The following is a 110,862-nucleotide window of genomic DNA, read 5'->3' as shown; positions in this document are numbered from 1 at the left end:
GGGTCAGACCCAGTTCCGGCCCCATCACATGGACCACGCCCCGATCGTCCGAATCCCAGCCGGCCAGCCGCACGCCGTGGGCGGCGCAGTTGCGCTCCAGCGTATGGACCTGGGCCTCGGCCTGGGCGGTGACATAGGGTTTGCGGCCGTCCGGTCCGGGCGGCAGGGTCGGGGTCGAATGGTCCAGCGTGGCGTAGGTCCGGTCGGGACGACGCACCTTCAGGCCGCGCGCCTCGATCTCGCTGAAGGCCTGAGGGCTGGTGACTTCGTGCACCAGATGCAGGTCGATATACAGAACCCCAGGCGTCTCGGCCGTTTCCGACCGCACGACGTGCGCGTCCCAGACCTTGTCGAACAGCGTCCTTGGCGTGGCGGCTTCTTTACCCGGTTTCATCCGACGCCTCAGGCCGCTTCCGACCGCATGGCTTCGTCAGGCAGACGGCTGACGCCGAACAGCCGGTCGATCTGGCGGCCCAGATTGTCCAGGCATCGGGCGGCGTCGCGGCCGCGCACCGTCAGGGCGATCCGCCGGAACGGGCCTTCGTCGGCCATGTTCATGCCGTCGATGTAAAATCCCCGGCGCTCCACCAGGCCGATCAGACGCTGAAGCGAACCGTCGGCGCGGTCGATCTGGATGTGGATCGTGTTGCTCATCTCAGGAGCCCTCCATCATTTCAGCATTGTTCTTGCCCGGCGGAACCAGCGGCCAGACGTTGTCGCGCGGGTCGATGACCACATGGGCCAGGCAAGGGCCGTCGGCGGCCAGCAGGCGCTGGACCCCTTCCGACACCTGATCGCGGCGGTCGATGCGGAAGGCTTCGATGCCGAAGGCTTCGGCCACCTTCACGAAGTCCGGATTGTCGGACAGGTCGATCTCGGAATAGTTCTCGGCGAAGAACAGCTCCTGCCACTGGCGCACCAGGCCCAGGGACGAATTGTCGATCAGCACGATCTTCAGCGGGATGCCGTAACGCTTCAGCGTCGCCAGCTCCTGGATATTCATCATGAAGCCGCCGTCGCCGGCGATGGTGACGACGGTGGCGGACGGATCGGCCAGCTTGGCGCCGATGCCGGCGGGCAGGCCAAAGCCCATGGCCCCCAGACCGCCCGAGGTGATGTGGGCTTCCGGCTTGGAAAAGCGGCAATGCATGGCCGCCCACATCTGATGCTGGCCCACGTCGCAGGCGGCGACGAAATCATCGCCCGCCGCCTCGGACACGGCCTTCAGCAGGGCCGGAGCATAGACCCCCTCGCCCGGGGCGTCATAGCGATAGGCGCTCCGGGCGGCGGCCTCGGCGCATTCGGCGACCCAGGGCTGGATGTCCAGGGCCGGGCCGACCGCCAGACGCCCGGTCAGGACCTCGACGCCAGGTTTCAACTCGCCGACGACGGCGACATTGGCGCTACGCAGCTTGCCGACCTCGGAGGCGTCGATGTCGAAATGAACGATGCGGGCGTTCGGCGCGAACTCGGCCAGCTTGCCCGTCGCGCGGTCGTCGAACCGGGCGCCGACGACGATCAGCAGGTCGCTGTCCTGCACCGCATGGTTGGCCGCGCGCGTGCCGTGCATGCCCAGCATGCCCAGCATGCCCGGCGCGTCGGTCGGTAGGGTGCCCAGCGCGTTCAGGGTCGACACCTGGGGGATGCCGGTCGCGGCGACGAAGGCGCGCAACGCCTCGGTCGCGCCGCCGATCTTCACCCCGCCGCCGATATAGACCAGCGGCTTCTTCGCCGCCCGAATCGCAGCCTCGGCGGCGGCGACGCCGTCATGATCGACGCGGGGCGTCTGGTTGGGGATGTGGAAGCCATAGTCCTCGGTCGTCGTCTCGAACTGGACATCCTTGGGCAGGTCGACCAGCACCGGCCCCGGACGGCCCGTAGCGGCGATGTGAAACGCCTGTTCGATCGCGGCCGGCACCTCGGCGGCCGAACGGACCAGGATCGAATGTTTCACGATCGGCAGGGTGACGCCCAGGATGTCGATCTCCTGGAAGGCGTCGGTGCCCATCAGACCTTGGGCGACATTGCCGGTGATGCAGACCATCGGCACGGAATCCATCATCGCATTGGCGATGCCCGTGACCAGGTTGGTGGCGCCGGGGCCGGACGTCGCCATGCACACCCCGACCCGACCGCTCTTTCGGGCATAGGCGTCGGCGGCGAAGGCCGCGCCCTGCTCGTGACGGACCAGGATATGCTTCAGCCTGGATCCCGCCAGGGCGTCATAGACCGGCATGATGGCGCCGCCCGGATAGCCGAACACCACCTCCACCCCCAGCCGCTCCAGGGTGGAGACCAGCAGACGCGCGCCCGACTGGGGAGCGGTCTCGGCTGAGGGTTTGAAGGCGGCGGCGGTCATCAGGGTCATCCGGTCTTTCAGGCGGCGATCAGGCCGCTTCGGCCTTGGGCGTGTTCAGCCAGGCCATGCGTTCGCGCAGACGCGCGCCGACCTGTTCGATCTGGCTTTCGCGGTCCGCCTTCAGCCAGGCTTCGTACTGCGGCTTGCCGGCCTCGTTCTCGGCGATCCAGTTGCGCGCGAAGGTGCCGTCCTGGATTTCGTCCAGAATGGTCTTCATGCGGGCCTTGGTCTCTTCGGTCACGACGCGCGGGCCAGAGGCGACGGCGCCGTACTTGGCCGTTTCCGAGATGAAGTGGTGCATCTTGGAGATGCCGCCTTCGTAGAACAGGTCCACGATCAGCTTCAGCTCGTGCAGGCATTCGAAATAGGCGATCTCGGGCTGGTAGCCGGCCTCGACCAGGGTGTTGAAGCCCTGCATGACCAGTTCCTTGGCGCCGCCGCACAGGACGGCCTGTTCGCCGAACAGATCGGTCTCGGTCTCCTCGCGGAAGGTGGTTTCCAGCAGGCCGCCGGTTGCGCCGCCGTTGCCCTTGGCGTAGCCCATGGCCCGGTCGCGCGCCTTGCCGGTCGCGTCCTTCTCGATGGCGAACAGGCTGGGAACGCCGCGACCGCGCTGGAACTCGCGGCGGACCAGATCGCCCGGTCCCTTGGGCGCCACCAGGATCACGTCCATGTCCTCGCGCGGGGTGATGCGGTTGTAGATGATCGAGAAGCCGTGGGCGAACAGCAGGGCCGAGCCCTCCTTGGCGTTCGGCTCGATGATGTCGCGATACACTTGGTCCTGAACCATGTCCGGCGTCAGGATGGCGATGATGTCGGCGCCCTTGACGGCTTCGGCCGGCTCGGCGGTGGGCACGCCGTCGGCGGTGGCGTGTTTCCAGCCCGTGCCGCCGTGACGAACGCCGGCGACCACGTCATGGCCGCTGTCCTTCAGGTTCTGGGCGTGGGCGCGGCCCTGCGAGCCATAGCCGATGATGGCGATGCGCTGGCCGGCGATGGCGCCCGGCTTGATGTCTTCGTTGGTGTAGATGGTGATGGCCATGGGTCAGGCGTCCTGAGCAGCGGTTGTCTTGTGACTTGCCGGGATTTGGGCCGGCGGCGGGTTGGGAATGGTGACGGCGCCCTGGGCGGCGGAGGCCACCGAGGCGCGGTATTTGGCGAAGACGCCTCGCGCCGGGCGGACCACGTGGGGCGTAAAGCCCGCCCGGCGCGTCGCCAGATCGACATTGACGTCGATCCGGCGGTTGGTGACGTCGATGGTGATGCGATCACCATCGCGAATGAGTGCGATCGGGCCGCCGACAGCGGCTTCCGGCGAGACGTGGCCGGCGACGAAGCCATAGCTGGCGCCCGAGAAACGGCCGTCGGTCAGCAGGGCGACGTTGTCGATCTTGCGGCCCTTCAAGGCGGCGGTGACTTGCAGCATCTCGCGCATGCCGGGACCGCCCTTGGGGCCTTCGTAGCGGATGATGATGACGTCGCCTTCGCCGACCGAGCCGTCCTGGACGGCGTGGAAGGCGTCTTCTTCGGAATCGAAGACGCAGGCCGGTCCCTCGAACGTGTCGACCTTGTGGCCTGTCAGCTTGATGACCGCGCCTTCCGGGGCCACGTCGCCATAGATGACGGCGAAGCTGCCGCGGTCCATGACCGGCGCGTCGAAGCGGGTCACGACCACCTGGCCGGGGGTTTCCTCGGCCTCGGCCGCCTCGGCGAAAAGGCTGCGGCCGCTGACGGTGGGGGTGTTCACGATCTTGCCGGCCTCGGCCATGCGCTGCGTCACCAGGCGGGTGCCCCCGGCGGAGAACAGGTGCGAGGCCAGGAACCGGCCGCCCGGCTTCAGGTCGCAGATGACCGGCGCCTCGACGCAGGCCTGGTGGCAGTCTTCGACCCCGAAATCGACGCCGGCCTCGGCGGCGATGGCCGTCAGGTGCATGACGGCGTTGGTCGACCCGCCCGAGGCCGAAACGGCGACGGCGGCGTTCTTCAGGCTGGCGCGGGTGATGTATTTGCGGGCCGTGTCGCCGGCGAAGACCCGTTCGACGATCAGGCGGCCGCAGCGCTCGCCCTGGGCGGCCTTGCCCGGATCGACGGCGGGCACGTCGTTGGCGCCCATGGGGCTGATGCCCATGACCGACAGGGCCATGGCCATGGTGTTGGCGGTGAACTGGCCGCCGCAGGCGCCCGCGCCGGGGCAGACCGCGCTCTCGACCGCCTTCAGGCCCGCGTCGTCCAGGGCGCCGGCGGCGTGGGCGCCGATGGCCTCGAACACTTCTTGAACCGAGACCTCTTTCGTCCCCCCAGGAGCGGGCAAGACGCCCGGCATGATGGTGCCGCCGTAATAGACCAGGCCGGGGATATCCATCCGCGCCAGGGCCATGGCCGCCGCCGGGATCGTCTTGTCGCAGCCGACGATGCAGACCACGCCGTCCAGCTGGTGGCCCTCGATGGCCAGTTCGATACTGTCGGCGACGACCTCGCGGCTGATCAGCGACGCCTTCATCCCTGCCGTGCCCATGGAGATGCCGTCGGTCACGACGATGGTGTTGAAATCGACCGGATAGCCGCCGGCCGCGACGACGCCGGCGCGCACGTCGTTGGCCAGACGGTCCAGGTGCATGTTGCACGGCGTGACCGTCGACCATGTGTTGACGATGCCGATCATCGGCTTGTCGAAGTCGGCGTCCTGCATCCCTGCGGCGCGCATATAGGATCGGGCCGCCGCCCGGTTGGGGCCGGCAGTCACCGCCGCGCTGCGCGCGTTCGGCTTTTTGGGCTCTGAGGTAGAATCTTGCGTCATCGGTCCGGTTCGTTGGGAACCGCCGCGCACCAAAAACCCCGCTTCCTTTCGGTAGCGGGGTGGTGCGAGGCGATCCTGAGTGTGTTTAGGTCAGGTCGCGGGCATCCACGCCGCTTGGCTAAGCAGGCCAATAAGTACGGTGAGAATGAATACGGCCAGCACCTGCGGCGCCGAGGTCGCGCGGGCGGGAACCGCGAAAGCGGCGGCGTCCTTCCTGATTGCGCGCGTCGTCGTGGCCACGAGGGGCTCCCTTGTTCTGACGCCAAGAAACCATACCGCCCGCCGCGACGCAACCGCCGACGGCAAGATTTTTGCCCTCAGGGCGCAGAATTTCCTTCGAAGTGGTGTTTCTTGCCTCAAGGCCGCCTAGCGTAACAGTCCGCAGCCCGTTGTGACGCGCCTGGGGTTGAAACCCGCCCCGCGCGCGGTCATTGAGACGCACAACGATAAGCCATAGCTCAGAGGAACCCACCATGACCGTTCGCGTCGCCATCAACGGCTTCGGCCGCATCGGCCGCCTTGTGCTCCGTTCGATCGTCGAACATGGCCGCACGGACATCGAGGTCGTGGCGATCAACGATCTGGGCCCGGTGGAGACCAACGCCCACCTGTTCCGCTACGATTCTGTCCACGGCCGCTTCCCCGGCACGGTGACGTCGGGCGAGGACTGGATCGACGTCGGCACGGGCAAGATCAAGGTCACGGCCGAACGCGACCCCGCCAACCTGCCCCACGCCGAGCTGAAGGTGGACATCGCCTTCGAATGCACCGGCATCTTCACCTCCAAGGACAAGGCCAGCGCCCACCTGAAGGCCGGCGCCAAGCGCGTGCTGGTTTCGGCCCCGGCCGACAACGCCGACAAGACCATCGTCTTCAAGGTCAACCATGAGACCCTGACCGCCGACGACATCGTCGTCTCGAACGGCTCGTGCACCACCAACGCCCTGGCCCCGGTCGCCAAGGTGCTGAACGACCTGTTCGGCATCGAGCGCGGCTATATGACCACCATCCACTCCTACACCGGCGACCAGCCGACGCTGGATACGATGCACAAGGACCTGTATCGCGCCCGCGCCGCCGCCCTGTCGATGATCCCGACATCGACCGGCGCCGCCAAGGCCCTGGGCCTGGTCCTGCCGGAGCTGAAGGGCAAGCTGGACGGCTCGTCGATCCGCGTCCCGACCCCGAACGTCTCGGTCGTGGACCTGAAGGTCGTCGCCGCCCGCGACGTGACGGTGGAAGAGATCAACGCCGCGCTTCAGGCCGCCGCCGACGGCCCGATGAAGGGCGTCCTGTTCACGACGACCGACCCGCTGGTCTCGCACGACCTGAACCACATCGCCGCCTCCTCCACCGCCGCCCTGCCCCAGACCCAGGTCGTCGACGGCAAGCTGGCCCGCGTTCTGAGCTGGTACGACAACGAATGGGGCTTCGCGACGCGCATGAGCGACACCGCGCTGCAGATGGCGAAGTTCCTGTAACGCCATGAAATGGGTGCTTTCGATCTTACTGGCATTGACTGCACCCATCATCCTGCTTCTAACGAGCGCTGCCGTATTCAACTTTTTTCTGATTCCCATGTGGATCGGCAGCGCCATCTGGACGGCCTCGCTCTGGGGCAATAATGCGCCGCAAGGGCGGAACCGTGCCCTAGGCAATACACTGGCCTTACTCGCGCTCATGTTGGAATTAAGCGTCGGGGCCTTTATGGCCTATGTGATTGTCGGCTGGAGCCAAATGTAAGGCAGCGCCAAATCTCTGCTCGACTTTCTGGAACTTTGACATGACCTTCCGCACCCTCGACGACGCCAAGGATCTCGCCGGCAAGACGGCCCTGGTCCGCGTGGACTTCAACGTGCCGATGGAGGGCGGCAAGGTCACGGACGACACCCGGCTGCGGGTCGCCCTGCCGACGATCCAGCGCCTGCGTGACGCCGGCGCCAAGGTGGCCCTTCTGGCCCACTTCGACCGTCCCAAGGGCCAGCGTGTCCCGTCGATGAGCCTGAAGCCGGTCGTCGAACCGCTGGAAGCCCTGCTGGGCGCCCCCGTCCGCTTCGCCGAGGACTGCATCGGCCCGGACGCCGTCGAGGCCATCCGCGACCTGGACGCCGGCGGCGTGGTTCTGTTGGAGAACGTGCGCTTCCACGCGGCGGAAGAGGCCAACGATCCGGTCTTCGCCCAGAAGCTGGCCGACCTGGGCGACCTCTATGTCAACGACGCCTTCTCGGCCGCCCACCGCGCCCACGCCTCGACCGAGGGGGTGGCGCACCACCTGCCCGCCTACGCCGGCGAATCCATGCGCCGCGAACTGGACGCCCTGGATGCAGCGCTCGGCAAGCCGCAGAAGCCGGTCGTCGGCATCGTCGGCGGCGCCAAGGTCTCGACCAAGCTGGACCTGCTGAAGAATCTGGTCGGCAAGCTGGACCGCCTGGCCATCGGCGGCGGCATGGCCAACACCTTCCTGTTCGCGCAAGGGATCGATATCGGCGGCTCCCTGGCCGAACGCGACATGGCCGACACGGCGCGCGAGATCATGGCCGAGGCCGAAAAGCGCGGATGCGAGCTGCTGCTCCCCGTCGATTTCGTGGTGGCGACCGAGGTGAAGCCGGGCGCCGCCTCGCGCCCCGTCGCCGCCGGCGCCGCCCTGTCCGCCGACGACAAGATCCTGGACGCCGGCCCGGCCACGGTCGCGCGTCTGCTGGAGGCCCTGACGGCGTCCAAGACCCTGATCTGGAACGGCCCCCTGGGCGTGTTCGAGGTGCCGCCCTTCGACGCCGCCACCGTGACGGTCGCCCGTCATGCGGCGGCCCTGGCCAAGGCCGGCGTCCTGATCGCCGTCGGCGGCGGCGGCGACACGGTCGCGGCCCTGAACCACGCCGGGGTGGCGGACGACATGACCTTCGTGTCCACCGCCGGGGGCGCCTTCCTGGAATGGATGGAGGGCAAGCCCCTGCCGGGCGTCGAGGCGCTCAGGGCTTGAGCGGACGATGCAGGCGGATCACGCCTGCCGTCCCTCGTCGCAAACCGTAGTTCAGCGGCTGTAACACGGCGTGACTTCGGCGCGCCGCGCCGCTAATCTCCGCCCCAATCAAAAAAGACTGTTCGGCTCAGGAGATTTCATCATGGCGCGCATCACGCTGCGACAGCTGCTCGATCACGCAGCAGAGAACGATTACGGCCTGCCGGCCTATAATATCAACAACATGGAGCAGGGTCTGGCGATCATGGAGGCGGCCCACGAGGTCAACGCGCCCGTGATCATTCAAGCGAGCCGCGGCGCCAGAAATTACGCCAACGACATCGTCCTGGCCAAGCTGATCGACGCTCTGGCCGAGCTTTATCCGCACATCCCGGTCTGCATGCACCAGGACCACGGCAACGGCCCGGCGACCTGCGCCACCGCCATCCAGTACGGTTTCACCAGCGTCATGATGGACGGCTCGCTGGAAGAGGACGCCAAGACGCCCGCCAGCTACGAGTACAATGTCGAGGTCACCCGCCGCGTCACCGAAATGGCCCACGCCTGCGGCGTCTCGGTCGAGGGCGAACTCGGGGTTCTGGGCTCGCTGGAGACCGGCATGGGCGAGGCCGAGGACGGCCACGGCTTCGAGGGCAAGCTGGACCACTCCCAACTGCTGACCGACCCGGATCAAGCGGTCGACTTCGTCGCCGCCACCAAGGTCGACGCCCTGGCCATCGCCATGGGCACCTCGCACGGCGCCTACAAGTTCACGCGCAAGCCGGACGGCGACGTGCTGGCCATGAATGTGATCGAGGAAATCCACCGCCGCCTGCCCAACACCCACCTGGTGATGCACGGCTCCTCGTCGGTGCCGCAGGACCTGCAGGACATCATCAACGCCTACGGCGGCCAGATGCCCCAGACCTGGGGCGTGCCCGTCGAGGAAATCCAGCGCGGCATCAAACACGGCGTGCGCAAGGTCAACATCGACACCGACAACCGCATGGCCATCACCGGCGCCATCCGCAAGGTGCTGGCCGAAAAGCCGGGCGAGTTCGATCCCCGCGCCTATCTGAAGCCCGCCAAGGAAGCGATGAAGACGCTCTGCATGGAGCGCTATCAGCAGTTCGGCTGCGAGGGCCAGGCGTCCAAGATCCGCCCCCTGTCCACCGCCCAGATGGCCAAGCGCTACGCCTCGGGCGACCTCGACCCGTCCTTCCGCGGCGCCTCCGTCAAGGCCGCCTGAATTCGGAGCGGCCTGAATCGGGGCGGCGCGAGCCGACGGCGCCTAGATCGGGTAGCGGCCAGCCAACTCCAGCCGCACCCGGCGCAGGTCCCATTCCGCCTGGTCCAGGGCGTCGCGCGCCTCTCGCGCCGCGCGACGCGCCTGCCGAATTTCGCCGCGCACCTCGCTGATACGGTCCCGCACCCGGTCCCGCTGTTCGTCGGTCAGGCCCTCGCCGCGCAGTTCGCGCTCCTTGGCGTCCAGCTTGTCCTCGCGGTCTCCGATGCGGGCCTCGGCGCTGTTCAGCGCGCTTTCGGCCGAGGACACGGCCTCTTCCACCTCGTGCAGCCGCCGCCCGTCCTGATAGGCGGGCAGGAAGTCCGCCTCCTCCTCGGGGCGACAGACGCCGTAGTAGGCATTGCCCGACCGCCCTTCCTCCCAGCCGCGCCGAAAGGTGCAATAGGTCCGCAAGCCGTCTTCCCGCGCCGATTCATAGGCCGTCGGGTTCGGCGCGACCTGATATTTGGCGCAGGCCTTGGCATGGTCGTCCAACCGCGACATCGGATAGCCGGCCGCCCCGTCGGCATAGCCCTTTTCGCCCCAGGCGCCGGCCAGGCATTCGTCCTTGCTCATGGTCGTGCAACTGCCCAGAAGGGCCGCCAAGGCGACGACGCCGCCCGCGATGATCCACCGCTTCATCGAAATCCCCTACGCCCCCGCCCCACTATCGACCGTCATCGCGTCCTCGCGCAAGCGGCCGGTCGTGCTAGGAAGGGCCGTGGCCGACCCTGATCTGATCGACGACGAAGACGCGCCCCTGGACGCCGGACTGAACGAACAGTCGGGCGAACGGCTGGAGGCGCGCCTCGCCTCGCCCGGCGTCCGTCTGGACAAGGCCCTGGCCGACGTCTTTCCGCCCCTTTCGCGCGCCCGGCTGCAGGCCCTGCTGGCGCAGGGTTGCGTCAGCCGCGACGGTCAGGTGCTGACCGGCGGCTCGGCCAAGGCCCTGCCCGGCCTCTACGCCGTGGTCGTGCCCGCGCCCGCGCCCGCCACGCCCCAGCCCGAATCCATTCCCCTGACGGTCCTCTACGAAGACGCGGACCTGATCGTGGTCGACAAGCCCGCCGGCATGGCCGCCCATCCGGCGCCGGGCTGCGAGACCGGCACACTGGTCAACGCCCTTCTGGCCCATTGCGGCGACAGCCTGTCGGGCATCGGCGGCGTCGCCCGCCCCGGCATCGTTCATCGGCTGGACAAGGACACCTCGGGCGTCATGGTCGCGGCCAAGACCGACCGCGCCCATGCGGGTCTGTCGGCCCTGTTCGCCGCCCACGACATCGAGCGCACCTACATCGCCCTGACGCGCGGCGCGCCGTCGCCCGCCAGTGGCCGCATCGAGACCCGCATCGGTCGCTCCACAGGCGACCGCAAAAAGATGGCCGTGCTGAAGGCCGGCGGGCGCGAGGCCGTCACCGACTATGTCGTGCAACAGACCTTCGGCGAACCGGCCAGGGCCGGCGGCGCCCCGATGGCCGCCCGCGTCGCCTGCACCCTGCACACCGGGCGCACCCACCAGATCCGGGTGCATATGGCGTCGAAGGGCGCGCCCATCCTGGGCGACGCCGTCTATGGCTCGGGCAGTCCGGCGGCCCCCGTTCGCACCGCCATCGCCGGGGCCGGCCTGACGCGCCAGGCCCTGCACGCCGCCGTCCTGGGCTTCGTCCATCCCGTGACCGGCGAGCGCCTGCGTTTCGAAACCGCGCCGCCCCAAGATATGTTGCGGCTCCAGTCCCTGCTCGCCGACCTGTGAGAACCTCATGCTAGACCCAGACATTCACGACACCGCCGATCGCAATCGCTACGAACTGGTGGTCGATGGAGAAACGGCGGTCGTCACCTACAATCTGTCCCCGCCTAACCTGATGATCACCGAGACCCTGGTGCCGGAACGTCTGGAAGGACAGGGGATCGCCAGCCGCCTGGCCCGCCACGTCCTGGCGGACGCCAAGGCGCGCGGCCTTTTGATTCTGCCCGTCTGTCCGTTCTTCGCGGCCTATCTTCAGAAGCATCCCGAGCATGCGGAGGTCGTGCACCCGACCTATCGCACCATCCTCGGCCTCTGATAGCGGGTCTTGAATAGAAACGGACACGCCCCATGTGGGATGTCGGTCGGCGTGAGTGGCGCCGGGGTCACGGTCACGCTTTCGTGTGACGCTCCGCCCCTAAAAAAGGCGGCAACCCATCGCTACCTTGCCGGTTGAGGGGTGAGACGTCGGTGCACGTTCGGTGGCCGATGCCGGAGAGCCCGCTCGTCTAGACGGTCGGAGGGACCATATGGCTGCCAACAACACGCTCGCGGTGATGTCGCCTGAACAGGGCCTGTCGCGTTATCTGACGGAAATCCGCAAGTTTCCGATGCTGACCAAGGACGAGGAGTTCATGCTCGCCAAACGTTGGTCCGAGCATCAGGACCCGGAGGCCGCCCACCGTCTCGTCACCTCCCACCTGCGCCTCGTGGCCAAGATCGCCATGGGCTATCGCGGCTACGGCCTGCCGATCGGCGAAGTGATTTCCGAGGGCAACGTCGGCCTGATGCAGGCCGTCAAGAAGTTCGACCCGGACAAGGGCTTCCGCCTGGCGACCTACGCCATGTGGTGGATCAGGGCCTCGATCCAGGAATACATCCTGCGCTCCTGGTCCCTGGTGAAGATGGGCACCACCGCCGCGCAAAAGAAGCTGTTCTTCAACCTTCGCAAGGCCAAGAGCCAGATCTCGGCCTTCGAGGAAGGCGACCTGCACCCCGAACACCTGTCGGCTATCGCCACCAAGCTGGGCGTGTCGGAACAGGAAGTCACCGACATGAACCGTCGCCTCGGCGGCGACGCCTCGCTGAACGCGCCGCTACGCGCCGACGGCGAAAGCGAATGGCAGGACTGGCTGGCCGACGACACCGCCGTCTCCCAGGAAACCCAGCTCGCCGACGACGAGGAAAAGGGCATCCGCATGAGCCTGCTGCAGGAGGCCATGGAGGAGCTGACGGATCGGGAAAAGCACATCCTGACCGAACGTCGCCTGAAGGACGATCCCGTCACCCTGGAAGAGCTGGCCGGCCAGTACGGCGTCAGCCGCGAGCGCGTCCGTCAGATCGAGGTCCGCGCCTTCGAAAAGCTGCAGAAGGCCATGCGCGCGGCCGCCGAGGAACGCAACCTGGTCGACGCCTGAACCGGCGGCCGATTTCTCAGGACGCCTGGGCGATGGTCGCCATCTGGGGTTCGGCCAAGGCCAGGATCGCGCCGATCGGCTGGGCCAGCCCCGCCCGCGTGACCTGGCCGGCGTTGATATAGGCTTCCAGCCCCCCTGCCGCGATGGCCAGGGTGGAATCCGCCATGCTGGCCGCCACGGTCTTCAGGGTGGAGGCTTGCTGGCGAATGGCGCGCGTCGCCTGGGTCGGATCCTGATCGAACTGCGCCATGGCCGAGGTCAGGATGCGGACGGCCTGATTCCGGACGCTCTCGTTGCTGTCCGCCGCCGTATCGCTGCGACGTTTGCGCGTTCCGGCGTATTCGCCCGAGTTGAAGCGTCGGCGATCTGGCCCGACATAGTTCACGGCCTCGATCCACGGCCTCGGCTTCACCGCCACGTTCTCGACCCGCTTGAACAGATCGCCGGTGGTGAAGGGCTTGCGCAGAAACTCGTGGACGCCCGCGTCGCGCGCGCCCTTGATGGCGCCGGCCGTCGCCTCGGTCGTCACCATGATGATGGGAGAGGTGCGGCACACCATGTTCGACCGACGGATCCGCCGCGTCAGCGTCTCGCCGTTCAGCGTCGGCCCGGACCGTTCCACGAAAATGATGCCCGGCTCCACGTCGCGCGCCAGCTCCAGCGCCCGCTCGTCGTCGGTCTCGGAATAGATTTCGCGGGCGCCGAGCCCCTTCATCACATCCGCCAGCAGACGCACGGCGGCGGGGTTGGGGTCGATGATGATGGCGCGCCGCACGACGGGTTCGATGCGGCTCAGCGTCTTGGTGTTAACGGCGAACAAGGAAGGGCTCCGTCGGCTTGACGCGAGAACCCTTACCCCGAGCGGGTTAAAACCCGTTGAATCTCCGCTTCACCCCAGGAAGGGGTCGCGCATCAGGATCGTATCGTCCCGCTCGGGGCTGGTCGACAGCAGGGCCACCGGCGCGCCGATCAACTCCTCGATCCGGCGCACATACTTCAGCGCATGAGCGTTCAGGTCCTTGAAACTGCGCACGCCGCCGGTGCTTTCGTCCCAGCCGTCCAGTTCCTCGAACACCGGCTCGGCCGCCGCCTGGTCCTTCAGGCTGGAGGGCAGATAGTCCAGCACCTCGCCATTGACCCGATAGCCGACGCAGATCTTCAGCGTCTTCAGCCCGTCCAGCACATCCAACTTAGTCAGGGCGATCCCGTCGATGCCGTTGATCGCCACCGACTGACGCACCAGCACGGCGTCGAACCAGCCGCAGCGGCGCGCGCGGCCGGTGTTGACCCCGACCTCGCGCCCGACCGTCGCCAGGTGCCGGCCCACTTCGTCATTCAGTTCGCAGGCGAACGGCCCTTCGCCGACGCGCGTCGTATAGGCCTTGACGATGCCCAGCACATAGCCGACGCCGCGCGGCCCGATCCCGGACCCCGCCGCCGCCTGCCCCGCCACGGTGTTGGAGCTGGTCACATAGGGATAGGTGCCGTGGTCCACGTCCAGGAAGGCCCCCTGCGCCCCCTCGAACAGGACCCGTTTGCCCTCACGCTGCGCCTGATCCAGCACCCGCCAGGCCGGCTTCACATAGGGCAGAATTTTCGGCGCGATCTCCAGCAGTTGGGCCAGCAGGGCCTCCGGGTCGATCGGCTCCAGCCCCAGACCCGCCCGTAGCGGATCGTGGTGCGAGCGCAGGCGGTCGATCTTGATCTTCAGGTCGTCGGCGTTGGCCAGGTCGCACACGCGGATGGCGCGCCGCCCCACCTTGTCCTCATAGGCCGGGCCGATGCCGCGCCCGGTGGTGCCGATCCTGGCGCCCGGCGCGCTGGCGGCCGCCTCCCGCGCCACGTCCAGCGCCGGGTGGATGGGCAGGATCAGACAGGCGTTGTCGGCGATGGTCAGGATGTCGGGCGTGATCGCCACGCCCTGGGCCTGGATCTTCTCGATCTCCCCGACCAGATGCCAGGGATCGACCACCACGCCATTGCCGATGATCGACGGCTTGCCCTGCACCACGCCGGAGGGCAGCAGCGCCAGCTTATAGACCTTGCCGTCCACGACCAGAGTGTGGCCCGCATTGTGCCCGCCCTGGAACCGCACCACCATGTCGGCGCGATTGGACAGCCAGTCCACGATCTTGCCCTTGCCCTCGTCGCCCCACTGGGCGCCGACCACCGCCACGTTCGCCAAAGCACTGTCTCCGCTGAATGCGGGCGCAGCCTATAGCGGGGGAATCGTCCGGTGTCGTCCCAGAACTGGGATTATCCGACCTCGCTCGCCGCCGCCTCGAAGGCCCACTCCAGCCAGGGCGTCGCGGCGACCACGTCCGCCGTCTCGACCGTACAGCCGCACCATAGTCTCAGGCCCGGCGGGGCATTCCGATGCGGCTCCATGTCGAACACGGCGCCCTCGCCTTCCAGCAGGGCCTTGAAGCGGGTGACGAAGGCCTTCTGCCCCTTGTCGTCCAGACCGGTCACGCGCGGATCAACGAACTTCAGGCAGACCGAGGTGGTCGAACGGATTTCGGGCCGTTCGGGCAGGAAGTCGATCCAGTCGGTCCGCGCCACCCAATCGGCCAGGGCGGCAGAGTTGGCATCGGTGCGCCGGATCAGTTCGCTCAAGCCTCCCACGCCCTCGGCCCAGTCCAGGGCGTCGATCCAGTCCTCGATGGTCAGGACCGAAAAGGTGTTCATCGCCACCCCGTCGGCCAGGGCCCGTTCGAACCCCTTGCCGTCCGTGATCCGCAGCACCTTGGGCACGGGCCGATCCGGCCGATAGGAATCCAGCCGCGCCACGGCGCGCGGCGACAGGGCCATGACCCCGATCCCGGCCTCGCCGCCCAGCGCCTTCTGGAAGCTGAACGTCACCACATCCAGCTTGTCCCACGGCAGCGGCATGGCGAAGGCGGCCGAGGTCGCGTCGCAGATGGCCAACCCCTCGCGGTCGTCGGCGATCCAGTCGCCGTCCGGCACGCGCACGCCCGAGGTCGTGCCGTTCCACGGAAACACCACGTCTTTGGACCAATCCACCTGGCCCAGGTCGGGCAGGTCGCCCCACGGCGCCGTCAGGGCCTCGGGCGTCAGCTTCAGATGATCGCGCACGTCCCCCAGCCAGGTCAGGCCGAAATTCTCGAAGGCCACGACCTGCACGGGCCGCTGGCCCAACATCCCCCACAGGGCCGCCTCGACCGCCCCGGTGTCGGAGCCCGGCGTGTAGAGCAGCACATGGCTCTCGGGAACCTCCAGCACCGCGCGCGTGCGCCTCAGGCCATGGGCGAACCGCTCCACCACCTCGGGCGCGCGGATGCCCCGACCCAGCAGCTCCTGCGGCAGGCCGCCCAGCCGATATCCCGGCCGTTTCGCCGTCGGACCGGACGAGAACCAAGGCCGCGCGGGCTTGATGTCAGGCTTTGCGATCATGACCATTCCTCTTGGCGCTACCGCGCTTCGCGCTGCGTGAGCGCTCAACGTCCGGGCGAATAGGGCCGATGGGCGCGCCAGTCCTCGGCGAACCGGGTCAGGGCCTCGTCCGGCTGATCCGGCAGGGTGACGACCAGGCGCGCCAGCAGGTCGCCGCGCCGCCCCTTGTCGAACGCGCCCCGCCCCTTCAGCCGCAACACCTTGCCCGAGTTCGAGCCCGGCGTGATCGTCACCTGAACCTCGCCCTCGGGCGTGGGCGCCCGCACCTTGGCGCCCAGCACGGCGTCGGGGACCGACACCGGCAGGTCCATGGTCAGGTCCGCCCCTTCGCGGCGATAGATCGGGTGCGGCTCGATCCGCAGCTCGATCAGGGCGTCGCCGTTCTCCGCGCCGCGTCCCGGCGCGCCCTGGCCGCGCAGGCGGATGCTCTGGCCGTCCGACGCCCCCTTGGGAATGGTCACGTCCAGAGTGCGCCCGTCCGAGAATTGGATGCGGCGCGTCGCCCCGGCGATGGCGTCCTCCAGACTGATATCCAGCGTCGCCTTCACGTCCTGGCCGCGGGCGGTGAAGTCGCGCGCCCCGCGCTGACGCCCGGTCCCGCCGAACATGCCGAACAGGTCGTCCAGATCGACGCCTTCGAAACTGGCCCGGCCGCCCGGCCCGCCGCCGCCGCCGCCGCCCGGAAAACCGCCGAAGCCGCCGCCCTGTCCGAACGGATTGCCGCTGGGCCGTCCGCCGCCGAAGCCCCGGAACTGTTCGTTGCCGTCGCCGTCGATCTGCCCGGCGTCGTATTTGGCGCGCTTGTCCTTGTCGCCCAGCAGGTCGAAAGCGGCGGTGATGCGCTTGAACCGATCCTCGGCGGCCTTGTCGCCGGGATTTTTGTCCGGATGCAGGTCCTTGGCCAGCTTGCGGAACGCCTTCTTGATCTCGTCCGCGCTCGCGCCCTTGGAAACGCCCAGTTCCTTGTAGGGATCGCCTGCCACGTCCGATGTCGCTCCATCTGCAAAAATCGAGAGGCTGTCAGTTAAGCCATGGCCCGCCGCCCTGAAAGGGTCGAACGCCCATAATCGCTCATAATCGTCAGCCCAGGGCGATTTCCGCCTCCGTCCCCCAGCCCCAGCGTTCGCCCCATTGCGCCACGGCGATCCGCGCCGAAGCCCCCGGCCCGCCCGGAAAGTCCGCCGCCAGGTCAGCGGCGGCGTACAGGGCCTCCGTTCCCTCGACCGTCAGGGTGCGCCGCACCTCGGCGCCCTCCAGCACCCTCAGGCGAAACCGCAGGGGATCGACCGCCGCCGGCTCCCCGTCCCAGGGGTCGCCGTACAGACGCACGCGCGGCGTCCAGCGCACGGCCGCGCCCGCCGCCGTCGTTTCGACCCTCAGGCCGCTGGGCGACCAGGGCCGTTCCTGCCGACCTTCCAGGGTGAAGGCGGCCTGGGTGAAGCCCGCCCCGCCCGGCGCCGCCCCCGCAGGTCCGGCGCGACAGACCCGCGGCAGGCTCCGTTCACCCGGCCCGATCTCGACCCGCGCCAGCGCCTCGTCCAGAAACACCACCACCGCGCCCGCCTGTGCGCCCGCCCGCATCTCCGCCTCCGTCCCCTGCTGCCCGCGCAACAGGCCCGTCAGACGCCACACCGTCCCGTCGACCAAGGCCGCGGTGCGATACTGCACCACCTCCCACCCCGCCGCCGTCCGCACGGCCAGGGCGTTGGCGCCGCCCAGCACCGCCTCTTGCGATGCGCTTTGCGGCGATACGCCCTCGACCCGCACGGTCAGGGCCTGCGCCTCGTCCCAGCGATGGCGCGCCCCCGGCCCCAGCGGCTGAACCAGCACCCCCACCGTCGCCGGCGTCGTCGCCTCTCCGCGCGGCGTCAGCGTCTGGCTCGACGCCCCGGCGTGCAGCCGCATCGGCCGCCAGGGCTCGGCCGCCGCCGCCATCAACGGCCGCGCATCCGTCTCCTGTCCGGGCAGCGGCGGCAGATCCAGCAGGGCCAGGAACGGCGCCCCCGCCGCCCCCGGCGTCTCGCCGCCGCGCCAGTCGTCGTCCTCGATGACAGGCCCGCGCGCCGCCAGCGGCTCCAGCCCCGCCTTCGGCGTCTCGTCCAGGTCCAGCCGCGTCACGCGCCAGTCCCGTCCTCCCCGCCGCACCCCGTCCCCCGGCTCCAGCCGCAGGGCCTCCAGCGGCCCCAGGGCCACGGTCAGGGTCTCGACCGCTTCTCCGTCCAGCGCCCGCTCGGCCGTCGTCCGAGCCAGACCGCCGCCGCACACGACCGGCAGGTCCAGATCGACCCCGCCGCCGGTCGCCGCTCCGTCCTCCGACCGCACGACCACGGCCCCGGTCTGATAGTCCGCCGTCTCGTCGATGAAGCGCACCCGCGCCGCGCCCGGTCGGGGCTCCAGCCGGCGCGTCGTCGTCTCCGACGCCCCGTCCTCCGGCAGGGCCAGCGCCGCCTCGTCTATCGTCAGGCCGGTCTGCACGCGCCCCAGGACAGCCACCCGCCCGTCCCGCTCGGCCGCCGTCGCATCGAAGGCGGCCAGCAGCGGCTCCAGCGCATCGCGCGTCCGCATCGGCCGGTCGATCAGATAGCCTGCCGCCGCCCCCTCGACGCCCTCGACCGTCCATTCGTCCACGCTCAAGCCGCCGCGCGCCAGGATCGCCGCGATCAGATCGGCCCCGTCGCCCGCCAGCCGGCCGTTCAGCCAGTGTCCGGCCCGCCACGCCCCCGCGTCCGCCCAGACCTCGTCCTGCGCGGGAAAGGCCGGAAACGGCCGCGCGTCCCAGCACCAGGCGTCCGCTCCCTCCAGCATCGGCCCGCCATAGACGGTCGAGACCGGATTGTTCTCGGGGACTGCGAAATGTCCCAGCACCGCCTCCAGCGCCGCCCTTTGCATCGCGTCGTCGCGCGCGCCGGTCGAACCGGGCGGCAGGGCGCTCTCGCCGCTCTTGGGGTCCTGAAACAGGTTCGGCGCATTGCCGCCCCGGTCCACCGCCGCACAGCCGAACTCGGTGAACCGCACCGGCTTCATCCCCGGCGCCCAGGCCGTCGGCGCCGCCGACCGCACCCCGCCCGGCCGGTCGTGATGCGGGTTCGACCACCAGCCCTTCAGGTCCTTGGGCCGGAACAGCCAGTCCTCTCCATGCGCCCCGTCGACGATGGGCGTCCGCACCTGGGCCGCCCGGTCGGCCGCGCTCGCATACCACCAGTCGAACCCTTCCCCGCCCGCCACGCCGGCCGCCAGATAGGCCGGGTCCGCCGCCGCCGCGAACAGGTCCGCGTCCACGCCGCCCTCCCCCTCGCGCCAGTCGGTCAGCGGCGGATACCAGTCGATCGACACATGATCGATGTTCGGATCGGCCCACAGCGGATCCAGGTGGAACAGAACCTCCCCGCCCGCCTGCCGCCCGAAATATTCGCTCCAGTCGGCGGCGTAGGACAGTTTGATCCCCGGCCCGACCACCGCCCGGCATTCGGCCGCCAGGGCGCGGAACTGATCGACCGCCGGAAAGCCGCCCGCCGCATCCCGCGTCCAGGTCAGGCCCCGCATCTCCGATCCGATCAGCAGCCCGTCCGCCCCCTCCTCGGCCGCGATCCGGGCGTAGTGCAGCGCCATCCGCCGCAGCCCCCAATCCTGCGCGCCGCCGAACAGGGCCGCGACCTGGGCCGCCGCCCCCGCCCCGTCCTCGCCCGCGATCCGTCCCCGCCACGGATAGCCGGGACAGTCCATGAAGACGAAGGGATACAGCGTCACCTCCAGCCCGCGCGCCTTCAGTTCGCGGATCGCCTGGCGCACGCTGTCGTCCGAAGGCGTCCCGCCATAGGCCGGCGCCCCATCCACCTGACTGACGACATAGGCGCCCGCGCGCCCTACCCCCGCCACGGACCAGTCCATCGGCTCGGTCGGCTTGTCGCGCCGCTCCACGCCCGGCCGCACGCGGCATTCGCCCGCCCTCAGGTCGCTGCCGAACCAGCCGACGACCAGGCTGACCCGCTTTAGGTTCGGCAGTTGCGCCTGAAGCTGATCCAGCGACGCCAACAGGTCCGCTCGCCCTTCTCCGTTATGCACATTCTCCGCCGTCGTCCGCGTCAGCCCCTCGCGGCGCACCACCGCCTCGGTCGCCAGGGCGAACTCCCCCGCGCCGGGGATCAGGCACACCCCCTCCAGCCGGTCCTCCAGACGCAGGCTAGCCCCGCGGGGCCGGCGGAACACCTCGAAGCTCAGCTGCGGAACCCGGTCCCCGAACGGCCCCAGCGGCAGGTCCTCGAACACCACATAGGCCGTGCCGCGATAGGCGGGGGCGCCACCGGACCCACCTGCGGATCCGGCCTGAGAAATGCCCTCGACCGCCTCGATCAGCGGGTCCGGCGTCTGGTCCTCGCCGCCGCGATGCACCCGCATCGCCACGCCCGTCAGGTCCATCGGCCGCCCGTCCGCCCAGACCCGGCCGATCCCGTCAATCTCCCCCTCGCACAGGGCCACGGCGAAGCTCAGCGAATAGACATAGTCGACCGTCTTCGGCCCGCCCTTGCCCGCCCGGCTCTTGTGTTTGCCTTCCAGGAACCGCGCCGCCCAGATCACCTGACCCGTCACCCGCGCCCGGCCGAAGACGCACGCCATCGGCGCGCCTTCCGCCGTGCCCTGCACCTTCAGCGTCTCTAGACGCGGCCCGATCTGGCGGGCCGGCCCCAGCGACCCGATCACCCGATTGTCGATCGCCCGCCCAAGGGTCGAGCCAATCACACGCCCGACCGGCCCGCCGATCGACTGCCCGACCGCGCTCAGAACGACTTGCGCCATCTATGCCTCCAAAGATTCTCCCCCGTTCACGGGGGAGGGGGACCACGAAGGGGTGGAGGGGGCGACCGCACCCCCGACCTCCGAGCCTGTTTCAAGAAAAGCCGTTGCGCCGTCGCTGACTTCGCGATGGAGGCTTGGAAACCGGAACACGGCCGCCAGCCGTCGCCGCCACCACACCCCCATCCAGCTTTCGACCACCGCCCGCCCCCAATAGGCGTGGATCATCCTCGGCTCCGGCCCGTCGTCCGCGCTCAAAATCGCGCAATGCTTCACCGCCGCCCCCGGCGACATGCGAAACAGCAGCACGTCCCCGACCCACATCTTCTCGACCCTAACGGGCCTCAACCACCGCCCCGCCGCCTCCAGCAACATCTCGCGCCCGCCCGTCTCGGCCCAGTCCGCAGAATAGGCCGGCAGGACCTCCGGCTCCTCGCCCACGACCTCGCGCCACACCCCGCGCACCAGCCCCAGACAGTCCGCGCCCACGCCCTTCACGCTGGCCTGATGCCGATACGGCGTGCCGAGCCAGGACTGCGCGGCGGCGACAACCGCTCCAACCTCTCCCTCCCCCCGCGGCGGAGGGTGGTCGAGCCGCAGGCGAGACCGGGTGGGGGCGGCCAAGCACTCCGAGTCCGGTCGCCCTGCCGTCCCCACCCCGTCGCTCCGCGACGACCCTCCCCGTTCCGGGGAGGGAGACATCATCGCCCCCCTCACCGCCGGCTCCCGCCGTCGTTCCGCGCCCCGCCCGCCGGATAGGCCGTCAGGAAGTCATCCCCCGGCACATCGGGAAATCCGCGAAAGTTCGCCCCATTCCCGAACGTCCCGACGCAGGTCTCCCACCGTTTGTCGCAGACCCGCCCCGCCGTCTCCGCGATCCCGCATCTCTGGTCCCCCAGCCGCGCATCACACATCCGCCCATAGGTCCGCCCGACCACCCGCTCCAGCTTGGCCAGCGGCCCCTCAAGCTCCGCGACGAAGCCTCCTGCGCTCAAGCAGCCCGCAGGGCGATAGCGCGACAAAGAACCCTGACGTCGAATCCGCGCCAGCGTCCCCGACCACAACCGCACCCTCAGATCCGGCCGCGCCCAGTCCACACGCCACAGCTCGACCGTCGCCGCATCGAACAGACCCGACGCCACATCCGCTTCACGGATCGTCGCATCGTCCAGCACGCCCGCCGCCGAGACTGACCCCGCCGCCAGCCCGACCGCGCTCTCGCCCGCTCCCGCCGTCCAGCCGCTCTCCGCCCGACAGACGACCCCGTCCACCACCAGGTCCCGGTCGTGATCGGTGAACCCCGTCACCACGCCGTCGGCCCGCTCCAGCCGCCAGACATGACACAGCGTCGCCGCCCCGCTCTCGATACGGGCGGCCATTTCGGTTGGTATGTTTCTCATGTTTCGCTTTCGCTCAGTGACGAGTGGCGAGTGACGAGTGGCGAGCAGGCTGCTCGAACGCATCGGGCTGACGGTGTCGGGATATCGGTCGATGCGACGGCCGATTTCTCGCCACTCGCCACTCGCCACTCCGCTTCAGACCCGAACCTCGATCAGCGGCACGGCCGCCATCCGCCCGGCCTCGAAGCTCTCCAGCGTCGTCTCGATCCGGTCCGAGTCGAACCGCACCGGCGTGTCGAACTGAAAGCCCGCCGTCACCACGGCGCCTGCCCCCGGCGCGCTGTCCAGCGTCACCCGCCCTGTCGCAACATCGACGGTGAAATCCGTGATCTCGGCGCCCCCGACCGCGACGCGCACCGATCCCCCGACCGGCTTGGCGATCGGCCGCTCCACATCGCCGTAGCGTTTCGCCAGCCCAAACACGGTCCGAACCCCGTCGCCGACGCCCAGCACCTGATCCCCCGCCGACACCATCCCGCCCGGCGCGCACGACTTGAAGTCCGCGAAGTCCTTGAACCGAAACCCATACAGCCGACCCCGTCGCGCTTCGAAGAAGGCGACCAGCTCGGCCATGTCGTCCAGCGATCTCAGGTTCGCCCCGATCAGATACCGCCTGCGCCCCAGCGCCCAGGGCGTCGATCGCCGCTCGAACCCCGAGGCCAGCGTGGTGATCTCCGTCCGCCGCTCCACCCCGCCGGTCGAACCAAACGCCAGCCGCGCGGGCAGGCGCACTTCATGAAAGGCCATGCGAACCTTTCCTCCCTTTCACTTGTTCACGGATCGCCGCTCGTTCATGGTCGCCTTGCGGCCAGCCTCGGCCGCATGCCCAAGGGGAGCGACACGTTTGCGCGGCGAGATTCTCAGCTACGACACAACCACCGGAACAGGTCTGATCAGCGACGACGACGGCGTCCGTTACGACTTCACCTCGGCCGCGCTGCAATCCCCGGCCGTGCCCGCCGCCGGCGTCCGCGTCGACTTCGTGCCCGAAGGCGCCGCCGCCACCCAGATCCTGATCCTGGCCGGCGGCCCGACATCCACCGGCGTTGCGGGCTTGGCCGCCGCCACGGCCGCCCCCGGGTCGGGCTTCGATTTCAAGACGGCCGTTCTGTCGTTCGAGGGCCGCCTGCGCGTTCGCACTTCTGGATCGGCTTTTTGATCCTATTCGGCGTCAATGTGGTGCTGGGCTGGATTCCGCTGATCGGCTTCATCGTCTGGCTGGCCTCGATCTGGGGCCATGTCGCCATTTCGGTGAAGCGTCTGCACGACATGGGCAAGACCGGCTGGCTGGTCCTGGCGCCCTACGCCGCTTCCATCGTCTTCTGCATTATCGGCTTTGTGATGATGATCGGCGGCATGGCGGCCACCGGCTTCTCCGAGGACTATTACGAGAGCAACCCCGCCGCCGCCCTGGCCGTCATGGGTCCGGCCGTCGGCCTGTTCGGCCTCGCCATTCTGGCCGGTTTCGTCTTCCTGCTGTGGATCGGCCTGACCGACAGCCAGAAGGGCGAAAACCGCTTCGGCCCCAACCCCAAGGGCGAATGAGCTGAAAAAGCGGCGAGTGACGAGTGATCCGTGGCGAGACAAGCCGCATCGCATCGTCGCTCGCCACTCGTCACTAACCACTCGCCACTCGCCGGTCACATCCTCCGCGCGCCCAGGCTGACCGCCCGCGCCAGCATCTGGGCGATCTGGGCCTCGGAGCGGAGCAGGGCCTGTGTCCCGCCCTCCAGCGTCACATTGACCGTCACCGCTCCGCCGCTCGCGGGTCCGATCTCGCCGCCCGTCGTCGGGCGAAACACCTCGGGCCCGCGTTCGCCGACCAGATAGGCGCCGCCGCCCAGCACCGGCCCGCCGTCCGCCCGCGCCCCGCCGAAGCTGGACAGGGCCGCCTGGATCGCGCCGCTCAGCCCCCCGTTCGATCCCGCGCCCGTCCCGGCCGCAGAGTTGACGGCGTTCAGCACCGCCCGCGCCAGTTCGGCCAGCGTCACCTCCCCGTCCGCCGCCGCCCGCGCCAGCGACCGGGTCAGGCTGTCGCCCGCGCGCCCGAAGGCGTCCTCGATGGCGCTCGCCGCCTCCTGCGCCGGCGCCTTCAGCGCTTCCAGCGCGGCGGCCGCCTCGGCCGCCTTGATCGGCACGGCGTCCAGCCGTTCGTCCTCACCCGCCATCGGGCCACTCCTCCATCAGTTGCGCCAAGGTCTTGCGCCCCATCGGCGTCGCCGCGCCCGGCGTCTGGGTCAGCATCCGCCATTCCTTCAGCGACAGCCGCCAGAAGGCATCGGGCGCCACGCCCAGCAGGGCGGCCGTCCGCAGCATCTCCCCCCAGGGGGTCATGCGGCGACCGCCGCAAAGGCCCGCGCCACGGCCTGGGCCGCCGCGCGCGGATCGACCGCCGCCACGTCCGGCGCCGTCTCTCCGCCGCCGCGCAGCAGGGCCGCCAGCACCACCATCAGGTCGCGCGCCGACAGGGCCTTCATCCGCTCGGCCGTCGCCGCCAGCCCCTCGACCCCCAGTCCCGTCTCGATCTCCGCCAGCGCCCCCAGGGTCAGACACAGCCGACGCGGCGTCCCGCCCAGGCACGCCATCACCTCGCCCCGCGCCCCATTGGCGCCGATCATGTCGCGCTGAACCCGATCGCCCCGGCGCTGGCCAGGCTCAGGGCGAAGGTCGCCTCGCCCTCGTGCGTCCCGGCGTATTCCAGCGCCGCGACCAGGAACGGCCCCTCCAGAACGCCGAAGTCCGGCACGATCAGCCGCCAGCGTTTGGCCGCCTGGTCGAAGAAGGCTTCGCGTACCAGGGCGTCGGACGCCGCGTCGCGGAAAATCCCCTGCCCCGACACGGCCGCCGACTTCACCCCAGCCCCGGCCAGCAGTTCGCGCCACCGCCCGGCGCTGTCGCCGTCCGTCGCCTCCACCGTCCGCGCGTTCAGCGAAATGGTCCGCGCCCTCAGGCCCGCCACCGTGGCGTACACCTCCGGCGCCCCCTCGATCTTCAGCAATATGTCCTTGCCCGCCTGTGCGGTCATTTCGTCCTCGCTTTGCTCGTGAGTGGCGTGTGACGAGTGACGAGTGGCGAGGAAAGTCGTCGCAACGGTTCATCCCGATACGTCCGCCCCCGGACCCAACTCGCCACTCGCCACTAACCACTCGCCACGTCCTCAGTCACAGCCCTCAGCCGCACGACCCCATAGGTCCGGCGCCCGTCGCCTGCCCGGAACACATCGCTGAAGACGGTCCTCAGGGTCGCCGTCCGCACCCCGTCGGCCTCCAGCGTGGCCGCCTCCAGACAGGCGCGCACGGCGGCGGCTACGGCCTTGGCCTCTTCCGTCCCGGCGAAGCGCGACACGGCGGTCAGCGTCAGCCGCTGCTCCACGCCGCAATCGGCGGCCGCCACCGGCCGGCTCTCGCACCGGCCCAGGACCAGATAGGGCGTCTCCGCCCCCTCCGGCGCCTGGTCGAAAATCCGCCCGTCCAACAGGGCGTCCAACGCCGGATCGGCCTTCAGCCGCGCCAGCAACGCCTTCTGCAGCGCGCTCTCATGATCTCTCATCGCGTCCGCTCCAACTCCAGCGCGACCCGGCCGGGCCTCAGCGGTCCGAGCGTCACGATCCGCCAGTCCGCCCCGCCGAAACGCAGCACCCGCCCCGTCTCCAGGCGCGGATCGTCCCGTGTCTCGGCGCTCATCGTCTCGACCGCGCGGCGTTCGTCGCCCTCGCCGCGTTCGGCCCGCCTTCGCGCGCCGCACGCCAGCCAGGCCGACCCCGTCGCCTCGAACGTCACGCTGCGCCCGCCATAGGGGGTCTGGCTCTCGACAGGCCGGTACAGGCCCGCCAGCATCCGCATCGCCCCGCTCACAGCCGCACCACCCGATAGGGCGCCACCCAGGCATCGACCGACGTGGTCGCCATCGCCGCCTCGCCCCGCTCATAGGCGGCCAGCGTCAGCATCAGGATCGCCAGCCTCAGCGGCGCGGGCGCGGTCGATGTCAGGCTCAGGCCCGCATCCGCCTCCACCCGGGCCTGCGCCGCCTCGATCAAGGTCTGGATCAGTCCATCCTCTTGCGCGTGGCCCACGCGCAGAAACAGCTTCGCCTCCGCCACCGTCACCGGCTGCGCCATGTCTCACCTCCATGTCCTGGAAAGTGAAAGGCGCTCGTGCGCCTAGGGGTGAGCGACCCGCGAACGAAGCGCTCACCTCTTGCTCACCAGCACTCTTCACGCGACCAGCGGCGAGCGACCCCTCGCCGCTCGCCACTGACCACTCGTCACTGCCGCCGTCAGGCGGCCGCGAACTTCATCACCTTGATGGCGTCGAAATTCTGCACCCCGCCGCCGACCCGTTTGGTGGTGTAGAACAGCACATAGGGTTTGGCCGTGAACGGGTCGCGCAGCACCCGCACACCGGCCCGGTCCACGATCAGATAGCCGCGCTGGAAATCCCCGAACGCGATGGACAGGCTGTTGGCCGCCACGTCCGGCAGGGTCTCGATCTCCGTGACCGGATAGCCCAGCAGGGACGCCGTCTCGCCCAGGCGCGCCGGCGGCTGCCAGATGTAGTTGCCGTCCGCGTCCTTGAACTTTCGCACCGCCGAGACCGTGCGCCGGTTCATCACGAACCGTCCGTTCGGCCGGTACTGGGCCTTGGGCGCATAGACCAGGTCGATCAGCCTGTCGGTCGGATTGCTGGCCGCGAAACCGCCCGCCGCGCCCGATGCGACATAGCCGATCTGCCCCCACGCCTGGCTGGCGTCCGCCACCGTCGGATAGGTCAGGAAGCCGCGCGGCTTGTTCGTCCCGTCGCCGTTGACGAAGGCCTGGGTCTCCTGCGCCGCGAAGGCGTCCTCCACCTCGGCCGCCAGCCATTCGTCGAGGTCGATCATGGCGTCGTCCAGCAGGGCCTGGGTCGCCGCCGGATTGGCGTAGAGGTCGGCCGACGGAAACTCCAGCAGGGCCAGTGTCGCCGGGTCGGTCTCGGGTCGCGCGGCCGTCTCGGCCACCCAGCCAGCCGTCACCCCCGCGGTGGAGACGGGCTTCTTGAACACCCCCGCCGCCACCGTCCGCACCGTGGCGATCTCGCGCATCGGCGACACCGTCATCAGCCGCCGCTCGATGGCCCGCTCGGTCTCGTAGGGCACGACATAGCCGCCCGAGGTCGCGCCGCTGGACAGACCGGCCTTGACCTCCAGGCCAGCCGTCGCGTGCGGGGCCTGGCCCGTCTTCAGATAGCCGTCCCAGGCCGCCTTGGCCTCGGGCGCCGACACGGGCTGGGCCGGTTCGCCGCCCAGGGCCGGACGCCGCGCCTGGCTCATCACCCGATCCAGCCGCGCCTGGGCCGCCGCGACCGCCTGGTCGATGCGCGCCACCTTCTCCTCCAGCAGCACGTCGGCCGCCGCCTTCTTCTCGATCTGGTCCAGCCGGGCGTCGTTCGCCCCTTTGAACGCCTCGAACGCCGCCATCATCTCGCGCACGACGACGCCCGCCTCGGGTTGCCCCGACGCCTGTTTGGTCTCTTTCATGGTCTCTCCGGTGAATGCGTCTTCGTCAGACGCGACGATCCGGGCCCGCGCCCGAAACCTGTGATTGAACGGCTGGCAGGCCCGCGAAACCGTGCTACCGATCCTGCTCTTTCAGGGATCGTCTCACATGCTCACGCTCGTCCTGGCCCTTTCCGGCGCGCTTCTGGTTCAGTCGCAACCTGATGTCTCCCGACTGCCTCCCGAACAGGCGGCGCAAGTCAGTCAGATCTTCAGCGGCATGACCCGAATGTTCGAGACCTTGGGAACCTGCGAGCGTCAGTTCCCGCCCGAAGTCGGCGCGCAGGTGCGAGCGGCCATGGCGAACGAAAGCGACCCTCAGAAGCGGGCGGCTTCGGCCTTCCTTCTGGCGGCCTACGACAAGGGCAAGGCGTCAGAACGGGCAGCGACGATCACGCAGGAGCAATGCACCGCCGAGATCGAAGCCATCTCCACCGAAATGCAGGCGCTCAAGGCCGAGATGGAGAAGACGGCGGGCGCCCAAACGGACTGACATCTGATGTCCCATCTGACGCCCCTCGAAAGCGCCGTCATGGACGCCCTGGTCTGGCAGATGGGCGACCGCGTGCCCGATCTGGCCGCCCAGGTCGCCGCCAGCTCGCCGGGCCTGCGCCGCAACACGGGCGCGGGCCTCTATTCGCAGATGGTCGTCGATGCGAACCGTCCGGCCGCCAATCCGGACGCCACCGGCCTGTTCGGCACGGTCCACGCCATGGTCGGCGACCTGCGCGATCCGGTCGGCTTCCAGGTCGAACTGCGCCAGGGCCGTCTGACGGTCTTGCATGGCCAAAGCTACGGCCAAGACACCCGCGCCATCGACTTCTCCACCACCGCTTTCGAAGAGGTCTTCATCGTCGACGAACGCGGTCAGTCCATCCTCTACCGCCCCGCCCGTCAGCCCGTCGAACCCGTCGCGCCCAGATCGAAGCCCGCCGCCCGACCGGCCGCTGCGGTCCCCGCGCAATCCGTACCGAAGGCTCAGACGAAGCCCTCGCCCCGGACCGAGTCCAAGCCCTCCGATCACGCCCTGCCGTCCGCCGCCGCCTCGCCGGACCTGGCCGAGATGATCGCCGGCCTGTCCAACCCCACCGCCTCGCGCGGCGGCCAGCTGGCCCTGGTCTATCTCGGCGCCTATGCGCTGGCGGCCGTCTTCATCCTGTTCGCCCACCTCGTCCTGCACGTCGGCTGGATCTTCGGCCTGGTGCTCGCCGGCTGGGCCTTGCGCTATCTCCACGGCAAGAAGGGCCGCGCCCAGATGGCCGCCCTCGCCGAAACCCTCGACCGCAACGGCGCCTTCCAGGCCCTCAAGCCAAACTGAACCGCGCCCCCGGCAGCATCGGGAACGTCACCAGCGACACCTCCCACAGCTCGACCGCGCTCAGCACCCTTAAGCGTCCCTGACGTCGGGCCCGCGCCGTGCGGTATCCGATCGACAGCCCGTCCAGCGCCCCCGCCCGGCTCAACGCCCCGGCGAACCGCGCCTCGGCCGACCAGTCTTCGATCCGCCCACGGACGAACAGGCCGCACGCATCCTCGACGATCTGCTCCCAGACCCCGACCGGCGCCCGCGCGTCGTGCTGGTTCAGCATCCGCACCCCTTCGGCTCCCGTCCGCGCCAGGCTGTCGGCGAACGCCCCCGCCTGCACCACGTCCCCGTTCAGGTCCGCCACGCCCCACAGCGAGGCGTAGCCTTCTATAAGGAGTGGCGAGTGGCGAGTGGTCAGTGGCGAGCCGCGCCGCCCTGACCCTTCCTTCTCGTCACTCGTCACTCGCCACTCGCCACTCATTCCCCCTCCAACCGCCGCTCGATCCGCTCCACGGCCGCCGCCGTCGCCTCGCCCTGAACCTCAAGCCGCGCCAGCCGTTCGGCGACCAGCCTCTGTTCCCCGACCCGCTGCTCCAGCGTCGCGATCCGCGCCGCCGCGCCCCCGGCCCAGACCAGGCCGCCCACCGTCTGCACCACGACAGCGATCAACAGCGCCGTCGGCACGCGCCGGATTTGATGTTCGGTCATTGTCGCCTCCCTGGAGTGGCGAGTGGCGAGTGACGTGTGGCGAGTGGCGAGGTGTCCGCGCCGCCCTCCCCCATCATCTTCTCGCCACTGACCACTCGCCACTCAACTTCCCAGCCCCGCCATCCGCCGGCGTTCCTCGTCCGTCAGAAAGCTCGCCGCCTCCAGCCGCGCCCACAGGGCGTCGCGCTCGGGCTGCAGGGCCGAGACCGCATCCAGGTCCGCCCGGATCTCGCATCCGGCGAACCGCTCGCCCAGCCAGCCCGTCATCGCCCCGGCCGCCTTCCTGACCAGCGGGATCACCGTCTGGCGCCAGAAGGCCGCGTTCGCCTCTCGGTAGTTGGCGTAGGTCGCGTCGCCGGGGATCCCCAGCAGCTGCGGCGGAACCCCGAAGGCCAGGGCGATCTCGCGCGCCGCCGCGTGTTTGCCCATCGTGAAATCCATCTCCGCCGGCGTCAGGCTCAGCGGCTTCCAGTCCATTCCGCCTTCCAGCAGGATCGGCCGCCCGGCGTTCGTCGCCCCGGCGTAGACACCCGAAAGTTGGTCTTTTAGCGCCTCGAACTGCCCGTCCGTCAGCCGCTCGCCGTTCCGCGCCCCGTAAATCAGCGCCCCCGACGGCCGCGCCGCATTGTCCAAGAGGGCCTTGTTCCAGGCGCCGGCCGCATTGTGCGCGTCCACCCCTTGCGCCGCCGCCTCCAGCGGCGACAGCCCGTACCAGTCGTCCAGCGGATGCCACAGTTTCAGGTGCATCACCGGCGCCCAGCCGTCGGCCGCCCGCCCGATCCGCACCGACCGTCCGTCCACGGAGTAATCCCACGCCTCGGGCCATCCCGACCGGCCAGGGACCACCTTCACCCGGTCCGACCGCAGGGCCCACAGCTCGTCCGGCGCCCCGTCGCCGTCGCCGTCTCCGGTCGCCTCGACATAGGCGTTGCCCGACACCTGCAGCGCGCCATAGACCGCCTCCATCAGCTCGGCGCCCGACTGCTCGGGATTGGGTTTGCGGATCAGTTTCGCCAGCGGATGATCGTCGTCGCGCGCCCCCTTCACGAACACCGCGAACGGGGCGGAGGCCGCCGCCTCCGCGATCATGCGGATGCAGCGATAGGCGACGGCGTTCTTCTGATACCCCTCGCGCGCCAGGCTGGCGTAGTCGTTGGGCGTCCAACGCGGCCGCCCCACGCCCGACAGGGCGATCACCCCGCCCGCCCGGCTCTCCTTCGCCTCGGGCGCGGATGAGGGCGCGCGCATGCGCCCCGCCTGGCCGAACGGCCATCGGATCGAAACCATCGTCTTCTCCACCTATTACGGCCGCTAGAGCCGTCTTATGCTCGGCCCCTGCCCGCCGGGTTGGAGCAGCAGCCGCGTCACCGCCCAGACCAGGGCGTCGGCCCGGTCGGGGCTGGGTCCGCCCTCGCCGCCCAGGGCCAGCATCTCTTCCTCCAGGGCGGGAAAGTCGCCGCAGTGGATCACCCGCCCCTGTTCGTACAGCAGGGCCACCGGCTCGGCCCGCGCGGCCTTGGACCGGGCGGCGTGAACCATCGTCACCGCCGCCCGGCACCCGGCCTGGGCCAGGATGGTCCGCACCATCTCCCCGCCCTGGTTGACCTCGGCCACCACCTCCTGCGCGCCGTGGTCTTCGGCCGCCCGAACCGCCGCCTCGGCCCATCCCTTGGGCGACAGGCCGCGCGCCGTCCGGTCGTCCAGGATGAAGGCCCGCCCCTCCTTGCGTCCCGCCACCACGATGCCGCAGGCGTCGCCGTGGGCGCTGGCCGGCGGATCGACCGCCACCACCACCCGTTCCAGCGTCGGGGGCCGCGCGCCGCGCGCCCGTTTCAGCTCGGCGGCGCGGAACAGGGCGCCTTCGCCCTCCACCACCACCCCGTCCAGCTCCTGCGCCTCCAGCCGCGTCCCGCCATAGACGGCCTTCAGATGCGCCAGGAAGCCGGGCGCCAGGTTCCCGGCGTTCACCGTCGTCCCGGCCCGGTCGATCACCGTCCCTCCCTCGGCCATCAGCCGCCGCAGGGCCGGGATCGGCCGGGGCGTGGTCGTCACCGCCAGCTTGGGGTCGCCCCCCAGCCGCAGCCCGAACCTCAGGTTCGCCAGCACGGCCTCGGGCCGGCGCCAGGCGCAGAATTCGTCGGCCCAGCCATGGTGGAACTGCGGGCCTCTCAGACTGTCCGGGTCCTCGGCCGAAAAGGCGTAGGCCGCCGAATGATTGGACCAGACCAGCCGCCTGCGTCCCGCCTCCCAGCGCGGCCGGTCGCCCGGTTCGGCCAGGGCCTTGATCCCCGACGCCCCCTCCACCATCACCTCGCGCACGTCGTGCAGGGCCGGCCCCACCAGGGCGAACAGGCTGCCGGGCGCATTTCGGGCGATCGCGTCGATCCACACCGATCCGGCGAAGGTCTTGCCCGCCCCGCGCCCGCCCAGCAGCAGCCAGGTCCGCCAGTCGTCACCCTGGGGGTTCAGTTGATGCCGATGCAGGCGCGTCGCCCGATCCAGCCGCCGCAAGTCTTCGTCGCTCCACGGCTTCCGCTTGCTTGATCTCCAGAAGGGCGTCCATCCGTTCGCAGTTGGCTTCCAGTCGGGCGCGCACGCGCTCGGTTTCTTCCGGGTCGTAGGATCGTCCACCCATTTCGTCCTCTTCGCTGTCGGCCTCGATGCGGGGACGGATGGCCTCGACCAGCTTGGCCGCGCGGGCGATCACGCCGACGCGCCGCGCCAGCTTCTCGGCCGCGTCCGCGTCCAGGTCCTCGTCGGTGCAGACGGCCTCGGCGGCGCGTTCGACCGCCCTTTTCAGCCGCGCGAACAGCGGCCCCAGCCAGTCCGCCGTCCCCTCCGCCGTGCCGTCCGTCATCTCGTCTTTTCCCGCCATGCCCAAACCCTAACGGACCAGCGTACTCAGGCGCGCAAAAGCCCGCGAGAAAATCTTAAGTTCTTGTTTTGAAACGTATCATACCAGCGTCATTGCGCGCCCAGGCCGCCGCGACCTGGCGCCCGGCGCCGTCTCAGCCGCGCTCCAGCGCCCATTCCGGCGCCTCGAAATCCAGCGCGTCCTCCGGCACGGCCAGGGCCAGTTCGGAGATGGTCTGCCCCCGCACCGAAACGCCCGCCTTGTGCACCGTCTCGCGGCTGCCCGAGATCAGGTGATGCCACCGCGCCAGCGGCCGGCCCTCGTGCAGCCGGCGATAGGCGCACGACTTGGGCATCCATTCCAGCGCCTCGATATTGTAGGGCGTCAGCTTGATGCAGTCCGGCACATGGGCCTTGCGGTTGACATAGTCGGAACAGGCGCAGGCGTCCGGATCGAACAGCTTGCAATGCACCCGCGTGGGGATGACCTCGCCCGTGTCCTCGTCCTCAAACCGCACCAGGCAGCACAGGCCGCAGCCGTCGCACAGCGCCTCCCACTCGGCGGGCGACATCTGGGCCAGGGTCTTGGTTTCCCAATAGGGTGCGGCGGCGCTCATGGGCGGTCCTTACGCCGCGGCGGCGTCCGTCTCAACGGGTCGGGCCGCCATGACCGCATTGATGGCGGTCAGCAGCTCGGTCGGGCGGATCGGCTTGCCGACGTGGGCGTCCATCCCCGCCGCGCGACAGGCTTCGATCTGATCGGGCTGGACATTGGCCGTCAGGGCGACGATCGGCGTGCGTCCCACCCGGCCCTCCATGGCCCGGATGCGCCGCGACGCTTCCAGCCCGTCCATATTGGGCATGTGCAGGTCCATAAGGATCAGGTCGTAAAGACCGGTCTTAGCGGCCGCGACCGCCTCGACCCCGTCCGTCGCCGTCTCCAGGTTGACGCCCAGGCTCTCCATGATCGCGGTCATCAGCTCGCGATTGGCCGCCACGTCGTCGGCCATCAACACCCGCAGGGCGCCGGTCGGCCCTTGCGCCGCCTCGGGCGCCTCCACGTCCACGGCCGCCGGATCGGCGATCTCCAGCGGAACCTCGATCCAGAAGACCGAGCCTTCGCCCATCTTGCTGTCCACCCCGACCGCGCCGCCCATCACCTCGGCCAGCCGCCGGCTGATCGCCAGACCCAGGCCGGTCCCGCCGTACTGGCGCGTGGTCGAGGCGTCGGCCTGCATGAATCGGTCGAACAGGGTCTCAGCCACTTCGGGCGTCAGGCCGATGCCGCTGTCGCGCACGGCGATCCTCAGCCGTCCCTCCGCCAGGCTCAGGTGCAGCGCCACCTCTCCCTCGGCCGTGAACTTCACCGCGTTGGACAGGAAGTTCAGCGTCACCTGTCGCAGGCGTCCCGCGTCGCCGTTCAGCGCCTCGGGCACGGCCGGATCGACCTCGACACGCAGGCTCAGCCCCTTGGCCTCGCACTGGCCCTCGACGATTCCGGCCGTGGTCTCGGCCAGGTCGCGCGGGCGGAACGGCTGGGGGTCCAGCCGCACCGCCCCCGCCTCCAGCTTGGAATAGTCCAGAATGTCGTTGATGACCGCCAGAAGGCTCTCGCTGGCCGCCGCGATCTTCCGCACCCGGTCGCGGTCCCTGGGTCCCAGTTCGGCGCTGTCGTTCAACAGGCCGGCGAAGCCGATCACGCTGGTCAGGGGGGTGCGCAGCTCGTGGCTCATGTTGGCCAGGAACTCCGACTTGGCGCGCGATGCGGCCTCGGCCCGGTCCCGCGCCTGCGTCAGGGCGTCTTCCAGCCCCTTGGTCTCGGTCACGTCCCGGCACTGGTTCTGGAACTCGACCACCCGTCCGTCGGCGTCGCGGATGCTGGAGACGCGGCTTTCGACCCACAGCACCGACCCGTCGGGCCTCTGGGCGCGGAAGCGCACGGGCGGCATGTCGCCCTTCGCCCCGCTGGTCAGATAGACCACCAGGTGATTCAGCAGCAGCGGCCGGTCGTCGGGATGCACGAACTTCAGCAGCGACTGCCCCACCACCTCTTCGCGCTTCATCCCGAACCGAGCGATGGACGGCGATACATAGGTCAGGGTTCCGTCCACCCTGTGGCACAGCACCAGGTCGCTGGATCGGTCGGCCAGGAGGCGATAGCGGTCCTCGCTTTCGGCCAACTGTTTCTTGGAATCTTCCTCGTCGGTGACGTCGCGCAGGACGCCGAACACCGCGGCGCCCTCGCCATCGGGTCCGCGCTCGCAGTCGGCCTGGGCCTCCAGCACGCGGATTTCGCCATCGGCCCGACGCACGCGCGACCGCAGCTTGTAGCCGACGCCCTCGTTCAGGCAGCGCCCCAACGCCGCTTCCAGAACGCCCCGATCCTCTTCGACGTATAGAGTCAGGATCTCGTCCACCGTCGGGTGGAAGGTCGCCCGATCCAGGCCGAAGATGCGATAGATTTCGTCGCTCCAGAGGATCCGGCGCGTCTTCACGTCGACCCGCCACTGGCCGACGCCCGCCAATTCCTCGGTCAGCCGCATCAGCTCCAGCTGTTCGCTCTGACGCCTGACCGAATCCGCCTGGGCGAAGACTTCCGACGCCATCCGCCCCAGCATCCGCAGCGTCTCGACCTCGCGCTGCGACAGGGCCTTGCGCGGCCGGCTGTCCATCACCCCGATGGCGCCGACCGCCCGGTCGAACCGATCCACGATCGTCACCCCGGCGAAGAAGCGCAGATAGGGCGGCCCCACCACCATCGGATGGTCCCGGGTGCGCGGATCCGTCCGGCCGTCCTCGACCATCATCACGGCGTCGGCCCCCTGGGCCATCATCTCGGGGCTGAGCGTCATCTCGCACGGCAGGGCGTCGCGGCCCGGGCCGGTGTGACAATGGAACTCCGTCCGCTCCCCATCGACGATCGACACCATGGCGTGCGGCGTGCAGAAGATGTTGCAGGCCAGATGGGTCAGGCGGTCGAACGGGCTGGCCAGGTCCGATGTCTGGCGGGATTCTCGCAGAGGGACATGGGCGCGCATCTGGGGCATGGGACAATAGAAGCCGCACATCTGAAATTTTCAGTTACCGATGGGGCGTTTCGTCCAAGATCGTGGCGGATCGCCGGCCCCTCCTCTATATGGCCGCGATGGCAGCCAGACCCCCTCTCGTCGCGCTCAAGGACGTCCGCCTTCAGGATGGCCAGCGCCCCCTCTTCGACGGCGTCGATCTGGCCGTCGAACCACGCAGCCGCGCCGCCCTGGTGGGCCGGAACGGGGCGGGCAAGTCCACCCTGATGAAGGTGGTCATGGGCCTGATCGAGCCCGACAGCGGCGACCGCTCGGTCCAGTCCGCCACCCGTTTCGCCTATGTGCCGCAGGAGCCGCTGATCGTCGGCGACACCCTGTTGGACTACGCCGCCTCCGGCGAGGCCGAGCCCTGGACCGCCGAGTCCTGGCTGACCACCTTCGGCCTCGACCCCGCCAAGTCCACGCAAGGGCTGTCGGGCGGCGAGACCCGGCGCGCGGCCCTGGCCAAGGCTTTCGCCGAGGAGCCCGACCTGCTGCTGCTGGACGAACCGACCAATCACCTCGACATCCTGGCCATCGAGCTTCTGGAGACCGAGCTGATCTCGGCCCGGTTCGCGCTTCTGGTCGTCAGCCACGACCGCGCCTTCCTGAACCGCGTCACCGACACCGTCCACTGGCTGGAGGGCCGCCGCGTCCGCACCCTGAACAAGGGCTTCGTCGACTTCGACGACTGGGCCGCCAAGACGCTGGAGGAAGAGGCCGAATCCCTGCGCCGCCTGACCAAGACCATCGAGCGCGAGACGGCCACCTTCTACTCCTCCATCACCGCCCGCCGCAGCCGCAACGAGGGCCGCGCCCGCTCCCTCCAGGCCCTGCGCGCCGAACGCGCCGAGAAGATGAAGGACGTCCCGCGCGAACTGTCCCTGGGCGTCGATTCCGGCGCCGCCTCCGGCAAGCTGGTCGCCGAGATCAAGGGGGTGTCGAAGGGGTTCGACACAGTGGCGAGCGGCGAGGCGCGAGTGGCGAGTGAAGCCGGCGCCGAGACCCCGACCCTCGCCCCATCCCCCTCGTCACTCGTCACTCGCCACTCGCCACTTCCTTCCCGCCGCACCCTGTTCAGGAACCTGACCACCCGCATCATGCGCGGCGACCGTCTGGGCATCGTCGGACCCAACGGGGCGGGCAAGACCACCCTGGTCAAGACCTTGCTGGGCGAACTGGCGCCCGACGAGGGCACGGTGCGCCTGGGCGCCAATCTGGAGCCGGTCTATCTGGACCAGTCGCGCGCGGGGCTGAAGTCGGACATGACCCTGTGGGACGCCCTGACGCCGGGCGGCGGGGACTCGATCCTGGTGCGCGGCGTGTCCAAACACGTCGCCGCCTACGCCAAGGAGTTCCTCTTTTCCGAGGCCCAGCTGCGCCAGCCGATCTCGACCTTATCGGGGGGCGAGCGCAACCGTCTGCTGCTGGCCCGCGCCCTGGCGAAGCCGGCCAATCTGCTGATCCTGGACGAACCGACCAACGACCTGGACATGGATACGCTGGACAAGCTGGAAGAGCTGCTGGAGGGTTATGACGGCACCCTGATCCTGGTCTCCCACGACCGCGACTTCATCGACCGTCTGGCGACCTCCACCCTGGCCCTGAACGGGCGCGGCGACATCGTGGAGACCCCCGGCGGCTGGACCGACTTCCTGCGCCAGAATCCGGGCTTCCTGAGCGGCGAGTCCCGAGTGGCCAGCGGCGAGAAGAAGAAGGCGGAGGACACGTCTGGCGCGGAAAGGACCCTCGCCACTCAAAAGAAGACCCCCAAACTCTCCTACAAGGACGCCCGCCGCCTGGAGGAAGTCGAGAAACTGATCGAGACCCTGCCTGGCGTCATCGCCAGACACGACGCGACCCTGGCCGACCCCGACCTCTACGCCCGCGACCCCAAGGCTTTCGACGTCGCCATGAAGGCCGCCGAAAAGGCCCGCGCCGAGCTGGACTCCGCCGAGATGGAATGGCTCGAACTGGAAGAGAAGAAGGCGGCCCTGGCGGGGTGAAGACGGGGCTTAGTCGGGGGTCTTCGCCTCGTCCTTCGCCTTTCCCCTGGCGGCGTAGGTCTGAGCCACGGCGACGATCGCCGCCGCGGCCAAGCCCAACGGAAACCACAGGCCGAACTTGCCGGTCAGCAGGCCGATCAGGCCGCAAACCAGCACCACGCCGAAAGGGGTCAGCTTTTTCATGGATCCCAGCCTAGCCCAGCACGGCCGGCTCTTGAAACCCCTGGCCCGCCTGCCCACTGCAGAGACATGACCCTGCGCGTCCACACCGTCCAGTTCGATCCGCCGCAGCAGGCGGCCGTGCGACGGATCGACGCCATGCTGGCGCGTGCGCCGCGCCTGCGGACCGATCCCTGGCGGGTCGAGGCGGGTCAGCGGCTGTCGGCCTGGCTGGACGCGGCGGCGGGGCGGGTCACGGTCCCGCGCCTGCGCAAGCGCGGCGTGACGGTCGAGATCGTCCGGACCGAGGGCGACCCTGCCGTGCCCTTGCGCATCCTGCATCCGGCCCAGCCGCCCCGGGCGGTGGTGCTGGACGTCCACGGCGGCGGCTGGGTGCTGGGCAGCGCGGGGCTGAACGACCGGCTGAACGCCCATCTGGCGCGCCACGGCTTCTGCGTCGTCTCGGTCGACTATCGCCTGCTGTCCGAGCGGCGCGGCGTCTATATCGAGGCGGCCATCGCCGACTGTCTGGCCGCCGCCTTCTGGACCGTGACGAACGTGGACCGGCTGGGGGCCGCGCCCCTGTTCATCGCGGGCGAATCCGCAGGCGGCCATCTGGCGGCCCTGACGGCCTTGGCCCTGCGCGACAAGGGGCTGATCGACAGGATCAAGGGCTGCGTCTTCGCCTATGGCGTCTTCGATCTGTCGGGGACCGAGAGCGTGCGCGCGGCCGGACCCGAGACCCTGCTGTTCGACGGCCCGACCATGCGGGCCGACCTGGCGCGCCTGGCCCCCGACCGCGACGAGGACGCCTTGCGCCAGCCCGATGTCTCGCCGCTCTACGCCGACCTCACCGGCCTGCCGCCCGCCCTGCTCCTGGCCGGCGAATACGACCCCCTGTTCGAGGACAGTCTTCTGATGGCCACCCGCTGGGGCGAGGCGTCGGAGGCCGACCTGATCCGCGTGCCCGAGACTCCCCACGGCTTCCTGCATTTCGGCGGCCCCGCCGCGCGCGGCGCCCGCATCGCCATCCGCCGCTGGCTGGACGCCAGACTTGACGCCAGTTCAGCCGGCTAGCCCGCCTCGATCAGCTCGCTGATGCGCCCGCCCAGGGCCTCCATGGCGAAGGGTTTGGTCATGACGTGCATGCCCGGCTCCAGCTGGCCGTTGCCGACCACCGCGTTCTCGGCGTAGCCGGTGATGAACAGCACCTTCAGATCGGGCCGAACCGCCCGCGCCGCATCGGCCATCTGGCGGCCGTTCATGCCGCCGGGCAAGCCCACGTCCGTGACCAGAAGGTCGATCCGCGCCTGGGATTGCAGGACCTTCAGCCCCGTCGCCCCGTCCGACGCCTCTATGCAGTGATAGCCCAGGTCGTGCAGGATTTCGGCGACCAGCATCCGCACCGTCGGCTCGTCGTCCACGATCATGACCGTCTCCCCGGCCTGGGCGCGGGGCGGCTGTTCGATGTCCGCCATCGGCTCGCCCGCCTCCACCTCGCCCAGATGGCGGGGCAGATAAAGACAGACCATCGCCCCGTCGCCGGGCTCGGAATAGATGCGCACCTGCCCGCCCGACTGGCGCACGAAGCCATAGATCATCGACAGGCCCAGCCCCGTCCCCTGGCCCAGCGGCTTGGTGGTGAAGAAGGGCTCGAAGGCGCGGGCCGCCACCTCGGGCGTCATCCCCTCCCCGGTGTCGCTGACGCAGATGGAGACATACTGCCCCGGCTCCAGGTCCTGGGCCTTGGCCGCGCGCGCGTCGATCCAGCGATTGGCCGTCTCGATGGTCAGGCGGCCGCCCTCGGGCATGGCGTCGCGCGCATTGATGCACAGGTTCAGAAGGGCGTTCTCCAGCTGGTGCGCGTCGATCATGACGGGCCACAGGCTGGCGCTGGCCACCACCTCCAGATGGATCGACGGCCCTGTGGTGCGGCGGATCAGGTCCTCCATCCCCCGGATCAGCCGGTTCGGATCGGTCGGCCGCGGGTCCAGGGTCTGGCGTCGGGAAAAGGCCAGCAGGCGATGGGTCAGGGAGGCCGCGCGCTTGGCGGCGCCCTGGGCGGCGGCGGCGAACCGCTCCACGTCGTTGTGGCGGCCCTGGGCGATGCGGCTGGAGATGATCTCCAGACTGCCGGTGATCCCGGCCAGCAGATTGTTGAAGTCGTGGGCGATGCCGCCGGTCAGCTGGCCGACCGCCTCCATCTTCTGGCTCTGGCGCAGGGCCTCCTCGGCCTGCATCAGGGCGCTGGTGCGCTGGGCGACCTGTTCCTCCAGCGTCTCGTTGAACCGCGCCAGTTCGGCCGCCTGACGGCGCAGGTCCTCGATGTCGGTGTTGGCCCCGACCCAGCGGGTGATCCGGCCCTCTTCGTCATGGACCGGCTCGGCCCGGACCATGAAGGTGCGATAGACGCCGTCGTGGCGGCGGATGCGGAACTCGGTCTCATAGACCTGGCCGCTGGCCAGGGCCCGCGACCAGGCATCGACGGCCGCTTGGGCGTCGTCGGGGTGCAGGTTCTTCAGCCACCCCTCCGGCCCGTCCAGATCGCCGGGCCTTGAGCCGGTGTAGGCATAGATCTGGGGGTTGAACCAGTACAGCGACCCGTCGGGCCAACTGGCCCAGATCTGGTTCGGCGTCGCTTGGGCCAGAACGCGGAACTGGGCCTCGCTGTCGCGCAGGGCAGCGCTGCTGCGGGCGCGTTCGGTGGCCATCCGCACCCGTTCGGCCACGTCGCGCATCAGCTGCAGGTCGCCGTCGCTCCAGGCGCGGGGCGTGGCGTTGTTGACGAAGACCAGGGCCACCACCCGCCCCTGCTCCATCAGCGGCATGTTGATGAAGGAACCCGCGTTGATGGCCTTCAACTGATCCGCCGTGGCGGCCGTGCGGGGGTCGCAGGTCACGTCGGCGATGGCCACCGTCTCCCCGGCCTTGATGTCGTCGATATAGGAGCCGTAGTCGCGGAAGCTCAGCACCCCGGCGATGCTCTTCACCCCCGGCTGGTTGAAATCCCGCTCGATGGTGATGGTCTCGGCGACCGTGTCGATCACCCCGTAGCCGGCGCGGCTGACGCCCATGGCGCGGGCCAGCACCTCGGCCGAGGCCAGGGCGATCTCGCCGGCGTCGGTCAGGTCGCGGATGGCGTCGCCCAGCTCGATCAGGGCCTTCTGGCGCGCCTCGGCCTGTTTGCGCTCGGTGATGTTGTTGAACAGGATGGCCACGCGGTAGGCGCCCGGCCGGCCGATCCGCAGCGCCTGCACGTCGTACCAGCGGCCGAAGATGTCGGCCGGATTCTCGAACCGGGCCGGCTCGCCCGTCTTGGCCACCGCGCCGTACAGCTCGAACCAGTGGCGCTCCAGCCCCGGCGCGATCTCGCTGACCCATTTGCCGTAGGGATCGGCCAGGCCGGTCATCTCCTCGAAGGCCCGGTTGCCTTCGAGGATGCGATAGTCGATCGGCCGGTCGTCGGCGTCGAACTTCATCTCGATGACGCAGAAGCCGGTGGTCATGGCGGCGAAGACGGCCTGATAGCGCGCCTCGCTCTCGGCCAGGGCCGCGTCGGCCATCCGCCGGCCGGTGATGTCCACGCCCTGGACGAAGATGCCCCAGACCTGGCCCGCCGTATCCTTCAACGGCTGATAGACGAAGTCCAGAAAGCGCTCGACGGCGGGGCCGCCTGGCGCCGTCTGCAGGACGAACCGGGCGCTTTCCGCCCGGTGCGCGACCCCGGTGCGATAGACCTGGTCCAGGATGTCGACATAGCCCTGGTCCGCCGCCTCGGTCAGGGCTTCGGCCACCGTGCGGCCCAGCACCTCGCGGTAGCCGACGACCTGCTGATAGAGGGGGTTGGCCAGGACGAACCGATGCTCCGGCCCGACCAGCAGCGCCATGAACCCCGGCGCCTGGGCGAACATCTCGCCCAGTTGCACGGCATCGAAGGCGGTCTGAACAGCCGACCCGGAAACGTTTTTGGACAAGCGTGTTCCCCAAGGACCTGCGACTGACCCTGACAAACCCGGATCGCGCCGAGTCGTTGCAGGCCAGACCGTGTGAAAGCGCGCGCCGCGGCGATTCATCGCCTTCTTGTGGACAGTCCAAAGACCTGATCCACCACAGCGAATTTGATCCGTCCACCGATATTCACAGGCTTGTCCACCGCCGCCGGGCCAGTCTTGCACATCGGGGCGAACTGGGACGCTTGCCTCATAGACGGTTTCGTCGGAACGTCAACGGGCCGAGGGACACGGCGGCGCGGAAATCCGGGGAGACCCGGAACTCAAGCGAACCGGCCCGGCTCTCCGACCCGACGTTTCGGGCGGTCTTGCGACCGTAACGAGCGACAGGCGGGATCAAGGCCTCGACCGCGTCCAATCCTCGGATCGACGCAGGCCGGGGAACCGGATCGGGATCGACGGACGGCGCGGACGCAATCCGCGGAACGCCGAAGACCCTGAGCGCGACAGGATACAGCCGACCGTCCTCGCAGGGTTCGCCCCACGACGACGCCCAGGCCGAGGTCCAGACCCGAACGGCCAAGTCCAACCCGGACTTGGCGAGGGGACGAAGCCGACGGGTCCGCCCGAAGACTTCGTCCCCTCGCTCAATTGGGGCCTTCGCTTGCCGACGTCGCCCGACAACGCCCCCTCCTGACCTGCCGCCTTCCCAAGGCCGTCATCGCCCCGTAAAGCAGAGACATGTTCCAGCGTGGGATTCGCCCCCTCCTGACCCGCCGCAACGCCTTGATGGCGGGGGCCGCCGTCGTGCTGGGCGGCGCGGGCCTGGGCCTTAGGGCCTGCGACCGCGCCGAGGCGCCGGTGGACGAGCAGGGGCGCGTGCGGCTGCGCTTCGCCACCGACTGGCGCGCCCAGGCCGAGCATGGCGGCTTCTATCAAGCCCTGGCGTCGGGGGCCTATGAGAAGCGCGGGCTGAACGTCCAGATCGTGCAGGGCGGGCCGGGGGTGAACATGCCCCAGCTTCTGGCCTCGGGCGCGGTCGAACTGGGCATGGGCTCCAACAGTTTCGTGCCGATGAACCTGGTCGCCTCGGGCGCGCCGGTGAAGGCGGTCGCGGCCTTCTTCCAGAAGGACCCCCAGATCCTGATGGCCCACCCCGATCCGGCGCTGGAGACCCTGGCCCAGTTGAAAACCCGACCCTTCCTGCTGGCCGACTCCTCGCTGAACGGCTTCTGGGTCTGGCTGAAGGCCAAATACGGGTTCACCGACGCCCAGGTGCGGCCCTACGCCGGCGACCTGAAGGCGTTTCTGGACGACCGCCGCGCGGTGCAGCAGGGCTATCTGACCGCCGAACCCTATCGTGTCGAGCGCGAGGGCGGGTTCGCGCCCAAGGTCTTCCTTCTGGCCGACGACGGCTATCCGTCCTACGCCGCCATGGTGCTGGCGCCCAACGCCTTTGCGCGGGACAACGCCGCGGCCCTGCGCAGCTTCGTCGCCGCCTCGGCGGAGGGGTGGCGCGACTATCTGCGGGGCGACCCCTCGGCCGCCGACGCCCTGATCCGCCAGGACAATCCCGACATGACCCAGGCCATGCTGGATCAGGCGCGGGACCGGCTGCGCGACAATGCGGTCGTCGACGGCGGGGACGCGGCCCTCTACGGCCTGGGCGCCATGACCGAGGAGCGCTGGCGCGCCTTCTTCGAGGCCACCAGCCAGGCGGGCGTCTATGATCCCGGCCTGAACTGGCGCGAAGCCTTCACCAACGCCTATCTGCCCGGCCGGGGCTGAGGCCGCCCGTCGATCAGCGTTAGCGCGCGGTTAAGCTGGAAAAGGCTAGGGTTTGTGATCCTCGTCTGCGGGAGCGCCGTCTTGCGCCATCTGTTCGCCCCCTCGTCCGGCCTGATCCTGGCGTCCGGCCTGATTCTGGCCTGCGCCGCCGCCGGCGCGGCCGAGGCCCAACAGGCGCCGGTCAACGGGGCGGGCCTGCGTTATCTGACCTGGCCCGGCAAGCCGGCCGTCACGACCGCCCCTCCACGGCCCGCTCTCGTCGCCCGCGACGCCGCGCTGCCGCCCCTGGCGCGGCTGGACACGCGCGCCTCCGCTTCGTCCGGCGCGCCGCATCGGGGCCTGACGCCCGCCACGGCCTGGATCGCGTCCCCGTCCGGCGCGTCTCCGTCCGTCACGTCTTCCGCCACGGCCCCATCGGCCGCTCCCGCGCCGTCCGTCCCCGTTCAGCCGGAGCCCGTTCAAGCGTCCCCCGCCCAAGGCGTCGCGGCCAGCGCGGCATCGGCGCCGCAGGGCCAGACGCGGGACCAGGCGCAGGGTCAAACGCAGCCCGACGTCTCGGCCGAAGCCCCCGCCCCTGCCGCCGCCCCTGCGACCGTCGACCCGATGGCGCCCCGCCGCGACGCCGCCATCTTCCGCCTGCAACGCCAGCCGGAAGCCCAGGCCGTCGCCCCGGACCAAATCGCCTCTCTCCAGGCCGAACCCCGATCCCAGCCTCAGTTCCAGGCCCAGGGCGCGCGTTACTATTCGGTCCACCGCCAGGCCGGCCGCCATCCGGACGCCATCCCGGCGCCGCAGCAGACCTATCTCGACGCCCTGCCGATCGAGATGAGCCAGACGCCCTCCTCCGCCGACCTCGCCCAGCCCGACGCGCCGCCCGCCCTGGGGCGCACCGCCGACGGCCAGGTGCGACCCCTGCCCCAGACCGAGCCCGACGCCCTGCCATGACCGAGCGTTCCAACGTCGCCGTAGCCGTCGCCACGGTCGAGACCTCCCGCCTGCCCCAGTTGATCGCCCTGGCCAGCGAGGGCTCCAGCGAGAAGCGCCGCCTGCTGCTGCGCGAACTGACCGACCACTTCTTCGGCGCGACCGACCACGGCGCCGCCGAGATCGCCCTTTACGGCGAGGTGCTGGACCGACTGTGCGACGAGATGGAGGCGGCGGTCAGGGCCGAACTGTCCGCCCGCTTCGCCGACGCGGTGAACGCGCCGCGGCGACTGATCCGCCGTCTGGCCAACGACCAGGCCCAGGTGGCCGCGCCGGTGCTGCGCGCCTCCCCGATGCTGACCGACGACGACCTGATCAAGGTGGCCCGCAGCCGCAGCCAGGACCACCTGCGCGCCGTCTCCGGCCGGGCCGAGGTGTCGGAGGCGGTGTCCGACGCCATCGTGGAACACGGCGACGACGACACCCTGCACGCCCTGCTTCGCAACGACGGCGCGCGCCTGTCGCGGGCCGCGTCCGAGACGGCGGTGGAGCGGGCCAAGCTCAATCCGGCGCTTCATGCCGCCACGGTGCAGCGCAAGACCCTGCCGCTGGACCTGCTGAACGAGATGTATTTCACGGTCGAGGCCAGGCTGCGTCAGCAGATTCTGGAGCAGAACGCGCGGATCAACCCCGACCTGCTGGAGGCGGCCCTGAGCGCCGGCCGCACGCGGGTCGCGGCCGAGGACGGCGCCCTGCCGGCCGATTACGCCGAACAGGTCGCCTATGTGGACGAACTGCACGCCGCCGGCCAGCTGACGCCCCAGGTGCTGGTGCGCTTCCTGCGCTCCAACGGACGCACGCCCTTCCTGATCGCCCTGGCCAAGCTGTCGGACCTGGATTTCCACACCGCCCGCAGCATCGTGGAGCGCAAGGACCTGGACGCCCTGTCGGTGGTCTGCAAGGCGTCGGACATGGACCGCGCCATCTACATGACCTACGCCGTGGCCATACTGGGATCGGAAGACAATCCCATGGGCAAGGCGGCCGCCTATGGGCGGATGTACAGCGAGCTGACGCGCGACGCCGCGCTGCGGACCCTGCGCTTCTGGCGCATGCGCCGCACCGCCCAGGCGGCGTAGGGCGCCCAGACCCCAAGCCTCCAAACGGAAACGCCCGCTTCCTGGCGGAAGCGGGCGTTCGTGCGTCGAGGGGACGGCGGCTTACTTCTTGGCGCGCGGCGCGCGGGCCGGTTTGCGGCCGCCCTGGCCCAGGCCCATCTGCTTGGCCAGTTCCGAACGCGCCTTGGCGTAGTTCGGAGCGACCATGGGATAGTCCTTGGGCAGGTTCCACTTGGTGCGGTAATCTTCGGGGCTCATGTCGTATTTGGTGCGCAGGTGACGCTTCAACGACTTGAACTTGCGGCCGTCTTCCAGACAGATCAGGAAATCCGGGTTGATCGACTTGCGGACCGGAACAGCCGGTTCCTTGGGCTCTGGCTCGGGCTCGACCGGCGCGGCGGTGACGCCCGAAAGGGCGGCGTGAATACTGGCGATCAGCGACGGCAGGGTTTCGGCGGCGACCGTGTTATTGCCGACATAGGCCGACACGATGTCGGCCGTCATTTCGAGCAGTTGGGGATTCTCGTCCATTCGCGGCTTCACTCTCGGCTATATTCAGTTCGACTGAGAACACAGCCGATTCCATACAACAGGGTTGATACTGTTGTTCGATCGTAATGGCAACACGGCGCCGAAATGCGTAATTACGCGCGCGGTCGCCCTATTTGTGATTGCGTGATCTTAGCGGCGAAAGTCTTCGCCCAGAACCATCATCGCCGCGCGCGCGGGAGCGGAATACTCGTCCACCGCTTCTTCGTCGCCGTCACGGATCGCCTGCAGAAGCGTGGGCGTCAAAGCCGACGACAAAGTCCAGTTCCAGTAACGCAATACAGTCTGGGCGCGATCTACCGCCAGCATTTCATAGGTGATCTGCACCCGTTCCCAATCGGGATTTAGGCCGCCCTCGGGCGTCGCCTCGGGACGGCGCATGGACCGCCACAGGTTCAGAAGATCCAGGCGCGTCAGACCCGTGGCCTTGCAAAGGATGGCCAGCGGCTCCCCGCCCGGGTCGCCCATCAGCTTGGCGCCGGTCAGCGGCTTCAGCCCGGCCAGGAAGGCGATCTCGGCGGCCGTTTCGCGCGACAGTCCGTCACGGGCGGCCACGGCGACGGCCTGCTCCAGGCTTTCGAACGGGCTCTTGTCGACGGCGGCGCGGCTGCGCTGGCGACGCTCGATGAACTGCAGGGCCTTGCGCACGACAGGGTCGCTCCAGTCCTCGCGCGCGGCCAGGACGAACACGTCTTCCGACACCTCCTGCATGACTTCGCGTGAGACGGCGAACCGCTGCAGGATGGTGCGCCGGTCGGCCGGATTGCTCCACCAGAACATCACATAGGCGCCCGACGGACGCAGTTCGGGGCGCTTCAGCAGGGGGGCGCACAGGTGGCGGTGCTGGCGGCTGAGGCCGACGGCCATCTCCACCCCCGCCTGGGACAGGCGCGCGGCGGCGTTGCGCAGGACGACCTCGGCCACCTCCGGGTCTTCGGTGGCCAGGAGCGCCTCGGTGACGATCTCGCTGAGATTGCGACGGCCGGCGATCAGACGACGATGCTCGGGTCCCGCGTCACGCGCGCAGGCCACGAGGTCGGCGTCGGTCAGGGCCGCGCACTGTTCGATCAGCAGCCCCGCGATATCCACCGCGTCGCGCAGGAGCAGGCGGGTCACGCTGTTGGGCAGTTCGGCCAGGGGCGCCAGGCGGGCGGCCACGCGCCGACGCTCTTCCGGCGCGGCCAGGCGCAGCATCTCCACCAGAAGGTCGCCCGTCACCGCCCGTTCGAAGGCGTTGACGCGGCTGGCGGGCAGGGACACCAGGTCGGCCAGCCGCTTCAGGAGGGCCTGGCGCGCCTTGGCCGGGGTGTCCGGCGCGGGCTCTTCGACAATCATGGGCGCGAGGTTGCTCATGGAGCGCAGCCTAGCGTACACGGGTTAACCGTGCGTGAGCCCGCGCCGACGGATGCGCGATCCGTCGTCGCCGATCGTTCGGGCGGCGCGGGTCCGTCTAAAGCCCTTCGAACAGGGCCGTGGACAGGTAGCGTTCGGCGAAGGAGGGGATGACGACCACGATGGTCTTGCCCGCATTCTCCTCGCGCGCCGCCAGGCGGAAGGCGGCTGTCAGGGCCGCGCCCGAGCTGATGCCGACGGGAATTCCTTCGACGCGGGCGGCCTTCCTCGCCATGTCGAAACTGTCGTCGTTGGAGACCTGCTCCACCCCGTCCACGACCGAGCCGTCGTAGATGGCCGGCACGAAGCCGGCGCCGATGCCCTGGATCTTGTGCGGCCCCGGCTGGCCGCCCGACAGGACCGGCGACGCCTCGGGCTCCACCGCGATCATCCGAACCGAGGGCTTCCTGGCCTTCAGCGCCTGGCCGACGCCCGAGATGGTGCCGCCCGTGCCCACGCCCGCGACGACGATGTCGACGGCGCCGGCCGTGTCGTTCCAGATCTCCTCCGCCGTCGTGACCCGGTGGATGGCGGGGTTGGCCAGGTTCTCGAACTGCGAAGGGCTGACGGCGCCGGGCGTGCTGTCCAGCAGCTCCTGGGCGCGGGCGATGGCGCCCTTCATCCCCTTCTCGGCGGGGGTCAGCTCCAGCTGGGCGCCCAGCAGGGCCAGCATCTTGCGGCGTTCGATCGACATGCTCTCGGGCATGCACAGGATCAGCTTCAACCCCTTGGCGGCCGCCACGAAGGCCAGGGCGATGCCGGTGTTGCCGCTGGTCGGTTCGACCAGCACCGTGTCCGCATTGATCTCGCCCGCCTGCTCCAGCGCCTCGACCATGGCCACGCCGATCCGGTCCTTGACCGAGGCGATGGGGTTGAAGAACTCCAGCTTGGCCAGGACCGTCGCCTTGGCCCCGTATTCCGCCGACAGGCGCGGCAGGCGCACGATCGGCGTGTCGCCAAGGGTGTCGACGATCGAGTCATAGACCTTGCCCCGACCCGTCTTCAGGTGGCGGGAGGCGTCGTAGCTGAAGTCGGACATGGGGCGGTCTCCTCGATTGGCTGGCGCTCAACAGATAAGGCCTCGGCGCGCCATGCAAGGGGGCCGAGACGATGATTTCTAAAACGAGCTGGTACAAGCGGTGGCGGCTTGCAGCCAGCCTGCGGCCCTAAGGCTGGCCACCCGCGCGCGCGACACCGCCGCCGTCAGCCCGCCGGTCAGAACCAGCCGCAGGTTCCGCCCCTCCTCGACCACCCCCACGATGGCCGCCCGCGCCACCCACCCCGAGCGATGCGTTTGCATCCCTTCGACGCCCTGCAGTCCCGCAACGGCCTGGGACAGGGGCATCAGCACCAGCCGAGACCCCCGCGCGGTGTGGACGCGGACATAGTGATCCTCCATCTGGAGAGAGATCAGGTCATGATCCAGCCGCGCGGACGGATTGCGGGGGAACGGGGGTTCGTCGCCCTCGACCGTCGGCGCGTCGGCGGGCGTCCGCATCCCGGTTCAGCTGTGGCAGGCGGGCGCCGACGCCATCCTCCCCGCGGGCCACTACGACTTCCTGCCGCCGTGCTCGCCCGGCCTCGCCGCCGACGCGCCGCAGATTTGCACCCCGACGCCCGGTTTCGACCGCGCCGCCTTTCACCGCGACTTCAACCGAGACGTCGTCCGCTTCTTCCGCGAAACGCTCTAAGCGCCTGAATCAGGCTCTAACGCCCCAACGCCGCTCGCGCAGGGTCGAAGCCGACGACCTCGCGGATCACGATCATGCTCTTGAAGCCGCGCACCCCCTTGTCGGGGACCAGTTCGCGGATGCCGAAGGCCTCGTAGGCCTGCATGGAGGGGACGGCGACCATGACCAGATAGTCGGTCTCTCCGGTCACGTCCCAACAGCCCTGGACCTCGGGGCTGGCCTTCATCGCCCGCTGGAAGGTCTCCATCACCTTGCGGTCCTGGGTGGTCATCTCCACCAGCACCTGAACGACGATGCGCGGCGCCAGGCGGGCCGGGTCGATCAGGGCCACGTCGGCGGCGATGACCCCTTCGGCCCGCAGACGGCGCAGGCGACGCAGCACCGCCGATTCCGACAGGCCCACCGCCTCGGCCGTCACCCGGGCCGGCTCCAGGGTGTTGCGCCGGACGCGGGCCAGCAGCTTGCGGTCGAAATCGTCCAGCGCGACGAAATTCGTCATGGACTGTCCTTTCGTGACGATTTCAGGCGCAATCAGGCCGGAAATCGGCGAGAAGCGCAAGCCGGAACCGGCTATTCAAGCCTCATGACGACCATGGCCCTGAAATCCCGCCTGACCTCGCCCCAGATGGGACGCCTGATCCCCTATGCGGCCCTGTTCGCCGGCATGGCGACCCTGGCGTGCGGCACCTCCTTCGCCAAGACCCTGTTCCCCCTGGTGGGGGCGCAAGGCGTCTCGGCCTATCGCGTCGGTCTGTCGGCCCTGTTGCTGGTTCTGGTGTTCCGGCCCTGGCGCGCGCGCCTGAACCGTCAGGACCTGATCGGCGTGGCCCTGTACGGCGCGGTCATGGGGGCGATGAACCTCAGCTTCTACATGTCGTTGCGGACCATTCCCCTGGGCCTGGCCATCGCCATCGAGTTCATGGGGCCGCTGGCCCTGGCCCTGATCCATTCCAGAAAGCCCGTCCATTTCGCCTGCATCGGCTTTGCGGCGGCGGGGCTGGCCCTGCTGCTGCCGATCCGGAGCGGGGCGGACGCCCTGGACCCCGGCGGCATGGCCCTGGCGGCGCTCGCGGGCCTGTTCTGGGCGCTGTACATCGTGTTCGGCAAGCGGCTGTCGCATCTGCATCCGGGCCAGACGGTGGCGACGGGCATGAGCGTGGCGGCCCTGGTGGTCGTGCCCTTCGGCCTGGTCCATGCGGGGACGGCCCTGCTGAACCCCGCCCTGCTACTGGCCGGGGCGGCGGTGGCCCTGTTCTCCAGCGCCCTGCCCTATACGTTTGAAATGTTCGCCATGCGCGCCATCCCCAAGCGCACCTTCGGCGTGGTGCTGAGCGCCGAACCGGCGGTCGGCGCCCTGGCGGCCCTGGCCATACTGCACGAGCATCTGACCGCCCAGCAGTGGCTGGCCATCCTGTTCATCGTGGCCGCCTCGGTCGGCGCCATCGCCACCACGCGGGCCGAACGGGTGGTGTCCGAAACCGTCTGAGCCGCCCCCCGACGTCCCCGGCTTCATCCCGCGTTAACCACGATGGCGCAAACGGTTAACCACTGTTTTCGGGGTCGTCCGCTTGCGTAATCTCGTCGCCGCCGTCGAAGCGATCGACCCGCTGGTCGTCACCGGCAAGGTGGCGGGCGTGTCGGGCCTGCTGATCGAATCGCGCGGCGGCCTGTCGCGTCTGGCGGTCGGGGCGCGGGCCGAGATCGGGCGGCGCGGCCACGATCCCCTGCCGGCCGAGGTCGTCGGTTTCCGCGACTCCAAGGCCCTGCTGATGCCCTTCGGTCCGGTCGAGGGCGTGGCCCCCGGCGCCGACATCCGCATCATCGACCAGGCCGCCAGCGTGCGCCCCACCACCGCCTGGCTGGGCCGGATCATCGACGCCTTCGGCCAGCCGATCGACGGCAAGGGACCGCTGCCGCAAGGCCCCGCCCCCTACCCTCTGCGCGCGCCCCCACCCCCGGCCCATTCGCGCGGCCGGGTCGGCGAGCGTCTGGACCTGGGCGTGCGGGCCATGGACGTCTTCACCACCACCTGCCGGGGCCAGCGCCTGGGCATCTTCGCCGGATCGGGCGTGGGCAAGTCGGTGCTGCTGTCCATGCTGGCCAAGCAAGCCACCTGTGATGCCGTGGTGGTCGGCCTGATCGGCGAACGGGGCCGCGAGGTGCGCGAGTTCGTCGAAGAGACCCTGGGCGAAGAGGGGCTGAAACGCGCCGTCGTCGTGGTCGCCACCAGTGACGAACCGGCCCTGAAGCGCCGCCAGTCGGCCTATATGACCATGGCCATCGCCGAATATCTGCGCGACCAGGACCTGGAGGTGCTGTGCCTGATGGACAGCGTCACCCGGTTTGCGATGGCCCAGCGCGAGATCGGCCTGGCCGCCGGGGAGCCCCCGACCACCAAGGGCTACACCCCCACCGTCTTCACCGAACTGCCCAAGCTGCTGGAGCGGGCCGGGCCGGGGCCGATCCGGCCGGACGGCACGACGGCGGCCCCCATCACCGCCCTGTTCACCGTTCTGGTGGACGGCGGCGACCATGACGAGCCGATCGCCGACGCCGTTCGAGGCATTCTGGACGGCCATATCGTCATGGACCGCAAGATCGCCGAGCGCGGGCGCTTTCCCGCCATCGACGTGCTGAAGTCCGTCAGCCGGACCATGCCCGCCTGTCAGACACCGCCCGAGCGCGACCTGAACAAGCGCGCCCGCCAGTGCCTGTCGGCCTATGCCAATATGGAAGAGCTGATCAAGATCGGCGCCTACCGGACCGGCGCCGACCCCATCGTGGACCGGGCCATCGCCCTGAACCCCGCGCTGGAGGATTTCCTGGGGCAGGACAAGGACGATGCGACCCGTCTGGAAGACTCCTTCGTTCGGCTGGAGGCCATCCTGAACCAGGGCATGATCCACAGTGGCGAGTGACGAGTGGCGAGGGCGCTCGGGTCAGTTCCGCTGTTCACCGGCCGGTCGCTCGGCCAACGCCGAGAACTCGCCACTCGCCACTCGTCACCCGCCACTCATTCTTAACCTCTCGAACCGCATCGTGACCGCATGACCGCCTGGGCCCAATCCCTGATCCGCATCTCCAACTATGAGGTCGAGACGCTGCAGAAGCGCCTGGCCGAGATCGCCGAACGCCGCAGCCAGGCCGAGATCCGCATCGCCGTGCTGGACGCCGAGGCGGAGGCCGAACGCGACCGCGCCCGTCACGACGCCGACGCGGGGTTGATGCTGGGCGCCTATCTGAACGGCTGGAAGGCCCGGAAGACCGTCGCCGAATCCGATCTGTCGGCTCTGGACGCCGAGGAAGCCGGCGCCCGCGACGCCCTGACCGGCGCCTTCGAAGAGCTGAAGAAGTTCGAGCATGTGGCCGAAACCACCCGCCTGAACACGCTGATCGCCATCGCCAGGCGCGAAACCGCCGCCTTCGACGAACTGGGCCTGCGGAAGCGTGCGGTCTGACGACCGACAGCCTTCTTCCTCTCCCTGCGGGGGCGGGAACGGCATGACGCCGAACCGACGCACCCTCCTCGCCGCCCCGCTCGCGCTCTGCGCGGGGGGCCTCGCCGCCTGCGACCGCTTCGCCGCCGCCGAGCCGACGCCGCCTGTGGTTCCGCCGTTGAAGTCGGTCTCGCCCGCCCCGTTCGGCACGGCGATCAAGGCCATGCAGATCGACGACCCGGACTGGGTCGCCCTGGCCCGCGCCAACGTCTCCCAGCTCACGCCCGAGTGGGAGATGAAGATGGAATATGTCCTGGCGAACGGCCTGGGCCGCCCGAACTTCGACCGCACCGACCGCATCGCCGCCTTCGCCCAGGCCAATGGCATGGCGATGCACGGCCACACCCTGATCTGGTATTCGCAAGGGGCCGAGGCGTTTTCGGGCCTGACGGGCGCCGCCTTCGACCGGGCCTTCGACGGCTATATCGCCGCCATGGCCGGCCGGTATCGCGGCAAGGTCCGCAGCTGGGACGTGGTCAACGAGCCGATCCTGGACGACGGTTCGGGCATGCGCGACTGCCACTGGTCGGCGCGATACGGCCACGACGGCTATATCCTGCGCGCCTTCGAAAAGGCCCGGATCGCGGACCCGCAGGCCGTCCTGTTTCTCAATGAATACAATCAGGAAAGCGTGCCGGCCAAGGGCGCGCAATTCCTGAAACTGGTCGAGCGGCTGCTGAAGGCCGGCTGTCCGCTGCAGGGGCTGGGCCTGCAATCCCACCTGTGGATCGACATCCCCGAAGGCGTCATCGCCGCCTATATGCGCAAGATCGGTCAGTTCGGCTTGCCGATCCATGTGTCGGAGCTGGACTGCACCCTGAGGACCGACAGGCGGCTGGATTTCCGTGGTCAGGCCGACCGTCTGGCGGCCCAGGGCGCGCGCGTCACCGAACTGGCCTCGGCCTTCGCCGCCCTGCCCAAGGTCCAGCAGTTCGCCTTCACCGTCTGGGGTCTGCGCGACACCGACAGCTGGTATCGCCAGGGCGCCAAGGACGACGGCCGCGACAAGCCCCTGCCCTTCGACAGCTTCGGCCGCCCCAATCCGATAGCGGCAGCCCTGGCGGCGGGGTTCCAGGACTGACGACGGCCCCAAAAAGAAGAAGGCCCGCCGTCCCCGGCGGGCCTAACAAACTGGCTTGAGGTCAGACGCCAATCAGGCGGCGACGCTCTGGCCCGCTTCCGCCGGATCGCGCAGGACGTAGCCGCGGCCCCAGACGGTTTCGATATAGTGTTTGCCGTCGGCGGCGGTGGCCAGTTTCTTGCGCAGCTTGCAGATGAAGACGTCGATGATCTTCAGCTCGGGCTCGTCCATGCCGCCATACAGGTGGTTCAGGAACATTTCCTTGGTCAGGGTCGTGCCCTTGCGGAGCGAGAGCAGCTCCAGCATCTGGTATTCCTTGCCGGTCAGGTGCACGCGGTGGCCGTTCACCTCCACCGTCTTGGCGTCCAGGTTCACGGCGATGTCGCCGGTGTGGATGATGGCCTGGGCGTGACCCTTGGAGCGACGCACCACCGCATGGGTGCGGGCGATCAGCTCGTCCTTGTGGAAGGGCTTGGTCAGATAGTCGTCGGCGCCGCCGCCAAAGGTCTTGACCTTGGTTTCGATCTCGTGGCTGCCCGACAGGATCATGACCGGGGTGTTGATCTTGCCCACGCGCAACTGACGCAGCACTTCCAGGCCGCTCATGTCCGGCAGGTTCAGGTCCAGCAGAATGAGGTCGTAGTCATAGATCTTGCCCAGATCGATGCCTTCCTCACCCAGATCGGTGGTGTAAACGTTGAAGCCTTCGGACTTCAGCATCAGCTCGATGCTTTGGGCAGTTGCGTGATCGTCTTCAATCAACAGGACGCGCATTCGTGCCCCTCCAGGCCATAGCTTAGCGGTAACTACCCTGGCGAACGGCCGGGTAACCTTGTTCGCAGGTTAAGACGCGAAAACCTTAAGAAGGGTTAACGCCATCGGATTGAGTCGAATCCTAGGCTGATTTGCGAATCGGCGTCGAGAGTCGCGAGTCAACGATTCGAAATTTATTAACCATGATCACCCCTCGCTCCGACTGCGTCCCGTCTGCGTCCCGGCCTTCGCCCTCTGATCGCGCGCATTTGGCCGAACACAACCTCAAGTACCATAAGGCGCTACGACCGATTTTGACGCGATATAGGATTTTATTCCTATCGCGGGAAGCCGGCGGACTTAGAATGAGCCCCGTCGGACAGTCAGAAAGGACGAGGGCGTGATGTTGGAGGCGTACAGGGCGCCGGTTTCGCAGGAAGACCGGATCAAGGCGGGGCTGGCGGTGCATCTGGTGGCGGCGCGCACGGGGACGCGGCCCGAACAGATGGTGGGCGGCGGGCGGCTGGACCCCGGCGGGTCGCGGGCGCGCTGGCTGGCCATGTATCTGTCGCACATCGCCTTCGGCTGGACGCTGGAGCGGGTGGCCGACGTGTTCGGCATGAACCGGGCGACGGCGGGCAAGGCCTGCCGCTGGGCCGAGGACGAACGCGACCGTCAGCCGATCGACGACCTGTTGAGCCGGCTGGAGGTCTGTATCGACGACCTCTATCAGGCGCCGCCGTGCGAGTTGCAGCGATGAGCCGGGCGGTCGAACGCGCCCGCGCCCTGTTGGGACGGCCCGGCGCCTGGCTGGGTCAGGACGGGGCCGACTACGCCCTGCGTCTGGGGCCGGACCGGCGCGGGCGGGTCAGCCTGCGCCTCAGCGAGGACGAATTCCGCGCCCTGATCCAGACGCCCGGCCTGAAGCCCCGCGACCAGGGCGGCTGGATCGCGCGCGTCGCCGCGCCAGAGCGAGCGGCCGCCGCGCCGCCCGGCCGACCCGGCGTGATCCTGGGGGAACGTCAGGTGATGGACGAGGCGGGCCGCCTGGTCCTCAAGGCCGCCAATCTGGGCGAAAGCCCCATCGCCTGGCTGGCGCGGCGCAAGGACGTCTCGGGCCGACCCTGGCTGACGCCCGCCGACGTCGCCGCCGGCGAACGGCTGCGGTCCGATGTCGAAGCAGCCCGGCGCGGCCCGTCCCTGACCATGCGCTGGGACGCCCTGCCGCACGCCGGATCGGGCGGATCGGTCCGGGTCGAGCCCGGCGATCAGGCCCTGGCCGCCGCCCGCCGGATCGAAGAGGCCCTGAGCGCCGTCGGCCCGCGCCTGCGCCCGATCCTGAGCCGCATCTGCATCCACGGCGACAGTCTGAAACTCGCCGAAACCGGCCTGGGTCTGCGCCGCCGCCAAGGCAAGACCCTGCTGCGCCAGGCCCTTCAGGCCCTGGCCGAGCATTACGGGATCGGGTGAAGCGTCAATCGTGAGGGGTGAATGGCGCGCGCACCCCTCACGAACCCGCCGCCAGCGCGGCCTCTCGGATCCGGCCGACCATGCTGTTCAGGCCGTTGGCGCGCTGGCGGGTCAGGGCCGAGGGCAGGCCCAGGCGGTCCAGGGCGGCCCTGGCGTCGAAGGCCAGGATTTCGGCCGGGGTGCGGCCGGAATAGAGTTTCAGAAGCAGGGCGATATTGCCCTTGGACAGGGCGCTGTCGCTGTCGGCGGCGAACCACAGCCGGCCGTCGTCGGCGGGGTGGACGGCCAGCCAGACCTGGGCGGCGCAGCCGGGCACCTTGTTGGCCGGGGTCCGGTCGGCCGCGTCCAGCGGGGCCAGGTCCTTGCCCATTTCGATGACATATTCGATGCGCGGCTCCCAGTCGCCCAAGAGGTCGAAATCCTCGATCAGCGCGGCCAGGGTCTGGTCCAGGCTGTCGGTCGGGGGGGTGCGATCGGTCATGGGCGCCAGATAGGCCCGGCGGCCGTTAACGACAACCATCGGCTTTGTCCCCTGAAATTCATGGTGAACGCCCTCGGAAGAGTCGCCTCAGGGGGGAGCGGCCTCGCGCCGACTCAAGGCCGGGGGTAGTTTGATCCCCGGAAAGAACCACAGCCCGTCGTTTGAACATTCACCAGCATCACCGCTTTCAGGAGGACCGCCACGCGCCCGACGCGCGCGCCTTTTCGCCTGACGGTCTGGCGCGCGAAGGTCTGGCGTCTGAAGGTCTGGCGGGCGCCTCGCTGACGGCGGCGTGGCACGCGGGATGGGCGGCGGCGGTCACGCTGACGGCCCTGGGCGCCCCGTTCGTTCCGGGTCTGGTCCTGACGCCGACGACCCAGGCTGCCCTGCTGCTGACGGCCCTGCCCGGCGTGCTGGGCGTGGCGCTGGCGGCGCGCGACGGCGCCGGTCTGCGAGTCGTGTTGATGGGGGCCTGGTTGCTGGCGGCGACGGCGGCGGCGGGTCTGACGGGGGGCGTGACCGGCGCGGTTCCGGGCCTGGTGCTGCTGCCCTTGGCCGCCGGGATCGCCCTGGACCACCCCCGCGTCGGCGACGATCGACTGACGCGGGCGGGCGTCGTGGGGGCGGCCCTGCCCCTGCTGTCGGGCCTGATCTCGACCTGGATCAATCCGACCTCTTCTGCGCCGGGTCTGGCGACGGTTTCCGGCCTTCTTGTGCTGATCGCCCTGCTCGCCGCCCTGCGCCTGGCCTGGCGCGCGCGGCAGGGCCGTCTGAAGGCGGCCGAAGCCGAGACCGCCCGCCTGACCGCCCTCATGGGCGCGCAGCCGGGCCTGACCCTGGTGCTGGATGGGGCGGGCCGGGCCCTGGCCCACTGGGGCGCCGCGCCCCCGGCCGTGTCGGTCTCGGCCCTGAGCGACCAGGGCCTGGTCTCCACCGTCCATGCGCCCGAGCGTCCGGCGGTGACGGCGGCCCTGTCGCGCGCCCTGGCCGGCCAGGCGACCGAAATCCTGTTCACCCCCCGCACGGCCCTGGATCGGCGGGTCGTGCTGGTCCTGCGCCGGTTCGCGCGGCCGGACGCGCCCGTGCGCCTGATCGCCCAGGCCTTCGACGGCACGGCCCAGTTCGCCCGCGAGCTGCGGCTGGAGAACGCCCGCGCCGAGGCCGAGGCCCAGAGCGCGGGCAAGACCCGCTTCCTGGCCAATATGAGCCACGAGCTGCGCACCCCCCTGAACGCCGTCCTGGGCTTCGCCGACATCATGCGCCAGCGCCTGTTCGGCCCGCTGCCCGACCGCTACGCCGACTACGCCGAATCCATCCACCAGGCGGGCGGCCATCTGCTGGACCTGATCAACGACGTGCTGGACATGGCCAAGATCGAGGCCGAACGCTATCAACTGGCCCAGACCGACTTCGACGCGCGCGACGCGGTGTCGGCGGCCGTGGCCCTGTTGCGGCTGCAAGCCGACGACAAGGGGGTGCATCTGGCCGCCGTCCTGCCGACGCAAGCCCTGCCCGTCCACGCCGACCCCCGCGCCCTGAAGCAGATCGCGCTGAACCTTCTGTCCAATGCGGTGAAGTTCACCCCGGCGGGCGGATCGGTGACGGCCACCCTGGACGGCGTCGGCCCGGACCTGGAGCTGGCGGTGTCGGACACCGGCGTCGGCATCGCGCCCGAAGACCTGCAGCGCCTGGGCCGCCCGTTCGAACAGGCCGGCGGCGCCGACCAGAGGGCGCAAGGGACCGGCCTGGGCCTGTCCCTGGTCCGCAGCCTGACCGAACTGCACGGCGGGCGCATGACCATCGACAGCACCCTGGGCGAAGGCACGGCCATCGTCGTCCGCCTGCCCGTCCGCTCGCCCCCCGCCCTGCCGTTCGAACCGGCGGAGGAAGAGGCCGGCCTTCCGGGCCCCGTTCCCGTCTAAACGCAGATTGAAGGACGGTCGCCTTCCGTCTCAGGTCGCCACCTGGACCACAAGCTTGCCGAAGTTCCGGCCCTGAAGCAGGCCGATGAAAGCCTCGGGCGCCTTGTCCAGCCCGACCACGATATCTTCCCGGTATTTGATCCGACCCTCTCGGATCCAGCCTCCGACCTCTTCGTAAAAGGTCGGTCGCTGGTCTGTGAACTCGCGCTGGATGAACCCTCGCACCGTCAGGCTCTTGGTGAGCACGTCGCGCATCACCCCCGGCAGCCGGTCGGGACCGGACGCCATGGCCGGATCGTCGTTGTACTGGGCGATCAGGCCGCAGACCGGCACTCGGGCGAAGGGATTGAGCAGCGGGAAAACCACGTCCCAGACGTGACCGCCGACATTCTCGAAATAGACGTCGATTCCGTCCGGGCAGGCCGCCTTGAGCTGCACGGCGAAATCGGGCGCCCGATGATCGACCACGGCGTCGAAACCTAGTTCGTCACGCACGAAGGCGCATTTGTCGGCGCCCCCGGCGATGCCGACCGCCCGCGCGCCCTTGATGCGGGCGATCTGTCCCACGGTCGCGCCCACCGCCCCGCTGGCGGCGGCGACGACGACCGTTTCGCCGGGCTTTGGACGACCGATCGTCAACAAGCCCGCATAGGCGGTAAAGCCCGGCATCCCCAGGACGCCAAGCGCCGTGCTGACCGCCGCGTGGCTAGGGTCCAGCTTGCGCAGGCCCTCGCCATTCGAAACGGCGTAGCTTTGCCAGCCCGAATGCGAGAGCACGATGTCATTTTCGACGAAATCGGGATGGCGAGAGCGGACGACGCGCGCCACCGTTCCGCCTTCCATCACCCCGCCGATCTCAACCGGGTCGGCATAGGATTTCGCCGCGCTCATCCGGCCCCGCATATACGGATCCAGCGACAGGTAGAGAATCTGCAGCAGAACCTCGCCGTCGCGCGGGTCCGGAACCGGCCCCTCATCGATCCGGAAATCAGCCGGGGTCGGCAGGCCCGTCGGTCGTTGGGCCAACAGCACCCGCCTGTTGCTGGTCGTCATGTCCTCTGCCTTTTCGCACTGACCACGGGAACACGGTCCAGCCCGATATAGAAGTCAAAGAAACCTCGGCAAGGGAGCCGCCCCGCCTCTTGAACCCTGCCCCTAAACCCGGCCCATCGCCAGAAAGGCGCGGCCGGCGGCGAAGTCGCCGACTTCGAAGAGCGAGCGGGTCACGCTGCCGTCGCGGAAGACGAACTCGACCGTGAAGACCTCGCGCGGGTCCAGGCCCGTCAGGGCGTCGGCGGCGGCGGCGGGAAAGGTCCAGGCCTGGCCCGTCTCGCGGCCTTCGGCCAGCAGGCTGTCTTCCGCCGAGGCGACGCCGGCGGCCCAGAAGACGCGGCGCTGGGCCACGGGCGGCAGTTCGCGCGCCAGCCAGGGACGCGGCGCAACCGCCTTGTCGCGCAGCACCAGGCGAACCCCGGTCGGGCGCGACCGCCCCTGCCAGGACACCACGGCCGCCAGCTGATCGGGCCGGTTCAGGCCGCCCGTCACACCGAAGCGAACGGGCGAGGCGCCGGTGCGGCCGGTCTGGACCAGGCGCCAGGTGGGGCGGGCGTAGGCGGCGCGGTCGGCCGTCCAGTCGGCCCTCTGGCCCGGAAACACCATGCGGGCGGTGCGCGACCAGCCGGCGAAGGCGGTCTCCACCCGGCCCTTGACCGTCTTCAGGTCGCCGGAGGCGCACGGGGTCACGGCGGCGCGGGCGCGGGCGCGGGCGGCGGTCTCGGCCATCTGGCGGTCGTCGGCCCCGGCGCGCAGGGCCGCGCCGCGCGCCTGCCAGGCGGCGGCGTTCAGGGCGGCGGCCAACTGGGGCCGGAACAGGTTGCAGCGCTGGTGGGCGGCGACGACGAAGCTGCGCTCGTAATAGCGGTCCGCCGGGCCGGCCAGGGCCGAGGCCGGGACGGCGGCGATCAGCACGGCCGACAGCAGCGCCGAAAAGCGCGCTTGGGTCCGACGGGGGGAAGGGCCTATCCTCATGCCCCGACCCTTAGCCCGCCAGGGGTTGGGGTTCCGTGTTCGAGCAGGGTTAGCGAATTGCTTCTGTCCAGCGACCTGTGGGTCGGCGCCCTGATCCGCCGCGCCGAGATCGAAGGCGCCTATGCGACCGTCGTGAAGAAGGGCGACGCGCGCGCCGGCTCGGTCATCGTCAAGGTGTTCGACACCTCGATCCGCACCGCCCGCCTCTACACCGAAGCCTTCGGCGTGGACGGCGACCGCCTGTGGATCCAGCCCGTCGTCAGCGACAGCGAAAGCGAACTGGACGCCTATATCGCCCGCCAGAGCGGCTACGACCCCGATTTGTGGGTGGTGGAGATCGAAGACCGCCAGGGCCGCCACTTCATCACGGAGAAGGTGCAGGACTGACGCCGACCATCAGCCTTCGAACGCCGTAAGGATCGGACAAGGGCCATTTGCGGCGTCGGCGCAGCGCGCGGCCAGGGCCGTCAGGGCGTCGCGCGCCGCCTGAAGTTCGGCGATCCGGCGGTCAAGGTCGGTGATCCGCGCCTGGGCCAGCGCGCGGGCCTGAGCATGGTCGTGGCTCGCATCCAGCGCCAGCAGTTCGCCGATCTGCTCCAGGGTGAAGCCCGCGCCCTGGGCGGCGCGTATGAAGCGCAGACGCCGAATCTCGGCCGGACCGTAACGCCGCACGCCGCGCGCCCCGTCCGGCTTCGGCATCAGGCCGCGCCGCTGATAGTAGCGCACCGTCTCCACCCCGACGCCGCCGGCGCGGGCCAGGCCCGCGATGGTCGTCTCCGTCATGCCTTGACTCCGTACCATGGTCCGCACCCCACATGGGGTCAGACCCTGAAAAGGCCAAGTCGCAGGACCGCCCCCCCCATGACCACAGACATGACCACAGACATGACCACAGACATGACCCCCGCCAAAACCGCCGTCCTCTATCGCATGGTGATGGACAAGCACGTCTGTCCCTGGGGCCTGCGGGCGCGCCACCTGCTGAAAAGCGAAGGCTATGCGGTCGACGACCGCTGGCTGACGACGCGAGAGGAGACGGAGACGTTCAAGGCCGAACACGGGGTCAAGACGACGCCCCAGACCTTCATCGACGGGCGACGCATCGGCGGCTACGACGATCTGCGCCGGTTCCTGGGCAAGCCGGTCAGGGACAAGGACCGCAAGACCTATACGCCGGTTCTGGTCGTCTTCGCCGTCACCGCCCTGATGGCCGCCGCCGCCAGTTTCGCGGGCGGAACCCTTGCGAACCCGCGGACGCCGGAATGGTTCGTCGCCTTCTCCATGTGCGCCCTGGCGATGCTGAAACTGCGCGACCTGGACGGGTTCGCCACAATGTTCCTGGGGTATGACGTGCTGGCGCGGCGCTGGGTGTCCTACGCCTATGTCTATCCGTTCGTGGAGTTGGGCGCAGGCGTGCTGATGGTCGCGGGGGTGCTGCATTGGCTGTCGGTTCCCGCGGCGATGTTCGTCGGGATCGTCGGCGCCTGGTCGGTGTTCAAGGCGGTCTATATCCAGAAGCGCGAGCTGAGGTGCGCCTGCGTCGGCGGCGACAGCAATGTGCCGTTGGGCTTCCTGTCCCTGACCGAGAACCTGATGATGATCGCCATGGCCGCCTGGATGGGCTGGCGCGCCTGGGGGTGAGCGCGCCCGCGCAACCATCCGCCGATGTCGCCGTTTTCCAGCAAACGTCAACATTCGAAGAGCCGTCCATGTCCCGCCCCGCCCGCCTGACCTGCGCCATCGCCGCCCTTTCCGTCGCCCTGCCCGCCTTCGCGGCCGGCGCCGCCTCCGCCCAGACCACGCCCCGGCCCGAAGACCAGCTGGGCGCGCTTGTCGGCGCCCTGTTCGGCGACCGGCTGGGCCTATCGGCGATGGATCAGGCCTGGCTGCGCGGCCAGCGCCCCCTGCGCGACGGCCAGAGCCAGTTCGGCGGCCGGATCGACGCCGCCGTGCGCGCCGGCACGGTGTCCGTCTCGGCGGGGACGCGGCTGCGCGCCGACTACACCGGCCTGGTGGACCTGGAGACCCGCTACGCCGCCGACGGCCGGATCACCGCCCAGGAGCGCGCCGATCTGAACAGCCGCTACAACGCCCTGATCCAGACGCTGGATTCCGGCGCGGCCGGCTATGGCGAGACGGGCGGGGCCGCCGCCGGCCGCGCCGCCTTCGACAGCCGGGTGGACGCCGCCGTCGCCGCGCGTCGCCTGACCCGCACGGAGGCCACGCGCCTGAAGGCCGACTATCAGGCCGTGATCCAGCTGGAGGCGCGCTACCAGGCCGACGGCGTCCTGAGCGCCAGCGAGCGCGCCGATCTGGACAGCCGACTGGACGCCCTGGATACGCGCGTCGGGGACGGCCCCAACGCCACGGCCCCGGCGATGACGGCCCGCCAGCGCCTGGCGGCCCTGGACACCGCCGTCACGACCTCGGAACGCGCCGGCCGCATCGCCCGCGCCGAGGCGGCCGACATCCGCGTCGAACTGGGCGACCTGCAGCGGCTGGAAGCGGCCTATGCGCGGCTCAGCGTATCGGCCGACGACAGCGCCTATCTGGACCGCCGCATCGGCGAGCTGGAAAGCCGCGCCCGTCGCTGACGGGACGGCCTGATCGGGCCGACCTTGACTTCACGCGCTGGAGGGCGCATCTGCGCGGCATCGCACAATCGCGATCTCCGGCGTCTCCAGCGCGTGTGGGTCCGCTTTCGGACCTGACTGTAGCAGCCGCCGGCTCCTCATATTCATTCGCTGCCCGGACACGCGGGGCGGCGCCCGATCCACCCCGCGGGCCTCTTGCTTGAGGCTCTGTCGGGACTGGCGGTGCGCGGCCCGACGGCGTCATGCCATGGCCGATGCGCGTCGCCGAACGCGAAAGACATTGCTGTGAGCATCACCTTCGACTCCATGGGCCTGAACAAGGCCCTCCTTCAGGCCCTGGCCTCCACCGGCTATGTGAAGCCGACGCCGATCCAGGAAAAGGCCATCCCCGACGTCATGCTGGGCAAGGACCTTTTGGGCATCGCCCAGACCGGCACCGGCAAGACCGCCGCCTTCGCCCTGCCGATCCTGCATCGCCTGGCCGAAAACCGCACCCCGCCCGCGCCCCGCACCACCCGCGCCCTGATCCTGTCGCCCACGCGCGAGCTGGCGACCCAGATCGGCGACAGCTTTAAAGCCTATGGCGCCCATCTGGGCTTCCGGGTCGCGGTCATCTTCGGCGGCGTGAAAATACGGCGCCCAGGAGCGCGCCCTGCAACAGGGTCTGGACATTCTGGTCGCCGCGCCGGGCCGCCTCCTGGACCACATCCAGCAGAAGACCCTGGACCTGTCCTCGACCGAAATCTTCGTCCTGGACGAGGCCGACCAGATGCTGGACCTCGGCTTCATCAAGCCGATCCGCCAGATCGTCAGTCGGATGCCGGCGCGCCGCCAGAACCTGTTCTTCTCGGCCACCATGCCGACCGAGATCGGCAAGCTGGCGGGCGAACTGCTGAAGGACCCGGTCAAGGTCCAGGTCACGCCGCAATCGACCACGGTGCAGCGCATCAGCCAGTCGGTCGTCTATATCGAACAGGGCAAGAAACGCGCCCTGCTGACCGAGATGTTCAGCGATCCGGAATACAAGCGCTGCCTGGTCTTCACCAAGACCAAGCACGGCGCCGACAAGGTCGCCGCCTATCTGGAGGCCGGCGGGGTCGAGGCCGGCGCCATCCACGGCAACAAGTCCCAGCCCCAGCGCGAGCGCACCCTGGACGCCTTCAAGAAGGGCAAGCTGCGGGTGCTGGTCGCCACAGACATCGCCGCGCGCGGCATCGACGTGGACGGCGTCTCGCACGTCGTGAACTTCGAACTGCCGCATGTGCCGGAAAGCTATGTCCACCGCATCGGCCGCACCGCGCGGGCGGGCAAGGACGGCACCGCCGTCAGCTTCGTGGCCGGCGACGAGATGAAGCTGCTGCGCGACATCGAAAAGGTCACGCGCCAGAAGATCCCGGCCGCGGATCGCCGCAACGACAAGCAGTTGGCGGCGCTGGACGCCTCCATCATGGCCGCCGGCGTGGCCAAGAAGGCGACCCTGCCGGACCGCGAAGGCGGCGAGCGCAACGAGGGCGGTCATGGTCAGGGACGGGGCGGCCGTGGCCGCCGGGTTCCGCACCGCGACGGCGTGCGCCCGGAAGGCGGCGGCCAGCCGCACCGCCAGCGCCGCAACCGCCCCGGCGTCGAGGCGGCGGCGCCCCGCCCGGAAAAGACCTACAACCCCATGGCCGGCGAGAAGACGGCCCCCCGCGAACCGCGTCCGTCCGATACGCGCCAGCAAGAGCCCCGTCCGGTCGGCGAAATGAAGCGCCGCCCCCGTCGCCGCCCCTCGAACGGCGGCAAGGGCTATGGCGCGGCGAAGGGGTGAACTCGACCGGCCCGTAAGCGCAGCGGATCGAGGGACCGCCGCCTTTCCAACTCGTCATTCCGGGGCTGAGCGAAGCGAAGAACCCGGAAGCCAGAGCCTCGGTCGCGCTGCTGAACGCGCCCGAGGCCAGATGCGCGCCTCCTGGTTCCGGGCTCGTCCTGCGCCCCCGGAACGACGGTGGAATGATCCGCCGCGACGCAGCGCAACGAAAAACGGCGGCGCCTTTGCGGGCGCCGCCGTTGTCATGTCAGCCGGGGCTGAACGGACCTAGAAGTTCCAGGTCGCGCCCAGCGAGAAGCCGACGCCATTGCCCTTGGCCTCGCCGCGCAGGCTGGAGACGACCAGGCCGTTGCCATAGACGTCGCGGGTGTCGTTGATCGTCGCCGTGTCGATATCGATGTAGGTGACGGCGCCGTCGAACGTCATGGAGCCGACCGTCTTGGACAGGCCGGCGGCGTACAGCCAGCGGTCGCCGTCGGGGATGCGGGCGGTGCGGTGATCGTCCGGGGTCGGGGTCGGGTCATAGCCCACGCCCGCGCGGAAGGTCATGGTCGGGTCGATCTTGTAGTCGAAGCCGAGCGCGCCGGTGGTGACGTCGTCGTAGTCCTGAACGATGGTCGAGGCGCCGGTCGCACCGTAGTTGATGCGGATGGCGTCGAACTTGCTCCAGCCGATCTGGTTGACCTGGGCGTTCAGGGTCAGGCGGTCGTTGACGGCGTAGCGGGCCGAAACGGTGGCGTACCACGGCGTGGTGAACCTGGCCGCGCCGTCGGCCGAGACGTTGGCGCCGGCCAGAACCCCGGTCAGGCCCGAGATGTTCACCGTGCCATCCAGCTCGTGCTTGATTTCCGAACGGTAGGACAGGCCCAGGTCCAGCTTGCCGAAATGCATCTGGGCGCCGGCGTTCCAGCCGTAGTTCCAGCCATCGCCTTCCAGTTGATTACGGCCGTCCGTCGACGGAGACACGACATAGGCCGGCGACAGGACGGCCGGGATCGGCGCGTTCGGCAGGGCCGACGACAGGGTGGCCTTGGCGTACTGGGCGTCGAAGCCGGCGCCGACGTCCAGCCAGTCCGTGACCTTCATCGCGCCGACCAGGCTGATGTTGGCCGAGCGCAGTTCGGACGTCAGGGCGTCGTAACGGGCGAAGTCGTCCGGCAGATATTTGGTGGTGAAGTTGTACGGCGCCTGGACCGCCAGGCCGATGTTGAAGCGGTCGCCGATGGGGGTCGAGACGGCGAAGTTCGGCACGACGCCGCTTTCGACCACGTCATGGACATGCGGGTCGCCGTTGACCGGATAGGTGCGGCTGACGAGGCCGACGCCGGTGACAGGAACGTTGTAGGTCAGGGTCGAACCGCGGTCGTCGACGCTGGAATCCAGGATCAGGCCGTGCAGGCCCGTATAGACTTCGCGCTGGGTTCCGGCGATGGCGGCGGGGTTCCACCACAGCGACTGGACGCCCTTGTCGGCGCCGACGCCGGCGTTGGCCCGGCCCTGGCCGCGGGTCGATTGTTCCTGAACGTAGAAGGAGCCGGCCATGGCGGGCGCGGCGACGCCCGCCAGCAGGGCGGTGGTCAGGGCGATGCCGCCCATGCGAGCGATATTCCTGGAGGTCATGTTACTTCCTAAGTAAAGGCCCCCGCCATCGACGCGGCGGTGGGGTGTCGGGGAGAGACGGCGCCACAGCGCTTTCGACCGGAAAGCGTTGCATGCATGGCCGCTCTCTGCTCCGATCCGGGCGAAACTGTGTCGCAAAAGCTGCACACGATCACACCACCGAGAGGTTCCGTTGCGGCAAGAAGCGGTCCCCTAATCCCGAAGTTTCGCAGCGTGGCCGGCTTGCCGCGCGCCCTGGGCGGATTTCTTTGCCGCCTTCGCTCGCCCCAAGGTCGCCTTGTGCATCCGTGATATAAGGGCCATCTGCATCGCGCCCCGCCTCAAAGCCTGATCGAAGACCCCCATGTACGAAACGCCCGAACTGGAAACCGACGTCCTGGTCCGTTCCAGCGCCATCCGCATCCACGCGCCCGAGGATTTCGAGGGCATGCGCAAGGCCGGTCGTCTGGTGGCCGAGGCGTTGGACATGATCGCCGCCCATGTGAAGCCGGGCGTGACGACCGGCGCCATCGACGACCTGATTCGGGAATTCACCCTGGACCACGGCGGCCTGCCCGCCTGCCTGGGCTACAAGGGCTACGAGAAGACGGTCTGCACCTCCATCAACCACGTCGTCTGTCATGGGATTCCCGGCGACAAGGTTCTGAAGGACGGCGACATCGTCAACATCGACCACACCGTCATCGTCGATGGCTGGCACGGCGACAGCAGCCGGATGTATGCGGTGGGCGAAATCAACGCCCGGGCGAAAAAGCTGATCGACGTCACCTATCAGTCGCTGGAGATCGGGCTGGAACAGGTCAAGCCGGGCAATACGTTCGGCGACATCGGCTTCGCCATCCAGAAGTTCGTCGAGGCCCAGCGCATGAGCGTGGTGCGCGACTTCTGCGGCCATGGCATCGGCCGGGTCTTCCACGACAGCCCCAACGTCCTGCACTATGGCCGCAAGGGCGAGGGCGCGACGCTGAAACCGGGCATGTTCTTCACCGTCGAGCCGATGGTGAACCTGGGCAAGCCGCACGTTAAGGTCCTGTCCGACGGCTGGACCGCCGTGACGCGCGACAAGTCCCTGTCCGCCCAGTGCGAGCACACCATCGGGGTGACGGAAGACGGACTGGAAATCTTCACGGCGTCACCGGCGGGGCTGTTCCGGCCGAACTGACGCGAAGCGTCTCTGCGCCTCACGATTGGAGCGTCCTTCCGGGGCGTCCGAAGGACGAACCCGGAAGGACGCTCCCCAATTGTTGTCCGGCGTAGCTTGGATGTAGAAGCGCACCCTTGATCCCGCCTCGCATTCCGCACAGGTTGTGCGAGAGCGGAGGGGACATGCTCGACCATACGCCGCCGGGCCCGGATGCGCCCGCATCCAAGACCAGGCCCCGCCACGGCGGGCATCGGGACCGTCTGCGCGAACGGGCGGCGAAGGGCGGGCTGGACGCCCTGCCCGACTACGAGCTGCTGGAGCTGCTGTTGTTCCGCAGCGTGCCCTACAAGGACACCAAGCCGCTGGCCAAGGACCTGTTGGCGCGGTTCGGCGGGCTGGAGGGGATCGGGGCGGCCAGTCACGAGGCGATCGAGGGTCAGGTGGCGCGGTCCATGAGATACGCCGTCGGCAAGGCGACGCGGGCGGTGGCGCTGGACCTTCAACTGATCTTCGACGTGACGCGACGGATCGCGCGCGAGCCGACGGAGAAACGGCCGGTCATCTCGTCGTGGACGGCGCTGCTGGCCTATGTCCGCGTGGCTCTTCAGCACGAGCCGCGCGAGCAGTTCCGGGTCATCTACCTGGACAAGAAGAACCAGTTGATCCTGGACGAGGTGCAGAACCGGGGCACGGTCGACCATGCACCGGTCTATCCGCGCGAGGTGGTGCGGCGCGCGCTGGAGCTGTCGGCCAGTGCCTTGATTCTGCTCCATAATCACCCCTCTGGCGATCCAACGCCCAGCCGCGCCGACGTGGAGATGACCAAACAGGTGGTGCAGGCCGGCCGACCGCTGAACATCGAGGTCCACGACCACCTGGTCGTCGGCCGCGACGGGGTGGCCAGCTTCAAGCAATTGGGCCTGATGTGAGGCGGGATTTCACCGATCGTTAAGCCTGATCCGCCACCTTTTCCCCATGACCCTGTCCTCGGTTCCCCCCACGTCCAGCCTGCCCGTGAACCGACTGGCGGAGGGGCGCGCCGAACGGCAGGCGGCCGAGAACGATCGGGCGACGACGCGGCTGCGCGAGGCGCAATCGGCCCTGGCGACGCTGAAACAGCGGACGAGCGCTGCATCCGACGCACGCAAGGCCGCCGCCAAACAGAAGGTGGACCAGATCCGCGCCCGGCTGCAGATGCTGAAGATGACCAGCCCCGTTGATCCCAAGGCCGTGGCCCAACTGGCGCGAGAGCTGAAGGCGGCGGTCAGCGCCTACGCCGGGACGGGCGGCGCCCCGCAGGACCTGGCCGACGGCACGAAGGCGGCCGCCCAGACCACCCAGGCCGAGGCCCAGGCGGGAGACTCGACGGTCGCGGCCTCGCAGCAGACGCCGAATGATCAGTCCGGCCAGACGACAACGGCCGGCGACGCCGAAACCGACGCCAAAACCGGCTCCGAGCCCGATGCCGAAGCCGAAGCCGACAAGGCGGACAAAACGGCCGCGACCGAGACCAATCCCTATCGCCGCATGGCGCAGGAGGCCGAGGCCCGCACGGCCGAGACGGCGAGCCGCAACGCCGCCGCCCAGGCCGACCGCGACTTTCTGAGCGAGGCGCGTCGTCTGGCCGACGCCCTCAAGGCCCTGGCCAGACGCCCGGCGACGGCGCGGAGCGACGCGGACGACCGCGCGGCCAAACAGGCCGTGGCAGAGACGCAGAAGGCCGTCGAGGACGCCAGCCGGACCTTGGGCGGCGGCCTGCTGACGCTTACGGTGTGAAACCATGTCGCGGAACCGGCTGACCACCGACCGCCTGGTCCTTACGCCCGCCACCCTCGGCGACCTGACCGACCTGCTGACCTTGTGGAAGAACGAGGACTTCACGCGCCACATCATGGGCCGCGCCCTGTCGGAGGAAGAGATCTGGTTCCGCCTGCTGCGCGACCTGGGCCACTGGGCGGCGCGGGGCCACGGGAACTGGAGCGTCCGGCTGCGCGACGGCGGCGACTATGTCGGCAGCGTGGGCGTGTTCGACTATCGCCGCGACCTGGACCCGCCCTTCGATGCGCCCGAACTGGGCTGGGGCGTGGCGCCGGCCTTTCAGGGGCGGGGCTATGCGGCCGAGGCCCTGACGGCCGTGCTGGGCTGGGCCGACCGCGTTCTTGGGGCCCCGCGCACCGTCTGCATGATCGCGCCGGAAAACCTGGCGTCCTTGAAGCTGGCGGCGCGCGTCGGCTACCGCGCCTATGCGACCGCGATCTACAAGGATCATTCGGTCCAGCTGTTCGAACGGCCGTGCGCCGGGGCGTAGGCAGCCATTAAGGTTTCTGCGGCAGATTATGCGCCGAAAGACCGCCCGAAGTCCGTCCAGAGCCGCCCATGCCCATGTCCGTCGAAACCCTGCGACAGCATCTAGTCGACGCCTTCCCCGATGCGGAGATCGCGATCGAGGATCTGGCGGGCGACGGCGACCACTATCGCGCGCGCATCGTCTCGACCGCCTTCGCCGGCGTGCCGCGCGTGCGCCAGCACCAGATGGTCTATGCGGCCCTGAAGGGCCAGATGGGCGGCGAACTGCACGCCCTGGCGCTCGAAACCGCCGCTCCGGAAGGCTGAATCATGCGCTATCGTCCCTTCGGCGCGACCAGCTCCGCCGTTTCCAGCATCACCCTGAGCTTCGGCGACGAAGCCCTGGCGCGCGGGCGCAAGGCGGCGCTGGAGCTGATCTATTCCGCCCTGGAGGCCGGGGTGAACACCTTCCGGCTGGAGACCGCCGACCCGGTCGCCGCCGAGGTGCTGGGCGAGGCCCTGTCCTATGTCGAGCGCAGCCTGGTGTGCGTGATCCTGACCCTGGGCGTCGGCTACGGCCGGGGTCCGGATCGGGACTTTTCGGCCGAGGGCATGACCGGCGCCATCGACCGCGCCCTGCATTTCTCCGGCCTGGGCTGGATCGATCTGGCCCTGCTGCAGGAGCCGGGCGAGCATGAACTGCCCCAGGCGTCGCTCCAGGCGCTGAAGACCCTGCGGGCGACCGGGCGGGTCAAGCTGCTGGGCGTGGCGGGCGGCGGCCAAGTGATGGACGCCTATGTCTCCACCGGCGCCTTCGACGTCCTGGCCACGCCGCTGGACATCAACGTCGACTGGCGCATCCGCAACCGCATCCGCACGGCCCGCCAACAGGATATGGCGGTCTTCGCCTACGACTATTTCCACGACCGGCGGCGGCGTTCTCCGGACGAGCCGCTCTTCAAGAAGGGCCTGTTCGGCCTGGGCAAGGCCAAACGTCCGCCGGACACGCCGCAGAAGGACGCCTTCGGCTTTCTGTATCGCACCCAGGGCTGGACGGCCGAGACCATCTGCCTGGGCTATGTGCTCAGCGATCCGTCGGTTTCCAGCGTCATCGTGCGGGCCGCCGATGTCGAGCAACTGGCGCTCCTGACCGCGGTTCCCGAGCGCGACATGCCTCCCGGCCTGGCCGCCCAGATCGAAATGGGTCGCGTGATCGCCAGCGATGCGGCCTGACGCCGCCGCCGGATCACGGCCTCGCGCCTTGACCTGAGCCCCCGGCCTCCCTAGCTGACGGGCTTCACGAAAGGCCCTTAACCGTGACCGACACCGCCTCCGCCGACCCCGTCCACGCCTTCATCGGCGACACCGTCGCCCAGCACGACGTGGTGCTGTTCATGAAGGGCACGCCGGACCAGCCGCGCTGCGGCTTCTCCTCCCTGGCGGTGCAGATCCTGGACCATGTCGGCGCGGCCTTCGTCGGCGTGGACGTGCTTCAGGACGAGGCCCTGCGCGAAGGCATCAAGACCTTCACCGACTGGCCCACCATTCCCCAGCTCTATGTGAAGGGCGAGTTCGTCGGCGGTTCGGACATCATCCGCGAGATGTTCCAGGCGGGCGAGCTTCAGGCCCTGATGGCCGAAAAGGGCGTCGTCCTGGGCGAGGTCTGATGGCCCGCGCCCTCCTGACGCCGCGCGAGGACCGAGAGGTCTTCGTCGTTCCGCTGGAGGTCCGGCCGGAACACATCGACGCCAACGGACACGTCAACAACGTCGTCTATGTCGGCTGGCTGCAGGACGCGGGCACGGCCCACTGGAACGCGCGCTTCGACGAGGCGACGCGGGCGAAATGGTCGTGGGTCGCGACCCGGCACGAAATCGACTATCTGCGCGGGATCGAACCCGGCGCGACCGGCGTGGTCGCCCGCACCTGGGTCGGCCAGCCGCAGGGGCCGCGCTTCGATCGCTATGTCCGCATCGAGGACGCCCAGGGCCGCGTCTGCGCCCAGGGCGTCACCGAATGGGTGCTGGTGGACGCCGCGACCCTGAGGCCGCAGCGTATTCCGCCCGCGATGCTGAGCGTGTTCGAAGCTATTTCAGCGGGTTCATGATCCGCGCCGGCGTGCCGGGCGCCAGGCCCAGGTCGGCGTAGGTCCAGCGCAGTTCCACGCCGTCGGGCGCCAGGGCCTTGCACAGGTCCGGCTTGGTCCGGCGCAGGGTGATCTCGGCGGGCGAGCTGTCCGACACCAGGACCTCGAAGTCCGACGCCTGGGTGCAGCCGTTGGAATCGATCCGCGCGACCAGGGCGCCGTCGACGAAGCGGGCCTGACGGATCGCCTCCCCGACGGGCGCGTCGTTGCGCGAGACGTTGACCACCATCTTTTCCCCGGCGTCGCTGTCATAGATGACGCAGGCCGACAGCAGCGGCGCGGCCAGGGCCGCGATCACCAGTCCCTTGACGACGGCGCGCATCACTGACCCGCGGGCGCGGTGACGACGCGGGTGGTCGGCTTTTCGGTCGAGACGATGATGCAGCCCGACAGCAGCGGGGCGGCGATGGCGATGGCGAGAGCGAGACGAAGCATTGGTGTGTTCCCCAGTTGAAGCTTGACCCTTACTTGGCGCGCCGGCGGGGTCCAAGGCACGTTAATTCGCGGCAAGGCAGATGAACAATCGGACAGGCCCGGGCTTGATCGCGGCCCGAGAGGGCTTAGCTGGAAATCCTCCTCGCCGTTCGGACACTGCCCATGAGCCTGCTGTTTTCACCCCGCCGCGTCGGGCCGCTGACGCTGAAGAACCGCATCGTCGTGGCGCCCATGTGCCAGTATTCGGCCGTCGACGGTGTGGCCCAGCCCTGGCACGCCCAGCACCTGGGCCGACTGGCCGTCTCCGGCGCCGGCCTGGTCATCGTGGAGGCGACGGGGGTGGAGGCGGCCGGCCGCATCACCCCGGACGACACCGGCCTGTGGAACGACGCCCAGGCCGAAGCCTTCGCCGACATCCTGAAGGGAATCCGCACCTATTCCGACACGCCCATCGGGGTGCAGCTGGCCCACGCCGGGCGCAAGGCCTCGACCAGCGCGCCATGGAAGGGCGGCGGCGCCCTGTCGGCCGACGATGGGGCCTGGGAGACCTTCGCCCCCTCGGCCCTGCCCTTCCGCGACGACTGGCACACGCCCACGGCCATGACCGAGGCGGACATGGACCGGGTGGTCGACGCCTTCGTCCAGGCCGCCCGCCGCGCCGACCGGGCCGGGTTCGACCTGGTCGAACTGCACGCCGCCCACGGCTATCTGCTGTGCGAATTCCTGTCGCCCCTGTCGAACCAGCGGACCGACGCCTATGGCGGCTCGGCCCGGAACCGGGCGCGCTTTCCGCTCAGGGTGGCCCAGGCTCTCCGCGACGCCTGGCCCCGGACCAAGGCCCTGGGCGCGCGCTTCAACGGCTCGGACTGGATCGAGGGCGGGGTGAGCCTGGAGGAGGTCATGGCCTTCGGCCAGGCTCTGCACGCCCTGGGCTACGACTATCTGCACCTGACCAGCGGCGGCAACGTTCCGCGCGCCGCCATTCCCGGCGACCAGCCCGGCTATCAGGTCGCGTTCGCCGAGGCGATGAAGGCCGCCGCACCCGAGGCGACGGTCATGGCGGTGGGTCTGATCTTCGATCCGCAACAGGCCGAAGCTGTCGTGGCGTCGGGTCAGGCGGACCTGGTGGCCATCGCCCGCGCGGCGCTGGACGATCCGAACTGGCCGCGTCACGCGGCCGTCGCCCTGGGCGCGCCCGAGGACTTGCCGGCGCAATACGCCATGGCCGCCAGAGGCCGCTGGCCCGACTACGGTCGGTCGCTCTGACCCCTCAGGCGCGGCGCTTCAGGTCTGGGGCAGCTGGTAGGGGTTGTTGACGCTGACGGGAGAGCCGGGCTTCAGGCCCAGTTCCTCGAACGACCACTTCAGCTCGACCCCTTCGGCGCGGTTGTCGCGGCACTTGTCCTCGTCGATGCGGCGCAGGGTGATGACGGCGTTGCCGCCCTGCAGGCTGACGATGGGGATCAGGTCTTCCTTGCGTGTGCAGCCGTTGGAGCTGACCCAGAAGACGGCCTGGTCCTTGGTGAAGGCGGCGGCGTGGATCGGCTCCAGGGCGCCGGGCATGCCGACGGTGGAGACGGTCGGTTCGCCGTCGCTCGCGCAAGCGGCCAGGCTGGCCGATGCGGCGGCGATCACAGCCAAGCGTTTCATGATGGAGTCGCGCAACAGACGACCTCCCCTGCCTCGAAGCCTGAACCGGCCGAGAATGCGCCTGTTCGCCCGTCGAGGGAACAGGATATAAAAACGAAAGGCCCCGGACGAATCCGAGGCCCTCCAAACTCAAATCCAGAAGCGGCTCAAGTCGGCCGAAGGCCGATAGCCGCTCTGAAGAAAGCTCCGCTTACGAAGCGTAGTATTCGACGACCAGGTTCGGTTCCATCTTCACCGGATACGGCACGTCCGACAGTTCCGGGACGCGGACGTAGCGAACGGCGAACGAACGGTCCGACAGTTCCAGATAGTCCGGCACGTCGCGTTCCGACGACTGCTGGGCTTCCAGCACCAGGGCCATGTTGCGCGACTTTTCCTTCACCGAGACGACGTCGTCCGGCTTCACGCGATAGGAGCCGATGTCCACCTTCTTGCCGTTGACCAGGACGTGGCCGTGGCTGACGAACTGGCGGGCGGCCCAGACGGTCGGGACGAACTTGGCGCGATAGACGACGGCGTCCAGGCGCGATTCCAAGAGGCCGATCAGGTTTTCCGAGGTGTTGCCCTTGCGGCGCGTCGCCTCGTCATAGGTCTTGGCGAACTGCTTTTCGGTGATGTTGCCGTAGTAGCCCTTCAGCTTCTGCTTGGCCTTCAGCTGCAGGCCGAAGTCGGAAACCTTGGACTTGCGGCGCTGACCGTGCTGGCCGGGGCCGTAGGAGCGCTTGTTGACCGGCGACTTGGCGCGGCCCCACAGGTTTTCACCCATGGCGCGGTCGATCTTGTATTTGGCGCTGTGGCGCTTGGACATTCTATTCTCTTTTCAGCGATGCGGCCCGGCGTCCCCTGGATTGGGAATGCGATCTCAACGGCGGTCCACGCATCTTCCGTCATCAATCCCGCCTGCGGCGAACCGAGACGTGGAAGGCGGCGCTTATGGCCATGCGGACCTTCGGAGTCAAGCCGGACGGGCCGTTAAGCACGATGGCGCGGAACCATGCCGCAATCTCTCCCTTCCCTCTGCACACGACACCGCCGAGGGAGGAAAGGAGGATTGAAATGCGAACCGACAAGAACAGCTTTCAGGCCGGCCTGTCCGACCGCGGCTTCGAGACCCTGAAACGCAAGCTGGTCGATCTGGTCGAACCGTTGAGCGACCATCAACTGCTGGATCTGGCCGACGGCATTCACGAGATGCTGCGTCAGCGTCGCGCGGTGCGCCAGCATCACGCCGAACGGATGAACGACCGCATCTGGCGCGCCGTCGACCTGCGCATCTGACGAGAACGCCCGCCGGAGCGGTCTCCGGCGGGCGTCACAGTCTTCGATTCAGGGCCGCCTTACTTGGCGGCGTCGAACAGGGCGTTGACCTTGTTCCAGTTCACCACCGACCAGAAGGCCTTCAGATAGTCGGCGCGGCGGTTCTGGTACTTCAGGTAATAGGCGTGTTCCCACACGTCGGCGGCCAGCAGGACCGCGCCCTTCTCCTCGACCACGTCCATCAGGGGATTGTCCTGGTTCGGGGTGGAGGTGATCTTCAGCTTGCCGTCCTGAAGGATCAGCCAGGCCCAGCCCGAGCCGAACTGGCCGGCGCCGGCGGCGTCGAAATCGGCTTTGAACTTGTCCAGCCCGCCCAGGTCGGCGTCGATCTTGGCGGCCAACTCGGCCGAGGGCTCGCCCGTCTGGCCCTGTGGCGCCAGCAGTTCCCAGAACAGGCTGTGGTTCCAATGGCCGCCGCCGTTGTTGCGCACGGCCTTGGGCAGTTTGGAGATGTTGGCGAACAGGTCTTCCAGCGACTGGCCCTGCAGGGCGGCGTCGGCGTCCACGGCCTTGTTCAGGTTGTCGACATAGGTCTGGTGGTGCTTGTCGTGGTGGAAGGTCATCGTCTCCTTGTCGATGGCCGGCTCCAGGGCGTCATAGGCGTAGGGCAGCGGGGGCAGGGTGAAGGCCATGGGAGGTTCCTCTTTCCGACAGATCTTGATGGGCTGCACATAGGCGCCCGTTCGTGAAACCCAAGCGACAGTGCGGAGTTTCGTTCCGCCTTATCCGCCGCCAACGGTCAAGCTGGCAAGTTCGACTTCAGACAGTCGCGCACGGCGCGCTTCAGGTCCCCCGGCGCATTGGGTTCGTCCACCCCTTCGGCGGCGAAGACGGCCTTGACCGCGGCGTCCAGCCCCTTGGGCAGGGCCTCGACCACGCGGCGCCGGCCCTTTTCGTGCAGGCAGAAGCCCACCTCGCGGCAGAGGGCGGCGAACATCGGTTCATAGGCGTCGAGAGCGGTCATGCCGCCGCCTTAGCACCGCCCGGCGCGGCGGGACAGACGCTCAACCCTTCAGCCGTTCGGCGTGGAAGGCGATGTGGTCGGCGATGAAGCTGGCCATGAAGAAGTAGGAGTGGTCGTAGCCGGGCTGGATGCGGATCGTCATCTTCTGGCCGGCGGCGTCGGCGGCGGCTTGCAGCAGTTCGGGCTTCAGCTGGTCGGTCAGGAAGCTGTCGGCGTCGCCCTGGTCCACCAGGATGTCGTCATAGACCCCGCGCGCGGCCCCGGCCGCGATCAGTTTCGCCGCGTCGTGGCGGTCCCTGGCGGCGCGATCCTGCCCTAGATAGGCGGTGAACGCCTTTTCGCCCCAGGGGCAGCGGGTCGGCGAACAGATGGGGGCGAAGGCCGAGACCGAGCGGAACAGGTCGGGATGGTTCAGGGCCAACGTCAGGGCGCCGTGGCCGCCCATGGAATGGCCGCTGATCGACCGCGCCCCGGTCGTAGGGAAGTTCGCGTCGATCAGGCCGATCAGCTCGTCCGTGACATAGGTTTCCATGCGGAAATGCGGCGCCCAGGGGCCTTGCGTCGCATCGACGTAGAAGCCCGCGCCCTGGCCCAGGTCATAGGCCGGATCGTCGGCCACCCCTTCGCCGCGCGGGCTGGTGTCCGGCGCCACGACGATGAGGCCATGCTCGGCGGCGGCCCGATAGGCGCCGGCCTTGGTGGTGAAATTGTCCTCGGTGCAGGTCAGGCCCGACAGCCAGATCAGCACGGGAAACGGCCCCGGTCCGCCCGGCGTGAAGACCGACAGGGTCATCGGCGTACCGGTCGCTGTGCTGTCGTGCTTCAGATAGCGCAGGGTTCCGCCGTGGACGGCGTGGGTCTTGATGGTTTCCATTCAGACGCTCTTTCGGTGCATGGCGCAGATCTTGTTGCCCGACGGATCGCGCAGATAGGCCAGGATCATCGGCCCGAACGGCCCCTGACGCTCGCCGGGCGGGTCCTCGATGGCGCGGCCGCCGGCGGCGACGCCGGCGTCATGGAAGGCCCGAACGGCGTCGGCGTTTTTGGCGTAGAAGCCAATGGTGCCGCCGTTGGCGTGGCAGGCCGGTTCGCCGTCGATCGGCTTGCCGACCGCGAAGGCGCCCAGCCGCGTCCGCCACCAATAGCGCCCCTTGAGGTCCGGCCCCTGCCCCGGCTCGACGCCCAGCGCCCCCAGGGCGGCGTCGTAGAAGCGGCGCGAAGCCTCGACGTCGTCGGCGCCGACGGTGACGTGGGTGAACATGATCGAACCTCCCTGATCCAGGTCCGTTTCTATAAACAACGAACCCAGACGCTCCGCAAGTCGATCAGAACACCACCACCGACCGGATGCTTTCGCCCGCGTGCATCAGGTCGAAGGCTTCGTTGATGCGTTCCAGCGGCAGGGTGTGGGTGATCATGGGGTCGATCTCGATCTTGCCGTCCATGTACCAGTCGACGATCCTGGGCGTGTCGGTGCGGCCGCGCGCGCCGCCGAAGGCCGAGCCGCGCCAGACGCGACCCGTGACCAGCTGGAACGGGCGGGTGGCGATCTCCTTGCCCGCCTCGGCCACGCCGATGACGACGCTCTCGCCCCAGCCGCGATGGCAGGCCTCCAGCGCCTGGCGCATCACCACGGTGTTGCCGGTGCAGTCGAAGGTGTAATCCGCGCCGCCGCCGGTCAGTTCGACCAGATGGGCCACCACGTCCGACACGTCCTTCGGATTGACGAAATGGGTCATGCCGAAACGACGGCCCCACGCCTCCTTGTCGGGGTTCAGGTCCACGCCCACGATCATGTCGGCGCCGACCATCTTCAGACCCTGGATGACGTTCAGGCCGATGCCGCCCAGGCCGAACACGACGGCGTTGGCGCCCGGCTCCACCTTGGCCGTATTGACCACCGCGCCCACCCCCGTCGTCACGCCGCAGCCGACGTAGCAGGCCTTGTCGAACGGGGCGTCCTTCCTGATCTTGGCCACCGCGATCTCGGGCAGGACGGTGTAGTTCGAGAAGGTGGAGCAGCCCATATAGTGGGCGATGGCCTGCCCCTTGTAGGAAAAGCGGCTGGTGCCGTCGGGCATCAGCCCCTTGCCCTGGGTGCCCCGGATGGCGGTGCAAAGATTGGTCTTGCGGCTGAGGCACGACTTACACTGGCGGCATTCCGGCGTGTAAAGCGGGATGACGTGGTCGCCGACCTGCACCGAGGTCACGCCCGGCCCCACCTCGACCACCACGCCGGCGCCCTCGTGGCCCAGGATGCTGGGGAAGAGGCCCTCCGAGTCCAGCCCGTCCAGCGTATAGGCGTCGGTGTGGCAGACGCCCGTGGCCTTGATCTCGATCAGCACCTCGCCGGCGCGCGGGCCTTCCAGATCGACCTCGACGATCTCCAGCGGACGTTTGGCCTCGAAGGCGACGGCGGCGCGGGTTTTCATGATGCTCGATTCTCCGGAGGGCCCTATCGCTCGCCGCGCGTCCCCGCCTGCGCGGGGATGACGAAGCTCGCTGCGTGAGGGACAAAAGCGATGATTTCCCGCCCGTTCTAGGCCGGATCGTGCGGCGTCGAAATGGCGACAAACGCAAAACATTATTGCCTGACAGGGATAATCATGCTGCTTCATCCGCATGAGCAGCCGCTGGGACGGGATCGACGAATTCACCGCTGTCGCCGAACAGGCCAGCTTCTCGTCCGCCGCGCGTCGGCTGGGCCTGTCGACCTCGGCTGTCAGCCGGGAGATCGCGCGGCTGGAGGACCGGCTTCAGACCCGCCTGCTTCACCGCACGACCCGCCGGGTGGAGCTGACAGACGCGGGCCGCGACTTCCTGGCCCGCTGCCGCCGTCTGATCGACGAAAGGGACGAGGCCCTGGCCGCCGTCCAGCCCGACGACCAGGCGCCGCGCGGCCTGCTGCGGATGACCTGTTCGGTGTCGTATGGCGAGCGGTTCGTCGCCCCCGCCGTCAACGCCTTCGCCCGCCAGAACCCGGAACTGCGGATCGACCTGGACCTGGACAACCGGCTGCGAGACCTGGTCGGCGACGGCTATGACCTGGCGGTGCGGTTCGGCCATCTGACCGACTCGCGGCTGATGGCGCGGCGGCTGGCCTCGCGGCGGCTGATCCTGTGCGCCAGCCCCGACTATCTGGAGAAGCGAGGCGCGCCGCGCGACCTTTCCGAGATCGCCAGCCACGACGGGCTGCTCGGCTCGGCCGAACATTGGCGCTTCACCGAGGCGGGGCGGGAAGTGGCCCTGCGCCCCAGCGGCCGCTGGCGCTGCAACTCGGGCGCGGCGGTGCTGGATGCGGCGCTGCAGGGGTTGGGCCTGTGCCAGTTGCCGGACTTCTATGTGACGGACGCCCTGGCCTCGGGCGCCCTCGTCTCCCTGCTGGACGACGCCCGACCGCCGGACGAAGGCGTCTGGGCCGTCCATCCGCATCCCCGCCACGTCCCGCCCAAGGTGCGCGCCATGATCGACTGGCTGCAGGATCGGCTGTCGCCCGTCCGCAGAACGCCGGAATGGAGAACGCCGGAATGAACCTCGTCGTCCTGACCGGGGCCGGGATATCGGCCGAGAGCGGCGTGCCGACCTTTCGGGCGTCGGACGGTTTGTGGTGTGGGCATCGGATCGAGGATGTGGCGACGCCGGAGGGGTATGCGGCCGACCCGGCCCTGGTGCAGGACTTCTACAATCGGCGGCGGCGGCAGTTGGCTGAGGTCCAGCCCAATGCGGCGCACCGGGCGCTGGCCGATCTGGCGGCGCGGTGGGAGGGGGACTTCCTGCTGGTGACGCAGAACGTCGACGACCTGCATGACCGGGCCCATGCCGACACGCCGCCGGCGGCCGGGTTCGGCCTGATCCACATGCATGGCGAACTGCTGAAGGGCCGCTGCACTCGTTCGGGCGTGGTGATGGACTGGCCGGGCGACATGGCGGCGGACCAGCCCTCGCCCCATCATCCGCAGGGGCGGATAAGGCCGCACATCGTCTGGTTCGGCGAGATGCCGCTGGACATGGCGCGGATCGAGCGGGCGCTGGAGGCTTGCGACCTGTTCGTCTCCATCGGCACCTCGGGCGCGGTCTATCCGGCGGCGGGGTTCGTGCAGGCGGCGCGGTATGCCGGGGCGCGGACGGTGGAGATCAATCTGGAGCCGACGTCCGGCGCGCGCCTGTTCGACGAAGGCGTTTACGGGCCGGCGACGCAGGCCGTGCCGGCCTTCCTGGACACGCTGTAGTGACGAAAACGGCGGCCGCTGCGAAGGCGGCCGCCGTTCCGGTGTTCGACGTCGAGGCGATCAGGCCAGGACCACGATGGTCACGCGGCGGTTCTGCGAACGGCCTTCCGGCGTGTCGTTGGAGGCGACCGGCTGCTCCTGACCATAGGAGATGGTCGCCATGCGGTTCAGGGCCACGCCCTGACGGTTCAGGAAGCGGCGCACGGCCTCGGCGCGCTGCTCGCCCAGCTGGTCGTTGTGCTGGGGCGTGCCGGTGGCGTCGGTATAGCCCTGGATTTCCAGATAGACGTTGCGGTTCTCGCTTTGCAAACGCTGGGCGAACTGGGCCAGGCGCTGCTCGGCCTCGGGCGACAGGGCCGCCGCGTCGGTGGGGAATTTCACGGAATCGTCGGACAGCACGACCTGATAGAGGAACTTGCCCTCGGCCAGTTTGTGCGCGTCGTTGGCGCGTTGCAGGGCCTGGCCTGCCGTGCCTTCCACTTGGGTCACGCGGTTGTCGACGACTTCGACCTGATCACGCACGAAACGATGGCTGGCGCAGCCGCTGGCCGCAAAGCCTAGGGCGATGAGGGCGCCGCCGACGACCGCCATCCTGAGTTTCGATCTGCTCAAGTTCTGTCTCCTTCTTGCCGGGGGCGCCACGCCCAGTTCATGCGCCAGATGAAAATGGCGTAGGCTGAAAGGCGGAGTAATGACGTGCTTTGGGCGGGAAGATGTCAGCTTGACCATAAGCCGGCGCCCGGATTTCGCGTATTCTTTTCAGATTATGGAACCGACGGGCGAGACGCGGCGTTGGTCCGCCGACGGCTGCGCCGGATGGCGGGCCGGCTGATCTCAATGAAATCTGAAACGCCGCCCGGTTGTATTCGGCCCAGCGCCTCTTTCCTGACGCGCGCGGATGTTTTGAACGGCCTGTCGTGATTTTTTACAGGCGTTTCGTTGCGATGACCATGCGACACAGGCTGCCGGCCACATCACGGATGGGCGATTGAGACCGGCGCGGACACGGCGATGGGCGCTGGCGGCGACGCCGATCCTGGCCGCGCATCTGGGGCTGGCGCTGCTGATGCACGGCGGTGCTGAGCCGATTGTCGAGACGCCGCAGACCCTGCCCATGATGGTCGAACTGGTCGAGCCGCCTCCGCCGCCGCCTCCCCCGCCCGCCCGCGTGATCGCGCCCGCCCCCTCGCCCGAACCCGATGCGCCGGCCGCCGCCGCCCAGGCGGCCGCGCCGCCCAAGCCCGCGCCCCAGCGGCGACCGCCGGCCGTGGCGGCGGCGCGACCGCGACTGGTGGTGAGCAAACGCCCGCCGGACGTCGAACCCCTGCCCGCCGTGCCCGCCCCGCCGGGTCCGCCCCTGCCCCTGCTGGGCGCGGCCCAGATCGCCGGGGCCATGACGGTCGGCGCAGGTCCGGGCGGCGGCGGCGGAACGGGCGTGGGCGGATCGGGCGGCTCAGGCGGGACCGGCTCGGGTCCCGGATCGGGCGGAGGATCGTGCGACATGGTGCGCTGGGTCCAGGACGCCGTGCGCGACGACCACGCCGTGCGCCGCGCCGTCATCGCCGCGTCCCAGGACATGGACGCGAACGGACGCGCCATCCTGGTCTGGAACGGCGACTGGCTGCAAAGTCGCAACCAGGCGGGCAAAGGTCTGGCGGGCGTCCGCCAGGCCATCGCTTTGGAGGTCGCCTTCGCCCCGGCCGAGTGCAAGAGCCAGCGGATGACGGGTCTTGCGGTGCTGAAGCTGGAAGACCGCCCCGGCGGGGCACAGTTGGCCCTGGGCAAGGGCAGCTGGCGCTGGTCGGACCTGTTGGGCGCAGGCTGAGGCGCCGGCGCCCATTCAGACGGTCGCATGAGAAAAACACCGTCTAATTCGTCTGAATCGTCTGAATTGCCCCTCCCCGGCCGTGCGGCGCGTCACCTGCGGACGAACCGAGACAGGATCGCACGGTTTTGGGGCATGGGCAGGAAGATGACGCTGGCGGGCGGCAGGGTGTTGAAATCGTTGGACTGATGTCACGCGGATAGGACGGCTACGCCCTATTTCTCGTCATCCTCCGGCAAGCCGCGCCTTCGCGGCGCAGACCGGGGGACCCAGCGGCGCGCGGGAGCGCGAACCTGTCGCGGAGAGTAGCGCTTCAACATCGTGCGGCGGACGCATCGCCTTCGGCGCCGCTGGGTCCCCCGGTCGCTTCGCGCCGGAGGATGACGAAAGAAGAAGTAAGGCGTGGTGTTCAGGCAGGCGACGCCGGGCGGCGAACGATCCAGCTTCAGCCAGGCCCAGAAGGCGAAACAGCCGCCGATCTCCGCCAGGGCAGCGAGGGGATAAACGAGGGCCAGCTTCATGAGAAGTTTCCTACGCCGTCTGTTCCACCGCCGTCATCCTCGGGCTCGACCCGAGGATGACGGAGGAGACGAACCCCCTATTCGTCCGTCTTGGCCTTGGCCGCCCGCTCGGCCGCCAGCTTGGCCAGGACCCGGCCGCGGCCGCGCGACAGGGCGTGGATGGCGCCGCGCATGGTGGCGACCTCCTGCTCCGAGAAGGCGGCGCGGCCCAGCATGACGCGCAGGTTCTGGCTCATCGAGCGCTTCTTCTCGGGCGGATAGAAGAAGCCGCCGTTCTCAAGCTCCTCCTCCAGATGTTCGTACATGCCGACCAGCAGGGCGTTGGAGGCGGGCGCCTCACCCTCGCGGAAACGCGGCGGCGGGGCGTCCAGGATCAGGGTGCGCCATTCATAGGCGTTGATCGCCACCGCCTGGGCCAGGTTCAGCGAATGATGTTTCGGGTCGATGGGAATGGTGACAATGCCCGAACACAGGGCGATGTCGGTCGTCTCCAGCCCGGCCCGTTCGCCGCCGAACAAGAGGCCGGTCTTCAGGCCCGAGGCGGTGTCGTCATAGAGGACACGGCCGGCCTCTCGCGGGGTGCGCACGGGCTGGCGCGTCTCGCGCGGGCGGGCGGTGGTGGCGAAGACAGTGTTCAGGTCGGCGATGGCCTCGGCGACGCTGTCAAACACCCGCACGCCGTCCAGCACCCAGTCGGCGCCCGAGGCGGTGGCCCAGGCCCGTTCCTGGGGCCAGCCGTCCCGAGGGCTGACCAGGCGCAGGTCCGACAGGCCGAAGTTGGCCATCACCCGCGCGACGGCGCCGATGTTCTCGGCCATCTGCGACTTGTCGAGGATGACGGCGGGGGGGATCAGATCAGGCATTGGCGCTGCTATAGGTGAGGCGTGCTAGTGAGCAAGAGGTGAGCCGAGGCGTCGATGCGCGCACGGCCCGCTCACCCCTCGCTCACTAGCACTATTCACCCCCACCGCTCACCAAGGCCGAAATCAGTCCTCGCCCACCATGGCGATCCAGGGGTCGGCGGTTCCGGCCTCGACCTCGGCGACCTTGACGGCGGGCCAGCCGATGGAGGCGCTGCCCGAGGTCGTCCAGGCGGTGATGATGAAGTCGCGCAGTTCGCCCGCGCCCGCCGCCAGACGTTCGTTGACGAAGGCCGCGCCACGCGGGTCGGCGTCGCGGAAACCGCCGGCCTTTTCCAGCCGATAGAAGGGGATCACCGTGCCGAGCGTCGTGGTCAGATAGGAGACCGTGCGCGCCTTGACGTCGAAACCGTCCAGGTTCGCGGCCGGCATGGCGGCCTCGATGGCGTCCAGACGGGCGACGCGGTTGGTGAACTCGCCCTCGAACAGGGCGTGGGTCTGGCGCGAGTTGGTGAAGCCTTCCGGGTTCGGGAAGTCGCCCCAACCGTTGTAGTGAATGCTGGTGTGATGCGGTTGCGAGCCGTCGCCGACATAGTGGCCCATGACGCCGATGTCGCGCAGGATCAGGGCCTCGCGGCGGATGCGATCGGCGCGATACCAGGCCTGACGCTCCATATTGGTCTCGCGCTTCTCGGCGGCGTTCAGCACGCGCCAGTAGGCGAAATCGCGGCCCAGCTGCTGCCAGGCATCCATCATGGCGTAGGGCAGATAGCCGGCGTCGTTGACGTCCAGACCGGCCTTGGTCAGGGCGGCGTCATATTCGGACTTCAGGCGCGGCAGGTCGTTGAGGCTCATGCCCCGCTGGTCGAAGACGCGGCCCTGGTCGTCCAGGTCGACGAAGTGGGCGGTGTCGCGTTCGCGGTCGTGCGGCTGGCCGGCGCCCTTCCAGCGGTCGGGCTCGCGCGCCAGTTCGCCCACGTCGGCGATGGCGCCGGGGGTGCGCAGGAAGGCCGGCAGATCGTCCGGCAGGGCCCGCATCGCCGCCACGCCGATCAGGCGGTGGCCGGTGTTGCCCCAGGCGGTGACGGTGACGGCCGGCGCGGCGACCGCGACGAGGGCCAGGGCGGCGATGGCGAGACGTTTCATGAAGGGGCTCTGACGAGGGGGGTGTCGGCTCCTAAGAGCATGATCGGAGGTGGGTGAATAGTGGTAGTGAGCAAGGGGTGAGCGGCAACACGGACGGCGTGCGAACGCTCACCCCTTGCTCACTGACACTCTTCACGCGACGTCCTTCAGTCGCCCACCGGCTCGCCCGCGACCGGCGACGGCGGGCCTGCCTCGTCCTCGTTCAGCAGGCGGCCTTCGCGGCGCGGCTTGATGTAGGGTGCGGGTTGCGGCGTCGGCATATTGCCGCGCATCAGCTGGCGGCCGGCCTTGAGCCCGCCGGTCAGTTGCAGATCCAGACGCGCGTCGTCGCGGCGGCGCACGTCGCCGATGGTCTCGGCCGCCTCACGCTCGTCCAGACCCAGTTCGACCAGGGCGCGTTCGCCGAACTTCAGCGCGGACTCGAACGTCTCGCGGATCTGGTAGTCCACCCCGGCCTGGATCAGGCGCATCGAATGCCCCCGGTCGAAGGCGCGGGCCATGATCCGGGTGGTCGGAAACTCGGACTTGACCAGTTCGACGATGCGGTCGGCGGCCTCGGGCTTGTCCACGCAGACCAGCACGATCTCGGCCTCTTCCGCGCCGGACGCCCGCAGGGTGTGCAGCTGGGTGCCGTCGCCGTAATAGACCTTGAACCCGAACTGGGAGGCGGCCTGGATCATCTCCACGTCGTTCTCGATGATCGACACGTCCACGTCGCGGGCCAGAAGGGGCTGGGACACCACCTGGGCGAACCGGCCGAAACCGATGATCAGCACCTGGCCGCGCAGGTCCTTGGCGAAGTCCACGCCGTCGGCGTCCTCGGCCGACAGTGTCGGCTTGGGCAGAAGGCGCGCGATCAGGATCGAGGTCAGCGGCGTCAGGGCCATCGACAGGATGACCACCGCCGACATCATCGCCCCGATCCGGGCGTCGAACAGGCCGGCGGCGACGGCGGCGCCATAGAGGACGAAGGCGAACTCGCCCCCTTGCGCGAACAGGCCGGCACGCTCGACCGCCTCGTGATGCGACGCCTTGAACAGGCGCGCGACCGCATAGATGCCCACGCCCTTGACCAACATGAAGACCACGACGCCGCCGATGACCAGACGCCAGTCGGCGATCACCACCGACATATCCAGCGACATGCCGACGCTGAGGAAGAACAGGCCCAGCAGGATGGCGCGGAAGGGCTCGACGTCGGCTTCGAGCTGATGCCGGAAGGTGGATTCGGACAGCAGCACCCCGGCCAGGAAGGCGCCCATGGCCATGGAAAGCCCGCCCAGAGACATGGCCCAGGCGGCGCCGACCACGACCAGCAGGGCGGCGGCCGTCATCACCTCGCGTCCGCCATAACGGGCCAGCAGGCGGAAGATCGGATTGACCGCATAGCGGCCCGCCAGCAGCACCCCGCCGACCGCCGCGACGGCGAAGCCGACGGTCTGCCACAGCGGCGGCGCATGGTCGGTCGCCTGTCCCGTCACCGAGGCCAGGACGGCGACGATGGCCAGGAGCGGCACGATGGCCAGGTCTTCCAGCAGCAGGATCGAGACGGCGCGTTGGCCCGGCCCGCCCGCGATCTCGCCCCGCTCTTCCAGCATCTGCATGATGACGGCGGTGGACGACAGGACAAAGCCCATGGCGCCGACGAAGGCCACGGGGGCGGAGAAGCCGGCCAGCATGGCCGTGACGGTCAGGATCAGGCCGCAGAACAGAACCTGGGCCGCGCCAAGGCCGAAGATTTCCTTCCTCAAGCCCCAAAGGCGTTTGGGCCGCATCTCCAGCCCGATGATGAACAGGAAGATGACCACGCCGAACTCGGCGACGTGCAGGATGGTCTCGGGCTCGCGGAACAGCTTCAGGCCGAAGGGACCGATGGCCAGGCCCGCCGCCAGATAGCCCAGCACCGAGCCCAGGCCGACGCGCTTGAACACCGGCACGGCGATCACGCCCGCCGCCAGCAGGGCGGCCGCCGCGCCCAGATCCAGTCCCGTCGTCGCCTCGGCCATCTTATTCCCTGTCTCTTCGCCGCTGATATTGGGGAAGCGGAGCCGATAATGCGAGCCCGTTCAGCCGAAGACCGAGCCGATCTTCGTAAGACCGTCCCCGGCGGGCTTCATGACCGCCCAATCGTCGACCAATCCGTCGGCCAAGGTCTTCAATCGCTCAAGCATCGCCTGCATCGGATAGGGTCCGGTGCTGATCCGGCATGCGCCCGCCTCGAACAAGGTCTTCGCGGTCGGCGCATCGGGACCCGCCATCAAACTGATCGGGCCGCGGATTCCGTCAGCCAGTCTGCGGACGATGGCGCGATCCGTCGTTCCGGGCAGAAAGACCACGTCCGCCCCGGCGTCCAGCCAGGCGCGTCCCCGTTCGATCGCCATATGGATGCGATGGTCCTCGTCGTCGCCCAGCCCAAGCAGGAAGACATCCGTGCGTGCGTTGATCACCAGATCCGGCGCGGCCTCGCGGATGGCGGCGATGCGAGCCTGTTGCGCCGAAATCGTCGTCAGTTCGCCAGGAGCGGCGTAGTCGGCGTCCTCGAAATTGATCCCGACGGCGCCCGCCGCCCAGGCCTGGCGCGCCGTCTCGGCCGCGTCAGTCGTGCTCGCCCCATAGCCTGCCTCGACATCGGCGTTCAGCGGCAGGTCGAGGGATCGCGCGATCGTCGCGATCTCCCGCATCATCGCCTCGCGATCCAGCCCCTCGCCGTCTCGCGCCCCACGCGCCCAGGCGACGCCCGCGCTGGTCGTGGCCACGGCGCTGAAACCGGCAGTCTGGAATACCCGCGCACTGGCGGCGTCCCAGCAGTTCGGCAGAACCAGATCGCCGTGAAGATGCTGGTTTCGGAATGCCTCGGCACGTCGAAGCTGATCGGTCATGCTTTAAATCTCCTGTGTGACGACGGCCTTTGACATCAAAGCCACGTTCGGTGCTGGCGATTTTCGGATGCGACCTTAATCCGTTCCAGCGCCACAGTTTCGCCTCAGAGCGACCCGCGACTGGCGTCAAGAAAACAACCGGAGGAAGCCATGTCCCGTCTCGCCCGGATCGCCGCCTTGTCAGTGTTGAGCCTGTCGGTCGCCGCGCCGCCGGCGGCCCTGCCCTCCGTAGCCTTGGCCAAGCCGTTGGATGGCGAGCCCACGCCGGCCGCGTGCCGGCCTCTGGGATTTACGCTGGAAGCGGAGTCCGAGGTGGAGGATCTCGTCGTGACGGGATCCCGCATCCAAGGTCGCACCGCGACGACGCACGCGCCGATCGCGCCGCCGCCACCACCTCCTGCACCGCCGCCTCCGCCCCCACCGCCTCCCCCACCTTCGCCGGCGCCGCCTGCCGCCGTGACAGGGAGCGTGGGCGTGACCGGGTTTCGGGTTTCGCCGATCACGCCGGCGCCAGCGCTCCCGCCGGCCAACACCGAACGCTATCCCGACGCGACGCCCAATCCGGTGAAGCGGACCAGCGATCAGCCGGTCTCGACCTTCTCCATCGACGTGGACACGGCGTCCTATTCGAACGTGAAACGCTTCATCGACGAGGGCCGCGCGCCGCCCAGGGACGCGGTTCGGGTCGAGGAGCTGATCAACGCCTTCGACTATGACTACGCGCGGCCGACCAGCCAGAGTCGGCCGTTCGCCATCACCACGGCGGTCGCGGCCTCGCCGTGGGCGCCGGGCCGTCAGATCGTGCACATCGGGCTGCAAGGTTATGAGCTGCCGGCGGGCGAGCAGCGGCCGCTGAACCTGACCTTCCTGGTCGATGTCTCCGGCTCGATGCGGTCGGCGGACAAGCTGGACCTGGCCAAGAAGGCGATGAACCTGGCCATCGACCGGCTGAGGCCGCAGGACACGCTGGCCGTCACCTATTACGCCGAGGGCGCGGGCACGACGCTGCAGCCGACACCGGGCGATCAGAAGCTGAAGATGCGCTGCGCGGTCGCCAGCCTGCGGGCGTCCGGCGGCACGGCCGGGGCGACCGGCATGACCAACGCCTATGACCAGGCCCAGGCCAGCTTCGCCCGCGACAAGGTCAACCGCATCCTGATGTTCACCGACGGCGACTTCAACGTCGGCGTCACCGACGACAAGCGGCTGGAGGACTATGTCGCCGACAAGCGCGGGACAGGCATCTATCTGTCGGTCTATGGCTTCGGGCGCGGCAACTATCAGGACGCCCGGATGCAGGCCATCGCCCAGGCCGGCAACGGCGTTGCGGCCTATGTCGACGACCTGAACGAGGCGCGCCGCCTGTTCGGCCCGGCCTTCGACAAGGGCGCCTTCCCCATCGCCGACGACGTCAAGATTCAGGTGGAGTTCAATCCCGCCCGCGTGGCCGAATGGCGGCTGATCGGCTACGAGACCCGGCTGCTGAACGAGGAGGACTTCGCCAACGACCGCATCGATGCGGGCGAGGTCGGATCGGGCGCCAGCGTCACGGCCCTGTATGAGATCGCCCCCGTCGGCGGCCCGACGCAGATCCCCGAGCGCCGCTATCCTGACAATCGCATCGGCGTGGGCGGCGGCGACCCGAACGGGGAGATCGGCTTCATCCAGGTGCGCTACAAACAGCCGGGCGACAACCGCTCCGCCCTGATCCAGCAGCCCCTGACCAATCGCACGACCGGCCCCGTCCGCGCCGCGCCGCCCGAGGCCACGCGCTGGGCCATCGCGGTGGCCGCCTTCGGCCAGAAGCTGCGCGACGATCCGTGGCTGGCGGCCGACTACGGCTGGGACCAGATCCTGGACCAGGCCCAGGGCGCGCGCGGCGAGGATCCCTACGGCGAACGGGCCGAGTTCGTGCAGATGATCCGCGCCGCCCGCGACCTGCAGCCGCGCGCGACGCCCTGAGAGCCGCAACGGAAACAGGAACCGCAACGCTCGCGACGGGTTTTCAGGGCCAGACACTGTCAGGCCCGACACCGCCAAGGAGCGCTCCATGAAGATCCGCGACGTGATGACCAAGGACGTGCATATCGCGCGCCCCGGCGACACCCTCCAGGAGGTCGCCGGCCGCATGGCCCGCGGCGACTTCGGCTTCGTGCCCGTCGCCGACGGCGATCGGCTGATCGGCACGATCACCGACCGCGACATCGCCGTGCGCGCGGTCGCCGCCGGGGCCGCGCCGACGGCGACGGTGATCGAATACATCACCCGCGATCCGCACACCGTGCTGGACACCGACGACCTGAAGGTGGTGCTGGACCTGATGGGCGCGCGCCAGATCCGGCGCGCCCCCGTGGTGGACCGGCATGGCCGCGTCGTCGGCGTCGTGTCCCTGGGCGACCTGTCGATCCGCGTGAAGGAGAAATACGCGGGCGAGACGCTGGAAAGCATCTCGCGTTAACCGCGACGCGACACCGGGCGTCAACGCCCGTGCGCCATTCTGTCGAGCCGCCGCATGAAGTCGGCGCAGGAGGGCGGGATGGCGCGCGCGCAGTTTCAGAAGGGTCAGAAGGTCTGGGTCGAATGCGTCGGCGCCTGGGCCTTCGTCGAAAAGGTCCAGCCGGTCTGGGCCAAGGGGTTCGAAGAGCCGGTGCGCGTCACCTACGACGTCGGCCTGGGGCGCGAGTTCGCCGCCCATGAACTGATGGTCGCGGCCGAGGATGCGGCGGCGGGCGACGGTCTGGACAACTGGCGGCTGCTGCGCGCCCACAACAGGTGGCAGTCGCCCGAGGACTGCCTGCACCACCCCTATCCGGGCAGCTATCCCGTGGTCGTGACCGACGTCGCGGACTGGGGCGGCTGGCGCGTGCCGGGGGCCGAATACGACCGCACGCCCGAACGGATCGAGTTCCAGGCGCGGCTGATCGCGGCGGCCCCGGCCCTCCTGCGCCTGGCCGAACAGCTGACAGCCCTGGTCGGGGAAAACCCGGACGACGCCCCGCCGGCGGTCCTGCACCTGGCGCGGCAGGCCCGCACCACCCTGAATGCGGTGACGCAGGTGGCCGCCCCGCCGCCCGAGCGCCTGTCGTCGCCCGCCGCGGCGGCCTGACCGTTAAGAAACCGCTAACCCCATCTCGACAGGAATCCGCGACGCAGCCTAGATTCCCCCTCAGGGTGATTTGGCGGGAGCGGGTCCTTGGCGGGCATAGAGCGGCGAAGGAAGAAGTCGGGGCGTCGCGCCGCCGATCACGCCGCCGCCCGCGCCCTGTCCATGCCGGCCTGGCTGCGGATATTCGTGCTGAGCCTGGCCCTGGCGGCCACCGCCTATGTGCTTCTGGTGTCGCGCGAAGTGACCCTGCCGACGCGAGAAGTCCAGACGCTGACGGTCGAGAACCACATGTTGCAGGCCCGCCTCGCCGCCGCAGAGGTGGCCGAACTGGCCCGCGCCGCTGCGGATGATGCCGGCACGGGTGTCATCCGCCTGCCCGCCGTGACGGGCGCCACCCTCAGGGTCGTCTCGGCCCAGGGCGTGGTCCTGGCCTCGGACCGCGCCGCCGAGGTCGGCCAGCCCGCCGCGCCGATCATCGGCGCGCCCGCCGCCGACCTGCCCGCGCTGAAGACGCCGCGCACCGTGGTCCTGGAAGGGACGCCGCGCACCCTCCTGGCCGCGCGCGCGGGTCCGGACGGCCCCTATGTCGTCTCGCTCTCCGACCCCGCGCCGGGCGGGTTCGACGCCCTGATGGACGAGGCCTGGGTGTTGATCGCGCCCGTCCTTCTGGGCCTGGGCGTGGTGGGCGTCTATCTGATCCATACTCTGCGCCAGTCGCGGCGCAATCGCGCGGAAAGCCAGTCCGAGAAGCGTTTCCGCATCGCCGTCGAGGCGGCCCGCTGCGGCGTGTGGGAATGGGACCTGGAGGCCGGAGAGGTCGATCTGTCCGACTATATGGCGACCCTGCTGGGGCTGGAGGAAGGCGGCGTCGCGCCCGCCTCGGCGGTGATCGAGCGCGTGCATCCCCGTTTCCGCGACGCGGTCGGTCACGCCCTGCGCCAGGCGACCGTCTATGGCGCCTTCGAACTGACTTTTCCCGTGCAGCAGCCGAACGGCCGGATCCGCTGGGTCGACGCACGCGGTCAGGCGCGCGGGCCGCGGGGCGATACGGGCTTTTCCGCCATCCTGGGCGTGGCCCTGGACATCACCGAGGCGCGCCGGGCCAAGGCCGCCGCCCAGGCCGCCGAAAGCCGCCTGCGCGACGGCGTGGAAAGCATCTCCGACGCCTTCGTTCTGTTCGACCGTCAGGGGCGCGCTGATCCTGTGGAACCAGGCGTTCGAGGACGCCTTCGCCTTCCGCGCCGGGGTCGTGCGGCGCGGCGCCCTGAAGGACGAGCTGAACCGCATCGCCGCCCTGGCGATCAAGGCCGAACACCCCGCCGCCGGGGGCCGCGCGGGCCTGCGCGAGGTCGAACTGCACGACGGCCGCTGGCTGCAGCTGGCCGAACGGTTCACCTCCGAGGGCGGCTCCGTCGTCACCGCCGCCGACATCACCGCCATCAGACGCCAGGAGGCCGAGCGCCGCCGCGCCGCCGACGACCTGCGCGCCACCGTCGACCAGCTGGAGGCCAGCCAGGAGAAGCTGTCGCTTTTGGCCCGCAAATACGAGGTCGCCATGACCCGGGCCGAGGCCGCCAACCAGGCCAAGTCCGAGTTCCTGGCGAACATGAGCCACGAACTGCGCACCCCGCTGAACGCCATCAACGGCTTCTCCGAGATCATGGCCAGCGAGCTGTTCGGTCCGCTGAACGACAAGTACAAGGGCTACGCCGCCGATATCCTGAAGTCGGGCCAGCATCTGCTCAGCCTGATCAACGACATCCTGGACATGGCCAAGATCGAGGCCGGCAAGATGACCCTGCACTACGAGCCCGTGTCCCTGCAGACGGTGTGCGAGGACGCCGTGCGGCTGATGCGCGGCAAGGCGCAGGAAGCGGGCCTGACCATAGCCATAGACGCCGCCGACCTGCCGCCCATCCAGGCCGACCCTCGCGGGGTCAAGCAGGTCATGCTGAACCTGATCTCCAACGCCGTGAAGTTCACGCCCGAGGGCGGCCGCGTCACCCTGTCGCTGACGCCCTTCCAGGGACCGGCGGGCGAGGACCGCGTCCGCGTCGCCTGCGCGGACACCGGCATCGGCATCGCCCCCGAGGACCTGGCCCGCCTGGCCCGCCCCTTCGAACAGGTCGAGGGCCAGCACTCCAAGACCACCCAGGGCACCGGCCTGGGTCTGGCCTTGACCAAGTCCCTGATCGAACTGCACGGCGGCCGCCTGACCCTGGAAAGCGAACCCGGCGTCGGCACCGTGGTCAGCTTCGACCTGCCGGTGAAACGACCGGACCAGACCGTGCAGCCGATCCGGGCGGCGTTCGCGGCTTAAGGTTCAGACGACGATTGCCCCGCCCCGTGCTTTAATCGGCCGGAAATTCACAACCCGACTTGGTCGAATCTGGTCGGGAGCGTTGGCCAGCGGCACCCTGATCGGCGTTCCCAGTGCACATGCATTACAAGGAGCGCCGTGATAGGTTTTTACTGACCGTGGACTCGATTGCTGAAAGCTGATTCGACGCCGATGCGCCCCAAATCAGGCCTCCCCAAACGCAAAGCCTTGCGGCGCATGCCGGCCTATCAGTTCGGCTTTCGGAGCAATCCCGGGATCCAGGGGCAGCTGAACCCGACATTGCGTGAGAGGCGTGAGGGCGGTCACGCGCATTCAGGCGGGATTTCGACGGTCAGCTTTTTCGCAGGCTGCGGCGGCCTCGACCTCGGCGCACTTGGTGGGTTCACCTTCATGGGCAAATATTACGCGCCGCAGCGATTCAACATTCTCGCGGCCTACGACAACGATGCGAATGCGATTGGAGCCTATAGGCTGAACATCAGCGATCATGCCCATCTGGCGGACCTTACCGAAATTGACATGGAAACAGTTCCCGCCGCTGAAGTGCTCTTTGGCGGATTTCCGTGTCAGGACTTTTCAAGTTGCGGCCATAAGATGGGCTTCTCCGGGCCTCGCGGCCTACTGTACCAAAAGATGGTCGATTACATGCGAATCCATCAGCCGAAAGTGGTTGTTGGAGAGAATGTTCCTTTGCTTAAGGGCATGCACGAAGGGGCCCTGCTCGCTCAAATCGTGGCCGATCTGGCAGCTGTCGGGTACACGGTGAAATACTGGTACCTGAACTGCCCGGACTTCGGCTTGCCGGCCTCCAGGAAGCGGATTTTCATCATCTGCGTCCGCTCAGATTTGCCGGGCTTCCCCCGACAGCCGGAACCCACGCATGTCATGCGCCATGTCTCGATCGATGAAGCGATCGATGACTTGATTCCGGTCGAGGATGAAAGCGTTCCCAACCAGTCGCAGTATTTCGTGGCGACGAAGGCCACGGCTGGCGCAGGACAGGGCGACCAGAAGTCAGTTCGAGGAAAGATCGGTTACGCGGTGCGCGCAAACGCCAAGGCGCGCATTCATTTTCACCACGCGCTCGACCGCCGCCTGACGGTGCGAGAACTCGCTCGACTGCAATCTTTCCCGGATGAGTTCATTTTCCCGTACTCCACAGGCGGAAACGTCATGCTTATAGGCAACGCCGTGCCGCCCATCGTAGGGCATGCCGTGACAAAAACGGTCGCCGACTATCTCGAAGCTTTGGACAGCAGCGCTTTGAAGTGGGCGTCATGACCTTTGCGAACGATGACCAACGCTATCGTGAAATTCTCCTCACGCCGATAAGGATCTGCGCGGACTATCGCCCCGCTTTCGGTACGAGCCGAGGACAGGAAGAAATCACGCTCGACGCTTTCAAGCGTCTGTTTGGAACAGACCCCCTCTACCACTGGCTCGGGCTCGATTCCCCGCTGCTGTACGCAGCCCACAAGGCCGCCGGAGGCATGACGTCCGTGTACCGCCAAGTCGGCATCGGCTGCGAGCGACTGGTCCGAGCCATCATCCAGGATTCCCTGTCGCTCGATGACGAAGCGGTTCGGTGGGGCTACGATTCCATCCGTAGCGACGGCAAAAACCAGAGGCTGACGCTGGACGCCCGCATTGACGGCGATCACTTGGATAAGAAGGCGCGAAGCCGTCTATCGAAATGGCTCGTGAGCGCGAGCGAAAGGATCAACCAGCACCGCGACATCAAAGGGGCTGTCTTCGAGGTCCGGCAGGGCTATAAGAGCGCTGACGCCAAACGCCAGAACGCCGACCTGCGTTTCGGGCTCGCAGCCTACGATGAACGGTATCTGCCCGTGGTTATGGTGATCTCCACCCAGGTGAGTTCGGTGGTCATTGAGCGATACCGCCAGAACAAGCTCCTGGTCCTGACGGGCTCGGAAAGCATTGACGCGACGAGGAGCACCTATGCCTTCTTCGACAGCGTCATAGGCTACTCCCTGAACGACTTTTTCCAACGCAACACCGCCGCGATCCGAGCGGAAGTGACGGGTGTGCTCGAGGCCCTGCTTACGCCGGCCTGAAGCGGGGCGTCCATCCTGCTTGGAATCGGCCGGGCGACGCAAAAACTGCCCGGCCTAAACCAACTCCACGCCCATCGCGGTCGCTTCGCCGCCGCCGATGCACAGGGCGGCCATGCCTCGGGTCTTGCCGTGAGCCTTTAGGGCGGACAGCAGGGTGGTCAGGATGCGTGCTCCTGAAGCCCCAAGCGGGTGGCCCAGGGCGCAGGCGCCGCCGTTGACGTTCATCCGGTCGTGGGGGATGCCCAGTTCCTGCATGGCGATCATCGGCACGATGGCGAAAGCCTCGTTGACCTCCCACAGATCGACGTCGTCCGCGCTCCAGCCCGCCTTCTTCAGCGCCTTTTGCAAGGCGAAGACCGGGGCGGTGGTGAACAGGTGCGGTTCCTGGGCGTGGGCGGCCTGGGACACCACGCGGGCGATCGGCGTCAGGCCCAGGGATTCAGCGGTGGACCGGCGCATCATGACCAGGGCGGCGGCGCCGTCCGAGATCGAGGCGGCCGAGGCGGCGGTGATGGTGCCGTCGGCGCCGAAGGCGGGGCGCAGGTTGGGGATCTTGGACGGGTCGGACTTGGTCGGCTGTTCGTCGCGGTCCACCGTCACCGCCCCTTTGCGGGTCTTGACCTCGACCGAGGCGATCTCGGCGTCGAAGGCGCCCGTCTCCTGGGCGCGCTTGGCCCGGCCGGCGCTTTCGATGGCGTAGGCGTCCTGCTGCTCGCGGGTGAACTGATAGTCCTTGGCCGTGTCCTCGGCGAACTGACCCATCAGCTTGCCGGGGGTGTAGGCGTCCTCCAGCCCGTCCAGATACATGCTGTCGGAAATGACGTCGTGGCCGATGCGCGCGCCGCCCCGGTGCTTGGTCATCAGATAGGGGGCGTTGGTCATGGACTCCATGCCGCCCGCCACGATCACGTCGGCGGAACCGGCGGCGAGCGCATCGTGCGCCATCATCGCCGCCTGCATGCCCGAGCCGCACATCTTGTTGATGGTGGTCGCCTCGGTGGACACGGGAAGCCCCGCCCCCATCCCCGCCTGGCGCGCTGGGGCCTGGCCCAGGCCGGCGGGCAGGACGCAGCCCATGATGATCTGCTCGACCTTTTGCGGGTCCAGGCCCGCCCGGTCCAGCGCCGCCTTCACCGCCACGGCGCCCAGGTCGGTGGCCGTGGCGTCCGACAGCGCGCCCTGGAAACCGCCCATCGGCGTGCGGGCGTAGGAGACGATGACGACGGGATCGGCGGACGACATGGCGGTTTCCTCTTGTTCAAGCGGGAGATAGGCGTCTTCCCGCCCGTTGTGAATGCGGCCGAGGCTTCAGGCGAAGTGCAGCCGGCGGTACTTGCCCCGGAAATACAACAGGGGATCGCGCCGGGGCTCGAACCGCGCGCGCAGCACCCGGCCGATGAAGATCAGATGGTCGCCCGCCTCGATCACCCGGTCGGTGGCGCATTCGAAACTGGCCAAGGAGCCCGACAGGATGGGCGCGCCCGTGTCCCACGCCTCCCAGGCCACATCCTGGAAGCGGTCGCCGGCGCGGGCGAAGACGCCGGACATCGGTTGCTGGCCGATGTGCAGCACATTGATGGCGAAATGCCGGGCCGCCTGGAATCGCTCCAGATTGGTCGAGCCGCGCGACAGGCAGAACAGGATCAGCGGCGGGTCCAACGACACCGACGAGAAGGAGTTGGCGGTCAGGCCGATGGGCCGGCCGTCCGCGTCCAGGGTCGTGACCACCGTGACCCCGGTGGCGAAACAGCCCAGGGCGTCGCGCAGGGTGCGGGCGTCGGACCCGGCCTGATAGACCACCGCCTCGCGCGGGGCCTCCCGCTCCAGAAACCCCAGGACGGCGGCGTTCAGTCGGTCCAGCGCCTCGGCGCCCTGGCCCGGTTCGACCGCCAGCATCGGCAGGTCGTCCAGCGCGGCCGTCGCCTCGGCCGCCATCGGACCTTCGCCGACCACGATCAGACAACTGGCCAGGGCCGGTCCCGTGACCGCCAGGGCCGGGATCACCCGGTTCAGCGCCGCCGGGGCGCACAGGACGGCGGGGCGAGAGGAAAGGTCGGTCAACAGACGCCGCAGGGCCGCAGCCCCGTCTTCCTGCGGCAGATCGACCTGAAGGACGTGCCGACCCGCCTCGGCCAGGGCGCGGGCGATGTCGCGCCCGTCCGGCGACAGAGGCGCGGCCTGGCCGATCATCAGCACCACCGGATCGTCGGGCGAACCCCGGTTCTGGATGTCGAGGCCCCCGATACGGGGCGGCGAGACGGTCATGGGGCGGGGCGGTCCGATCCTTGGCGAAACCCTCTAATAGGCACGACCGCCGTTGCGGACCAGAGCGGGACCTACAGTTCCGACAGGCGCCCGCGCAGCATCTGCAGCATGGCCGAGAAATCCCGTCCGCCGTGGCCGAGGCCGTCGAACAGGGCGTAGAGCGCCTCGGCCTGGGCGCCCAGCGGGGTGGAGGCGCCCGACTTGGCCGCCGCGTCCTGAGCCAGCTTCAGGTCCTTCAGCATCATGGCCGAGGCGAAGCCGCCCTGATAGTCGCGGTTCGACGGGGCGGTCGGCACCGGCCCGGGCCAGGGATAGTAGCTGGTCACGCTCCAGCACTGGCCCGATGACTTGGACGCGATCTCGAAGAAGCGTTCGGGGTCCAGCCCCAGTTTCTCGGCCAGGGCGATGGCCTCGCACGTCCCCAGCATGGAAACGCCCAAAAGCATGTTGTTGCAGATCTTGGCCGCCTGACCCGCGCCGTGATCGCCCGCGCGGATGGCGATGCGGCTCATCGGCGCCAGGGCCGCCTCGACGCGGGCGAAATCGCCTTCGTCGCAGCCGACCATGAAGGCCAGGCTTCCCGCATCCGCCGCCGCCGTGCCGCCCGACACCGGGGCGTCGGCGAAGGCGTAGCCGGCCGATTTCGCCAGACCCGCGACCTTGCGCGCCGTCTCCACGTCGATGGTCGAACAGTCGAGCAACAGGGCCGACGACGGCGCCGCGCCGATGATCTGTTCGGAATAGACGCTCAGCACATGGGGTCCGGCCGGCAGCATGGTGATGACCACCTCGGCGTCCTTGACCGCCTCGGCGACCGAACCGACGGGAACACAGCCCTGCGACCGCGCCCGCTCCAGCGCGCTGGGCGACAGGTCGAAGGCGGCGACCGCATGGCCGGCCTTGGCCTGGTTCGCCGCCATGCCTCCGCCCATGTTGCCCAGGCCGATGAAGGCGATCTTGGTCATGGTCTCTCTCCCTTTTGTCAGCGTCGCGGTCAGGCCAGCGGCGTCCATTTTTCGTTGTCCGGCAAGGGCGCGAACAGGGCGTCCAGCGTCGCATCCGTAACGCCCGACAGGTCCGCCGGGGACCATTTCGGCGCATTGTCCTTGTCCACGATCACGGCGCGGACGCCTTCCTGGAAATCGGGCGTGCGCACGATGCGACCACCCAGCGCATATTCCATAGCCATGTTTTCGGCGAAGCTGTTCAGCGTCGCGCCCGTTCGGATCTGGCGCAGCGACACCTTCAGAGACTGCGGCGACTTGGTTTTCAGCGTCGCCAACTGCGTGAGCGCCCAGTCCGAGCCGTCCGCCTCCAGCGCGTCGAAAATCTCTTCCACCGTGTCGAAGGCGAACAGCCGGTCGATGCCCTCGCGCTCGAACGTGAAGCCGGGCGGGATCGGCATATCGTAATTGCCCACGGCCTCAATCGGACTAACCCCTGTCAGCAAGTCCGCCTTGAGCGCACCAATGTGTTCAGAGGGAACATAGTGGGTATGAATGCCGAGTTCGATTGTCTGTTGCGCCTTCAGCCGAACGCCCGTCAGGGCCAGCCACACGCCGGTCTGGCCCGGCAGGCGCGGCAGGAACCAGCCGCCGCCCACGTCGGGGAACAGGCCGATCCCCGTCTCGGGCATGGCGTAGGTGGTCCGCTCGGTCGCCACGCGAATGTCGGCCGGCTCCGAAATCCCGACCCCGCCGCCCATGACGACGCCGTCCACGACGGCCGTGATCGGCTTGGGATAGTCGAACATCAGATGGTTCAGCCGATATTCGGCCAGGAAGAAGGCCCTGGCCTCCACCGCATCGCCCGCCCCGCTCTCGGCGATCATGCGGATATCGCCGCCCGCGCAGAAGCCGCGCTCTCCCGCATGGTCGATCAGCACCGAGGTCACGGCCGGATCGTCGCGCCAGGACAGCAGGGCCTGGGTCATCGCCTCGCACATCGCCCGGTTCAACGCATGGATCGCCTTGGGCCGGTTCAGGGTGATGCGACCGACGGCGTTTTCGACGCGGGTGATGATCTCGACTTCACTCATCTGGCCATCTCCCGCGCGACGATCACCCGCATGATCTCGTTCGTCCCTTCCAGGATGCGGTGGACCCTGAGGTCGCGCACGATCCGTTCCAGCGGATAGTCCTTCAGATAGCCGTAGCCGCCGTGCAGTTGCAGGGCCTCGTCGGCGATCTGGAAACAGGCGTCGGTGGCCATCCGCTTGGCCATGGCGCACCATTTCGTCTTTTCCGGGTGGTCGTTGTCGATGGCCCAGGCGCCGCGCAGCACCATCAGGCGCGCGGCCTCCAGATCGGTCGCCATGTCGGCCAGGCGAAACTGAAGCGCCTGAAACTCGCCGATCGGTCGGCCGAACTGTTTGCGGGTGGCGACATAGTCTTGCGCCGTCTCCAGCGCCCGTCGCGCCCCGCCCAGGGAACAGGCGGCGATGTTCAGCCGCCCGCCGTCCAGCCCCGCCATGGCGTAGCGGAAGCCCGCGCCTTCTTCGCCCAGCAGATTGGGCGACCGGCACGCGGCAGTCGTCGAACTGTACGATGGCGGTCGGCTGGGCGTTCCAGCCCATTTTCCTTTCCTGCGCGCCGAACGACAGGCCGGGCGTCCCGGCCTCGACCACCAGGGCGCTGACGCCCTTCGGCCCCTCTCCGCCCGTGCGGACCATGACGACATAGATGTCAGACGTGCCCGCGCCGGAGATGAAAGCCTTTGACCCGTTAAGCACATAGTGGTCGCCGTCGCGCACGGCCGTCGTGCGCAAAGCCGCCGCGTCCGACCCCGACCCCGGCTCGGTCAGGCAATAGGAGGCGATCTTCTCCATCCCGACCAGCGACGGCACGAACCGGCCGCGCAGGTCGTCCGAGCCGAAACGGTCGATCATCCAGGTCGCCATATTGTGGATCGAGATGAAGGCCGCCGTCGCCACGTCGCCGCGCGACAGCTCCTCGAAGATCAGCGCCGCCTCGACCCGCCCCAGGGCCATGCCGCCGTGGTCCTCGCCCGTATAGATGCCGCAGAAGCCCATCTCGGCCGCCTGTTTCATCACCTCGACGGGGAAATGCTTCTCCTCGTCCCAGCGGGCGGAGTGGGGCGCCAGTTCGGCGTCGGAAAAGGCGCGCGCCGCGTCCTGGATGGCGCGCTGGTCGTCGGTAAGGGCGAAATCCATTCCCTGTTCTTTCCCTTCGTCATCCTCGGGCTTGTCCCGAGGATCCAGACTCCCGGTTTTGGGCCGGGCCCACGATCAGTACCGGGAGTCTGGGCCCTCGCCACAAGGGCGAGGGTGACGACCGGATACGAGGTCGAAGGATCAACGCATCGTCGGGATGACGAACGAACTGTCCGAATGCTCCAGGGCCGAATCCGGCCAGCGGGCGGTGACGGTCTTGGTCTTGGTCCAGAACCGCAGCCCTTCCATGCCGTGCTGGTTGATGTCGCCGAAGGCCGACCGCTTCCAGCCGCCGAAGGTGTGATAGGCGACCGGCACCGGGATCGGCACGTTGATGCCGACCATGCCCACGTTGACGCGGGCGGCGAAGTCGCGCGCCGCGCGGCCGTTCTGGGTGAAGATGGCGACGCCGTTTCCGTACTGGTGCTGCGACGGCAAGGCCAGGGCCTCCTCGAAGCTCTCGGCGCGCACGATCTGCAGCACGGGTCCGAAGATTTCCTCGCGGTAGGACTCCATCGTCGGCTTGACGTGGTCGAACAGGGACGGGCCGATGAAATAGCCCTTCTCGTGGCCCTGCAGGCTGAAGTCGCGGCCGTCCACGACCAGTTCGGCGCCTTCCTGAACGCCCTTTTCGATCCAGCCGGCGACGCGCGCGCGGTGCTGGGCCGTGACGACGGGACCATAGTGGGCGCCCGCGTCGGTGGAGACGCCGACCCGCATCGACGGGATTTCGGCGACCATCCGCTCGCGCAGTTCGTCGGCGGTCTTCTTGCCGACCGGGACGACGACGGGCAGAGCCATGCAGCGTTCCCCGGCCGAGCCATAGGCCGCGCCCGACAGGTCCTTGATCACCTGATCCATGTCGGCGTCGGGCAGGACGATGCCGTGGTTCTTGGCGCCGCCCATGGCCTGGACCCGTTTCCCGTGCGCCGCCCCGGTCTGATAGACATAGTGGGCGATGTCGGATGAGCCGACGAAGCTGACCGCGTGGACCAGCGGATGGGTCAGGACGGCGTCGACCGCCGCCTTGTCGCCATGGACGACGTTCAGCACGCCCTTGGGGGCGCCGGCTTCGAGCATCAGTTCGGCCAGGCGCACCGGCACAGACGGATCGCGCTCGGACGGCTTCAGCACGAAGGTGTTGCCCACCGCGATGGCCACGCCGAACATCCACATCGGGATCATGGCCGGGAAGTTGAACGGGGTGACGCCCGCCACCACGCCCAGCGGCTGGCGCATCGAATAGACGTCGATGCCCGGCCCGGCGCCATGGGTGTATTCGCCCTTCAGCGCGTGGGGGATGCCGCAGGCGAACTCGATCACCTCCAGCCCGCGCTGAATGTCGCCCTTGGAATCGGCGACGACCTTGCCGTGTTCGCTGGACAGCAGTTCGGCCAGTTCGGTCATGTTCGCCTCGACCAGGCGTTTGAACTCGAACATCACCCGCGCGCGACGCTGCGGATTGGTGGAGGCCCAGCCCTCGAAGGCGTTCTGCGCCGCCTGGACCGCGCGATCAACCTCGCCGACCGTGGCCAGCGGGACGCGGGCCTGAACCTCGCCCGTGTTGGGATTGAACACGTCGCCGAACCGGCCCGAGGCGCCCTCGAACGCCAGGCCGTCGATGAAGTGGCGAATGTCGCGTACCATGCCGAGTTATCCCTATGAGAATTTTTGCTGTTGCCAGCCTCATAGCAGGCAAGTTCACCCGCTTGCAGGCCAAAAACGGCATAAGTCGCCTGTCTGGAAAGTAACAACGGCGTGTCTGTCCACCAGGAGCCGAAACGCTCGATATTCCGATCATGCCAATAGTAAAATCAATGACTTGTGCGCGCGTCGTAAAGGGCTTGTTGCGCAATCCATAATCAGGCCCACTGTCGGATCGACGGTCGCAGGCGCGGCCGCAGGGGGACGGACGGGAAGCGTATGACGACGGCCTTCGCCACGGATCGGGTCTTCATCGGCGGCGTCTGGCGGGCGCCGGACGGGGGCGCGACCCTGCCGATCGACAACCCCTCCACGGGCGAGCCCCTGGGCCGTCTGGCGGCCGGAACCGCCGCCGACGTGGACGCCGCCGTCGAGGCCGCCCGCGCGGCTTTCGAGGGCGCCGACGAACAAGGCGCATGGGGCCGGACGACGGCGGTGGAGCGCGGCCGCATCCTGGCCCGCATGAGCCGCGAGGTGGAGGCCCGCATCGACCATCTGGCCGAGCTGGAGGCCCTGGATGTCGGCAAGCCCCTGAAACAGGCGCGCAACGACGTGATCGCCCTGGCCCGCTATCTGGAGTTCTACTCGGGCGCGGCGGACAAGCTGCACGGCGAGACGATCCCCTTTCAGGACGGCTACACCGTTTACACCCTGCGCGAGCCGCACGGGGTGACGGGACACATCATCCCCTGGAACTATCCGATGCAGATCATCGGGCGCTCGGTCGTGGCGGCTCTGTGCGTCGGCAACGCCGTGGTGCTGAAGCCGGCCGAACAGGCCTCGCTGACGGCCCTGGCCTTCGCCCGGATCGCCGCCGACTGCGGCCTGCCGGCCGGCGCCCTGAACGTCGTGCCCGGCACGGGGGCCGAGGCCGGCGCGGCCCTGGCGGCCCATCCGGGGATCGACCATCTGTCCTTCACAGGCTCGACCGGAGTGGGGGTGGCGATCCAGCAGGCGGCGGCGGCCAACGCCGTTCCCGTGACGCTGGAGCTGGGCGGCAAGTCGCCCCAGTTGGTGTTCGACGACGCCGATCTGGACAAGGCCCTGCCCTTCCTGGTCAACGCCGGAATCCAGAACGCAGGCCAGACCTGTTCGGCCGGGTCGCGCGTCCTGGTCCAGCGCGGCGTTTACGACGCCGTCGTGCGCCGCATGGCGGAACGCTTCGGCGCCCTGACGGTCGGCCCCGCCCTGGACGACCGCGACGTCGGCCCCCTGGTGTCGAAGAAGCAGCAGGCCATGGTCGAAGGCTTCATCGAGAAGGGGCGCGCCGACGGTCTGATCGTGGCCCAGGCGACCCTGGCCGACCTGCCCGAAGGCGGGGCCTATGTGGCGCCGACCCTGTTCGCCGGGGTCGCGCCCGATCATCCGCTGGCGCAGCAGGAGATTTTCGGCCCGGCCGTCGTGGTCATCCCCTTCGACACGGAGGCGCAGGCCGTCGCCATCGCCAACGGCACGCCCTATGGCCTGGTCGCCGGGGTCTGGACCGCCGACGGGGGGCGCCAGATGCGACTGGCGAAACGGCTGCGCGCGGGACAGGTCTTCATCAACAACTATGGCGCGGCGGGCGGGGTCGAACTGCCCTTCGGCGGCGTCGGCAAGTCGGGTCATGGACGGGAAAAGGGGTTCGAGGCGCTTTACGCCTTCACCGCCCTGAAGACCGTCGCGGCCCATCACGGATAGGAGCGCAGGCGTCGTGGGAGAGAACAGAGCCAGGCGGCTGGCCGGCAAGCGGGCCATCGTCACCGGCGGGGCCTCCGGCTTCGGCGCCGGCATCGCGCGCCGCTTCGCCGAGGAAGGCGCCCGCGTCATCGTCGCGGACCTGAACGGCGAGGCCGCCCGCGCCCTGGCCGCCGATCTGGGCGGCGCCGACCTGGGCGTGGCGGTCGACGTGTCCAGCGCCGAACAGGTCGCCGCCCTGGCGGAAACCGCCCACCGCCTGCTGGGCGGGATCGACATCGTGGTCAACAACGCCGGCGTCGGTCATACGCCCCAGCCGCTGGACGAACTGGCCGACGAGACCTTCGACCGCATCGCCGCCGTCAACATGCGCGCCCTCTATCTGATGTCGAAAGCCTTCGTGCCGGCGATGAAGGCGCAAGGGTCGGGCGCCGTCCTGAACATCGCCTCCACCGGCGGGGGGTCAGCCCCCGGCCGAACCTGACCTGGTACAACGCCTCGAAAGGCTGGGTCATCACGGCGACGCGGGCCATGGCGGTGGAGCTGGCGCCCTTCCAGGTGCGGGTGAACGCCCTGAACCCGGTGGCGGGCGACACGCCCTTGCTGAAGACCTTCATGGGGGCCGACACGCCCGAGGTGCGGGCCAAATTCCTGGCCTCCATCCCCATCGGCCGCTTTTCGACGCCCCAGGACATGGGCGCGGCGGCGGCCTTCCTGTGTTCGGACGACGCCTCGATGATCACGGGCGTGGCGCTGGAGGTGGACGGTGGCCGCTGCATCTGACCGCGTCTTCGACCTTTTGGTCCTGCCGGGCGACGGCATCGGACCCGAGATCGTCGGCGAAACCCTGCGGGTCGCCGACTGGTTCGGCCGCAAGGCCGGCCTGCGCCTGAGCCTGACCCAGGGCCTGGCGGGCGGGGCCAGCATCGACGCCGTCGGCGCGCCGGTGTCCGAGGCCGTGGTCGATCAGGCCCTGGCGTCGGACGCCGTGCTGTTCGGCGCCGTGGGCGGGCCGAAGTGGGACCACCTGCCCCGCGCCCAGCGGCCCGAGATGGGAATCCTGCGCCTGCGTCAGGCGCTGGACCTCTACGCCAACCTGCGGCCCGCCGTCTGTTTCGACGAACTGCTGGACGCCTCGGCCCTAAAGCCCGATCTGATCCGGGGCCTGGACATCCTGATCGTGCGCGAGGCGACGGCGGGCGTCTATTTCAGCCTGCCCCGCGCTAACACGGTCGATGCGGACGGCGCCCGCCGCGCCTATGACACCCAGGCCTATACGGAGGCCGAGATCGCCCGCGTCTGCCGCACCGCCTTCGAACTGGCCCGCAGCCGCAAGCGCCGTCTCTGTTCGGTGGACAAGGCCAACGTCATGGAGACCGGCGCCCTGTGGCGCGCGGTCGCCAGCGAGGTCGCGGCCGATTATCCCGACGTCGAACTGTCGCACATGTACGCCGACAACTGCGCCATGCAGCTGGTGCGGCGGCCGGATCAGTTCGACGTCATCGTCACCGACAATCTGTTCGGGGACATCCTGTCGGACGCCGCCGCCGCCCTGACGGGATCGCTGGGCCTGCTGCCTTCCGCCTCCCTGTCCGGCTTGGCCCAGGGCGGGCGCAGCCGGGGCCTTTACGAACCCATCCATGGCTCGGCGCCCGACATCGCGGGCCAGGGCGTCGCCAACCCCATCGCCACCATCCTGTCCTTCGCCCTGTGCCTGCGCTGGTCGCTGGACCGGGCGGACCTGGCCGACCGGCTGGAGCGGGCGGTGCGCCGGGTCGTGTCCAGCGGCGTGCGAACCCCCGACATCGCGGAAGCCGGGGTCGCCCCCGTCTCAACCACCCAGATGACCGACGCGGTTCTGGCCGCGCTGGACGCCGAAACCGAATGAGGTTGGACCGATGAGCGCCCCGACAATCCAGACCGTCATGGACCTGATCGACGGCCGCACCGACGATCTGGTCGCCCTGACCCAGGATTTGATCCGCTTTCCGACGGTGAACCCGCCGGGCGAAGCCTATCGCCCATGCGCCGAATACATCGGCGATCGGCTGAAAAAGCGCGGCTTCAAGGTCGAATACGTCCGGGGCGAGGGCTCGCCGGGCGACAGCGACAAATATCCCCGCACCAATGTCATCGCCCGCTGGGACGGCGTCGAGCCGGGCCCTTGCGTCCACTTCAACAGCCATATCGACGTGGTCGAGGTCGGCGCCGGCTGGACGGTCGATCCCTTCGGCGGCGAGGTGAAGGACGGCCGCATCTATGGCCGGGGCGCCTGCGACATGAAGGGCGGGCTGGCGGCCTCCATCCTGGCGGTCGAGGCCCTGATCGATTCCGGCCTGCCCCTGCCCGGCGCGCTGGAGATTTCGGGCACGGTGGACGAGGAATCCGGCGGCTACGGCGGCGTCGCCTATCTGGCCGAGCGGGGCTGGTTCTCCGAACCGCGCGTCAACCACGTCATCATCCCCGAGCCGCTGAACGTGGACCGAGTCTGCATCGGCCATCGCGGCGTCTGGTGGGCCGAAATCGAGACCAAGGGCCGCATCGCCCACGGCTCCATGCCCTTCCTGGGCGACTCGGCCATCCGCCACATGGGCGCGGTGATGGAGGCGTTCGAGAGCAAGCTCTATCCCGCCATGGCCGCCCGCCATTCCGACATGCCGGTGGTGCCCGAGGGGGCGCGCCAGTCGACGATGAACATCAACTCCATCCACGGCGGCCAGGCCGAGGGCTTCGACGGCCTGCCGGCGCCCTGCGTGGCGGATTCGACCCGCATGATCATCGACCGCCGCTTCCTGATCGAGGAGACGCTGGACGACGTGAAGGGCGAGGTGAAGGCCATACTGGACGGACTGGCGGCCCGGCGTCACGGCTTCCGCTACGAGATGCGCGACCTCTTCCAGGTGGCGCCCAGCATGGCAGACCGGGACGGGCCGGTGGCCAGCACCACCGCCGCCGCCATCCAGACCGTCCTGGGCAAGCGGGCGCAGTTCGTCTGCTCGCCCGGCACCTACGACCAGAAGCACGTCGACCGCATCGGCAAGCTGAAGGACTGCATCGCCTATGGTCCCGGCGTGCTGGACCTGGCGCACCAGCCGGACGAATGGGTCGGGATCGAGGACATGACCAACTCGGCCAAGGTCATGGCGCGCGCCGCCTACGACCTTCTGACCCGACGACGGAGCTAGGGCCTTTGGACGACGAGAACATCATCGGCCCGCGCCTGCGCGCCCTGCGCGAACGTCTGGGCCTGTCGCAGCGCGCCCTGGCCCGCAAGGCCGGCGTCCCCTCCAGCACCGTCAGCCTGGTCGAGAGCGGCCGGACCAGCCCCTCGGTCGGATCGCTGAAACGCCTGCTGGACGCGGCGGGCGTGTCGCTGGGCGAGTTCTTCAGCTCCGAGTTCGAAGCCTCGACCAAATATTTCTATCGCCACGACGAACTGACCGACATCTCGCGCGGCGAGGTGTCCTATCGCCAGCTGGGCCGGGGCCACGGCAGCAGCCTGCAGATCCTCTACGAAACCTACCAGCCCGGATCCGATAGCGGCCGGGTCATGCTGTCCCACGAAGGGGAGGAGGGCGGGCTGATCATCTCCGGCCGTCTGGAGGTGACGGTGGACGGCCAGTCGCGGGTGCTGAAGGCCGGCGACGGCTATCTGTTTCCCAGCCCCCTGCCCCATCGTTTCCGCAATGTGGGCGACACGCCGTGCGTCGTGATCAGCGCCTGCACGCCCCCGACCTTCTGACAAGTCGATTATTTGATCAGAATCCTGATCAAGATTCTTTATTTCCGAGAGATGTCAGCTATTTGCCTTGCGCAAGAAATAGGCTTGCCGCGCTTCGCGTTTGGTCAGCTACTTCTCATGTGGCGGCGGGATGGAACGGGGGCTTGGCGGCCAGGGCCGCAGGGTTCGATCCAGGGCGCCAACAGGGACGGCGGGCCCCGTAAGTCTCGCTGATCGGCGGCGCAAGATCGCTCAGAACGATCCCGCGGCCTTAGAGGGGATGTGGACGATGAATCGTCTTTTGGTCAGCGTATCCGCCGGGGCGCTCGCCGCCCTGATGTCTGTCGGCCTGGCGTCCGGCGCCCAGGCCCAGACCCAGGCTCAGGCCCAGTCCAAACCGCAAGAGGCCGAGCGCGCCGACCGGGTGGACGACGTCATCGTCACCGCCCAGCGCCGCGAACAGGCGGCCCAGGACGTCGGCATCGCGCTCAGCGTCCTCAGCGGCGAGACCCTGACCAAACAGGGCGTCACCAACGTCAACCAGCTTCAGAACGTCACCCCGAACCTGGAGGTTGAACCGGCCTTCGGCGGCGGCGCGGCCCAGTTCCGCATGCGCGGCGTGGGCTTTCAGGACTACGCCTCCAACAACTCGCCCACCGTCGGCGTCTATGTGAACGAGGTCGCCTATCCGGTCCCGGTCATGACCCAGGGCCTGATCTTCGACATCGACCGGGTCGAGGTGCTGCGCGGGCCGCAGGGCACGCTGTACGGCCGCAACACCACCGGCGGCGCCATCAGCTTCGTGACCAAACGGCCGACCGAGGACCTGGCCGCCGGCCTGATGACCGAATGGGGAACCTTCGAGCAGTTCCGGGCCGAGGGCTATGTCTCGGGTCCGATCGGCGGGGGTCTGCGCGGTCGCCTGGCCGTCTCGACCGAGCAGGGCGGCGCCTGGCAGCGCAATCGCGACACGGGCCAGAGCCTGGGCGACGCCGACCGCACCGGCGCGCGCGCCCTGATAGCCTGGGACCCGACCGAAAACCTGTCCCTGTTGCTGGACGTGCATGGCGGGATCGACAAGTCCGAGAACCAGGGCCTGTATCTGCTCAGCGACCTGGTGACGCGCGGCGGGCGCACGGGCAGCCGCCGTATTCCCGCCGACCGGGACCACTCCAAGACCGGCTGGGGCATCTCGCCCCGCTTCGCCGCCTCCATCGGCCGCAGCCCGGACGCCAAGCCCGGTCGCGACAACTCGTCCTGGGGCACGTCGCTGAACGCCAACTGGGCGTTGAACGGCATGACCCTGACCAGCATCACCAGCTATGAGACGCTGAAGCGCAGCGAATACGGCGACTGGGATTCCAGCCCCTCGGTCGAGGCCGACACCTTCTTCGGCAGCGACGTGGACGTCAGCTCGCAGGAACTGCGCCTGGCCTCGGACGGCGACGGGCCGCTGACCTGGGTGGCGGGCTTCTATGCGTCCAAACAGGATTTGAACGAGCGCTATTTCTCGGACTTCATCGACATCTACGGCACCTACGCCCAGGTCACTTACGACCAGTCGGTCAAGTCGTGGAGCGTGTTCGGCCAAGGCGAATACGCCATCACCGATCAGTTGAAGGCCATCCTGGGCCTGCGGTACGAGGAAGAAACGCGCGCGCTTCAGGGCTTCGGCTCGGCCTTCGGCGGCGCAACGGCCCTGCCGCCCACCACGGTCGAAACCAAGATGACGCCCCTGACCGGCAAGGCCGCGCTGGAGTTCAAGCCGGCCGACAATCTGCTGATCTACGGTTCGGCCAGCCGGGGCGCCAAGTCGGGCGGCTTCACCACCTACAACACCGGCGACCGCAGCGGCATCCAGCCGTTCAACCCGGAAATCCTGTGGGCCTACGAGGTCGGGTTCAAGGCCGATCCGTCGCGCGCGCTGCAACTGAACGGCGCGGCCTATTTCTATAAATACACCGACCAGCAGGTGCTGTCGGCGGTCTGGGGCCAGAACGGTCCGGTCGGCCGGTTCGCCAATGTGCCGTCCTCGCACATCTGGGGCGCCGAGCTGGAGGCGGTGCTGCGGCCCGTCGCCGGCCTGCGGATCAGCCAGTCGCTCAGCTACAAGAAGGGCGAGTACGACGAGTACGAGGCCATGGACGTCCCGGCCTCCCGCCTGGCCGGCCGCGCGGTCTATGTCGACAAGTCGGGCGACCCCATCCTGTTCCCCGCCTGGTCCTATGCCGGCTCGATCAGCTACGACTGGTCGGTCGATGGTTTCGCCGTAACGGCCGAAACCAACTACAGCTATCGGGACGAATATCCGTCGTGGCTGGGGGCGAAATACGACGTGCCCGCCTACTGGCTGGCCAACGCCAGCGTGACCGTGGGTCCGGAAAACGCCAACTGGTCGGTCGCCTTCTGGGCGCGCAACCTGTTCGATCAGGAATACGACCTGACGCGCAACTTCTTCACAACCGCCGACATCGCCCAGCCGGGCCGTCCGCGCACCATCGGCGTGCGTCTGAGCCTGGCCTATTGAGGCCCGGTCGGGCGGTGCGGCCCCGCGTCGCACCGCCCGTCTCAGCCCTGATCGTCACGCCCGAAATCCTGATCGGAACGCGACCGGGGACCAATCTTTTCAACATGTTGAAGCAACGGAATAACAGGCTTTCCTTCGCCGGCCTTTCATCCGCTATTGGTCGCCGCGAAAGGACCACCGCATGACACCCCAGGCCGCCAACGACCTCGATCCCTTCTGGATGCCGTTCACCGCGAACCGCAGCTTCAAGGCGCACCCCAGGTTGCTGGCCTCAGCCAGGGACATGCACTATTTCACGCCCGACGGCCGCCGCATCCTGGACGGGACGGCGGGTCTTTGGTGCGTCAACGCCGGCCATGCGCGAAAGCCCATCGTCGAGGCGATCCAGCGCCAGGCCGAGGTGCTGGA

At 68.9% G+C, this 110,862-nt stretch carries 115 protein-coding genes and 3 pseudogenes (2 of these 118 running past the window's edge); 56 read left to right on the top strand and 62 right to left on the bottom strand.

The features are described 5' to 3' along the window. The 6 genes from leuC to QE389_RS13300 form a co-directional block, all read right to left on the bottom strand. On the bottom strand, positions 1-394 hold the beginning of the coding sequence (gene leuC / locus QE389_RS13325; RefSeq protein WP_307368198.1) for a 3-isopropylmalate dehydratase large subunit. Its footprint begins 1,037 nt before the window's first position; the window shows 394 of its 1,431 coding nt (coding positions 1-394); its start codon is at positions 392-394; its stop codon lies beyond the left edge, outside the window. 8 nt (positions 395-402) lie between these two features. After that, positions 403-654, bottom strand: coding sequence for an ACT domain-containing protein (locus QE389_RS13320; protein WP_307368196.1), 252 nt, complete (start codon positions 652-654; stop codon positions 403-405). 1 nt (position 655) lies between these two features. Next, positions 656-2,368: an acetolactate synthase 2 catalytic subunit gene (gene ilvG, locus QE389_RS13315; protein WP_307368193.1), complete on the bottom strand. Its 1,713-nt coding sequence runs from the start codon at positions 2,366-2,368 to the stop codon at positions 656-658. A 19-nt stretch (positions 2,369-2,387) separates the two neighbouring features. After that, on the bottom strand, positions 2,388-3,401 hold the full coding sequence (gene ilvC / locus QE389_RS13310) for a ketol-acid reductoisomerase (protein WP_307368191.1): 1,014 nt from the start codon (positions 3,399-3,401) through the stop codon (positions 2,388-2,390). A 3-nt stretch (positions 3,402-3,404) separates the two neighbouring features. Further along, the gene (locus QE389_RS13305; RefSeq protein WP_307368188.1) at positions 3,405-5,156 is read right to left on the bottom strand and encodes a dihydroxy-acid dehydratase; all 1,752 of its coding nucleotides are present in this window, start codon (positions 5,154-5,156) and stop codon (positions 3,405-3,407) included. 90 nt (positions 5,157-5,246) lie between these two features. Beyond that, a complete protein-coding gene (locus QE389_RS13300; RefSeq protein WP_307368185.1) occupies positions 5,247-5,396 on the bottom strand; it encodes a hypothetical protein in 150 nt (49 codons plus the stop codon). A gap of 233 nt (positions 5,397-5,629) precedes the next feature. Here QE389_RS13300 and gap point away from each other — a divergent pair, with 233 nt between their 5' ends. From gap to fba, 4 genes are all read left to right on the top strand, one after another. Continuing rightward, complete coding sequence (gene gap, locus QE389_RS13295; RefSeq protein ID WP_307368183.1) at positions 5,630-6,637, top strand: type I glyceraldehyde-3-phosphate dehydrogenase; 1,008 nt, start codon at positions 5,630-5,632, stop codon at positions 6,635-6,637. A 4-nt stretch (positions 6,638-6,641) separates the two neighbouring features. Beyond that, positions 6,642-6,899 (top strand): hypothetical protein, encoded by a 258-nt coding sequence (locus tag QE389_RS13290; protein ID WP_307368180.1) that lies wholly within the window; start codon positions 6,642-6,644, stop codon positions 6,897-6,899. A gap of 40 nt (positions 6,900-6,939) precedes the next feature. Beyond that, on the top strand, positions 6,940-8,136 hold the full coding sequence (gene pgk / locus QE389_RS13285) for a phosphoglycerate kinase (RefSeq protein ID WP_307368177.1): 1,197 nt from the start codon (positions 6,940-6,942) through the stop codon (positions 8,134-8,136). A gap of 142 nt (positions 8,137-8,278) precedes the next feature. Continuing rightward, positions 8,279-9,364: a class II fructose-bisphosphate aldolase gene (gene fba, locus QE389_RS13280; RefSeq protein ID WP_307368174.1), complete on the top strand. Its 1,086-nt coding sequence runs from the start codon at positions 8,279-8,281 to the stop codon at positions 9,362-9,364. 42 nt (positions 9,365-9,406) lie between these two features. Here the strand turns inward: fba and QE389_RS13275 are convergent, their stop codons facing one another. Next, entirely contained in the window at positions 9,407-10,042 is a 636-nt protein-coding gene (locus tag QE389_RS13275) for a DUF2799 domain-containing protein (RefSeq protein WP_307368172.1), read from the bottom strand. Here QE389_RS13275 and QE389_RS13270 point away from each other — a divergent pair. The 3 genes from QE389_RS13270 to rpoH all read left to right on the top strand — a co-directional run bounded on the left by QE389_RS13270 (position 10,026) and on the right by rpoH (position 12,565). Beyond that, positions 10,026-11,153, top strand: a complete 1,128-nt coding sequence (locus QE389_RS13270) for an RluA family pseudouridine synthase (protein ID WP_373458318.1) — start codon at positions 10,026-10,028, stop codon at positions 11,151-11,153. The genes QE389_RS13275 and QE389_RS13270 overlap by 17 nt on opposite strands. 7 nt (positions 11,154-11,160) lie before the next feature. Further along, positions 11,161-11,466 carry a GNAT family N-acetyltransferase gene (locus tag QE389_RS13265; protein ID WP_307368169.1) on the top strand — a complete coding sequence of 102 codons (306 nt, stop codon included), beginning with the start codon at positions 11,161-11,163 and terminating at the stop codon, positions 11,464-11,466. 211 nt (positions 11,467-11,677) lie between these two features. Further along, positions 11,678-12,565 carry an RNA polymerase sigma factor RpoH gene (gene rpoH, locus QE389_RS13260; RefSeq protein ID WP_307368166.1) on the top strand — a complete coding sequence of 296 codons (888 nt, stop codon included), beginning with the start codon at positions 11,678-11,680 and terminating at the stop codon, positions 12,563-12,565. Between the two features lie 16 nt (positions 12,566-12,581). Here the strand turns inward: rpoH and QE389_RS13255 are convergent, their stop codons facing one another. The 8 genes from QE389_RS13255 to QE389_RS13220 form a co-directional block, all read right to left on the bottom strand. Then, complete coding sequence (locus QE389_RS13255) at positions 12,582-13,385, bottom strand: two-component system response regulator (protein ID WP_307368163.1); 804 nt, start codon at positions 13,383-13,385, stop codon at positions 12,582-12,584. Between the two features lie 69 nt (positions 13,386-13,454). Then, a complete protein-coding gene (locus QE389_RS13250) occupies positions 13,455-14,750 on the bottom strand; it encodes an adenylosuccinate synthase (protein ID WP_307368160.1) in 1,296 nt (431 codons plus the stop codon). Between the two features lie 71 nt (positions 14,751-14,821). Next, a complete protein-coding gene (locus QE389_RS13245; protein WP_307368156.1) occupies positions 14,822-15,979 on the bottom strand; it encodes a phosphoserine transaminase in 1,158 nt (385 codons plus the stop codon). 44 nt (positions 15,980-16,023) lie between these two features. Beyond that, positions 16,024-16,962, bottom strand: coding sequence for a J domain-containing protein (locus tag QE389_RS13240; RefSeq protein ID WP_307368152.1), 939 nt, complete (start codon positions 16,960-16,962; stop codon positions 16,024-16,026). A gap of 97 nt (positions 16,963-17,059) precedes the next feature. Then, positions 17,060-20,773 (bottom strand): glycoside hydrolase/phage tail family protein, encoded by a 3,714-nt coding sequence (locus QE389_RS13235; protein ID WP_307368149.1) that lies wholly within the window; start codon positions 20,771-20,773, stop codon positions 17,060-17,062. Next, positions 20,774-21,394, bottom strand: coding sequence for an NlpC/P60 family protein (locus QE389_RS13230; RefSeq protein WP_307368147.1), 621 nt, complete (start codon positions 21,392-21,394; stop codon positions 20,774-20,776). It lies immediately after the preceding gene. An 89-nt stretch (positions 21,395-21,483) separates the two neighbouring features. After that, entirely contained in the window at positions 21,484-22,149 is a 666-nt protein-coding gene (locus tag QE389_RS13225) for a DUF2163 domain-containing protein (protein ID WP_373458317.1), read from the bottom strand. 156 nt (positions 22,150-22,305) lie between these two features. After that, positions 22,306-22,917: a DUF2460 domain-containing protein gene (locus QE389_RS13220; protein ID WP_307368140.1), complete on the bottom strand. Its 612-nt coding sequence runs from the start codon at positions 22,915-22,917 to the stop codon at positions 22,306-22,308. A gap of 97 nt (positions 22,918-23,014) precedes the next feature. Between QE389_RS13220 and QE389_RS13215 the strand changes: the two genes are divergently transcribed. Next, a complete protein-coding gene (locus tag QE389_RS13215) occupies positions 23,015-23,329 on the top strand; it encodes a hypothetical protein (protein ID WP_307368137.1) in 315 nt (104 codons plus the stop codon). Beyond that, the gene (locus QE389_RS13210; protein ID WP_307368135.1) at positions 23,326-23,715 is read left to right on the top strand and encodes a DUF805 domain-containing protein; all 390 of its coding nucleotides are present in this window, start codon (positions 23,326-23,328) and stop codon (positions 23,713-23,715) included. Before QE389_RS13215 ends, QE389_RS13210 begins: the two co-directional genes overlap by 4 nt. Positions 23,716-23,810: 95 nt before the next feature. Here QE389_RS13210 and QE389_RS13205 read toward each other — a convergent pair whose 3' ends face one another. From QE389_RS13205 to QE389_RS13170, 8 genes are all read right to left on the bottom strand, one after another. Continuing rightward, positions 23,811-24,338, bottom strand: coding sequence for a phage tail tape measure protein (locus QE389_RS13205; protein ID WP_307368132.1), 528 nt, complete (start codon positions 24,336-24,338; stop codon positions 23,811-23,813). Then, on the bottom strand, positions 24,328-24,504 hold the full coding sequence (locus QE389_RS13200) for a phage tail assembly chaperone (protein WP_307368129.1): 177 nt from the start codon (positions 24,502-24,504) through the stop codon (positions 24,328-24,330). Before QE389_RS13200 ends, QE389_RS13205 begins: the two co-directional genes overlap by 11 nt. Then, entirely contained in the window at positions 24,501-24,788 is a 288-nt protein-coding gene (locus QE389_RS13195) for a GTA-gp10 family protein (RefSeq protein WP_307368127.1), read from the bottom strand. The genes QE389_RS13200 and QE389_RS13195 overlap by 4 nt, the downstream gene beginning before the upstream one ends. Continuing rightward, positions 24,785-25,195 carry a phage major tail protein, TP901-1 family gene (locus tag QE389_RS13190; RefSeq protein ID WP_307368124.1) on the bottom strand — a complete coding sequence of 137 codons (411 nt, stop codon included), beginning with the start codon at positions 25,193-25,195 and terminating at the stop codon, positions 24,785-24,787. Before QE389_RS13190 ends, QE389_RS13195 begins: the two co-directional genes overlap by 4 nt. A gap of 113 nt (positions 25,196-25,308) precedes the next feature. Beyond that, entirely contained in the window at positions 25,309-25,719 is a 411-nt protein-coding gene (locus tag QE389_RS13185; protein ID WP_307368122.1) for a DUF3168 domain-containing protein, read from the bottom strand. Then, positions 25,716-26,012, bottom strand: a complete 297-nt coding sequence (locus QE389_RS13180) for a phage head-tail adapter protein (RefSeq protein ID WP_307368119.1) — start codon at positions 26,010-26,012, stop codon at positions 25,716-25,718. Before QE389_RS13180 ends, QE389_RS13185 begins: the two co-directional genes overlap by 4 nt. Before the next feature lie 8 nt (positions 26,013-26,020). After that, complete coding sequence (locus QE389_RS13175; protein ID WP_307368115.1) at positions 26,021-26,287, bottom strand: head-tail connector protein; 267 nt, start codon at positions 26,285-26,287, stop codon at positions 26,021-26,023. A gap of 158 nt (positions 26,288-26,445) precedes the next feature. Further along, on the bottom strand, positions 26,446-27,684 hold the full coding sequence (locus tag QE389_RS13170; RefSeq protein ID WP_307368112.1) for a phage major capsid protein: 1,239 nt from the start codon (positions 27,682-27,684) through the stop codon (positions 26,446-26,448). 127 nt (positions 27,685-27,811) lie between these two features. On the opposite strand from QE389_RS13170, the gene QE389_RS13165 reads away from it, so the two are divergent. After that, positions 27,812-28,195, top strand: coding sequence for a hypothetical protein (locus tag QE389_RS13165; protein WP_307368109.1), 384 nt, complete (start codon positions 27,812-27,814; stop codon positions 28,193-28,195). 6 nt (positions 28,196-28,201) lie between these two features. Then, positions 28,202-29,020: a hypothetical protein gene (locus QE389_RS13160; protein ID WP_307368107.1), complete on the top strand. Its 819-nt coding sequence runs from the start codon at positions 28,202-28,204 to the stop codon at positions 29,018-29,020. On the opposite strand, the gene QE389_RS13155 is transcribed toward QE389_RS13160, so the two are convergent. The 7 genes from QE389_RS13155 to QE389_RS13125 form a co-directional block, all read right to left on the bottom strand. Then, on the bottom strand, positions 29,007-29,426 hold the full coding sequence (locus QE389_RS13155; protein WP_307369095.1) for an HK97 family phage prohead protease: 420 nt from the start codon (positions 29,424-29,426) through the stop codon (positions 29,007-29,009). The genes QE389_RS13160 and QE389_RS13155 overlap by 14 nt on opposite strands. 59 nt (positions 29,427-29,485) lie before the next feature. After that, complete coding sequence (locus QE389_RS13150) at positions 29,486-29,716, bottom strand: hypothetical protein (protein WP_307368104.1); 231 nt, start codon at positions 29,714-29,716, stop codon at positions 29,486-29,488. Between the two features lie 102 nt (positions 29,717-29,818). Further along, positions 29,819-30,964: a phage portal protein gene (locus tag QE389_RS13145; RefSeq protein WP_307368101.1), complete on the bottom strand. Its 1,146-nt coding sequence runs from the start codon at positions 30,962-30,964 to the stop codon at positions 29,819-29,821. 63 nt (positions 30,965-31,027) lie between these two features. Continuing rightward, positions 31,028-32,227, bottom strand: a complete 1,200-nt coding sequence (locus tag QE389_RS13140; protein WP_307368099.1) for a DNA-packaging protein — start codon at positions 32,225-32,227, stop codon at positions 31,028-31,030. Further along, positions 32,169-32,591 (bottom strand): hypothetical protein, encoded by a 423-nt coding sequence (locus tag QE389_RS13135; protein WP_307368096.1) that lies wholly within the window; start codon positions 32,589-32,591, stop codon positions 32,169-32,171. Before QE389_RS13135 ends, QE389_RS13140 begins: the two co-directional genes overlap by 59 nt. Before the next feature lie 133 nt (positions 32,592-32,724). Next, entirely contained in the window at positions 32,725-33,186 is a 462-nt protein-coding gene (locus QE389_RS13130) for a YcgN family cysteine cluster protein (RefSeq protein ID WP_307368093.1), read from the bottom strand. Positions 33,187-33,195: 9 nt separating this feature from the next. After that, the gene (locus tag QE389_RS13125) at positions 33,196-35,637 is read right to left on the bottom strand and encodes a PAS domain S-box protein (protein ID WP_307368090.1); all 2,442 of its coding nucleotides are present in this window, start codon (positions 35,635-35,637) and stop codon (positions 33,196-33,198) included. 77 nt (positions 35,638-35,714) lie between these two features. Between QE389_RS13125 and QE389_RS13120 the strand changes: the two genes are divergently transcribed. Beyond that, positions 35,715-37,640 carry an ABC-F family ATP-binding cassette domain-containing protein gene (locus QE389_RS13120; protein WP_307368088.1) on the top strand — a complete coding sequence of 642 codons (1,926 nt, stop codon included), beginning with the start codon at positions 35,715-35,717 and terminating at the stop codon, positions 37,638-37,640. Between the two features lie 9 nt (positions 37,641-37,649). Here the strand turns inward: QE389_RS13120 and QE389_RS13115 are convergent, their stop codons facing one another. After that, positions 37,650-37,823: a hypothetical protein gene (locus tag QE389_RS13115; RefSeq protein WP_307368085.1), complete on the bottom strand. Its 174-nt coding sequence runs from the start codon at positions 37,821-37,823 to the stop codon at positions 37,650-37,652. Positions 37,824-37,889: 66 nt separating this feature from the next. Here QE389_RS13115 and QE389_RS13110 point away from each other — a divergent pair, with 66 nt between their 5' ends. Next, positions 37,890-38,876 (top strand): alpha/beta hydrolase, encoded by a 987-nt coding sequence (locus QE389_RS13110; protein ID WP_307368082.1) that lies wholly within the window; start codon positions 37,890-37,892, stop codon positions 38,874-38,876. On the opposite strand, the gene QE389_RS13105 is transcribed toward QE389_RS13110, so the two are convergent. After that, positions 38,873-41,773 carry a PAS domain S-box protein gene (locus tag QE389_RS13105; protein WP_307368079.1) on the bottom strand — a complete coding sequence of 967 codons (2,901 nt, stop codon included), beginning with the start codon at positions 41,771-41,773 and terminating at the stop codon, positions 38,873-38,875. The two genes, QE389_RS13110 and QE389_RS13105, sit on opposite strands and share 4 nt — an antisense overlap. 717 nt (positions 41,774-42,490) lie before the next feature. On the opposite strand from QE389_RS13105, the gene QE389_RS13100 reads away from it, so the two are divergent. The 3 genes from QE389_RS13100 (at position 42,491) to QE389_RS13090 (ending at position 45,600) form a co-directional block, all read left to right on the top strand. After that, positions 42,491-43,537 (top strand): ABC transporter substrate-binding protein, encoded by a 1,047-nt coding sequence (locus QE389_RS13100; protein ID WP_307368077.1) that lies wholly within the window; start codon positions 42,491-42,493, stop codon positions 43,535-43,537. 81 nt (positions 43,538-43,618) lie between these two features. Then, positions 43,619-44,482, top strand: a complete 864-nt coding sequence (locus tag QE389_RS13095; RefSeq protein WP_307368074.1) for a hypothetical protein — start codon at positions 43,619-43,621, stop codon at positions 44,480-44,482. Then, positions 44,479-45,600 carry a DUF2336 domain-containing protein gene (locus tag QE389_RS13090; RefSeq protein WP_307368071.1) on the top strand — a complete coding sequence of 374 codons (1,122 nt, stop codon included), beginning with the start codon at positions 44,479-44,481 and terminating at the stop codon, positions 45,598-45,600. The genes QE389_RS13095 and QE389_RS13090 overlap by 4 nt, the downstream gene beginning before the upstream one ends. A gap of 81 nt (positions 45,601-45,681) precedes the next feature. On the opposite strand, the gene QE389_RS13085 is transcribed toward QE389_RS13090, so the two are convergent. From QE389_RS13085 to QE389_RS13065, 5 genes are all read right to left on the bottom strand, one after another. Then, a complete protein-coding gene (locus tag QE389_RS13085) occupies positions 45,682-46,110 on the bottom strand; it encodes a MucR family transcriptional regulator (protein WP_307368069.1) in 429 nt (142 codons plus the stop codon). A 150-nt stretch (positions 46,111-46,260) separates the two neighbouring features. Further along, positions 46,261-47,481 (bottom strand): DUF2336 domain-containing protein, encoded by a 1,221-nt coding sequence (locus QE389_RS13080; protein ID WP_307368066.1) that lies wholly within the window; start codon positions 47,479-47,481, stop codon positions 46,261-46,263. Positions 47,482-47,578: 97 nt separating this feature from the next. Continuing rightward, positions 47,579-48,559 (bottom strand): cysteine synthase A, encoded by a 981-nt coding sequence (gene cysK / locus QE389_RS13075; protein WP_307368063.1) that lies wholly within the window; start codon positions 48,557-48,559, stop codon positions 47,579-47,581. A gap of 78 nt (positions 48,560-48,637) precedes the next feature. Next, the gene (locus QE389_RS13070; RefSeq protein ID WP_307368061.1) at positions 48,638-49,018 is read right to left on the bottom strand and encodes a LytTR family DNA-binding domain-containing protein; all 381 of its coding nucleotides are present in this window, start codon (positions 49,016-49,018) and stop codon (positions 48,638-48,640) included. Positions 49,019-49,227: 209 nt separating this feature from the next. Then, positions 49,228-49,710 carry an Lrp/AsnC family transcriptional regulator gene (locus tag QE389_RS13065; RefSeq protein WP_307368059.1) on the bottom strand — a complete coding sequence of 161 codons (483 nt, stop codon included), beginning with the start codon at positions 49,708-49,710 and terminating at the stop codon, positions 49,228-49,230. Positions 49,711-49,794: 84 nt separating this feature from the next. On the opposite strand from QE389_RS13065, the gene QE389_RS13060 reads away from it, so the two are divergent. The 4 genes from QE389_RS13060 to QE389_RS13045 all read left to right on the top strand — a co-directional run bounded on the left by QE389_RS13060 (position 49,795) and on the right by QE389_RS13045 (position 53,789). Next, complete coding sequence (locus QE389_RS13060; protein ID WP_307368057.1) at positions 49,795-50,697, top strand: DMT family transporter; 903 nt, start codon at positions 49,795-49,797, stop codon at positions 50,695-50,697. An 82-nt stretch (positions 50,698-50,779) separates the two neighbouring features. Beyond that, a complete protein-coding gene (gene fliI / locus QE389_RS13055; RefSeq protein WP_307368055.1) occupies positions 50,780-52,129 on the top strand; it encodes a flagellar protein export ATPase FliI in 1,350 nt (449 codons plus the stop codon). Positions 52,130-52,258: 129 nt separating this feature from the next. Beyond that, positions 52,259-52,669 (top strand): flagellar FliJ family protein, encoded by a 411-nt coding sequence (locus tag QE389_RS13050; RefSeq protein ID WP_307368052.1) that lies wholly within the window; start codon positions 52,259-52,261, stop codon positions 52,667-52,669. A 43-nt stretch (positions 52,670-52,712) separates the two neighbouring features. Then, positions 52,713-53,789 carry an endo-1,4-beta-xylanase gene (locus tag QE389_RS13045; RefSeq protein WP_307368049.1) on the top strand — a complete coding sequence of 359 codons (1,077 nt, stop codon included), beginning with the start codon at positions 52,713-52,715 and terminating at the stop codon, positions 53,787-53,789. Positions 53,790-53,861: 72 nt separating this feature from the next. Here QE389_RS13045 and ctrA read toward each other — a convergent pair whose 3' ends face one another. Then, a complete protein-coding gene (ctrA, locus tag QE389_RS13040; protein ID WP_307368046.1) occupies positions 53,862-54,563 on the bottom strand; it encodes a response regulator transcription factor CtrA in 702 nt (233 codons plus the stop codon). Positions 54,564-54,945: 382 nt separating this feature from the next. On the opposite strand from ctrA, the gene QE389_RS13035 reads away from it, so the two are divergent. Together QE389_RS13035 and QE389_RS13030 are read left to right on the top strand one after the other, a co-directional pair. Continuing rightward, entirely contained in the window at positions 54,946-55,302 is a 357-nt protein-coding gene (locus QE389_RS13035; RefSeq protein WP_307369091.1) for a chromosomal replication initiator DnaA, read from the top strand. Beyond that, complete coding sequence (locus QE389_RS13030; RefSeq protein WP_307368043.1) at positions 55,299-56,012, top strand: DUF6456 domain-containing protein; 714 nt, start codon at positions 55,299-55,301, stop codon at positions 56,010-56,012. Before QE389_RS13035 ends, QE389_RS13030 begins: the two co-directional genes overlap by 4 nt. 37 nt (positions 56,013-56,049) lie before the next feature. Here QE389_RS13030 and QE389_RS13025 read toward each other — a convergent pair whose 3' ends face one another. After that, the gene (locus tag QE389_RS13025; protein WP_307368040.1) at positions 56,050-56,493 is read right to left on the bottom strand and encodes a SufE family protein; all 444 of its coding nucleotides are present in this window, start codon (positions 56,491-56,493) and stop codon (positions 56,050-56,052) included. Between the two features lie 161 nt (positions 56,494-56,654). Between QE389_RS13025 and QE389_RS13020 the strand changes: the two genes are divergently transcribed. Then, positions 56,655-58,415, top strand: a complete 1,761-nt coding sequence (locus QE389_RS13020) for a HAMP domain-containing sensor histidine kinase (RefSeq protein ID WP_307368037.1) — start codon at positions 56,655-56,657, stop codon at positions 58,413-58,415. Between the two features lie 30 nt (positions 58,416-58,445). On the opposite strand, the gene QE389_RS13015 is transcribed toward QE389_RS13020, so the two are convergent. Both QE389_RS13015 and QE389_RS13010 read right to left on the bottom strand, forming a co-directional pair. Beyond that, entirely contained in the window at positions 58,446-59,468 is a 1,023-nt protein-coding gene (locus QE389_RS13015) for an NADP-dependent oxidoreductase (RefSeq protein WP_307368034.1), read from the bottom strand. Between the two features lie 102 nt (positions 59,469-59,570). Beyond that, positions 59,571-60,443, bottom strand: a complete 873-nt coding sequence (locus tag QE389_RS13010; protein ID WP_307368033.1) for a hypothetical protein — start codon at positions 60,441-60,443, stop codon at positions 59,571-59,573. 57 nt (positions 60,444-60,500) lie between these two features. Here QE389_RS13010 and QE389_RS13005 point away from each other — a divergent pair, with 57 nt between their 5' ends. Continuing rightward, entirely contained in the window at positions 60,501-60,830 is a 330-nt protein-coding gene (locus tag QE389_RS13005) for a DUF1491 family protein (protein ID WP_307368031.1), read from the top strand. 9 nt (positions 60,831-60,839) lie between these two features. Here the strand turns inward: QE389_RS13005 and QE389_RS13000 are convergent, their stop codons facing one another. After that, positions 60,840-61,226: a MerR family DNA-binding protein gene (locus QE389_RS13000; RefSeq protein WP_307368029.1), complete on the bottom strand. Its 387-nt coding sequence runs from the start codon at positions 61,224-61,226 to the stop codon at positions 60,840-60,842. Positions 61,227-61,340: 114 nt separating this feature from the next. Here QE389_RS13000 and QE389_RS12995 point away from each other — a divergent pair, with 114 nt between their 5' ends. The 4 genes and pseudogenes from QE389_RS12995 (at position 61,341) to QE389_RS12985 (ending at position 64,844) form a co-directional block, all read left to right on the top strand. Further along, positions 61,341-62,084: a glutaredoxin gene (locus tag QE389_RS12995; RefSeq protein WP_307368027.1), complete on the top strand. Its 744-nt coding sequence runs from the start codon at positions 61,341-61,343 to the stop codon at positions 62,082-62,084. Between the two features lie 68 nt (positions 62,085-62,152). Continuing rightward, positions 62,153-63,037, top strand: coding sequence for a hypothetical protein (locus QE389_RS12990; protein WP_307368024.1), 885 nt, complete (start codon positions 62,153-62,155; stop codon positions 63,035-63,037). A 306-nt stretch (positions 63,038-63,343) separates the two neighbouring features. Beyond that, positions 63,344-63,613: pseudogene (locus QE389_RS14715) on the top strand (DEAD/DEAH box helicase); the annotation flags it as partial. Between the two features lie 76 nt (positions 63,614-63,689). Beyond that, complete coding sequence (locus QE389_RS12985; RefSeq protein ID WP_373458351.1) at positions 63,690-64,844, top strand: DEAD/DEAH box helicase; 1,155 nt, start codon at positions 63,690-63,692, stop codon at positions 64,842-64,844. A gap of 267 nt (positions 64,845-65,111) precedes the next feature. On the opposite strand, the gene QE389_RS12980 is transcribed toward QE389_RS12985, so the two are convergent. Beyond that, the gene (locus QE389_RS12980) at positions 65,112-66,464 is read right to left on the bottom strand and encodes an OmpP1/FadL family transporter (RefSeq protein WP_307368022.1); all 1,353 of its coding nucleotides are present in this window, start codon (positions 66,462-66,464) and stop codon (positions 65,112-65,114) included. Positions 66,465-66,807: 343 nt separating this feature from the next. Between QE389_RS12980 and map the strand changes: the two genes are divergently transcribed. From map to QE389_RS12940, 8 genes are all read left to right on the top strand, one after another. Then, positions 66,808-67,626 (top strand): type I methionyl aminopeptidase, encoded by an 819-nt coding sequence (map, locus tag QE389_RS12975; protein WP_307368021.1) that lies wholly within the window; start codon positions 66,808-66,810, stop codon positions 67,624-67,626. 164 nt (positions 67,627-67,790) lie between these two features. Then, entirely contained in the window at positions 67,791-68,537 is a 747-nt protein-coding gene (gene radC, locus QE389_RS12970) for a DNA repair protein RadC (RefSeq protein WP_307368019.1), read from the top strand. Positions 68,538-68,583: 46 nt separating this feature from the next. Beyond that, positions 68,584-69,384 carry a hypothetical protein gene (locus tag QE389_RS12965; protein WP_307368016.1) on the top strand — a complete coding sequence of 267 codons (801 nt, stop codon included), beginning with the start codon at positions 68,584-68,586 and terminating at the stop codon, positions 69,382-69,384. A 4-nt stretch (positions 69,385-69,388) separates the two neighbouring features. Next, a complete protein-coding gene (locus QE389_RS12960; protein WP_307368014.1) occupies positions 69,389-69,916 on the top strand; it encodes a GNAT family N-acetyltransferase in 528 nt (175 codons plus the stop codon). A 68-nt stretch (positions 69,917-69,984) separates the two neighbouring features. Beyond that, entirely contained in the window at positions 69,985-70,221 is a 237-nt protein-coding gene (locus QE389_RS12955; RefSeq protein WP_307368011.1) for a BolA family transcriptional regulator, read from the top strand. A gap of 3 nt (positions 70,222-70,224) precedes the next feature. Continuing rightward, the gene (locus QE389_RS12950; RefSeq protein ID WP_307368008.1) at positions 70,225-71,127 is read left to right on the top strand and encodes an aldo/keto reductase; all 903 of its coding nucleotides are present in this window, start codon (positions 70,225-70,227) and stop codon (positions 71,125-71,127) included. A gap of 83 nt (positions 71,128-71,210) precedes the next feature. Further along, entirely contained in the window at positions 71,211-71,561 is a 351-nt protein-coding gene (grxD, locus tag QE389_RS12945; RefSeq protein ID WP_307368005.1) for a Grx4 family monothiol glutaredoxin, read from the top strand. Further along, positions 71,561-72,001: a thioesterase family protein gene (locus QE389_RS12940; RefSeq protein ID WP_307368002.1), complete on the top strand. Its 441-nt coding sequence runs from the start codon at positions 71,561-71,563 to the stop codon at positions 71,999-72,001. Before grxD ends, QE389_RS12940 begins: the two co-directional genes overlap by 1 nt. On the opposite strand, the gene QE389_RS12935 is transcribed toward QE389_RS12940, so the two are convergent. Beyond that, a complete protein-coding gene (locus tag QE389_RS12935) occupies positions 71,982-72,362 on the bottom strand; it encodes a hypothetical protein (protein ID WP_307367999.1) in 381 nt (126 codons plus the stop codon). The two genes, QE389_RS12940 and QE389_RS12935, sit on opposite strands and share 20 nt — an antisense overlap. 275 nt (positions 72,363-72,637) lie before the next feature. Here QE389_RS12935 and QE389_RS12930 point away from each other — a divergent pair, with 275 nt between their 5' ends. Beyond that, positions 72,638-73,741: an NADH:flavin oxidoreductase/NADH oxidase gene (locus QE389_RS12930; protein ID WP_307367996.1), complete on the top strand. Its 1,104-nt coding sequence runs from the start codon at positions 72,638-72,640 to the stop codon at positions 73,739-73,741. 18 nt (positions 73,742-73,759) lie between these two features. Here the strand turns inward: QE389_RS12930 and QE389_RS12925 are convergent, their stop codons facing one another. Next, positions 73,760-74,125, bottom strand: a complete 366-nt coding sequence (locus QE389_RS12925) for a hypothetical protein (protein ID WP_307367993.1) — start codon at positions 74,123-74,125, stop codon at positions 73,760-73,762. A gap of 190 nt (positions 74,126-74,315) precedes the next feature. After that, positions 74,316-74,933, bottom strand: coding sequence for a 30S ribosomal protein S4 (rpsD, locus tag QE389_RS12920; RefSeq protein ID WP_307367991.1), 618 nt, complete (start codon positions 74,931-74,933; stop codon positions 74,316-74,318). 248 nt (positions 74,934-75,181) lie between these two features. On the opposite strand from rpsD, the gene QE389_RS12915 reads away from it, so the two are divergent. Further along, a complete protein-coding gene (locus QE389_RS12915) occupies positions 75,182-75,403 on the top strand; it encodes a hypothetical protein (RefSeq protein WP_307367988.1) in 222 nt (73 codons plus the stop codon). 59 nt (positions 75,404-75,462) lie between these two features. Here the strand turns inward: QE389_RS12915 and QE389_RS12910 are convergent, their stop codons facing one another. From QE389_RS12910 to QE389_RS12890, 5 genes are all read right to left on the bottom strand, one after another. Next, positions 75,463-76,074, bottom strand: a complete 612-nt coding sequence (locus QE389_RS12910; protein WP_307367985.1) for a superoxide dismutase — start codon at positions 76,072-76,074, stop codon at positions 75,463-75,465. Positions 76,075-76,181: 107 nt separating this feature from the next. Continuing rightward, positions 76,182-76,406 (bottom strand): hypothetical protein, encoded by a 225-nt coding sequence (locus QE389_RS12905; protein ID WP_307367982.1) that lies wholly within the window; start codon positions 76,404-76,406, stop codon positions 76,182-76,184. Between the two features lie 40 nt (positions 76,407-76,446). Continuing rightward, positions 76,447-77,280: an S-formylglutathione hydrolase gene (fghA, locus tag QE389_RS12900; RefSeq protein WP_307367979.1), complete on the bottom strand. Its 834-nt coding sequence runs from the start codon at positions 77,278-77,280 to the stop codon at positions 76,447-76,449. Next, positions 77,281-77,667, bottom strand: a complete 387-nt coding sequence (locus tag QE389_RS12895; protein WP_307367976.1) for a VOC family protein — start codon at positions 77,665-77,667, stop codon at positions 77,281-77,283. A 64-nt stretch (positions 77,668-77,731) separates the two neighbouring features. Beyond that, entirely contained in the window at positions 77,732-78,838 is a 1,107-nt protein-coding gene (locus QE389_RS12890; RefSeq protein ID WP_307367973.1) for an S-(hydroxymethyl)glutathione dehydrogenase/class III alcohol dehydrogenase, read from the bottom strand. Between the two features lie 190 nt (positions 78,839-79,028). On the opposite strand from QE389_RS12890, the gene QE389_RS12885 reads away from it, so the two are divergent. Further along, positions 79,029-79,937, top strand: coding sequence for a LysR family transcriptional regulator (locus tag QE389_RS12885; RefSeq protein ID WP_307367970.1), 909 nt, complete (start codon positions 79,029-79,031; stop codon positions 79,935-79,937). Further along, positions 79,934-80,635 carry an NAD-dependent deacylase gene (locus QE389_RS12880; RefSeq protein ID WP_307367968.1) on the top strand — a complete coding sequence of 234 codons (702 nt, stop codon included), beginning with the start codon at positions 79,934-79,936 and terminating at the stop codon, positions 80,633-80,635. The genes QE389_RS12885 and QE389_RS12880 overlap by 4 nt, the downstream gene beginning before the upstream one ends. A gap of 60 nt (positions 80,636-80,695) precedes the next feature. On the opposite strand, the gene QE389_RS12875 is transcribed toward QE389_RS12880, so the two are convergent. After that, positions 80,696-81,247 carry an OmpA family protein gene (locus tag QE389_RS12875; protein ID WP_307367965.1) on the bottom strand — a complete coding sequence of 184 codons (552 nt, stop codon included), beginning with the start codon at positions 81,245-81,247 and terminating at the stop codon, positions 80,696-80,698. 376 nt (positions 81,248-81,623) lie between these two features. On the opposite strand from QE389_RS12875, the gene QE389_RS12870 reads away from it, so the two are divergent. Further along, positions 81,624-82,460, top strand: coding sequence for a hypothetical protein (locus QE389_RS12870; RefSeq protein WP_307367962.1), 837 nt, complete (start codon positions 81,624-81,626; stop codon positions 82,458-82,460). A 598-nt stretch (positions 82,461-83,058) separates the two neighbouring features. Here QE389_RS12870 and QE389_RS12865 read toward each other — a convergent pair. The 4 genes from QE389_RS12865 to QE389_RS12850 all read right to left on the bottom strand — a co-directional run bounded on the left by QE389_RS12865 (position 83,059) and on the right by QE389_RS12850 (position 87,866). Continuing rightward, positions 83,059-83,844, bottom strand: coding sequence for an RNA methyltransferase (locus QE389_RS12865; protein ID WP_307367959.1), 786 nt, complete (start codon positions 83,842-83,844; stop codon positions 83,059-83,061). Between the two features lie 123 nt (positions 83,845-83,967). Further along, complete coding sequence (locus QE389_RS12860; protein WP_307367955.1) at positions 83,968-84,987, bottom strand: S1/P1 Nuclease; 1,020 nt, start codon at positions 84,985-84,987, stop codon at positions 83,968-83,970. Between the two features lie 146 nt (positions 84,988-85,133). Beyond that, positions 85,134-86,993: a monovalent cation:proton antiporter-2 (CPA2) family protein gene (locus QE389_RS12855; RefSeq protein WP_307367953.1), complete on the bottom strand. Its 1,860-nt coding sequence runs from the start codon at positions 86,991-86,993 to the stop codon at positions 85,134-85,136. Between the two features lie 60 nt (positions 86,994-87,053). Beyond that, complete coding sequence (locus QE389_RS12850) at positions 87,054-87,866, bottom strand: isocitrate lyase/phosphoenolpyruvate mutase family protein (protein WP_307367950.1); 813 nt, start codon at positions 87,864-87,866, stop codon at positions 87,054-87,056. A 150-nt stretch (positions 87,867-88,016) separates the two neighbouring features. Between QE389_RS12850 and QE389_RS12845 the strand changes: the two genes are divergently transcribed. From QE389_RS12845 to QE389_RS12815, 7 genes and pseudogenes are all read left to right on the top strand, one after another. Beyond that, on the top strand, positions 88,017-89,828 hold the full coding sequence (locus QE389_RS12845) for a VWA domain-containing protein (RefSeq protein ID WP_307367948.1): 1,812 nt from the start codon (positions 88,017-88,019) through the stop codon (positions 89,826-89,828). Positions 89,829-89,916: 88 nt separating this feature from the next. After that, positions 89,917-90,324, top strand: coding sequence for a CBS domain-containing protein (locus tag QE389_RS12840; protein WP_307367946.1), 408 nt, complete (start codon positions 89,917-89,919; stop codon positions 90,322-90,324). Positions 90,325-90,402: 78 nt separating this feature from the next. Then, the gene (locus QE389_RS12835; RefSeq protein ID WP_307367945.1) at positions 90,403-90,972 is read left to right on the top strand and encodes a hypothetical protein; all 570 of its coding nucleotides are present in this window, start codon (positions 90,403-90,405) and stop codon (positions 90,970-90,972) included. 162 nt (positions 90,973-91,134) lie between these two features. Next, a pseudogene (locus QE389_RS12830) lies at positions 91,135-92,022 on the top strand (PAS domain-containing protein); the annotation flags it as partial. Between the two features lie 199 nt (positions 92,023-92,221). Next, positions 92,222-93,292 carry a HAMP domain-containing sensor histidine kinase gene (locus tag QE389_RS12825; RefSeq protein WP_307367944.1) on the top strand — a complete coding sequence of 357 codons (1,071 nt, stop codon included), beginning with the start codon at positions 92,222-92,224 and terminating at the stop codon, positions 93,290-93,292. A gap of 168 nt (positions 93,293-93,460) precedes the next feature. Then, positions 93,461-94,594 carry a DNA cytosine methyltransferase gene (locus tag QE389_RS12820; protein WP_307367941.1) on the top strand — a complete coding sequence of 378 codons (1,134 nt, stop codon included), beginning with the start codon at positions 93,461-93,463 and terminating at the stop codon, positions 94,592-94,594. Next, on the top strand, positions 94,591-95,388 hold the full coding sequence (locus tag QE389_RS12815) for a hypothetical protein (protein WP_307367940.1): 798 nt from the start codon (positions 94,591-94,593) through the stop codon (positions 95,386-95,388). The genes QE389_RS12820 and QE389_RS12815 overlap by 4 nt, the downstream gene beginning before the upstream one ends. Positions 95,389-95,442: 54 nt before the next feature. Here the strand turns inward: QE389_RS12815 and QE389_RS12810 are convergent, their stop codons facing one another. The 6 genes and pseudogenes from QE389_RS12810 to QE389_RS12785 all read right to left on the bottom strand — a co-directional run bounded on the left by QE389_RS12810 (position 95,443) and on the right by QE389_RS12785 (position 102,472). Continuing rightward, the gene (locus QE389_RS12810) at positions 95,443-96,630 is read right to left on the bottom strand and encodes an acetyl-CoA C-acyltransferase (protein WP_307367938.1); all 1,188 of its coding nucleotides are present in this window, start codon (positions 96,628-96,630) and stop codon (positions 95,443-95,445) included. A gap of 66 nt (positions 96,631-96,696) precedes the next feature. Beyond that, positions 96,697-97,653 (bottom strand): flavin reductase family protein, encoded by a 957-nt coding sequence (locus tag QE389_RS12805; RefSeq protein ID WP_307367936.1) that lies wholly within the window; start codon positions 97,651-97,653, stop codon positions 96,697-96,699. Between the two features lie 71 nt (positions 97,654-97,724). Then, positions 97,725-98,618, bottom strand: coding sequence for a 3-hydroxyisobutyrate dehydrogenase (gene mmsB / locus QE389_RS12800; RefSeq protein WP_307367935.1), 894 nt, complete (start codon positions 98,616-98,618; stop codon positions 97,725-97,727). Positions 98,619-98,647: 29 nt separating this feature from the next. Continuing rightward, positions 98,648-99,691: an enoyl-CoA hydratase/isomerase family protein gene (locus QE389_RS12795; RefSeq protein ID WP_307367934.1), complete on the bottom strand. Its 1,044-nt coding sequence runs from the start codon at positions 99,689-99,691 to the stop codon at positions 98,648-98,650. After that, positions 99,688-100,825, bottom strand: a pseudogene (locus QE389_RS12790) (isobutyryl-CoA dehydrogenase). Before QE389_RS12790 ends, QE389_RS12795 begins: the two are co-directional and overlap by 4 nt. A 141-nt stretch (positions 100,826-100,966) precedes the next feature. Beyond that, positions 100,967-102,472 (bottom strand): CoA-acylating methylmalonate-semialdehyde dehydrogenase, encoded by a 1,506-nt coding sequence (locus tag QE389_RS12785; RefSeq protein ID WP_307367933.1) that lies wholly within the window; start codon positions 102,470-102,472, stop codon positions 100,967-100,969. Positions 102,473-102,748: 276 nt separating this feature from the next. Between QE389_RS12785 and QE389_RS12780 the strand changes: the two genes are divergently transcribed. From QE389_RS12780 to QE389_RS12745, 8 genes are all read left to right on the top strand, one after another. Continuing rightward, positions 102,749-104,209 (top strand): aldehyde dehydrogenase family protein, encoded by a 1,461-nt coding sequence (locus tag QE389_RS12780; RefSeq protein WP_307367931.1) that lies wholly within the window; start codon positions 102,749-102,751, stop codon positions 104,207-104,209. A 13-nt stretch (positions 104,210-104,222) separates the two neighbouring features. Further along, positions 104,223-104,690, top strand: coding sequence for an SDR family NAD(P)-dependent oxidoreductase (locus QE389_RS12775; RefSeq protein ID WP_307367929.1), 468 nt, complete (start codon positions 104,223-104,225; stop codon positions 104,688-104,690). Then, positions 104,687-104,989 (top strand): SDR family oxidoreductase, encoded by a 303-nt coding sequence (locus tag QE389_RS12770; RefSeq protein WP_307369088.1) that lies wholly within the window; start codon positions 104,687-104,689, stop codon positions 104,987-104,989. The genes QE389_RS12775 and QE389_RS12770 overlap by 4 nt, the downstream gene beginning before the upstream one ends. Next, entirely contained in the window at positions 104,973-106,094 is a 1,122-nt protein-coding gene (leuB, locus tag QE389_RS12765; protein ID WP_307367926.1) for a 3-isopropylmalate dehydrogenase, read from the top strand. Before QE389_RS12770 ends, leuB begins: the two co-directional genes overlap by 17 nt. 10 nt (positions 106,095-106,104) lie before the next feature. Then, positions 106,105-107,391 (top strand): acetylornithine deacetylase/succinyl-diaminopimelate desuccinylase family protein, encoded by a 1,287-nt coding sequence (locus QE389_RS12760; RefSeq protein ID WP_307367923.1) that lies wholly within the window; start codon positions 106,105-106,107, stop codon positions 107,389-107,391. A gap of 5 nt (positions 107,392-107,396) precedes the next feature. Then, on the top strand, positions 107,397-107,948 hold the full coding sequence (locus QE389_RS12755; protein WP_307367919.1) for a cupin domain-containing protein: 552 nt from the start codon (positions 107,397-107,399) through the stop codon (positions 107,946-107,948). 268 nt (positions 107,949-108,216) lie between these two features. After that, the gene (locus QE389_RS12750; protein WP_307367916.1) at positions 108,217-110,454 is read left to right on the top strand and encodes a TonB-dependent receptor; all 2,238 of its coding nucleotides are present in this window, start codon (positions 108,217-108,219) and stop codon (positions 110,452-110,454) included. A gap of 181 nt (positions 110,455-110,635) precedes the next feature. After that, a protein-coding gene (locus QE389_RS12745; protein WP_307367913.1) for an aspartate aminotransferase family protein crosses the window boundary here: on the top strand, positions 110,636-110,862 show its start. 1,093 nt of this gene lie beyond the right edge of the window; the window shows 227 of its 1,320 coding nt (coding positions 1-227); it begins with the start codon at positions 110,636-110,638; its stop codon lies off the right edge, out of view.

Origin of the sequence: Brevundimonas sp. SORGH_AS_0993 (genome assembly GCF_030818545.1) — a bacterium.
GTDB lineage: Bacteria > Pseudomonadota > Alphaproteobacteria > Caulobacterales > Caulobacteraceae > Brevundimonas.
The sequence above is the reverse complement of the archived record's forward strand: the minus strand, read 5'-3'. Positions and strand labels throughout refer to the sequence as shown.

Bases quoted from the DNA above. Each gene is read 5' to 3' on its own strand.
- QE389_RS13320 (WP_307368196.1), bottom strand. From the start codon at position 654: ATGAGCAACACGATCCACATCCAGATCGACCGCGCCGACGGTTCGCTT.
- ilvG (WP_307368193.1), bottom strand. From the start codon at position 2,368: ATGACCCTGATGACCGCCGCCGCCTTCAAACCCTCAGCCGAGACCGCT.
- ilvC (WP_307368191.1), bottom strand. From the start codon at position 3,401: ATGGCCATCACCATCTACACCAACGAAGACATCAAGCCGGGCGCCATC.
- QE389_RS13305 (WP_307368188.1), bottom strand. From the start codon at position 5,156: ATGACGCAAGATTCTACCTCAGAGCCCAAAAAGCCGAACGCGCGCAGC.
- gap (WP_307368183.1), top strand. From the start codon at position 5,630: ATGACCGTTCGCGTCGCCATCAACGGCTTCGGCCGCATCGGCCGCCTT.
- QE389_RS13290 (WP_307368180.1), top strand. From the start codon at position 6,642: ATGAAATGGGTGCTTTCGATCTTACTGGCATTGACTGCACCCATCATC.
- pgk (WP_307368177.1), top strand. From the start codon at position 6,940: ATGACCTTCCGCACCCTCGACGACGCCAAGGATCTCGCCGGCAAGACG.
- fba (WP_307368174.1), top strand. From the start codon at position 8,279: ATGGCGCGCATCACGCTGCGACAGCTGCTCGATCACGCAGCAGAGAAC.
- QE389_RS13270 (WP_373458318.1), top strand. From the start codon at position 10,026: ATGATCCACCGCTTCATCGAAATCCCCTACGCCCCCGCCCCACTATCG.
- QE389_RS13275 (WP_307368172.1), bottom strand. From the start codon at position 10,042: ATGAAGCGGTGGATCATCGCGGGCGGCGTCGTCGCCTTGGCGGCCCTT.
- QE389_RS13265 (WP_307368169.1), top strand. From the start codon at position 11,161: ATGCTAGACCCAGACATTCACGACACCGCCGATCGCAATCGCTACGAA.
- rpoH (WP_307368166.1), top strand. From the start codon at position 11,678: ATGGCTGCCAACAACACGCTCGCGGTGATGTCGCCTGAACAGGGCCTG.
- QE389_RS13245 (WP_307368156.1), bottom strand. From the start codon at position 15,979: ATGATCGCAAAGCCTGACATCAAGCCCGCGCGGCCTTGGTTCTCGTCC.
- QE389_RS13235 (WP_307368149.1), bottom strand. From the start codon at position 20,773: ATGGCGCAAGTCGTTCTGAGCGCGGTCGGGCAGTCGATCGGCGGGCCG.
- QE389_RS13225 (WP_373458317.1), bottom strand. From the start codon at position 22,149: ATGGCCGCCCGTATCGAGAGCGGGGCGGCGACGCTGTGTCATGTCTGG.
- QE389_RS13220 (WP_307368140.1), bottom strand. From the start codon at position 22,917: ATGGCCTTTCATGAAGTGCGCCTGCCCGCGCGGCTGGCGTTTGGTTCG.
- QE389_RS13205 (WP_307368132.1), bottom strand. From the start codon at position 24,338: ATGGCGGGTGAGGACGAACGGCTGGACGCCGTGCCGATCAAGGCGGCC.
- QE389_RS13200 (WP_307368129.1), bottom strand. From the start codon at position 24,504: ATGACCCCCTGGGGGGAGATGCTGCGGACGGCCGCCCTGCTGGGCGTG.
- QE389_RS13195 (WP_307368127.1), bottom strand. From the start codon at position 24,788: ATGATCGGCGCCAATGGGGCGCGGGGCGAGGTGATGGCGTGCCTGGGC.
- QE389_RS13190 (WP_307368124.1), bottom strand. From the start codon at position 25,195: ATGACCGCACAGGCGGGCAAGGACATATTGCTGAAGATCGAGGGGGCG.
- QE389_RS13185 (WP_307368122.1), bottom strand. From the start codon at position 25,719: ATGAGAGATCATGAGAGCGCGCTGCAGAAGGCGTTGCTGGCGCGGCTG.
- QE389_RS13180 (WP_307368119.1), bottom strand. From the start codon at position 26,012: ATGCGGATGCTGGCGGGCCTGTACCGGCCTGTCGAGAGCCAGACCCCC.
- QE389_RS13175 (WP_307368115.1), bottom strand. From the start codon at position 26,287: ATGGCGCAGCCGGTGACGGTGGCGGAGGCGAAGCTGTTTCTGCGCGTG.
- QE389_RS13170 (WP_307368112.1), bottom strand. From the start codon at position 27,684: ATGAAAGAGACCAAACAGGCGTCGGGGCAACCCGAGGCGGGCGTCGTC.
- QE389_RS13165 (WP_307368109.1), top strand. From the start codon at position 27,812: ATGCTCACGCTCGTCCTGGCCCTTTCCGGCGCGCTTCTGGTTCAGTCG.
- QE389_RS13160 (WP_307368107.1), top strand. From the start codon at position 28,202: ATGTCCCATCTGACGCCCCTCGAAAGCGCCGTCATGGACGCCCTGGTC.
- QE389_RS13150 (WP_307368104.1), bottom strand. From the start codon at position 29,716: ATGACCGAACATCAAATCCGGCGCGTGCCGACGGCGCTGTTGATCGCT.
- QE389_RS13145 (WP_307368101.1), bottom strand. From the start codon at position 30,964: ATGCGCGCGCCCTCATCCGCGCCCGAGGCGAAGGAGAGCCGGGCGGGC.
- QE389_RS13135 (WP_307368096.1), bottom strand. From the start codon at position 32,591: ATGGCGGGAAAAGACGAGATGACGGACGGCACGGCGGAGGGGACGGCG.
- QE389_RS13130 (WP_307368093.1), bottom strand. From the start codon at position 33,186: ATGAGCGCCGCCGCACCCTATTGGGAAACCAAGACCCTGGCCCAGATG.
- QE389_RS13125 (WP_307368090.1), bottom strand. From the start codon at position 35,637: ATGTGCGGCTTCTATTGTCCCATGCCCCAGATGCGCGCCCATGTCCCT.
- QE389_RS13120 (WP_307368088.1), top strand. From the start codon at position 35,715: ATGGCAGCCAGACCCCCTCTCGTCGCGCTCAAGGACGTCCGCCTTCAG.
- QE389_RS13115 (WP_307368085.1), bottom strand. From the start codon at position 37,823: ATGAAAAAGCTGACCCCTTTCGGCGTGGTGCTGGTTTGCGGCCTGATC.
- QE389_RS13110 (WP_307368082.1), top strand. From the start codon at position 37,890: ATGACCCTGCGCGTCCACACCGTCCAGTTCGATCCGCCGCAGCAGGCG.
- QE389_RS13100 (WP_307368077.1), top strand. From the start codon at position 42,491: ATGTTCCAGCGTGGGATTCGCCCCCTCCTGACCCGCCGCAACGCCTTG.
- QE389_RS13090 (WP_307368071.1), top strand. From the start codon at position 44,479: ATGACCGAGCGTTCCAACGTCGCCGTAGCCGTCGCCACGGTCGAGACC.
- QE389_RS13085 (WP_307368069.1), bottom strand. From the start codon at position 46,110: ATGGACGAGAATCCCCAACTGCTCGAAATGACGGCCGACATCGTGTCG.
- QE389_RS13080 (WP_307368066.1), bottom strand. From the start codon at position 47,481: ATGAGCAACCTCGCGCCCATGATTGTCGAAGAGCCCGCGCCGGACACC.
- cysK (WP_307368063.1), bottom strand. From the start codon at position 48,559: ATGTCCGACTTCAGCTACGACGCCTCCCGCCACCTGAAGACGGGTCGG.
- QE389_RS13070 (WP_307368061.1), bottom strand. From the start codon at position 49,018: ATGCGGACGCCCGCCGACGCGCCGACGGTCGAGGGCGACGAACCCCCG.
- QE389_RS13065 (WP_307368059.1), bottom strand. From the start codon at position 49,710: ATGACGAATTTCGTCGCGCTGGACGATTTCGACCGCAAGCTGCTGGCC.
- QE389_RS13060 (WP_307368057.1), top strand. From the start codon at position 49,795: ATGACGACCATGGCCCTGAAATCCCGCCTGACCTCGCCCCAGATGGGA.
- QE389_RS13050 (WP_307368052.1), top strand. From the start codon at position 52,259: ATGACCGCCTGGGCCCAATCCCTGATCCGCATCTCCAACTATGAGGTC.
- QE389_RS13045 (WP_307368049.1), top strand. From the start codon at position 52,713: ATGACGCCGAACCGACGCACCCTCCTCGCCGCCCCGCTCGCGCTCTGC.
- ctrA (WP_307368046.1), bottom strand. From the start codon at position 54,563: ATGCGCGTCCTGTTGATTGAAGACGATCACGCAACTGCCCAAAGCATC.
- QE389_RS13035 (WP_307369091.1), top strand. From the start codon at position 54,946: ATGTTGGAGGCGTACAGGGCGCCGGTTTCGCAGGAAGACCGGATCAAG.
- QE389_RS13030 (WP_307368043.1), top strand. From the start codon at position 55,299: ATGAGCCGGGCGGTCGAACGCGCCCGCGCCCTGTTGGGACGGCCCGGC.
- QE389_RS13025 (WP_307368040.1), bottom strand. From the start codon at position 56,493: ATGACCGATCGCACCCCCCCGACCGACAGCCTGGACCAGACCCTGGCC.
- QE389_RS13015 (WP_307368034.1), bottom strand. From the start codon at position 59,468: ATGACGACCAGCAACAGGCGGGTGCTGTTGGCCCAACGACCGACGGGC.
- QE389_RS13010 (WP_307368033.1), bottom strand. From the start codon at position 60,443: ATGAGGATAGGCCCTTCCCCCCGTCGGACCCAAGCGCGCTTTTCGGCG.
- QE389_RS13000 (WP_307368029.1), bottom strand. From the start codon at position 61,226: ATGACGGAGACGACCATCGCGGGCCTGGCCCGCGCCGGCGGCGTCGGG.
- QE389_RS12995 (WP_307368027.1), top strand. From the start codon at position 61,341: ATGACCCCCGCCAAAACCGCCGTCCTCTATCGCATGGTGATGGACAAG.
- QE389_RS12990 (WP_307368024.1), top strand. From the start codon at position 62,153: ATGTCCCGCCCCGCCCGCCTGACCTGCGCCATCGCCGCCCTTTCCGTC.
- QE389_RS12980 (WP_307368022.1), bottom strand. From the start codon at position 66,464: ATGACCTCCAGGAATATCGCTCGCATGGGCGGCATCGCCCTGACCACC.
- map (WP_307368021.1), top strand. From the start codon at position 66,808: ATGTACGAAACGCCCGAACTGGAAACCGACGTCCTGGTCCGTTCCAGC.
- radC (WP_307368019.1), top strand. From the start codon at position 67,791: ATGCTCGACCATACGCCGCCGGGCCCGGATGCGCCCGCATCCAAGACC.
- QE389_RS12965 (WP_307368016.1), top strand. From the start codon at position 68,584: ATGACCCTGTCCTCGGTTCCCCCCACGTCCAGCCTGCCCGTGAACCGA.
- QE389_RS12960 (WP_307368014.1), top strand. From the start codon at position 69,389: ATGTCGCGGAACCGGCTGACCACCGACCGCCTGGTCCTTACGCCCGCC.
- QE389_RS12955 (WP_307368011.1), top strand. From the start codon at position 69,985: ATGCCCATGTCCGTCGAAACCCTGCGACAGCATCTAGTCGACGCCTTC.
- QE389_RS12950 (WP_307368008.1), top strand. From the start codon at position 70,225: ATGCGCTATCGTCCCTTCGGCGCGACCAGCTCCGCCGTTTCCAGCATC.
- QE389_RS12940 (WP_307368002.1), top strand. From the start codon at position 71,561: ATGGCCCGCGCCCTCCTGACGCCGCGCGAGGACCGAGAGGTCTTCGTC.
- QE389_RS12935 (WP_307367999.1), bottom strand. From the start codon at position 72,362: ATGCGCGCCGTCGTCAAGGGACTGGTGATCGCGGCCCTGGCCGCGCCG.
- QE389_RS12930 (WP_307367996.1), top strand. From the start codon at position 72,638: ATGAGCCTGCTGTTTTCACCCCGCCGCGTCGGGCCGCTGACGCTGAAG.
- QE389_RS12925 (WP_307367993.1), bottom strand. From the start codon at position 74,125: ATGAAACGCTTGGCTGTGATCGCCGCCGCATCGGCCAGCCTGGCCGCT.
- rpsD (WP_307367991.1), bottom strand. From the start codon at position 74,933: ATGTCCAAGCGCCACAGCGCCAAATACAAGATCGACCGCGCCATGGGT.
- QE389_RS12915 (WP_307367988.1), top strand. From the start codon at position 75,182: ATGCGAACCGACAAGAACAGCTTTCAGGCCGGCCTGTCCGACCGCGGC.
- QE389_RS12910 (WP_307367985.1), bottom strand. From the start codon at position 76,074: ATGGCCTTCACCCTGCCCCCGCTGCCCTACGCCTATGACGCCCTGGAG.
- QE389_RS12905 (WP_307367982.1), bottom strand. From the start codon at position 76,406: ATGACCGCTCTCGACGCCTATGAACCGATGTTCGCCGCCCTCTGCCGC.
- fghA (WP_307367979.1), bottom strand. From the start codon at position 77,280: ATGGAAACCATCAAGACCCACGCCGTCCACGGCGGAACCCTGCGCTAT.
- QE389_RS12895 (WP_307367976.1), bottom strand. From the start codon at position 77,667: ATGTTCACCCACGTCACCGTCGGCGCCGACGACGTCGAGGCTTCGCGC.
- QE389_RS12890 (WP_307367973.1), bottom strand. From the start codon at position 78,838: ATGAAAACCCGCGCCGCCGTCGCCTTCGAGGCCAAACGTCCGCTGGAG.
- QE389_RS12885 (WP_307367970.1), top strand. From the start codon at position 79,029: ATGAGCAGCCGCTGGGACGGGATCGACGAATTCACCGCTGTCGCCGAA.
- QE389_RS12880 (WP_307367968.1), top strand. From the start codon at position 79,934: ATGAACCTCGTCGTCCTGACCGGGGCCGGGATATCGGCCGAGAGCGGC.
- QE389_RS12865 (WP_307367959.1), bottom strand. From the start codon at position 83,844: ATGCCTGATCTGATCCCCCCCGCCGTCATCCTCGACAAGTCGCAGATG.
- QE389_RS12860 (WP_307367955.1), bottom strand. From the start codon at position 84,987: ATGAAACGTCTCGCCATCGCCGCCCTGGCCCTCGTCGCGGTCGCCGCG.
- QE389_RS12855 (WP_307367953.1), bottom strand. From the start codon at position 86,993: ATGGCCGAGGCGACGACGGGACTGGATCTGGGCGCGGCGGCCGCCCTG.
- QE389_RS12850 (WP_307367950.1), bottom strand. From the start codon at position 87,866: ATGACCGATCAGCTTCGACGTGCCGAGGCATTCCGAAACCAGCATCTT.
- QE389_RS12845 (WP_307367948.1), top strand. From the start codon at position 88,017: ATGTCCCGTCTCGCCCGGATCGCCGCCTTGTCAGTGTTGAGCCTGTCG.
- QE389_RS12840 (WP_307367946.1), top strand. From the start codon at position 89,917: ATGAAGATCCGCGACGTGATGACCAAGGACGTGCATATCGCGCGCCCC.
- QE389_RS12835 (WP_307367945.1), top strand. From the start codon at position 90,403: ATGGCGCGCGCGCAGTTTCAGAAGGGTCAGAAGGTCTGGGTCGAATGC.
- QE389_RS12815 (WP_307367940.1), top strand. From the start codon at position 94,591: ATGACCTTTGCGAACGATGACCAACGCTATCGTGAAATTCTCCTCACG.
- QE389_RS12810 (WP_307367938.1), bottom strand. From the start codon at position 96,630: ATGTCGTCCGCCGATCCCGTCGTCATCGTCTCCTACGCCCGCACGCCG.
- QE389_RS12805 (WP_307367936.1), bottom strand. From the start codon at position 97,653: ATGACCGTCTCGCCGCCCCGTATCGGGGGCCTCGACATCCAGAACCGG.
- mmsB (WP_307367935.1), bottom strand. From the start codon at position 98,618: ATGACCAAGATCGCCTTCATCGGCCTGGGCAACATGGGCGGAGGCATG.
- QE389_RS12795 (WP_307367934.1), bottom strand. From the start codon at position 99,691: ATGAGTGAAGTCGAGATCATCACCCGCGTCGAAAACGCCGTCGGTCGC.
- QE389_RS12785 (WP_307367933.1), bottom strand. From the start codon at position 102,472: ATGGTACGCGACATTCGCCACTTCATCGACGGCCTGGCGTTCGAGGGC.
- QE389_RS12780 (WP_307367931.1), top strand. From the start codon at position 102,749: ATGACGACGGCCTTCGCCACGGATCGGGTCTTCATCGGCGGCGTCTGG.
- QE389_RS12760 (WP_307367923.1), top strand. From the start codon at position 106,105: ATGAGCGCCCCGACAATCCAGACCGTCATGGACCTGATCGACGGCCGC.
- QE389_RS12750 (WP_307367916.1), top strand. From the start codon at position 108,217: ATGAATCGTCTTTTGGTCAGCGTATCCGCCGGGGCGCTCGCCGCCCTG.